We start from the raw sequence: 115,343 nt of genomic DNA on the forward strand, positions 1-115,343 counted from the left end.
AAAAGCAGGCCCCCGACGAAGCCGGCATCATCCGCCTGCAGGCGATGAAAACCGGTGCGCTGATCCGCTTCGCCTGTGAAGCCGGCGCCGTCATCTCGGCAAGCCCGCCGGAAGATCGCCGCCGCCTGCGCGCCTTCGGCGAAAAGATCGGTCTTGCCTTCCAGCTTGCAGACGACATTCTCGACCTGACCTCGGACACCGCGACCATGGGCAAGGCAACCGGCAAGGATGCGGCCCGCGGCAAGGGAACACTTGTAGCTCTTCGCGGCATGGAATGGGCCGAAGCCCAGCTCCGTGAGCATGTCCGCGATGCCGAGGCGCTGCTTGCCCCCTACGGCCCTCGCGCCTCGATCCTCACCGCCGCGGCGCATTTCATCGCCGACCGGAAGAGCTGACATCCCCAGGCCCGCCTCCGGCGTTGGGGAGCTTTGACTGTTCCCCGACGCCGATGATCCGATCGTTCAGGCGCCGGCTAAAACAGGCGCCTGAACCGCAGCGGTTCGCCGCCCCAGGATCGCAACGATCATCAGACCGCCGACGACGCTCAGATGCTCGATCGCAAACAGCATCTCGAGAAAGGCGGCTTGGCCGCTCATCGACCAGAAGGCGTGCGCGATCGGGATCGTCAGCACGGTAAAGACGCCGAGAGCGCCCGCCCCGAGCCAGATATGCCGACCGGAGATGACAAGGGCGGAGCCGGCTAGCTGCACGAATATGACGGCAATCGCAGTCGGCGCAGCAGGCGCAAGGCCGTAGTGCTCCATCTCTGCGATCGCGGTCGGGAAGTCGAAGAGCTTCGCAAGCCCGCTCGACCAGAAGACCAGCGTCAGCAGAATGCGGGCAAAGATCCGAAAGCTGCTCGATGCCAGCAGGCGATCGACATGATGCATTCTCATTGTTGATTCCTCGATAGTCGAAAGGATTGGGATCGGCGTCGCAGCGCTTGCTCCCCGGGGCCGCGGGCTCACGCCTGCGGCGGCGGCGGAATGTCGATGCCGAAACGGGCGGCCGTCGCGACGATCTTCTGAACGTCGGGCGCGCTCATCGGCGGAAAGGCTGTCGTGCCGGGTGCGACCGGCTCGCCGATCGCCATGAAGAACTCCTCATGCAGATCGCCGGGGAAATTGATCAAAAGCAGCCTCGAGGGCGTCTCGGCAATATTCCGGAAGGAATGCAGCGTGCCCGGAGAGACGTGGACGAAATCGCCGGGGCCGCAATGCTTGGTCTCGTCGCCGACGACGATCTCGTAACGGCCTTCGAGGATGAGAAAGGCTTCCTGATCCGTCTGCGTGTGCGGCGGCGGGCCGGCGTTCGGAGCCGTATAGGCTTCGATGACGGTGAAGCTGCCTTTGGTATCCGCGTAGCGGGCACGAAAGGTGAGGATATTGCCAAGAAAATGGACGGTCATCGGCGCAGCGGCGTCGGACCGGCCGGAAAGGGGAGCGGAATTCATCGACTTGTGCCTTGATTTGATTGTGATACACTAAACTCTTAATGAGACATAAATCTCATAACGAGGCATGAATGGACAGTCAAGAAAAAAGATTCGAGAGGGTCAATCAAAAGCGTCGCACGCGTGTCGAGTTGCTGCGTGCCGCGCGCGAGATCATAGAGAAAGGCGGCCACCCCTCGGTCGCCGAAGTGGCCGATCTCGCTGGCATTTCGCGCGCGACGGCCTACCGATATTTCTCGACGCCGGATGAAATCATCCGCGAGGCGGTCCTCGATGGCGTTGCGGATGTGATCAAGATCCCGCCAGCGCGGAACGACATGGGCGATGCGGAGGTCGGCCATCGGCTCGACGACCTGGTTTCGCAGATCTTCAAGATGGTCATCGACAATGAGGGCGTCTTTCGCGCGCTTCTCGGCAGCTCGGCTGTCGGCCAGGCGCAGGTCCGCCGCGGTGGCCGCCGCATCGCGTGGCTGAAAGAGGCGATGTCACCGCTGCAGGCAACCATGCCGCCGAAGAATTTTCAGCGCCTCGTCCACGCACTGTCGCTGGCGGTTGGCATAGAGGCACTGCTGGTGATGCGTGACATCTGCGAGCTGGAGCCCAAGGAAGCGGAGAAGGTTCTGCGCTGGACCGCAAAGACCTTGCTTGCCGGCGCCATGGCCGAAAGCTGAGGAAATCGGTGGGCTGCTCAGGCCGCCAGCATGTCCTTGAGAGCGGAAATCAGGCGCGCACTCCTCGTCCGCGCCGATGCTGATGCGCAGGAAATCCGAAATACGTGGCTTGGCGAAATGCCGGACGAGAATGTTCCGCTCCCGCAAGCCGGCTTGAAGCGCTACACCCGATTGTCTCTCGTGCCTGGCAAAAACGAAATTGGCCTGGGACGGCAGGACCTAGAAGTTCAGCGTTTCGAGTTCGGAGACGAGGCTTTCCCGGCTGGCGATGATTTTCCTCCGGCATGTCTGGAACCACGCCTCATCCTTGATCGCCGCCGTCGCGGCGAGCTGCGCCAGACGATCGAGCGGATAGGAATTGAAACTGTCCTTGACCCGCTCCAGCGCCTCGATCAGCGGCCGCTGTCCCGGCGCGAAGTCGATGCGCAGACCTGCAAGCGAACGGGATTTCGACAGGGTCTGAATGACAAGCAGATTGGGATGCGTGGATATCAGCGGGATGGCGCTTTCACCGCCGAAATCGATATAGGCCTCGTCCATGACGACGACTGCATCCGGATGGGCGGCAAGAAGTGCCTCGATGCCGGCAAACGGCAGGCCGATGCCGGTCGGCGCATTCGGATTGGGGATGATGATTGCGCCGCATGGCCTGTCGTAATCCGCCAGCCGGACCTCGAACCTGTCGTCGACCGGCACCTCGATCGCCCCGACACAGTATAGCAGGCGCTGACGATTGGCGACCAGTACTGGCTCATCCGAACCTATGGGCGCTCATTCCGCCGCCGTCCGCTGGCCGAACCGTTTCTCGATATAGTCGACAACCAGCGCCTCGAAGTCGGCGGCGATATTGGGACCGCGCAGCGTCAGCGCCTTCCGCCCGTCGATGAAGACCGGGGCCGCCGGCGTCTCGCCGGTGCCGGGAAGCGAAATGCCGATATCAGCATGTTTGCTTTCGCCCGGCCCGTTGACGATGCAGCCCATGACGGCGACGTTCAGCGCCTCGACGCCAGGATATTTTTCGCGCCAGACCGGCATGTTCTTGCGGATGTCGTTCTGGATGTTCTGGGCAAGCTCCTGGAACACGGTCGACGTCGTGCGTCCGCACCCCGGACAGGCCGCAACGACGGGTATGAACTGGCGGAAGCCCATGACCTGCAGGATTTCCTGCGCCACCTGGACTTCGCGCGTGCGGTCGCCGTTCGGCTCGGGCGTCAACGATACGCGAATCGTATCGCCGATGCCCTGCTGCAGCACGAAGCCCATCGCCGCCGACGAGGCGACGATGCCCTTGGTGCCCATGCCGGCTTCGGTCAGGCCGAGATGCAGCGCATGATTGGAGCGTTCGGCGAGCATGGAATTGACGGCGATCAGGTCCTGCACCTGGCTGACCTTGGCCGACAGGATGATGCGGTTGCGCGGCAGGCCGATTTCTTCGGCAAGGGCTGCAGAAAGCAGCGCCGACTGCACGATCGCCTCGCGCGTCACCTGCCGGGCCGAAAGCGGCGATCCGGCTTCGGCATTCTGGTCCATCAGCGCGGTCAGCAGATCCTGGTCGAGCGAACCCCAATTCACGCCGATGCGCACCGGCTTGTCATAGCGGATCGCCATCTCGATGATCTCGGCGAACTGCTTGTCCTTCTTGTCCTTGAAGCCGACATTGCCGGGGTTGATGCGGTATTTCGCCAGCGCCGCGGCACAATCAGGATGATCGGCGAGCAGCTTGTGGCCGATATAATGGAAGTCGCCGATCAAGGGCACGTCCATGCCGAGGCGCAGCAGCCGCTCGCGGATCTTCGGCACGGCGGCCGCACTCTCGTCGCGGTCGACGGTGATACGCACCAATTCCGAGCCTGCGCGGAACAGAGCGGCGACCTGCGCGACGGTCGAATCGATATCGGCCGTATCGGTATTCGTCATGGATTGCACGACGACCGGCGCCCCGCCGCCAACGATGACACCGCCGACATCGACGGCAACGGAAGCGCGGCGCGGTTTCGGATCAAAATCGGCGGCTGAAGACATGAAGAGTTCTTGCACCCCTATAAACAGTGCTTTTCAGGTGGATCAAGGCCGGCTGCTTGTCAACCGCCCCTGATATCACTTTTGTTGGGAGGCGGCTCAGTGACCGCCTCCGGAGGTCCCATCGGCATAGTGGGCCAGCTTGGAGAGCAGGAGAACGACGAGCAGCAGCACCGGCAGCGCCATGAAAACGACGGCAAAGCCTATATGCTCGGCGACGAAGCCGATCAACGATGGCGCAACCAGCATGCCGGAATAACCCATGGTCGTGACCACCGAGATGGCGATGCCGGGCTTGAGACCGGGTATGTTGCCCGCCGCCGAGAAGGCGATCGGCACCATGTTGGAAATGCCGATACCGCAAAAAGCAAAGCCCAGGATGGCAAGCTCGGCATTGGGCGCCAGGCCTGCAAGCAGCATGCCGACAATGGCAAACAGCGTGCAGATGCGCAGCGTCTTGACGCCGCCCAGACGGTCGCGCACCAGGTCGCCGGCAAAGCGCATGATTGCCATGGTCGCCGAAAAGGCTGCGAAACCAAGGCCGGAAAGTGCCACGGATGCATCCATTTCCTGCCGAAGATAAAGCGCGCCCCAGTCCAGAACCGCACCTTCCGGCACCATGCTGAACAGCGCCATCAATCCGAGCAGCCACGGCAGCGGCACCATCGGCAACTTCGTCTTTTCCTTCTTGGTGTCGGGATGCGGCGGATCCGCAAGGACCATCGGCCAGGCGACGGCAACGAAGATTGCCGCCAGCAACGTCGCCAGTTGCGCATGGCCGAGAATGCCGAGCTTGGAGATCACGATGCCGCCGAGACCGGAACCGATCAGTCCGCCAAGGCTCCAGAAAGCGTGGCAGGACGACATGATGGCGCGGCGCATGGATTTCTCGACCGACACCGCATTGGCATTCATCGCCACGTCCATTGCGCCGATGAAGCCGCCGAACAGGAAGAGCGAGATTGCCCCGGTGAGCACATTTGGCGCGAGCGTCAATGCCAGAAGCAACGGCAACACGCAAAGGGCCAGTACCTGGACGACGACACGCGAGCCGTGTTTGGCGATCTGCGCACCGGCGAGCGGCATCATGACCAGCGAGCCGACGCCGAAGACGAGGATCATCAGCCCAAGCTCGAACTTGGTCAGCGCCAGACGCTCGGCAAAATCGGGGATCTTCGGCGCCCAGCAGCCGACGACAAAACCGTTCATGAGAAAGAGCAGAGAAACCGCCGCCCTGCTTCTGGTAACGAAGCCGCTCCGGGCTCCCGGCTTACTCACATGAGTATCCATTTTCCGATCTTTCCTCATTGCCGGGCTTGCTCGCGCCCGGTTTCCCTAAACTCTGTGATGGGGCCTCAGTTCGTTTTCTCGGCGAGAACAGTCCTGCATCCGCGCTCGCGGTAACGGGCGAGAATGGTCGGATCGGCATCGTGCTCAACGACCAGGCATTCGCAATGCGCAACTGGCAGGATGCTATGAGGGGCAGCAGTGCCGAATTTCTCCGAGGTTGCAGCCACCAACACCCTCTTGCTCCTGGACGTCGCAAACCGCTTGAACTCCGCATCCTCGAAGCCGAACACCGTGATGCCGGCCTCGAGATCGACGCCGCAGGCGCCGAGAATGCAGAGATCTGGCGAAATCTGCTCCATATCCCGCAACGCCTTGGCGCCTAGCGCACCGCCCGTCTGTCGGTCCACCATTCCGCCGATCAGGATGACGTTGACGACCGGCTTGTCGATCAGCGCTGCGGCAATCGCCGGCGCATTCGTCGCAGCCGTCAGTGCAAGTTCGGCCGGCAATGCGTTGGCAATCGCCAGATTGGTGCTGCCAGCGTCGAAGAACACGGTCGAGCCGGCGGCAATCTGCTTTGCCGCAGCGCGCGCCAGCGCTTGTTTCCGGTCTGCGGCAAAGCCGATACGCTGCGTCAGGCTTCCATGCGCCGGCGAGACCGGCAATGCACCGCCATAGACCCGCTCGCAGAGCCCTGCCGCTGCCATCTCGCGTAGGTCCCGACGCACCGTATCCTCGGAGACCCCAAATTCGAGCGCAAGCTCCGTCGCCAGTACGCGGCCATTCAGCCGCAGCCTCTCGGAAATCACGCCTTGGCGCTCTCGCAACAGAAAATCCTGCATGTTCCTACCGAGTTCGTAGCTTACAAATTAAAAACGTGCATAAACGCTTATGATCATGCAGGCAATATGCACGGTTACACGTTTTCTGACGTTTGGAAATAAAGCTCCACTACCGGAAGGAATAAGGCCTATTGACCGGTCCGAGAGGCGGGAATATCGATTGGTCATTCCCGATTCCCGCCGGCATATCCGCCACCTGGTGCGTTCCCCCGTGAAAAACTCCGTCAGCCTGGGCATCCTGCTCACGACCGTCGCCTATATGGCGTTCACCTTCCATGACGCGATCATCAAGATCCTGGCTTCCAGCATTCCCGTCTGGCAGATCCTGTTTTTCCGCAGTCTCACCATCCTCGTCGGTTGTCTTGCCTATGGCCGCGGCAAGCTCGTCCATCAGACGATGACATCGCCGATCATCAAGCCGATGATCGCCCGCAGTATCCTTCTGCTCTGCGCCTGGCTTTCCTATTATTCCGCCGCAAGCCGCCTGCAGCTTGCCGAAGTGACCACGCTTTATTACGCCGCCCCTGTCGTCGGCACCTTACTTGCTTGGCTCATCCTGAAGGAGAAGGTCACGCCGACACGTTGGCTGGCCGTCGGCGTCGGTTTCGTCGGCGTCCTTATCGCCTGCAATCCGATCGGCCTCACCATCTCCTGGCCGGTCTATCTGGCGCTGCAGGCGGCCGTGCTCTGGGCCTCTGCCATGGTGCTGCTGCGCAAGACCTCGCTGCACGAGAAGACCATTATCCAGCTCACCGTTTCCAACGTCTTTTTTCTTGCCATGACCGGCATTGCCGTGATCTGGACATGGCAGACCCCCGATATGACGCAGCTCGCGCTCCTCATTGCCACCGGCGTCGTTGCCGGCTGCGCGCAGTTCGCCCTTTTCGAAGGCATGCGTCAGGCGCCCGTCTCCGTGCTTGCGCCATTCGAATATACATCTCTCGTCTGGGCCTTCCTGTTGGGTTATCTGATCTGGGCCGACATCCCCACGCCCAATGTGGTTGTCGGCGCAGCGATGATCCTCGGCGCCGGATTGATCATCATCGTCAGCGAAAAACTGCGCCGCCGCATCACCGCCTGATGCCTGTTTCTGCAGGATTCTCGGTTCGAGCGGCCGTTTGAGAAAAATATTTGCAGTTGCTGCTTTTATTCGCAGTTTTCTACGCTTCCGGCGCCATGATTTTCTGCCAACTATCCCCATCCGAAACACCTCCCAAGGATGGATGAAACAATGAACTGGTTGAAAACCGCCGCTGCCGCCGCCCTCATTCAGGCTGCAGTCCTCCTGCCTGCCCATGCCGGTGAAAACCTCGCCGCCATCAAATCGGCCGGCGTCTTCAAGATCGGTACCGAAGGCACCTATGCGCCCTTCACCTATCATGACGAAAGCGGCAAGCTCGTCGGCTTCGACGTCGAGATCGGCGAAGCGATCGCCGCCAAGCTCGGCGTCAAAGCCGAGTTCGTCGAAGGCAAGTGGGACGGCCTGATCGCCGGCCTCGACGCCAAGCGCTACGACACCGTCATCAACCAGGTCGGCATCACCGAAACCCGCAAGCAGAAGTATGATTTCTCCGAGCCCTATATCGCCTCCAAGGCGGTGCTGATCGCCCGCGACGGCGACGACAGCATCAAATCCTTCGCCGATCTGAAGGGCAAGAAAGCCGCCCAGTCGCTGACCAGCAACTTCGGCAAGCTCGCAACCGAAGCCGGCGCCGAGCTCGTCGGCACCGACGGTTTCGATCAATCGATCCAGCTCGTATTGACCAAGCGCGCCGACGCCACGATCAACGACAGTCTCTCCTTCCTCGATTTCAAGAAGCACAAGCCGGACGCGCCTGTGAAGATCGTCGCCGAGCAGGAAAATGCCGATTACTCCGGCGTCATCATCCGCAAGAACGAGCCGGAGCTTCTCGCCGAAATCAACAAGGCGCTTGCCGACATCAAGGCCGACGGCACTTATAAGAAGATCGCCGACAAGTATTTCGGCCAGGACGTTTCCAAGTAATTTGAACTGAAGAAAAGTCCCCTCCCCAACCCCTCCCCACAAGGGGGAGGGGCTTAGCCGGCGGACCGCCTCATCTCCAAATAATCGTTTCGGCCTGCCGCTCGGTCGCTATTTCTTGCGAGGCGACACCTAGATAAGTCCCTCCCCCTTGTGGGGAGGGGTTGGGGAGGGGTATTTCGAGTATCACGACCCAACCGACGAGAGAGAACTCCCTTGGCGCACTGGCTCCAACTGATGGCGGAATCACTGCCCTCGCTCCTGTGGGCGGGGCTGATCTTCACCATTCCGCTGACCCTGTTATCCTTCGTCTTCGGCCTGGCCCTCGGGCTCGCCACCGCAATCGCCCGGCTCTTCGGGCCGATGCCGCTTTCGGCCATCGCGCGCTTCTATGTCTGGGTCATCCGCGGCACGCCGCTGCTCGTGCAGCTCTTCGTCATCTTCTATGGCCTGCCGAGCCTCGGCATCCTGCTCGATGCCTTTCCAGCCGCCCTCATCGGCTTCACGCTGAATATCGGCGCCTATAGCTCCGAGATCATCCGCGCGGTCATTTCCTCAGTACCGAAGGGCCAGTGGGAAGCCGCCTATTCGATCGGCATGAGCTGGCGCCAGGCGATGAGCCGCACCATCCTGCCGCAGGCAGCCCGCGTCGCCGTGCCGCCTTTGTCGAACACCTTCATCTCGCTGGTCAAAGACACCTCGCTTGCCGCCGCCATCACCGTGCCCGAGCTCTTCCAGGCGGCGCAGCGCATCGTCGCCACCACCTATGAGCCGTTGATCCTCTATATTGAGGCGGCGCTGATCTATCTCGTCCTGAGCTCCGTCCTCTCGCAGTTGCAGGTGCGGCTGGAACGCCGCTTCGCGCGTTATGGCGGCATGCTGGAGGCAAATGCATGATCGAGCTTTCCAACATTGAAAAACGCTTCGGCGACGCCGTCATCCTCAAGGATATCAGCATCCGTATTCCTGAAGGCAGCGTCACCGCGCTGGTCGGGCCTTCGGGCGGCGGCAAGAGCACGCTGTTGCGCTGCATCAACCTGCTCGAAATTCCGACCGCCGGTTCCATCCGCCTCGGAGAGGAAAGGCTGGCCTTCGCACCGGGCAAGCGAACGAGCTGGCCGGCGATCCAGAAGATCCGCCGCCAGACCGGCATGGTCTTCCAGAATTTCCAGCTCTTCCCGCATCAGACCGCGATCGAGAATGTCATGGAAGGCCTGGTGACGGTATTGAGATGGCCGAGGGAAAAGGCCCGCGAGCGTGCGATGGAATTGCTGACCAAGGTCGGCATGACCCATAAGGCCGATGCCTGGCCTTCGACACTGTCGGGCGGCCAGCAGCAGCGCGTCGCGATCGCCCGCGCACTGGCGCCGTCGCCGCGCGTGCTTCTCTGTGACGAGCCGACATCCGCCCTCGATCCCGAGCTTTCGGCCGAAGTGGTCGATGTGCTGGGCCAACTTGCCAGCGAAGGCACGACGATGGTGATGGCGACCCACGATCTCCGACTCGCCTCTAAGATCGCCAATGACGTGGTTTTCCTGGAAGCCGGGAGCGTCGTCGAAACGGGCAGCGCCAGAGCGATCTTCAGTGCGCCGGAGCGCGAACGCACCAAACGTTTCATTTCGACGATCAACGCCGCCCATACTTACGATATCTGAGCTAGAGCATGATGCCGAAAAGTGTGAGCGGTTTTCGGACGACATCATGCTCTATTTCTTTGATTTAGATCCGGATTCAGATTTTAGGCCAACCTGGCCTAAAATCATCCGGATCTAATGCCGGGATGCGAACATCCCGGCATTGCTGGAACTCCAATCAGGAGGCCGTGACGACCGAGCGCGCCGCCTTCAGCGCATTGCCCCACCAGGTGAGCTGGTCGAGCTGGTTCTTCGCCGCTTCGTTGAGATGCGCGTAGTCGCTGAGGCTCTTGCCTTCCTTGAGGACGCCGAGATATTCGCCGAGCGCGATATGCACGCCCGTTTTCACCGACGCCGCACCCATTTCCACGAAGATCAGGCGAAGATGCTCGACCGCACGTGCGCCGCCGACGCCGCCGTAACCGACGAAACCGACCGGTTTGTGGATGAACTCGCCGAGGTCGATGGCGTTCTTCAGAACCGCCGTCGGAGCGTGATTGTACTCGGCAGCGGTGAAAATGAAGCCGTCGAATTCACGCAGCTTCTTTTTCCAGCGCTCTGCCGTTTCGCTTTCAGCGGTCGTCGCACGCTGCTCACCGAAAAAATGCATGGGGTAGTCGAGCAGGTCGAGAACCTCGACCTCGATGTCCTGGCGCTCGGCGGCGATAGCGGCAATCCACTTGGCCGGATGCTCGGCAAAACGGCCGATACGCGTGCTGCCGACGATGACGGCAATCTTCAATTTGCTCATGGAGATGATGTCCTGATGGGTCTTGGGGGCAGGTGGTAAGAGTGCAAGTCTATGAGAAAGCCTCCGCGCCGGGCAAGGCGCGAAGGCTGCGGACATTCGAAAAATCAGCTTTTTGACAGGCCGATCGTACACAATCGAGTGAATGGAGCCGGCTCGCAAAGTCGGCTGATGGGCGTCTTTGCGAGGATGGCAGCCATTCAACCTGCGTAAACGACGAGCAGGTCCTTGGCGTCGATCTGGTCGCCGGCCCGCACCAGCACCTCGGAAATGGTGCCGTCCTTTTCCGCATGCAGCGCCGTTTCCATCTTCATCGCCTCGATCGAGACGAGCACGTCGCCGGCATTGACGGCCTGGCCGGGTGAGACGAAGACACGACTGATGACACCCGGCATCGGCGCGCCGACATGAACGGCATTGCCCGGCTCGGCCTTGCGGCGGACGGCCGCACCCGTCGCCCCATGCGCCCGGTCCGGCACCTTGATACGGCGCGGCTGGCCGTTGAGCTCGAAGAAGATGGTCACCATGCCCTGGCTGTCGGTGGCGCTCATCGCCTGATTGACGATGACGAGCGTTTTGCCGCGCTCGATATCGGCAAACAGTTCCTCGCCGTCCTTGAGACCGTAGAAATAGGCGGGTGTCGGCAGCACCGAGACTGGGCCGTAGGTATCGGAGGCGAGCGCGAAGTCGGTGAAGACCTTCGGATACATCAGGTAGGAAGCGAATTCGAAGTCGCTGATCTCGCGCTCCAGCTTCGTCTCGATGACTTTACGCTCCGCATCGAGATCGGCCTCCTTGAGCAGCGAACCGGGACGCACGGTATAGGGCTTGTCGCCCTTCAGCGCCTTCTTCTGCAGCGCCTCGGGCCATCCTGAAGGCGGCTGACCGAGATCGCCCTTCAGCATCGAGACCACCGATTCCGGGAAGGAGACTTCCTTCTCGGGGCTGACGACGTCTGCAACCGTCAGGTCCTGGGACACCATCATCAGCGCCATGTCGCCGACGACCTTGGAAGACGGCGTCACCTTGACGATATCGCCGAACATCTGGTTGGCGTCGGCATAGGCCTGCGCCACCTGATGCCAGCGGGTTTCGAGGCCGAGCGAGCGGGCCTGTTCCTTGAGGTTGGTGAACTGGCCACCCGGCATTTCGTGCAGATAGACTTCGGATGCTGGTCCCTTCAGATCGCTTTCGAAGGCGGCGTATTGGTTACGCGCCGCTTCCCAATAGAAGGAGATACGGCGGATCCATTCCGGATCGAGGCCCGGATCACGCTCCGTACCGCGCAACGCCTCGACGATCGAACCGAGACAGGGCTGCGAGGTATTGCCGGAAAGCGCATCCATGGCTGCATCGACGGCATCGACGCCGGCATCGACAGCGGCAAGAACGGTTGCGGCTGCAATACCCGATGTATCATGCGTGTGGAAATGGATCGGCAGGCTGGTCGCCTCGCGCAGTGCCTTGAACAGAACCTTCGCAGCCGCAGGCTTGAGGAGACCTGCCATATCCTTGAGCGCAATGATATGTGCGCCCGCCTTCTCGAGCTCGACCGCAAGATCGGTATAGTATTTCAGATCGTATTTCGGACGGGCCGAGTTCAGGATATCGCCGGTATAGCAGATCGCCGCCTCGCAGAGCTTGTTCTCCTCGGCAATGGCATCCATCGAGACGCGCATGTTCTCGACCCAATTCAGACAATCGAACACGCGGAAGAGATCGATACCGCCCCTGGCCGCCTGGCGGACGAAATATTTGACGACATTGTCGGGATAATTGGTGTAGCCGACGCCGTTGGCGCCGCGCAACAGCATCTGCAGCAGAAGGTTCGGCGCGCCCTCGCGGATCAGCGCCAGGCGCTCCCACGGGTCCTCGGTCAGAAAGCGCATCGAGACGTCGAAGGTCGCTCCGCCCCAGCATTCGAGCGACAAAAGCCCTGGCAGCGCATGTGCATAGGTGCCGGCGATGCGGGCGATGTCATAGGTGCGCATGCGGGTGGCGAGCAGCGACTGGTGGCCGTCGCGCATCGTCGTGTCGGTCAAAAGCACGCGCTTCTCGTTGCGCATCCATTCGCCGAATTTCTTCGGGCCGAGCGTGTCGAGGAGCTGCTTCGTGCCATCCTTGACCGTATTGCCGTTGGCGTAGGGAACCACCGGCTCGGCAGCATTTTCCAACGGCTTCGGCCTGTCCTTGGCCTCGGGATGGCCATTGACGGTGACGTCGGCGAGATAGGTCAGGAGCTTCGTGGCGCGATCCTGGCGCTTCACCTGCTGGAAGAGCTCCGGCGTCGTGTCGATGAAGCGTGTCGTGTAGCTGTTATCCCGGAATTTCGGATGGCCGATGATCGCTTCGAGGAAGGTCAGGTTGGTGGCCACGCCGCGAATACGGAATTCGCGCAACGCACGATCCATGCGGGCGATCGCTTCGGACGGATTGGGCGCCCATGCCGTGACCTTGACGAGAAGGGGATCATAAAAACGGGTGATGATGGCGCCCGAATAGGAGGTGCCGCCATCGAGGCGGATGCCGAAACCGGATGCTGAGCGATAGGCGGTGATGCGGCCGTAATCCGGAATGAAATTATGCTCCGGATCCTCCGTCGTGATGCGGCACTGCAGCGCATGGCCGTTGAGGCGGATATCCTCCTGGCGCGGCACGCCGGATTCCGCCGTGCCGATCGCAAAGCCGTCGAGGATGTGGATCTGCGCCTTGACGATGTCGATGCCGGTGACGACTTCGGTCACGGTATGCTCGACCTGGATGCGCGGATTAACTTCGATGAAATAGAATTTCCCGGTATCGGCATCCATCAGATACTCGACGGTACCGGCGCCGATATAATTGGTCGCGGCGGCGATCTTCAACGAATAGGCGGCGAGTTCCTGGCGCTGCGCCTCCGAGAGATAGGGTGCCGGCGCGCGCTCGACGACTTTCTGGTTGCGGCGCTGGATCGAGCAGTCACGCTCGAAGAGATGCACGACATTGCCGTGCGTATCGCCGAGAACCTGGCTTTCGACATGGCGGGCGCGCTCGACGAGCTTTTCCAGATAGACCTCGTCCTTGCCGAAGGCGGCCATCGCCTCGCGTTTGGCTTCCGTGACCTCGCGGGCAAGATCCTTTGGATCGCGGATCGCGCGCATGCCGCGCCCGCCGCCACCCCAGGAAGCCTTCAGCATGACGGGGTAGCCGATTTCTTCCGCCATCTTCGCCACTTCGGCCATGTCCTCCGGCAGGGGCCCGGTGGCCGGGACTACAGGGACGCCGACCGAAATCGCCAGGTTGCGCGCCGCGACCTTGTTGCCGAGCTGGCGCATCGTATCGGCCTTCGGGCCAATGAAGATGATGCCGGCCTTGTTGCAGGCATCGACAAATTCGGGGCTTTCCGACAGCAGGCCGTAGCCGGGATGGATGGCATCGGCGCCGGAGAGTTTCGCGACGCGGATCACCTCCTCGATCGACAGATAACTCTCGATCGGACCCATGTCCTTGGAAAGATGCGGGCCGCGACCGACCTGGTAGCTCTCGTCCGCCTTGAACCGGTGCAGCGCCAGCTTGTCCTCTTCCGCCCAGATCGCCACGGTTTTTATTCCAAGCTCGTTGGCCGCGCGGAACACGCGAATGGCAATTTCGGAGCGATTGGCAACGAGAATCTTGGAAATGGGCAAAACGGTCTCCTCAGACGTTCAGGCGCGGGCAATGCTGCACCCGCGAAGAAAATTCTTAACTTCTTGTTACAGAAAGTTCAATTTCTCTTGCGACTGCGAAATGCAATTTCTCGCCATGCTGAGCAACTCCAGGAAAAGTGCGAAGCGGTTTTCCGTCTGGAGTTGCGTAAAAATAAAAATCAGAGCAATTCCGCTTCGATGAGAAGCGGAATTGCTCTAACTTATCAGGCCGTGGCGGAAGGCAAGCGCCACCGCCTGCTGCCTGTTTTTCGCCTTCAGTTTATCCTGCAGACCGTTCATATACCAATCGACCGTGTGGTTTGAGATCTTCAGCATCTTGCTGATCTCCATCGAAGTCATGCCTTCGGCGAGATAATGCAGGATTTCCATCTCGCGCCGCGTCAGCGGCGTGTCGGCCGGCAAACGGTTTCCAGCGCCGGCGCCTCGCCTTTCAGATCGAGCAACCGCCAGAAGGCCTTGCGCGCCACCGCCTCCAACAATGCGATCTCCACCGGCGACAACTCGATCGGCTTGCCGGCGAGACTGAGGCTGGCGAGAGTACCGTTGCGTCCGTGGATCGGAAAGATGTAGCCGTCCTCCAGTCCGTGGCCGAAGGCATCGACCATCATCTGCTCCATGCGGCGCTGATGCGCATCCTTGTGGAAGGCCGCCATCGCCTCCCGCCAGCGGAAAGGCCGCTGCGCGTGGCCGAGATAGCGCACCATCGGATCGATCAGAGCATATTTTTTCGCGGCATATATCCGCGGCCAATGCTCCGGCCAGCGGCCGGCCAGCGCCGCAGCCCAGGACTCTGGATTCTGCTGCACCGGGTTCTGCGGCAAATGACGCAGCAGGCCGTAATATTCGAAACCGCAACCGTGGAGGATCTGCTCCAGCTCGGTGACGACAGCTTCAGGATTTGAGCATTCTTCCAGAATTACAAGCAATTGAATTAACGAATTAATATTCACAAAAATGCCCCTTGCCCGGACCTGTTGCCCGCATGAGGCCGTCGGCGGCTGGTCAAACTGGTCGCGAAACGGTCTTCTTTAATAAATGCAGTCTGTAATTTAATGCTGTGCTAAACATTTAATAAAATGCAAGCGCAAATTGTTGCGAGATATGGCCAGGCGGCAATTTCGGCGTCATGGCCACTCGTCGCTCCTGCGATAATACGATCGCGGCAATCATCACATCGATCGAACCCTGACTACTCCGTTAATCGCCCGTTCAGGTAGGCTTTTGTAGCATCGCATCATCCCGTTTTCGCAGATGCACAAGAGGTTCGACGTGACGCTATTCAAGGTCTATGCAAGAGCTCTGCGCTATCTTGGCGCCTACAAGCTGCGCGTATCCCTGGTCGTTGTCGCAAACATTGTTCTTGCGACGATCACCATCGCGGAGCCGATCCTGTTCGGTCGCATTATCGATGCGATTTCGGGCAAGGGTGAGGTCAAGCCCATCCTCTTCATGTGGGCGACTTTCGCCGTCTTCAACACCATTGCCTTCGTCCTGGTGGCCCGCGAGGCCGACAGACTGGCCCATGGCCGGCGAGCGACGCTGTTGACGGAAGCCTTCGGCCGCATCATTTCCATGCCGCTCGGCTGGCACCATCAGCGCGGCACCTCCAACGCGCTGCATACATTGCTGCGCGCCTGCGAGACGCTGTTCGGCCTCTGGCTGGAATTCATGCGCAACCATCTGTCGACGGTCATCGCGCTTGCCCTTCTGATACCGACCGCAATGTCGATGGACCTGCGCCTTTCCGCCGTACTCATGGTGCTCGCCATCGCCTACTGGCTGATCGGCCGCGTCGTCATGAGCCGCACCAAGGACGGCCAGGCTTCGGTCGAGAACCATTATCACACCGTCTTCTCGCATGTCAGCGACTCGATCAGCAACGTTTCTGTCCTGCACAGCTACAACCGCATCGAGGCCGAAACCAGGGCGCTGAAATCCTTCGCCGACCGTCTGCTCGAAGCGCAGTATCCGGTGCTCGACTGGTGGGCGATCGCCAGCGCACTGAACCGCATGGCGTCGACCATCGCGATGATGGTGGTCCTGATCATCGGCACCATGCTCGTCCAGGCCGGCCAGCTGCGCGTCGGCGACGTCATCGCCTTTATCGGCTTCGCCAACCTGTTGATCGGCCGCCTCGACCTGATGCGCCAGTTCGCTACGCAGATTTTCGAGGCCCGTTCCAAGCTCGAGGAATTCTATGCGCTGGAAGACTCGGTGCGTGAACGTGAAGAGCCGGCCGGCAACGGCGAAATCAAGGACGTCAGGGGTGCGATCGAATTCCGCGACGTCTCCTTCGGCTTCGGCAACAGCTCGCAGGGCCTGCATAACGTCTCCTTCTCGGTGAAGGCAGGCCAGACGGTCGCGATCGTCGGCCCGACCGGCGCCGGCAAGACGACGCTCGTCAACCTGCTGCAGCGTGTCTATGATGCCCAGGGCGGCAAGATCCTCGTCGACGGCACCGATATCACCAAGGTGACCCGTAAGTCGCTGCGTCGCCACATCGCCACCGTCTTCCAGGATGCGGGCCTGCTGAACCGTTCGATCAGCGACAATATCCGCCTTGGTCGCGAAGGCGCCAGCGAAGAGGAAATGCGCCGTGCGGCCGAAGCCGCCGCCGCCGCCGACTTCATCGAGACCCGTGAGGAGCGCTACGATACGCATGTCGGTGAACGCGGCAACAAGCTCTCCGGCGGCGAGCGCCAGCGTATCGCGATTGCTCGCGCCATTCTGAAGGACGCGCCAATCCTGGTGCTCGACGAGGCGACCTCGGCGCTCGACGTCGAAACCGAAGCCCGCGTCAAGGCCGCAATCGACAACCTGCGCCAGAACCGCACCACCTTCATCATCGCCCACCGCCTGTCGACGGTCCGCGAAGCCGATATGGTGCTCTTCCTGGATGACGGCCGTGTCGTCGAACAGGGCAGCTTCGACGAACTCAGCCACAGCAACGGCCGCTTCGCCGCCCTGCTGCGCGCCAGCGGCATCCTGACGGACGAAGAAGTCCGCAAGGCCCATGCCACCGAAGCCGCCTGATCGGTTCGGGTTTCAAGATAAAGGCCGGAAGGGTAGCTCCTTCCGGCCTTTTTGTTTGCTCTGAGACCTGGCAGGCTTTCCTGGTCAGATTGAAGCATTCTGTTGGCCCAAAGGAGTTCAATGATCGAGCGGCCGACGCCCGTCGTCGCCGACGGCGGCAAAGGTCCAGAGATCCTGCGGCCGGCGGGCGATCTTGCGAGCCCCCAGGCCGGATGCTCGTCCCGGATATCAAGCAACCGCATGTTCGAGATCGGCTCCCGTGCGCCATGGGCTGGCATGCGGCCGGCGGGAGCAGTCCTCCACCGGCTCGCCCGCCCGCAAGCGCCGCAGCCAGACGTAGCCGGTCTGTCGGCTGATGCAGTGGCGCTGGCAAAGCTCAGATACGTTCTCCCCCTCAAGCTCTGCCAGCCGGCAGAATTCCAAATATTCGTCCGCAATCGACCTCGGCCGCTAGAGCCTTTCCTGGTCAGATTGAAGCATTCTGTTGGCTCAAACGGAGTCGGATGCTCGACCGGCCGGCGCGCATCGTAGCCTGGCTCTACGGCCAAGCCGGCCGGTTGAGGCAAACTGCAAGACCTAGAATCGCCGGAGGTACCCCATTGCTTCGTATGGCGAAGCAGTGCGGCCGGTGGGCGAGCATCTTTCCACCAGGGCAGAGGCGATCGGCTCGGGCGGAATGCTTCAATCTGACGAGGCTCGAAACCATGCCGACCTCCCGAGAAATCATCACGGAAGTGTCAGGCATGTCTCCGAACATCTGTCAGTATTGCATCAAGGCCGTGGGGGAGATGCCCGGCATGGCCGAGGGGTATCCGACGCCGCAACGTCTCCGCGGGACTTGGACGATTGATCCCCTCGCCGATCTTTCCTAGAGCCTTTCCGGGTTGGATTGAAGCATTCTGCCGGAGCAGGTTTTCGTCAGGGCAAAGGCGATTGGCGATGGGCATACCCCTTGGTACGTCCGAGCCGATCGCCTCTGATCCTGACGGAAAGATGCCCGGCCCTTCGGGTTGGCTCAAACGGAGTCGGAATGCTTCAATCTAACCCGGAAAGGCTCTAACCTCCGCCAGTCGAAGAGCAACGGGGAGCGAAGCCATGAAGGTCCTGCGCATCGTCGCCAATATTCAGGCACCGGATATCACTCTGGCCCGGCGCTTCCATCAGGATATCCTCGGTCTCGACGTCATCATGGATCACGACGTTCGGCACCCCGCGCTCGATGAACGTTCAGCTCAGCATCGCCAGCGAAGGCGGTTCCGGAACGGAGGTGCCCGCCCTCTCGATCGAGGTCGACGACCTCGATGCTGCTTTCGCGGCAATGTCGGCCTCAGGCTTCCCGATCGAGTACGGCCCGGCCGACGAGCCTTGGGGCGTCAGGCGCTTCTATGTGCGCGATCCCTTCGGCAAGCTGGTGAATATCCTCCTTCATGTCGGGCAAATCCGAGCTCTATTTCCGATCGTTCTGGCGATAGACATTTGCCGTTCTGCCAATGCGGACAGGAACAGGGATGGTGGCGGTATCGGCGACAAGTTTCCCCTTGAGCCTGCCCTGCTGGCGCTTGCGTTCGAGATAATAGGCATAGGCGAATTGTGTCGCGACCCCAGCGATCACGAAGAGCGGACCGATCAGTTGGTCCTTGTTGGTGATGTAGAGCACCACCTGACCGATCATGGCGAGGATCGTGCCGGCGACGAAGATGTTCAGCGAGTGGCGGCCGAGGATCGTCAGCGGATGGTCCGCAGGACGGCGCAGGATACGCGACAGTGCCGGGATGCTGATAACGAGATAGGTCAGCGCCAGCACATGCAGCAGCCGCGGCAGCGACAGGAAGGTCTTGTCGAAACCGGTGATGACAGGCGGCAGGCCAAGTGCTGCCAGCGAGTTGCCGAAAATCCAGAGATGGCCGGTCACCCAGATGAAGGACAGCATGACGTAACCGGCAGCAACCGTCAGCAGCAGCGGATGCTGCGGGATCGTGCCGCCGCGCTTGATATGCAGCATCGAGACGATGCCGATCGTAAACAGGAACTGCCAGGAGAGCGGATTGAGGAACCAATAGCCCTCGATCAGCATGTTGTGCGGCGCCACTTCGTAGATGCCCGCAAGCAGCCAGACCGTGCCCGAGACACCGAGCGCCAGCCAAGGGCTTCGCGCATTCAAGAGCAGGATGACCGGCACCATCAGCATCAGCGCCCCGTACATCGGCAGGATATTGTTGTAGCCGATCTGGTGGCCGAGCAGCAGCAGCGCTGGAATGCCTTCCTTCAGGTTCATCAAAACCGCCAGGATATTGATCTCGACCAGCAACCCCGGCCTATGAAACAGCCACGCACCGCAGAGAAAGAGCGCCAGCGTCATGAAGGTGGTGATCATATGGGCGAGATAGAGCGTGAAGGCGCGCTTTGCCGACTTGATCGCCACCGTGAGCCGGTTGCCCGGCTGGAAGCGGCCCCCATAGGCAAGGCCGACGGCAATGCCGGAGATCAGCACGAAGGCCTCGGCGGCATCGGAGAAACCGAAATTCTTCGTCGTCACATATTCGAAAATCTGTCCGGGAACATGATTGATGAAGATCATGATCAGGGCCACGCCACGCAAGACGTCGAGCCTCGTGTCACGCACTGACGCAGCTGCGGATAGGGAACTGCGCCCCGTGACGATGGCTTGGGTCGGCGTGCTTGCCATTGGTCTCTCCTTATTATCCGATTTGCAAACGCGACGACGGCCAAAAGGGTTCCCTTTTGGCCGTCGCGAATCGCCGTCTTTTTCAGCGTGGAGAACGCTGTTATCCGAGCGGATATCCCTCTTCGGGATCGGTGACTTCGCAGCCGTTGATTGACAGAGTGTAGCCGCTGCCATTGGACGCTTTTGAGACCGAAATGCGGTATTTGCCGCCGCCTTGCTCCACCTCTGCCGCAAAACCGTCCCATTCCGAAGGGAGCGACGGGCGCACGTAAATCCGGCCGTCCTTCAGCCGGATACCGAGGATGCCCTCGACGGCGGCGCGATAGAGCCAGCCGGCTGACCCGGTATACCAAGTCCAGCCGCCGCGCGACGTACAAGGCTCGTTTCCGTAGACGTCGGCCGCCACGACATAGGGTTCGACGCGGTATTGCTCCGCTGAAGCCTTGTCGAGCGCATGGGTGATCGGGTTGAGGATCTGGAAGCAGCGGAAGGCATCGTCGCCCCGCTTCAGCTCCGCCAGCGCCATCACGACCCAGGTCGCGGCATGGGTATATTGCCCGCCGTTTTCGCGCACGCCCGGCGGATAGGCCTTGATATAGCCGGGATCCCTGGCGGAATTGACGAAAGGCGGCGTGAACAGCCGGATGATGCGGGCATCCTCGTCGACCAGCTGATCGAGCACCGCATCCATCGCCGTGACCGCGCGGGCCGGATCGCCCTCGCCCGACAGCACGCTCCAGGACTGCGCGATCGAATCGATCCGGCATTCGAGGCTTTCCCTGGAGCCGAGCAGCGCACCGTCGTCGAACGTGCCGCGGCGATAGTAGCCGCCATCCCAGGCCGCAGTTTCCAGCGCCTTCTTCAGCTCGGTGAGATGCGCCGACCAGCGCTCTGCACGGGCCGTGTCGCCGCGCTCTTCGGCATAGGGAATGAAGGAGCGCAATGCCCCCGCCAGGAACCAGCCGAGCCAGACGCTGGTGCCGCGCCCGCCGACGCCGACGCGGTTCATGCCGTCGTTCCAGTCGCCGCCAAGGAACAGCGGCAGGCCGTTGGCCCCCTTGCGAGCGATGGCGAGATCGAGCGCCAGCGCCGCGTGTTCGTAGACGCTCGCCTTGTTCTCGGAGATCTCCGGCTTGTAGAACGAGTCGTGCTGGCCTTCGAGCAGTGCCGGCCCTTCCAGGAAGGCGATCTCCTCGTCGAGCACGTTTTTGTCGCCGGTGACGCTGCAATAGTGGTGGATCGCGTAAGCGAGCCAGACGACGTCGTCGGAGATCAGCGTACGCACGCCCGCACCCGTTCCCGGCAGCCACCAATGCTGTACATCGCCTTCGCGGAATTGCCGCGACGCGGCATTCAGGATCTGGCGGCGGGCAAGCGAGGGCTCGTGCAGCACGAAGGCCAGCGTGTCCTGCAGCTGGTCGCGGAAGCCGAAGGCGCCGCTTGCCTGGTAGAAGGCGGTGCGGGCCATGATGCGGCAGCCGAGGCTCTGATAGGGCAGCCAGGTGTTGACGAGATTGTTCATCCCGCGATCTGGCGTCGATATCTGCAGCCTGCCGGTGAAATCCCGCCAGAAGGCGCGGTTTGCCTCGACGGTCTCGTCGAACGAAGCCTTGCGGATGTCGGCGATGACAGTGCGCGCTTCTTCTTCCGTCGGCGTATCGCCGAGGAAGAATGTGAAGTCGCGCTCTTCGCCGGCGCCGAGCTCGATGTCGATTGCAAGCGCCGCGGCCGGATCGCCATCGAGTTCCGTCGCGCCGGAAAGAGCGGCGGCGGAGGTGACGGCCTGCGGTGCCTGGATCGTCCCCGCCTTACCGATGAATTCGCGCCGGCTTGCCGAGAAACTCGAAAGTGTCTCGCTCGCAGCGAAGAATGCAGTGCGGTTCGAAAAATCGATGCTGTAGGGATTGGTGGCAAACAGCGCCCCCGTCTCCTCATCATGGCTCGACAGGATGAAAGGCACCGTGCGTCCCGGATTGCTGCCGAGAATCCATTCGACATAACCGTAGAGACGCAGCTTGCGGCCAGTCGAACCGGTGTTGCGCAGGCGCAGGCGTTGCAGTTTCACCGGCTTTTCGCGGTCGATCGTCTGCGTCAGCTCAAGCGCGATATCGTGCTGAACGCTGGAGAAGACGGAATAACCGAGCCCGTGGCGGGCTTCGAAACGGATGTCCGGCCGGCGGGAAAGTGTTGCGAACGGCGTCATGACGGCACCGCTGTCCAGATCGGTGAGATAGAATGCCTCGCCCGAACGGTTGACCACCGCATCGTTCGACCAGGAGGTCAGCTGATAGTCGCGCGAATTGACGCTCCAGGTGAAACCCGAGCCCTCGGCCGAAACGTGGAATCCGAAGCTGTCGTTGGAAATGACATTGATCCAGGGCTGCGGCGTCGCATGACCTCCAGGCAGCCGAACGACATATTCGCGTCCGTCGCGGGCAAAGCCGCCGATGCCGTTCCAGAAGTCGAGATCGCCTTCCTCCTCGATGATGACGGCGGGCACGACAGGTGGCGGCACCGGCGCAACACGCTTGACGGGGGCCTTGTTGCGCTCGACCCGTTCCATCTCCTGCAGTTCCTCCTTGGAGGGTGCAAACAGCGCGACGGCGCGGTTGATCTGGTCGACCACCTTGCCGTTCTTGGTGTGTAGCGTGACGCGGGAAGCCGCGATCAGCGCATGATAAGTTGCTTCTTCCATCAGGTCCTTGCGAACCGCAAAGATATGCTGGCGCAACCCGTCGGCCTGGCCCATGCGGCGCACGTTTTCGCACATGGCGTCGAGCGCATGCTGCATGTCCTGCGCATAGGACGAAGCGCGTTCGTTCATGATGACGAGATCGGCGGTGACGCCGCGCGAGCGCAGATATTCCTGCGCCAGCAGCGCCTCGCGGGCGATGTCGAGGTCCATGTCATCGTTGATGCGCAGCGTGAAGATCGGGAAGTCGCCAGAGATCGCCAGCGGCCAGAGCGCCGATTGCGACTGCAGGCCGGCCTCGACGGTCGCCTCGTCCTTGCGCAGTTGCATGTCGGGATAGACGAGGTAGCGTCCGAGATGCTGGAAGGCGGCCGCCTGCTGGGAGGTGACGCCGACATGGCGCATCTGCACCTGCGTGCGTGTCCAGGCCTGGACGAGCTCGTGGGTGAAGGCATCGGGATGACGGTAGCGATTGACCGCCTTGTCGACTTCCTCGCGGCTTGGCGCCGCAATCGTCCAGAAGATCACGCTGACTTTCTTGCCGGCCGGTACGCGGACGGTGCGACGCAGCGACATGACGGCATCGAGCATGAAGCCATCGCTGCCGGAAAGCGTGGCACCCGGATCGAAGGCCGCCGCATCGGCAAGGCTGCGGCCACGGCCGATGAACTTGCGCCGGTCGGTCTCGAATTCGGTATGGCGGGTGTCGCCGGCATTGTCGACGATCAGATGTGCGATGCTGATATTCGGCTCGTTCGGGTCGCGCTTGTTGCGTTCGGCGCGGATGACGTCGCCGCGCTTGCCGATCTCTGTCTTGACGAACATGCGGGCGAATGCCGGATGCGCATTGTCGGTATCGTCGGAGGTGATCACCGGTTCGAGATAGGAGGTGACCTCGATGAAACGGTCTTCCGTGCCCATGTTGAGCAGCGTGACGCGACGGGCCTCGGCATCATGCTCGGTGGCGACGATGCATTCCACCTCGCTTGTGAGGTCGCCGACCATCTTGGTGAACTGCGCCTTCTCGTCGGCGAATTCGACCTTGATCTTTTCGCCTTCGACGCCCTTCGGCTCTGATGTCGCCGACCACCATTCGTTGGTGGCGGTATCGCGCAGGAAGATGAAGCTGCCCCAGCGGTCTTCAGTCGGATCAGGCTTCCAGCGGGAAACGGAAAGATTGTTCCAGCGGGAATAACCGGCGCCCGTCGCCGTCAGCATCACCGAATAATGACCGTTCGACAGGAAGACGAGTTCGCGGTCACGGGAAGCCGGATCGCTGATCTTCCTGAGCTCGGGCCGCAGGAGATCGTCCTGGATGCTGGCCGGTGTGTCGGATTCATGCTTGCCGCTCATGACAGGAATGTCGCGAGGCGCTTTTTCCTGCAGCAGCAACTCCGCCGCCTCGATGACGGGATCGGCGTGGAAGAGCTCGCGCAGATGACCATTGAAGGCGACGTTGGCGACCGCCGCGATCGACATGCCGTGATGGTGGGCATAATAGTTGTAGACCACCGCGCATTTCTTGCCTTCCGGCACGCGCGTCGGCGTGAAGTCGACGGCGTCGTGGAAGCCGAACTTGCCGAGTGCGCCGAGCTTGCGCAGCTTTTGCAGGTTTTCCAGCGCGGCCGGCGGATCGTACTGGCTGGCAAGCAGCGAGGCATAGGGCGCGATGACGGCATTGTGGCCGAGGCCGCGCTTCAGACCGAGCGTGGGCACGCCGAAATTCGTGTACTGATAATTGAGGTTATGGTCGCGGGCATTGAAGGCCGCTTCCGAAATGCCCCACGGAATACCGAGTTTGCGGGCGTAATTCATCTGCTCGACGACGACCAGATTGTTGGTCTGGTTGAGAATACCCCCGCCGCGCTCCTGCATGACGAGCGGCGGCATCAGATATTCGAACATCGAACCGGACCAGGAAACCAGCGCACCGCGCGACCCCACAGGCACGACCTGGCGGCCGAGGCGATACCAGTGTTCCGTCGGCAGGTCGCCCTTGGCGATGCCGAAGAGGCTGGTCAGGCGGCATTCCGATGCGAGAAGGTCATAACAGGCCTGGTCGAGTTCACCGCTTTCGACGCGATAGCCGATCGACAGCAGACGACGCTCCGGCCGGAACAGGAAGCCGAAATCCATCGAGAAGGCGAGATCGCGCGCCTTGTCGCGCAGCGCCACCAGGCGCGGCCGCAGCGCATCGACTTTGGAAAGGTCGAAGGTGCTGTCGGAAATATGCGCCTCGCAGACCTTCACCAGGGATGCCGCCCATTGGGTGACCTCTTCGCTCTGCTTCGACTTGACCTCATGGTCGAGATTGGCGGCGAGCTTCTCGATGTCGCGCGCGAGAACCGCAAGGTTGATGATGCGGATCGAGGCGAATTCGTGCTCGCGTTTGACGGCGGCAAGCGCGTTCTGGAAGCCGACGATGCGCTCCTCCAGGCGCCGACGCAGCGGGCGCACGGTCTTGCGGTCATCGGGCAGGTCCGCCAGCACTTCTCGGAGAATGCCGGCCGTGTCGCCGACGCCGTCGAGATTGCCCTGCATATGGGCGGACGGCGCCTCGGCCCAGTTGCGGCAGGCCGACGAAATGGCGATCAGATGGCCGGCGAGATTGCCGCTGTCGACGGCCGAGACGTAACGGGGGCCCAGCGTCTGCAGCGTATCGGTGTGATACCAGTTGAACAGATGGCCGCGGAATTTCTCCATTCTGTCGATCGTCGCGATCGTCTGCTCCAGCCGTTCGAGCGTCTTCTCGAAGGAGAACCAGCCAAAATGCCGGCCGGAAACGACGGAAAGCAGATAGACGCCGATATTGGTCGGCGAGGTGCGCGCCGCGACAATCACATGCGGCGTTTCCTGGATATTGTCCGGCGGCAGATAGTTCTGCTCGGCCGTCGTGAAGGTCTCGAAATAACGCCAGGTGCGCCGGGCGATCTTGCGCAGTTCGCTCGACACGGAATCGGCGACCTCGAGCCGGTCCTCGGTCTCCGCCGACTGGCTGACATACCAGGCGACAACCGGCGACAGGATCCACAGCAGCGCGAAGGGAATGCCGACAAGGAAGGCGTTGTCGCCGGGAAGAGCTGCGAAACCGAGCGCCAGCAGCGCCAACGCCGGTGCATGCCACATCGCCTTGTAATAGGAGATCAACGTGCCCTGGCCGCCGGCCTGAACGCTGGCAGCGGTCCGCCACTGCAGCATCAGCTTGCGGCTGACGAACAGGCGATAGAGCGAACGGCCGATCGCATCCGCCATCATGCAAGCCGAATCGGCGATGAAGACGATGCGCAGCGCAACCTGGGCGTTGGCGGCCGTGATATCGGACCAGACCGTATAGAGATGGGCGCGGGCGATGATATCGCTGGTGCGCGGGATGATGCCGTTGATGAGCGACAGCGTCGGCGCGACGAAGAGGCAGAAGATCAGCAGAATCTGCCAGATCAGCGCGCCGAGCGGACCCATGAAATACCAGCCGAGCACGGAGGCGAAGAACCAGGCGATCGGCGTCAGCGAGCGGCGCAGATTGTCGAACATCTTCCAACGGCCGAGTGCCGTGACGCCGTATTTCGGATTGAACATGTAGGGGAGAAGCTGCCAGTCGCCGCGCGCCCAGCGATGCTGGCGCGAAGTTTCCACCTCGTAGCGGATCGGGAAATCCTCCACCAGTTCGAGATCGGTGACGAGCGCGCAACGCGCCATCGAGCCTTCGAGAAGATCGTGGCTGAGCACGGAGTTCTCGTCGATCCGGCCCTTCAACGACGCTTCGAAGGCATCGACATGGTAAAGGCCCTTGCCGGTGAAGGTGCCTTCGCCGGCGAGATCCTGATAGACGTCGGAAACGGTGAAGACGTAAGGATCGAGGCCACGGTTGATAGAAAAGACGCGCTGGAAGACCGACGCGTCCTTGCCCGTCGTCAGCGACGGGGTGACCCGCGGCTGCAAGACGCCATAGCCGCTTTCGACGCGGCCGGTTTTCGGATTGATGACCGGGCGGTTGATCGGATGATAGAGCTTGCCGACGAGCTTGGTGACAGCATCGCGCATCAGGCGCGTATCGGCATCGAGCGTCATGACATATTGCACATTGGCCGGCACGGTATTGGCGCCCGGCAGGTAGGTCGTGTCGCGGTCGCCGCGCAGAAGCATGTTCAGCTCGTGCAGCTTGCCGCGCTTGCGCTCCCAGCCCATCCAGACGCCTTCCGCGGGATTGTAGAGGCGGCGGCGATGCAACAGATAGAAACGCGTCTTGCCGTCATAGGCATAGCGGGCGGAGAGATTGGCGATCTCGCGCCTGGCATAATCGAGAACCTCGAGATCGGCAGGCGTTTCCTCGACCTCGCTGTCCGGCCAGTCGCTGAGCATCGCGAAATAGATCTCGCCGCGCGGATTGGCGAGATAGTGAACCTCGAGATTGCGCACGTGATCGTCGACGCTGTCACGGTTCGAGATCAGGCAGGGCACGACGAGCAGCGTGCGCGCATCTTCCGGAATGCCTTCCTTGAACTCGTAGCCGACGAGGCGCGCCGGCGTCACGAAGAAGGATAGCAAGGTGTTGAAGAGACCTGTCGCCCCCTCCGACGCCGGCACCGAGAACATGATCAGCAGCAGGGCGATTTCAAACGCACCCATGCCGGCATTCGCCATGAACTTGCCGACGATCGCCATGGCGATGATGGTCAGCAGCATGACGGGCACGGCAATCGCCAGCCAGTTGAACCGGCGCACGGCGCGCACAAAATGCTGGATGACCGTCGGGCGATAGTTCGCCCGTGCTTCGAGCTTCGGCCGCTGCGCGCCGGACAGGAAGCCGCCGACATTCGGTTCGTGCGGCTGCGGCTCGTCGGAGGCCTTGGCGGCGTCAGTCATGTCCAGCGCCAGCTGGGCGATTTCCATTTCCGTCAGCGGCGAGCGCTTGGCCAGCTTCTCGATCTGTTTGCGATATTTGTTGCGCGAGCCGGAATCGAGGATGCCGTAATCCGAATGCTCCCAGAGCAGCTTGTCGACATGGCTGACCTGCTCGACCCAGACCGACCATTCGGCATCATCGATCTCGCGAAGGCTGCGGATGATGTTGCCCATCGTCACGTTGCCGGAAGAGAGTCGGCTGTGTTCGGCTGTCGTCGTCTCTTCGGTGTTGCGGCCGAGCTCTTCCAGCCGCGCGTCGAGCCAGGTGATCGCCAGGCTCGACGTCTGCGAGCCGTCGCGCAGGCGATAGAGGAACTGCGTCGAGAAGGTATTGTCCTCGGCAAGCGATTCCAGCGTCTTCAGATAGGCGGTCGCCCCGGCTGGATCCGTTAGGCGCACCAATTCATCGGCCGCCTCGTTGGCGCGGCGACGCAGGCGGCGGCTTGCTTCGACACGGCTCGAAATGCGGCGAAGGTTTTCGACGAGCACATAGCGCACGAGGGAGGGCAACGCCCAGAGTTCGCCGATCCTGAGCGTCTCGCTGGCCTGGAAGCCATCGACCAGCGCCGTCAGGCTTTCCTGCGAGATCGTGCTGTGGGTATGAGCGACATAGAGCCAGGCAAGCACGAGGGTGCGCGGCACCTCGACGCCGCCGACGACCATGGTCGGCAATTCGCGATAGAAGCGGCGAGGGAAGTCGCGCCGCACCTCCTGGATCGCCTCTTCGACGATATAATGATTGTCCAGCAGCCATTCTGCCGCCGGCGTGATCGTCTCGCCGGCTTCGACGTCAGTCGCCGTGGTCCGGTAGACACGCAGAATTTCCTTCTCGTTTTCCTTATGGCGGGCGAAGAAATCGAAGGGAGCGAAAGCCGGCAGCTTGTCGACGCCGTTGCGGGCGACCGCATCGCCCATCGCCTTGATGTCCTCGATGGAAAGATAGGTCGAGCGGATCGAATCGTTATGATCGATCTGCTTCGTCTCGGGTTCGCGCGAAAGGCTCGGAGAAAGATTGGAAATAGACATGGGTTCGGTTCTGGATCCAAACGAAGTTATGGCTGTTTTGCTCAGCCTTTTGCACTGCTTATCATGACTGCTACATGAACGGAGCCCTATTCTTCAAAGATCGATGAAGTGGGGGTGAACGACACTTGGCAAGCGATGCAGACGGGCTAAGCCCTGGTTCAGGACGCGGCCCGACAGGATCGAGACCATCGATACCTCTCCGCGAAAGCCATGTCGAAAATTTGGACACTATCGGGATAATTCAAGTCAAGAGGCGTTCACCGCTTGCCCGGCGAGCTTGTCTGGGCGGTGGGAATGACGAAAATGCCGGCCCCTGGTCCCGGCGATCAACGGCTTCGATTTCAGAAAAAGAAAAGAAGACGATCGCCAGATCCTACGCCTGACAGCGATTTGGGCGAGCTTGCACCCCGCGCTTGAGCAAGTTCGCCGTGGCGCGCTTTGGATGGCGTGAAAAGAATAGAAGAATGATGATGAGTGGGAAAGCCGAGACAAATTAATGTTCGGAATTCAATAAGGGCGGAAACCGCCGCAGCGCCGGCACCTGCCGACGCTTAATCATCCACCGGATTACCCGACGACGCCGCAAACCATGGCCACGACGAACAGGAACGCCGCGGTGAAGATCGCTCCATGAAGCACCGTCTGAAGCCTGTGGCGCGTGGTGAGCGGCTTCTTGGTCGGTACGGAACCATACTGGTTCACGTGAGCATGCGAAATACCCAGATCTGCCATATGTCGCCTCCGTTGTTCTCGTGCGGCCGGTTGTGCGGCTCGCGCTTATATTCTTATTTTCTCTATCAAGTAGGTAGAGATAAAATTCCGTCTAGAGCGAACGGAAGAGAAAATTCAACCAGCCCTTTTAGCAGAGCGTGCGCCATGCCCAGATCAACGAGCGCTCGACGGCACTCTCCTTCTCAGGCGGGTTGGAGGAAGCCTCGATCAGCCGGCGGTCCTTTTCCGCGGGAAGGGATACCGAAATCTGTTCCCGGCGATCGGTTTTCACCGGAGGATCGAGGTAGCCCATGGTCATCCCACCGAGAAAGAACATGCTTCAACCTCCATCGATCACGAAAGCTAACAAACGTTAACGGGATCATGACAGAAGCAAGGCAGCTGTCAATAGTCTAGTTGAATGGTCGTCTTTTAGGAAAACATTATCCTTAACAGCGCCGCCGATCTTTTCTTTTCAAAGGTTTGAAAAGATTGGCCTTCAGGCTTTGACGAAACCCTTGCTCGCGATCATCAAATTTCTCGTATAATCCTCGTGAACCGCACCCGCCGCCAGTTCCTGCGAGCTCAACCGCTCGACGACGGCGCCGTTGCGCATCACGGCGAGCCGCTCACACATATGGGTGACGACACCGAGATCATGGCTCACCATCACGAAGGTGAGCTTGCGGTCGCGTCGGATCTGCTCCAGCAGGTTCAGCACCTCGGCCTGCACCGAGGCGTCGAGCGCCGATGTCGGCTCGTCGAGCAGCAGGATTGACGGTTCCACGATCAGCGCCCGGGCGATCGCCACACGCTGGCGCTGGCCGCCGGAGAGCTGGTGCGGGTAGCGGAAACGGAAACCATTGCCGAGGCCGACCTCGTCGAGCGCCCGGGCGATGCGCTTCTCGCTGTCGGCGATGCCGTGGATTGCAAGCGGTTCGAGCAGAAGCCGGTCGATGGTCTGGCGCGGATGCAGCGAACCATAAGGATCCTGGAAGACCATTTGCACGCGCCGGTAGAAGACTTTGCTGCGCTTCGAACCTTTCAACACTTCGTCGTCGATGTGGATCGCGCCGCCGCTGATCGGCGCAAGCCCGGCAACGGCCCGCAGCAAGGTCGATTTTCCCGAGCCGGACTCACCGACGAGGCCAAAGGATTCGCCGCGTTCGACGGCGATGCTGACATCCTTCAGCGCATGAAAATGGTCGTAGACGACGCTGAGATTGTCGACTTGAAGAGCTGCGCTCATGCCGCCCACTCCGGCTTGCGGTCGAGCACCGGCAGCGGATGGCGGTTTGCACCGATCTCGGGCATGCAATTCAGCAGTCCTTGCGTATAGGGATGCTGCGCATGTTTGAGATCGGCCGCCGCCAGTTCCTCGACGATCTTTCCGGCATACATGACGATGACGCGGTCGCAGAAGGAAGAGACCAGCCTCAGATCGTGGGAGACGAAGATCAGCCCCATGCCACGCTCGGACACCAGCTTGTCCATGATCCTCAGCACGTCGAGCTGCACCGTCACGTCGAGCGCCGAGGTCGGCTCGTCGGCAATCAGCAGTTCCGGTCCGGCAATGAGCATCATGGCGATCATCGCCCGCTGCCCCATGCCGCCCGAAACCTCGTGCGGATGCAGGTCGAAGACACGTTTCGGGTCGCGGATCTGCACCGCTTCCAGCATGGCGAGCGCGCGCTCGCGCGCCTCCGCCTTGCCGACCTTCTCATGTGTGCGCAGCGTCTCGCAGATCTGCCGTCCGATCGACATGACGGGATCGAGCGAATATTTCGGATCCTGCAGGATCATGGCGATGCGCTTGCCCCGCAGCCTGCGCCTTTCGCCGGCAGACGCATTGATCAGATCGATGCCGTTGAAATTAAGCCTGTCGGCCGTGACGATGCCGTGTTTCGGCGTCAGGCCCATGATCGCCCGTCCGGTCTGCGACTTGCCGGAACCGGATTCGCCGACGATGCCGAGCCTTTCCTTGCCGAGCGTGAAGGAGACGCCGCGCACGGCCTCGATCACGCCTGTGCGCGTGGGGTAGCTGACCTTGAGCTTGTCCACCGTCAGAAGTGTCGTCATTGGCCGCTCTCCTTGGGATCGAGCGCGTCGCGCAGGCCGTCGCCGAGGAGATTGAAGCCGAGGCTGACGATGAGGATGGCGATTCCGGGCATCGCCGCGACCCACCATTGATCGAGGATGAAGCGCCGGCCCGAGGCGATCATCGCACCCCATTCCGGCAGCGGCGGCTGCGCCCCGAGGCCGAGGAAACCCAGACCGGCCGCCGTCAGGATGATGCCCGCCATGTCGAGCGTCACGCGCACGATCAGCGAGGAAATGCAGAGCGGCATGACATGGCGCACGACAATGCGAAGCGGCGAGGCGCCCATCAGCTTCACCGCCGAAATATAGTCGGAACGCCGGACCGCCAGTGTCTCGGCACGGGCGATGCGCGCATAGGGAGGCCAGGAGGTGATCGCAATCGCGATGATCGCGTTCTGGATGCCGGGACCGAGAGCGGCGACGAAGGCGAGCGCCAGCACCAGCTTCGGAAAGGCAAGGAAGATATCGGTGATGCGCATCAGCGTCGCATCCACCCAGCCTCCGGCATAACCGGAGACGGTGCCGACGATCAACCCGATCGGCGCCGAGATGATGGCGACGAGCGCGACGACAAGGAGCGTCAATCGCGATCCGTAGATCAGCCGGGAATAAATATCACGGCCCTGGTCATCCGAACCGAGCCAGAATTCCCCCGTGCCGGGCGGCAGCAGGCGGGCGTTGCGCAGATCGCCGACAACGGGATTATGCGTGGCGATCACATCGGCAAAGGCGGCGATGAAAAGCAGCGCCACGATGATCAGCAGGCCGACGACGGCGAGCCTGTTTGCCGTGAACTGCCGCCAGGTGACATAGGTGCGGCCGAGGCGGGCCTGCATGCGCGATTGCGGCCGGTCGGAGAGCAGCCATTCGCGGCGGCTCATCGCAGGAGATGGGCTGGCATTGGCCGTCATCGGTTTCGCGTCCTCGGGTCGAGCGTCCGGTAGAGAAGATCGGACAGAAGATTGATACCGATGAAGACCGTACCGATGACGATCGTGCCGCCGAGCACGGCGTTCATGTCGGCGTTCTGCAGCGAATTGGTGATGTACAGCCCGATGCCTGGCCAGGAAAAGACGGTCTCGGTCAGCACCGATCCCTCGAGCAGGCCGGCATAGGAAAGCGCAATGACGGTAACGAGCGGCACGGCGGCATTGCGCAGCGCATGGCCCCAGATCACCCGCGTTTCCGAAAGCCCCTTGGCACGTACGGCGACGATATATTCCTGGGAAAGCTCGTTCAGCATGAAGCTGCGCGTCATCCGGCTGATATAGGCAAGCGAGAAGTAGCCGAGCAGGGATGCGGGCAGGATGATGTGGCGGAACACATCGTAGAACACATCCCATTGCCCCTGCCAGGCACTGTCCAGCAGGTAGAAGCCGGTGATCGGCGTGAACGTGTATTCGAAGACGATGTCGATGCGGCCGGGAAAGGCCACCCAGCGCAGTTGCGCATAGAAGATCACAAGCGAGATCAGCGCCAGCCAGAAGATCGGCACCGAATAACCGATCAAGCCAATGACCCGCACCACCTGGTCGACGATGCTGCCGCGGCGCACCGCGGCGAGAACCCCGAGCGGCACGCCGACGAAAGCGCCGATCAGCGTTCCGAGCGTCGCGAGCTCCACTGTCGCCGGAAATGCACGGCGAATATCGACCATTACCGGATTCGTCGTCAGGACCGAATTGCCGAAATCGCCGGACAGGATGCCTTTGATATAGATGAAGAACTGCTGGTAGAGCGGCAGGTTGAAGCCCATCTCCTGGCGCACGCGCTCGACGACATGGTTGGGCGCGCGATCGCCAAGGATGGCGAGCACGGGATCGATCGGCACGACGCGGCCGATGAAGAAGGTGACGGCCAGCAGGCCGAGATAGGTGGTGACGGCGGCAAACAAAAACCGCCCTAACGCCTTTGCAAAGGCGCCGGCACGGCCCTTTCGGGGCCGCGCCTCCTGCGTTGTTTCGACGGTGCTCAAGTCACTCAATCCTGCCGGATTATTCCTTGGCGATCGGACCGACGAAATTGGTGTCGAAGCTCGGACCCAGTTTGAAGTCCTTCAGGCTCTTGCGGTAGCCGGCCACTTCGATCTGCTGGAAGATGAAGACGAAGGGGCTGTTTGCCAGGTACTTCTTCTGGATATCCTGGTACATGGCGGCGCGCTTGGCGCCGTCGCGTTCCAGAAGTGCGGCCTTCGCTTGCTTGTCGAGTTCCGGCGCTTCCCAGGTGTTGCGCCATGCGAGCGTCTTCACCGTGCCGGCATCAGAATTGTCGGGGTTGCCGGTGAATGTGTCGGCATTGGAATTCGGGTCGAAATAATCAGAACCCCAGTTGCCGATATACATATCGTGGGTGCGGGCACGATATTTGGTCAGCGTCTGCTTGCCGTCGCCGGGGATGATTTCCATCTTGACGCCGGCCTGTGCCAGCGTCTGCTGCATGGATTCGGCAATGCCGGTCACCGGCTGCGTGTTGCGCACGTCCATGGTGATCGAGAAACCATCAGGTACGCCGGCCTTGGCGAGCAGTTCCTTGGCCTTGGCGACATCGAGCTTGTAGGGATTCTCGTCGAGCTCACCGAGCTGTCCCTTCGGCAGGAAAGTCTGGTGGATTTCGCCGATCCCTTTGATCAATGTCGCACCGATCGCGTCGTAGTCGACCAGATACTTAAAAGCTTCCTGGACTTCCGGCTTCTTCAGGTTCTCGTTCTTGTTGTTCAGGCTGACATAATAGATCGTGCTTTTCGGCGCACTCGTCGTGGCCAGATCGGCATTCTTCGCAACGGCGTCGAGGTCGCCCGGCTCGAGATTGCGGGCGATATCGATGTCGCCAGCTTCGAGTGCCAGCCGCTGCGCCGAACTTTCCTTCATGTAGCGGTAGATGACGCGGTTGAGCTTTGGCTTGTCGCCGTAATAATTGTCATTGCGCTCCAGCACGACGACTTCGTTGGCGCGCCATTCGCGCATCTTATAGGCGCCGGAACCGGCATAGCCGGTCTTCAACCACTCATTGCCGAAATCATTGTCGTATTTGTGCTCGGCATCCGGCGTCACCGCCTTCGTATGCTCCAGCACCAGCTTCTTGTCGACGACGGACGCGACGGTTGCCGTCAGGCAGTTGAGCACGAAGCTCGGCGCATAGGCCTTGTCGACCGTGAAGACGAAAGTGCCGGCATCGGCAGCCTTGGCTTTTTCCGTGACATTGTCGCCGGTCAGGCCGAACTGGGTGAGGATGAAGGCCGGGCTCTTGTCGAGCTTGACGGCGCGTTCGAACGACCAGGCGACATCTTCGGCGGTGACCGGGTTGCCGGAGGCGAATTTCAGGCCTGACTTCAGCTTGAACGTATAGGTGAGGCCATCATCGGAAACGCTCCAGCTCTCGGCCAGATCGCCCTTCACCTTCGACGTATCATCCATGTCGAGACGAACAAGCAGGCTGTAGCTGTTGGTGGTGATTTCAGCCGTCGAAAGCTCGAAAGCCTCGCCCGGATCCATCGTGATGATATCGTCGATGGCGAATCCTTCGACCAGCGTATCCTTCGGCGTCTCGGCGAAGGCGGCGGGTGCCGCCATCATCAGGAGCGAAAGCGCGGCTCCGGCGGAAAGCATGCGAAAATTGCGGCTGAGTTTGGTCATCATCATGGTCTGTTCCCCTGTTTTTTGATTGGATTAGGAAAGGCTTAGGCGCGGTCCTCCCGCCAAGCTTGGGCCAGAATGCGAAGCCAGTTTTCACGGGCAAGTTTTGCGAGGTCGGCATCAGCATAGCCAACCTCCTTGAGAGCGGCAATCAGCTTCTGATTGCCAGCCGCATCACCGATTTCCTCTGGAATGGTGGCCCCGTCGAAATCCGATCCGAGCGCCACGCAATCGATGCCGATGCGGTTCACGAGATAGTCGATATGGCGGATCATGTCGGCAAGCGGCGTATCGCTGTCCGAGCGGCCGTCGGCCCGCAGCATGGCGGTGGCATAATTGATGCCGACGAGCCCGCGGCTTTCGCGGATCGCATCGAGCTGCCTGTCCGTCAGGTTGCGCGCGACCGGCGTCAGGGCGTGGGCATTGGAATGAGTGGCGACCAACGGCTGATCCGTCGTCTTCGCCACGTCCCAGAAACCCTTCTCGGTTATATGAGCAAGGTCGATCAGGACGCCGAGGCGATTGCATTCCCTGACAAGCGCGAAGCCGGCATCGGTCAGGCCGGGCGCCGTGTCCGGCGACATTGGGAAGGCGAAGGGCACGCCGTGACCGAAGACATTGTGCCGGCTCCAGACCGGCCCGAGCGACCGCAGCCCCGCCGCGTAGAACACCTCGAGCGCCGAGAGATCGGCGCCGATCGCCTCGCAACCTTCCATATGCAAGACGGCGGCAAAAATGTTATCCGCCATGGCGCCGCGGATATCTTTCACCGTCCGGCAGAGCCGCCAGGCGCCAGCCTGGTCGAGCCGCAGCGCGATCGCCGCCATTTCATTGGCGATGGCAAGGGAAGGCAGCGGATCAAGAGGTGCCGCCATCGGCGTGATATAGCGACCGTTAGCATCCGGATCGGCAAAGACGAGATCGCCCGAGGGAATGTAGATGGCGCAGAGACCGCCCGAAAGACCGCCCTCTCTGGCGCGACGCGCATCGATATGGCCGACCGTCGTGCCGTCTGCGAATTCCGCGATCGGGTCGCTGCCGTCTTTTGAATGTGTCCAGAGTCGAAGGAGAACGTCGTTGTGACCGTCAAATACGAATTGCATCTGTCTTCCTGCGCTGCCCGAGCGGGCGAATGAAGCGGCAGAATAGAAAAGCTGACGGAATTCGCCACCTCTTTTTTTAAAAATCCGTCATCGACGCTGGAACAGGATGATTTTCGGCCAGTTCGGCTTAAAATCTGAATGCTCTTCTAAGTTAAATAGTTAGAGCGTGATGTCGTCCGAAAACCCCTCACACCCCTCGGCATCATGCTCTCAAAACGGAACGGGGGCCGAGGCCCCCGCAAAACTATCGGATCACGCTGCCGGAAATTAGTGCTTGCGCCGTTTCTTCTGTCTGTAGACGTCGATGACAACAGCCGCGACGATGATGAGGCCCTTGACGATCTCCTGGTAGTAGGCGTCGATCCTGAGGAAGGTGAAGCCGGAGGTCATAACGCCGAGAATGATGGTGCCGATGACTGTGCCGGTAATGCGCCCGACACCGCCGGTGAGCGAAGTGCCGCCGATGACGGTCGCGGCGATCGCGTCAAGTTCATATCCGACACCCATGCTGGCCTGCGCGGTTTCAGCACGTGCCGCCGTGACGATACCGGCAAGGCCGGCAAGCAATCCCGCAATCACATAGACCTTGACGAGATGCGCCTCGATGTTGATGCCGGAAACACGCGCGGCCTGTGGATTCGCGCCGATGGCATAGGTGAACTTGCCGTAGCGGGTGTAGCGCAGCGCGATATGAAAGATCAGTGCAACGACCAGGAAGACGACAACCGGCCAGGCTTTCGTTCCGATGAAATGAAACTGCTCGGTGATCCCGGAAACCGGCTGTCCCTTCGTATACCACTTCGCCACGCCTCTGGCCGAAACGAACATGCCAAGCGTGGCAATGAACGGAGGGATCTTCGTGTAGGCGATGAGCGCGCCGTTCGCGAGGCCGGCCGCCGCCCCGATCAGCAGACCGACGACGATGGGCACGAAAGCCGGCAGGTCGGTCAGCGAGGGAAAGACGGCCCGTCCCCAGGTCGAGGACTGGGCAAAGCTCGTTGCGATCATCGCCGTCATGCCAACGACCGAACCTGACGAAAGGTCGATGCCGCCGGTGATGATGACCTGCGTGACGCCGACGGCGATGATGCCGATGACGGAGACCTGCAGGATCATGATCGTCAGACGCTGCGAATTCATCAGGAAGCTTTGGCCGATGAACATCCAGCCGAGCACTTCGTAGATGAGTGCGATGCCGACGAGCACGAGGAAAATGCTGAGTTCCGTCGGTATGCGCCGCCGCCTTTGCCGGGTTGCGAGCGGAGCCGCGCTCTCTGCTGCCTTGGTAGTCATGTCAAACCTCCCTTGGACGATCGCCGTCGACGCATCACTGCGCAGCCAGCTCCATCACCTTTATCTGCGTTGCTTCGTCGCGATTGAGGAAACCGGTCACGCGTCCCTCGTGCATGACCATGATGCGGTCGCTCATGCCGAGAACCTCGGGCATCTCGGACGAGATCATCACCACCGCCACGCCGTTTCGCGCCATCTCCACGACCAACCGGTGGATTTCCGCCTTGGCGCCGACATCGATGCCGCGCGTCGGCTCGTCAAGGATGAGGATGCGCGGATTGGTGAGCAGCCAGCGGCCGATCAGCACCTTCTGTTGATTGCCGCCCGAAAGATTTTCCACCCGCTCGTAAAGATTGGGCGTTTTCACGCGCAGCTTTTTTGCCATGTCTTCGCAGGTTGCCTCGACTGCGCCCTGCTGCACGAAGCCGCCCTTGACGTATCTGTCCTGCAGAACGGCGATCTGCATGTTCTCGAGAATATCGAGGATCAACAGGCAGCCGGTATCTTTCCGGTCTTCGGTCAGGAACGCCATGCGATTGCGGATGGCCTCGGTCGGCGAAGAAATGGTCACCGGCTTGCCGTAGAGCTCGATCGAGCCGGAACTTGCCGGCGTCACGCCAAACAGCGTTTCGGCGACGTTCGACCGGCCGGAGCCGACCAGGCCGGCCACGCCGAGGATTTCGCCGGCCCTGACCTCGAAGGAGACGTTCTTGAAAACGCCGTTGAGACACAGATCCTTGACGGAGAGCATGACCTCGCCGATCGGCACCTCTTCCTTGGGAAACATCTGGGTGATCTCGCGCCCGACCATCATCCGGATGATGTCGTCGCGGGTGACGTCGGTCGAGGCATGCGTGCCGATATATCGGCCGTCACGGAAGACGGAGAACTCATCGGCGATCTCGAAGAGCTCGTTCATCTTGTGGGTGATGTAGACGATGCCGATGCCCTGGGCCTTGAGGTCGCGGATGATACGGAAAAGATGCTCGACCTCGCGCTCCGTCAGCGCCGAAGTCGGTTCGTCCATGATCAACACGTCGGAATTATAGGAAACCGCCTTGGCGATCTCGACCATCTGCCGGTTGGCGACCGACAGGAACCGGACCTCGATATCAGGATCAATTGCGATATTGAGCCGGGTAAACAACTCCTCGGTCATGCGGTGCATCACGCCGTGATCGATGAAGCCGAGGCGGTTCTTCGGTTCGCGGCGAATCCAGATATTTTCGGCAACCGTCATGAACGGCATCAGGTTCAGTTCCTGATGGATCATGGCAATGCCGTTCTCCAGCGCGTCGAGCGGAGATTTCAGCTGGATTTCGATCCCCTTCAGGCGAATATCGCCCTTGTCGGGCGTGTAGATGCCGGCGAGGATCTTCATCAACGTCGATTTGCCGGCGCCGTTTTCGCCCATCAGCGCATGCACGGAGGCGCGCTTCAGTCGGAACTGCACGTCGTCGAGTGCGACGACACCGGGAAATTCCTTGCGGACACCCTCGGCGCTCAAGAGATATTCCGCATTCGGAACTGCGCCGCTCGCGCGCACTGCGGCCATGGTTGTCGGGCTGACGGCCATATCATCTCCTCCGGATACGGGTAGGCGAAAAGGATGCGGGCAAAGCCCGCATCCTGCTTGGCCTTCGCCTCAGTTCTTGGTGACGAAGTCCTTGACGTTGGCAGGCGTCACGAGCTGGAAGGGAATGTAGACCTTCTTGTCGATCTTTTCGCCCTTGGCGAGCTTGAGCGCTGCATCGAGCGAGCCCTTGCCCTGGCCGGCGGCATCCTGGAACACCGTGACGTCGAGATCACCCGCCTGCATGGCGGCAAGCGCGTCCTGCGTGGCGTCGACGCCGCCGACGACGACCTTGGTCATATCCTTGCCGGCTGCCTTCAGCGCCTGGATGGCGCCGATCGCCATTTCGTCGTTGTTGGAAATCACGGCGTCGAATTCGATGCCGCTGGAGAGCCAGTTGGTCATCAAGTCGGCGCCCTGGGTGCGGTCCCAGTTCGCCGTCTGCTCTTCGACGATCTCCAGACCCTTGCATTCATCCGTCTTGATGACGTCGTGGACGTCCTGGGTCCGCATGCGCGCAGCCTGGTTGGAGAGCTCGCCCATGATCACGACGGCCTTGCCCTTGCCGCCGAGAATGCGGCAGATTTCCTTGGTTTCCAGCGTGCCGGATTCCTGCTCGTTGGAAGCGACGAAGGCCTGCTTGTCCGGCAGCGTGTCGACGTTGACCGGCTGACGGTTGACGTAAACCAGCGGAATGCCGGCATCGGCCGCGAGCTTCGACATTGCCGTGGTCGCATNGCCCCAGGCATTTGCTCTGAAGCCGCAATTCCCCGCGCCACCTCTCCCGCGGCGCTCCACAAAAACGGAACAAACAAACCGTCAAATCCGCTCTGCGGAATATTCATTCCATTTTCTGGGAGCGGCGTCAAGTATCTTTAGCGGCGTCAAGATATGGATGAGAGCGCAATGCCATGCGGGCTTCAGGACCGAGGCCCGCATTGCCGGTGTTGTGAAAGACGAAACGAGCATCCATCTATGCAGGGTCGAAGACAGGCTCACGGCCGCAGACGCCTTCGACCTCTCGCCGCGACCCAATCATTTGAAGATTTTGGAGACAGGACAGATGTCCATTTCGATGTATCGCCTCACCGTTCCGATGTTCCAGCGCGGTCTCGCCAGCCTGAAAACCTACCTCGACAAGGCCGAAGCCTATGCGAAGGAAAAGAATATTGATCCCGTCATATTGGTCACCGCTCGCCTTGCGCCCGACATGCTGCCGCTCTCCGGCCAGTATCAGCGCGCCAGCGACACCGCCAAATTTGCGCTCGCCCGCCTGACGGCGACCGACGCCCCGAAGTTCGAGGATAACGAAACGACGTTCGACGACCTGCGTGAGCGCCTGGCAAAGACCGAAGCCTATCTCGCCGGCTTCTCGGCGGAAGCACTGGAAGGCACCCAAACCCGCCAGATCACCCTGCCGGGAAAGAGTGGTATCGTGCTGCCGGGTGACGAATACATCGCCACCTTCGCCCTGCCGAACTTCTACTTCCACGTCGCGACGGCCCACGCCATCCTGCGTAGCCAGGGTGCTCCGATCGGCAAGCGCGATTATCTCGGCTGAACCCTAGTTCGGCTCGGCTAGACTAACATCAGGGCCGGTGGGTCACCGGCCCTCTTTCCGTCAGTTCGGTATAAGCGAGCGTCTGATCGAGATGCCGTGCTCGGAGCGACAGCAGCTTCTCGGCATAGTCGAGCCTTATCGCCGCATAGGCCGGATCCGCCGCGACATTGTCGAGCTCCATCGGATCATCGGCAAGATTGAAGAGGAGCGGCGGCAATGCGGTAAAATGCACATATTTGAACCGCGCGTCGCGGATCACCGCGAGATTGCATTCATTGGACCGCAGCCGGAAATGCCGCTCGGCCTCGCCATGCGCAATGTCGCGGAAATCGAACTCCCAGAATGCCGCGTCCCGCCAGCCCTGTCCGCTCCCACCCTTGACAAACGGCATGAGCGACCGGCCGTCGAGCCCGTTCTTCGCGTCGACGCCGAGCCTTTGGCAAAGTGTCGGAAAAATATCGACAGCGCTGGTGAATTTGTCGACGACCCCACCCGCAGCACTGCTTGCGGGATCGCGAATGACAAGCGGAATATGGTAGCTGCCGTCGAAGTAACCGCCCTTGCCGAGCGTCCAGTGATCGCCCGCCATCTCGGCGTGGTCGGAGGTGAAGACAACAAGCGTATCGTCCCAGGCATCCGCATCCTTGAGGGCCTGCCAGATACGGCCGAGCTGCGCATCGACCTCTGATATCATGCCGTAATAGATCGCCCGGATCGCAGCGAAATCCTCGCCGTTCCAGTCGCTAAGCGGCCCCGTTGCACCGTGAATGAAGCTGCCCTTGTCGGAGCGTGGCATGGCATAGGCGAGGTAGGGATGACTGTCCTGTTCGGCTTCGCAGTTTGCCGCGCGCGCAAAAACCGGCCCGTCCCCCGGCTTGAACATTCGGTTGAACGGCTCCGGCACGGAGAACGGCGGATGCGGACGCAAGAAGGAGACATGCGCAAACCACGGCCTGTCCTGTTCGCCCACCCAGCGAATGAACTCGCCGGCCAGGAAAGCCGTCTGGGTCTCGTCGCGCGAATAGGCCGGCGCTGCATTTGAAATTTCTCCCGCTCCCGCACCGACGGGAATGTGAATATCGCGGCTGACGGCATCGGCATGGCCGCGGGACCGTAGCCAGGAGAGCCATTGTCTTTCGTGCTCGGGCAGAAGCTGGCGGGCCGTAAAACCCGGCAGCACGCCTTCGTAGGTCGTCAGATGCGGATCGCCGGCATCCATCCCGCGCGGATCGGGCGCCGTATCCGTGTAACCGAACAGCGCCGGGTCATATCCCGCCCGCCGGGCCGCCAGCGCCAGATTGTCAAAGCGGGCATCGAGCGGCGAACCGTTACGGCAGACGCGGTGGTTCATTTGATAGAGGCCGCTATAGAGCGTGGCCCGCGCCGGCGAGCAGGGTGCCGCGCCGGCATAGTGCCGCCGGAAGAGCGTGCCTTCCCGCGCCAGCGCATCGACACCAGGCGTCTTTGCACAGGCGTGACCGACGGCTGACAGGCAATCGCCGCGCCACTGATCCGCCGTGATCAGCAGGACGTTCGGCCGGCGCGCCTTCTCAATGCTGGTTGGATTTTGCATGCCAATCCCAGGCGGAGCGGATGATCTCAGACAGATCATACTGCGGCACCCAGCCGAGCACGTCGCGCGCCTTGTCGTTATTGGCCACCAGCGTGTGCGAATCGCCTTCGCGCCGGCCGATATATTCGACCGGGAAAGGCCGGTTCGACACTTCTTCGATCGCGCCGAGCAATTCCTTCACCGTCGTGCCGGTGCCGGTGCCGAGGTTGAGCGCAACGGAATCGCCGCCCTTCAGCAGATATTCGACGGCGCGCACATGCGCATCGGCGAGATCCAGCACATGGATATAGTCGCGCACACAGGTGCCGTCGCGTGTCTCGTAATCGCTGCCGAACACCTTGAAGCCTTGGCGGCGGCCGAGTGCCGCGTCGATCGCCAGGGGTATCGCATGCGTTTCCGGCTGGTGCCATTCGCCGATCCGGCCCTCAAAATCGGCGCCGGCCGCATTGAAATAGCGCAGCACCACCGAGCGCAGGCTCCTGTACTGGTCGTAATCGGCAAGCGCCTGTTCGACGATATATTTCGTTCGCCCGTAGGGATTGATCGGCACCTGCCGATGGGTCTCGTCGAGCGGCACGCTCTGCGGCAGGCCGTAAGTGGCGCAGGTCGAGGAGAAGACGAAGGCGTTGATGCCGGCCGCTTGTGCCGCCGAAAGCAGCGTCAACGTGCCGATCACATTGTTCTCGTAGAAGGAAACCGGATCCTTGACCGATTCGCCGACTTCGATCAGCGCGGCGAAATGCAGGATCGCCGCCGGCTTGTGCTTGGCCAACACCTCATCCAGCCGGGCGCGATCGCGAATATCGCCCTCTTCGGCCGGCCCCCATCTGACGAACTCACGATGACCGTTCGAAAAATTGTCGAAGACGACAGGCCTATAGCCCTTGTTCGCCAGGTCGAGGCACGTATGCGAGCCGATATAGCCGGCGCCGCCGACGACAAGAACCGTTTCACCTGCCATACACCACCCTATTGTTCACGAGAGATGGGAGAAGCCTAAACGAGATACACGTCAATAAAAAGAAGGAACTGCGATCGGCGCAAACGGACAATACGTCAAATGCCGAAGCCGCCCGTCAGGGCGATTGGTGCCGGACCCGCAATATTCATGAATTATTCGCGTGATTTGCATAACCGCGCGATCTAAGGGGCTTCTACCACCATGTGATGATCAACGGTCTGCAGCCATCAGGCAGGGAGAGCGCGAATGAGGAAGGCATTGGTCGTTTGGGGCGGCTGGCAAGGTCATGAGCCGGAGCAATGCGCTCATATCGTCGCCGACCTTCTGCGCGAGGACGATTTTGCGGTCGAGGTAACCGGCGATCTCGGCATTTTCGGATCTCCGACGCTGGCGAAGGCCGATCTGCTGGTGCCCATCATTACCGGCGAAACGCTCGAAAAGCCTCATGCTAGCGCCTTCGTCGAAGCGGTGCGCGGCGGGCTCGGGCTTGCCGGCCATCACGGCGCACTCGCCACATCCTTCAAGGAGAGCGCGCCTTTCCGTTATGTCTCCGGCGTCACCTGGGTCGCCCATCCCGGCAATATCATCGACTTCCGCGTCGCCGTCACCCGCCAGGACGATCCCGTCATGGAGGGCATTCCCGACTTCGACTATCGTTCGGAGCAATATTATCTCCACTATGATCCCACAGTCGAAATCCTTGCGACCACCACCTTCACCGGCGCCTACGATCCGGCAGCCCGCAATGTCGTGATGCCCGTCGCCTTCAAGCGCCATTTCGGTGCCGGCCGCATCTTCTATTCCGCCCTCGGCCATGTCGCAGCCGAATTCGACCATCCCTATATGCCCCTCATCCTGCGGCGTGGCCTGAGCTGGGCCGCCCGCCAGTAGCGTCAGGGCGAGCCGCACGCCGGCGAATGCCGACCGGCGGCGACAGCCGGACGACGTCGGCCGCTAAAGAATAAGCATTTCAAGCTGGAGGGCCGCCGCGGCTGATCGGCCGGCACGGGCGACTGCTTGCCGATCACCCGCCCGCGCCATAATTTGCCCGAATGCAGGATCGCTTCTCTTTCTTCCCCGCAACCACCGACCGCCTGGCCGATATCGAAGCGGTCTTCGACGATTGCGCCGACGGCCGGAATTGTCGCTGCGCCTACTGGTATCGTCCGAATGCCGACTACAAGGCAGGATGGGGCGAGGGAAATCGCAACTGGTTCCGAAGCCTCGTCGCCGAACGGCGCCCGCCCGGTATTCTCGGTTATCACGAGAATGAACCGGCCGGATGGTGCGGTGTCACGCCACGCGCCGTATTCGATCGGCTGCGCCGCTCAAAACCCTTTGCGCCGGTGGATGACAAGCCGGTCTGGTCGATCAATTGCTTCATCGTCCGCAAGCCGTTCCGGCGGCAGGGTCTGTCGCGATTGTTATTGAAACACGCCGTCGAATTCGCAAGCGCGAACGGCGCCGAATGTCTCGAAGCCTACCCTGTCGATCAGGCACCCCGTGCTTCGAACGGAGCCGAGCTCTATCCGGGAACGCTGTCGATGTTTCTGGATGCCGGTTTCGTCGAGGTGGCAAGACGCCTGCCGGCAAGGCCGATCGTCCGCCTGGAATGCCGCTGAATATTTCGGCAACCCAGGGATTGAAAAATACGGCCTAGCGAACCGCCTTGATCTGCCGGTCGTTCTCAACGGCGGGCGCCGCCTCGTCATAGATCCGCATCAGCCGCCCGGCTGCCTTCAGCTTCTCGATGAGATCGTTTCCATCAGGCGAGGCCTTCGTCAGCTCCAGCTGCTCGAACTCCCTCAGCGCCTGCGCCCAATGGCTTTCCCCACGCCCATCCGGCCTGCCTTCCGATTCCCATAGTGAATAAGCGCGCTGGCTGACCCAGGCGTCTTTATTATGACTCATAATCAACCCCAGCGAGAAATTTGGAAGCAATATTCGACAGGCAACAAGGTGCCAAAACCGGCTTTAGGAGTCGTTACGAGGCAGCGTTAGTTTTTAGCTAATAGCGAGGCACAGAGGATTATCCCTGTGCACATTCCCGGACCTTGGCCTCGTACCGCCTGCAGGGTAGGGTCATCGCAGAAACGATAGCGATGACCGATGGCAGCCAAGACAACACTCAATGCGAAGAATCTTGAATCCCTTGGTGCGCAGCGCCTTGCCGAGTTGCTGGTCGAGATCAGCATGGGCAGTGCTGCCCACAAGCGACGGCTTCGAATGGAGCTTGCCGGCAATCACGGCAGCGCCGAGGTCGCGCGTGAGGTACGAAAACGGCTTGCCAGCATCGCCCGGGCTCGAACCCTCATCAACTGGCGCAAAGTGAAAGCACTGAAGAGCGACCTGGAAACGCAGCGCAAGACAATCACAGAGACGGTTGCCGCCGATGATCCCCAGGAGGCTTTCGAACTGATATGGCAGTTCCTCGCCCTGGCGAATTCGATCTTTGAGAGATCCAACGAGAGCAGCGGTTCTGTCATCCAAAGTTTTCATCGGGCTTGCGAGGATGCTGCCGCAATCGCCGCGTCCGCCAGGATCGACGCCAATGTCCTGGCCGAGAAGGTGTTCAAAGCCGTGCAAGACGATGGTTACGGCCAGTACGACAACCTGATTGCGGCGATGGCGCCAGCTCTCGGCAAAGATGGTCTCGATTGCCTGAAAACCCTCTTCATCCAATGGTCCAAGGAGCCGAAAGACAAGCCGGCGGAGGACAAGCGCGAGATCATCGGCTGGGGCAGCGCAGGCCCCCTTTACGAAGATGAGATCGACGGCACTCAGCGAGATCTGACGGTGCGCATAGCCTTGCAGGAAATTGCCGACGCCCAGGGGGATGTTGATGCCTACATTGGCCAACACCCCGAGGACGCGCGCAAGGCGCCGATGATAGCTGCCGACATCGCCAATCGTCTGGTCTCGGCCGGGCGGGCGAAGGAAGCGCTTGAGACGTTGGATGAGGCCGACAGGAGAGGCTGGGCCGACATGCCATTCGAATGGCAGCGCGCGCGCGCCGAGACGCTCGAGGCCCTGGGGCGTGCAGAGGAGGCGCAGACCTATAGATGGACATGTTTCGAGCAGTCACTGCATGGCGAGCACCTCAAGGCTTTCCTCAGGCGGCTGCCCGATTTCGACGATATCGAGGCCGAGGAGAAGGCATTTGTCCATGTTCGGGCTTTTCCTGACGTCCACCAGGCACTTGCGTTTTTTCTCAACTGGCCGGCGCCTGCCGAGGCGGCAAAACTTGTAGCGAGCAGGAAGGCGGAACTGGATGGCAATCTCTATGAGCTGATGACGCTGGCGGCCGAAGCTCTGGCGGAGAAACATCCGCTGGCGGCCACCATTGTCTTGCGCTCCATGATCGATTTCGCGCTCGATAGCGGCCGGTCCGGCCGCTATAAGCATGCGGCGAGGCATCTGGCGGACTGTGGATCCTTTGCGCCTCATATCGATGACTTCGGCAACACCAGGTCCCATGACCTCTATGTCGCGGAACTCAAACGTCGGCACGGCAAGAAGCATGGCTTCTGGAGCCTGGTGACCTAAGTTGCTCCGGATACCTTACCCTCAGAGAGGAATTCCATGACGACCGCTTCCTGGCATGCAGATCCGCTGACTTGGGGCACTGGACCCCGCATCTTCGAAGCCTTTCTGGAGCCGACTTGCCCCTACTCGGTCAGAGCGTTCAACAAGCTCGAAGAACTGCTGAGCCAGGCCGGCGAGGACAAGATCACCGTGAAGATCCGCTTGCAGTCGCAACCTTGGCATATGTATTCGGGCGTCCTCGTCCGCTGCATCATCGCGGCCTCGACGCTGGAAGGCGGCAAGGAGACTGCAAAGAAGGTGATGGCCGCCGTTGCGGCTCACCGGGAGGAGTTCGAATTCGAGCGCCATGCCGGCGGCCCGAATATGGATGTGACGCCGAACCAGATCATCGAGCGCCTGGAACGCTACAGCGGCGTCAAGCTGAAAGAAGTCTTCGCAATCCCGGATCTCGACCGGGAGATCAAATGGCATTGTAAATATGCCAGGCAGAACGGCATCCATGTCTCGCCGACTTTCATGATCGACGGGCTGGTGCAGGCAGATATGAGCAGCGGTGATGAGGTTGGCGCCTGGGTGAAGAAGGTGCTGGGTAACTGACGAGATCCCGCACCAAGAGCCACCCAGGTATATTTGTCTCCTGCCTGTTTCGCTCAATGGATATCGGGCAGAATCAGCGCAAGCAATGCGCGATGTTTTGATTCGGGAACGGCTCTGGTGCGGCCGTGGAATGCATGCGATTCTGACCGCCGGTCACGGCAATCTCCCGGTAATCTCAAACGTTAATAATCCCGGGAAATTTATGGCGGAGAGGGTGGGATTTGAACCCACGATACCCTTGCAGGTATGCCGCATTTCGAGTGCGGTGCATTCGACCACTCTGCCACCTCTCCGCGGTCTGGTCGGCGCTTGTTCGGCGCGGGCGTTCTCATAACGGGCAAATGACAGGCTGGCAAGCCGAAAAGTCGAACCATTCCATCCTTTTGCCTTGACAGCTTTTTGTCACTCGCGTATCTCGGCTGCGCAATAGGTTTGGAGAAATCCGTGCCTAGCTCGTCCTGCGCTTGCGTAGGGCGCTTCACCGGCAGGAAGAGTTCGAGGATTAGACCTCTGAAATCCCTGCTTAACTTCGACTGATAAAAAGACGGCCACCTTGCTCAATCGGCGAGGAGAGCTGGAACGAACATGAAAGGATAAAAAATGTTCGCAGTCATCAAGACCGGCGGTAAACAGTACCGTGTGGCAGCCAACGACGTGCTGACCATCGAAAAGCTGGAAGCCACCGCTGGCGATTCCATTGAATTCACCGAAGTGCTCGTGATTGGCGAAGGCGCCGACGCTGCGATCGGTGCGCCCTTCGTAACCGGCGCCTCTGTCAAGGCAGAAGTCGTCGAACAGAACCGCGGCAAGAAGGTCATCGCCTTCAAGAAGCGCCGCCGTCAGAATTCGAAGCGTTCGCGCGGCCATCGTCAGCATCACACGGTCGTCCGTATCACGGACATCGTGGCTGCCAAGTAAGATCAACGGGACAAGGTTTAAAGGAGAACTCCAATGGCACACAAAAAAGCTGGCGGTTCCTCGCGCAACGGTCGCGATTCCGAATCCAAGCGCCTTGGCGTGAAGAAGTTCGGCGGCGAAGCCGTCATCGCAGGCAACATCCTCGTGCGTCAGCGCGGGACGCAGTGGCATCCGGGTTCCAACGTCGGCCTCGGCAAGGATCACACGATTTTTGCGCTTACCGCCGGCAATGTGAACTACCGAACGAAGGCCAACGGTCGCGTCTACGTGTCTGTCATGCCGAAAGCGGAAGCAGCGGAATAAGCCGGTAGCGCTCAAAAACAGCCGGCGTCTCATCGACCCGGCTGGCCGTATCAGGTTCAGTCTAGAAAACAGGGGAGATGGGGCGCCATCTCCCCTTTTTCTTTACCCCTCAAGGAGGACTGAACCATGCAAGGCGAATTGTTAAGGGCAGACCAATCACGGTCGCCCCGGGAAGACCAGCGGTCTTCCGAAGAACGGCTGAGGCCGGAACGGTTAAGGAGCGATTGCCCTGTCTTGTTATCGGAAAGGCTCGTCATGCGCGCGCCCCACGAAGAAGACATCGACGCCCTTGCCCATCTCGCCAACAACGCCAAAGTCGCCACCATGGTATCGCGTATGCCGCACCCTTATACCGCCGATGATGCTGCTGACTTCGTGCGTCGCACGAAAAATGGCGATATTGGCAAGTGCGTCTATGCGATCACCAAGGCCGAAAACGGCGCCTTTATCGGCTGCTGCGGCGTCGAGCCGCATGCGGACGGCAGAACCGTCGAGATCGGTTACTGGCTGGGCGAGCCCTATTGGAACAAGGGTTATACGACCGAGGCCTGCCATGCCCTGGTCGATATGGTGTTCAGGACCCGCCAGGACGTCGATCAAATCGACGCCCGTTGCCGGGTAATGAACGTCGCCTCGCGCCGCGTCATCCAGAAGTGCGGCTTCCAGTTCCAGGGATCGGGGCTCGCCGCCTCGCTGGCGCTCGGCAGCAACGTGCCGGTCGAATGGTACAGGCTCGACCGCAAGACCTGGATGTCCCTCCGAAGCTGGGGGAACATCGCATGAGCACGACTGCGCTGCAAAGGCCAGAGGTCAAGCCGATGATGCCCGGCCCCGCGCCTGTTATCTCGACCGCCCGGCTGACGCTCCGCCCCCACAGGCTGAGCGATGCGCCTGCGATCGCGGAATCGCTCTCCGATTTCGCGGTCACGCGCATGCTGTCCCGCGTACCCGCGCCGTTCGACCGGCAGGATGCGCTGGACTGGCTGATCCCGGTCACCTCGGGCACCCTGCCCGACTGGCCGCTGGCGATCACCGATAAGGACGATGTCCACATCGGCAACGTCTCGATCGAGCTGCGCCACGGCCGCTGGCACCTCGGCTACTGGCTGAACCGCTATTACTGGCGGCGCGGCTATATGAGCGAGGCGGTGGCGGCGATCATCGAGCGCTTCTCGCGCCGCATGCCGGAGACGCCGATCCATTCCGGCGTCTTCGCCGACAACCCCGCTTCACTGCGACTGCAGGAGAAGCTCGGTTTCCACATGACGGGTTGCGGCGAAATCTATTGTTTCTCTCGCAACACGATGGTGTCGCACATCGAAACCGTGCTGCAGCCGGGCATGCTGCAACCGCGAAAGGTTGCCTGATCAAAATCGAGACGTCGCCGCACCGGCGGCGTCTCAATCAACGATTTCGACCCATAGGGGGAAGTGATCGGAGCCCTCGGATTGCGTATCGATCCGGGCGGATTTCAATCGGCTCTGCAAGCCACAACTGACGAAACAATAATCGAGATGCATGCGTTTGCCGTGATCTTCGGGATCCATCCAGCTGTAGCTCCCCGGGCGATAGGCCTCGAGCGCCGCAAAGGCGTCCATCGGCGTGCCGATCCTGGCGACACGTCCATAATATCCGCCGCCAGCACCGGCAAGCGCGCAATATTCCGGCGATTCCGGCTCCATGTTGAAATCACCCATGATAATATAATCCTCCGGCAGCGGCGGCTCCGGCAGGTCGAATTCACCACCCCCCGTCAGCGACCCACCCTCCTGGACGAAGGCATTGATATGCGCGTTCAAGAATTGCAGTTGGCGGATGCGCTCGTCGGCGGAGACATGGTCGAGATGCACGGAGTAGACGCGGATCGCCCCGCCGGGTGCTGCGATTACCGCCTCGGTTGCGCCGCGCTGCGGGTTGATCTTGCCGATCGTGCGGCTGCGCGGCAGAAGCAGCGTCCGGGTCGAGACAACAGGCCAGCGCGACAGCACCATGTTGCCGAACTGAAAACGGGTGCCCGGCACCGGCTGGAGCCCGCCTTCATCAGCTTCGACATGCATGTCGCAGGCCGGTCCATACACCCAGAAATAGTCGGGAAAGAAGGCTGCAACATCGGCCACCATGTCGGCAAAACCGTTGCGGGAGAAACCGCGGGTCACCTCCTGCAGCGCGATGACATCGGCTCCCTCGAGGCTCCGGGCAATCCGCGCCAGATCGTATCTGCCGTCGAGACCGAAGCCGTACTGTATGTTATAGCTCGCAAAATTCACGATAATCTTTGACCTCCGTCGGAACCGCCTATATCGAATGGGCCAAGCCGGGCCGTCCAACTGCCACTGAATATTGGAAGTAAAATGAAATTTCTCGACGAAGCAAAGGTCTATATCAAGTCCGGGGACGGCGGCGGCGGCAGCGTTTCCTTCCGACGCGAGAAATTCATTGAGTTCGGCGGCCCGGATGGCGGTGACGGCGGGCGCGGCGGCGACGTCTGGGTCGAGGCCGTCAACGGCCTGAACACGCTGATCGATTTCCGCTATCAGCAGCATTTCAAGGCGACGATCGGCACCCATGGCATGGGCAGAAACCGCACCGGCGCCAATGGCAGCGACGTGACGCTCAAGGTTCCGGTCGGCACCCAGATCTTCGAGGAAGATCAGGAAACGCTGATCTGCGACCTGACTGTCGAAGGCCAGCGTTACTGTCTCGCCCATGGCGGCAATGGCGGCTTCGGCAACGCCCATTTCAAGACTTCGGTCAATCAGGCGCCGGATTGGGCCAATCCCGGTCTGCCCGGCGAGGAAAAGACCATCTGGCTGCGCCTGAAGCTGATTGCCGATGCCGGCCTCGTCGGCCTGCCCAATGCCGGCAAGTCGACCTTCCTGGCTGCCGTCACCCGCGCCCGGCCAAAGATCGCCAACTATCCCTTCACCACGCTGCATCCCAATCTCGGCGTCGCCACTATCGACGAGCGCGAATTCATCCTTGCCGACATTCCGGGCCTGATCGAAGGCGCCCATGAAGGGGTCGGCATCGGCGACCGTTTCCTCGGCCATGTCGAGCGCACCCGCGTGCTGCTCCACCTCATCTCGGCCCAGGAGGAAAAGGTCGGCAAGGCATATAAGACGGTCAAGCACGAGCTCGAAGCCTACGGAAACGAGCTGACCGACAAGGCTGAGATCGTGGCGCTGTCGCAGATCGACGTGCTCGACGATGCCGAACTGAAGAAGAAGACCAGGGAATTGGCCAAGGCCTGCGGCAAGACGCCGTTCCAGATTTCGGCCGTCACCGGCAAGGGCATGACCGAGGTGCTGCGCGCACTCCGCGATATCATCGTCGAAGCCAATACCGAGGAGAAGCCGGCCAAGGTGCCGAAGCTGCGCCATCGCGACATGGTCGTCACCGATGAGGGCGAGGACGATGACCAGCCGTAAGCCGCTTGGCCGCTACCGCCGCATCGTCATCAAGATCGGATCCGCGCTTCTGGTCGACCGCAAGGCCGGGTTGAAGAAGGCCTGGCTTGACGCCATGTGCGCCGATATCTCCGACCTGAAAGCCAAGGGCATCGACGTGCTCGTCGTCTCCTCGGGCGCGATCGCGCTCGGCCGCTCGGTGCTCGACCTGCCCTCGGGTGCGCTGAAGCTGGAGGAAAGCCAGGCGGCGGCGGCCGTCGGCCAGATCGCGCTGGCGCGCGCCTGGTCGGAAAGCCTGTCGCGCGACGAGATCGTCGCCGGCCAGATCCTGCTGACGCTCGGCGATACCGAGGAGCGCCGCCGCTATCTCAATGCGCGCGCCACCATCAATCAGCTCCTGAAAATCGGCGCCGTGCCGATCATCAACGAAAACGACACCGTCGCCACCAGCGAGATCCGCTATGGCGACAACGACCGGCTGGCCGCCCGCGTCGCGACGATGACCGGCGCCGATCTGCTCATCCTTCTCTCCGATATCGACGGCCTCTACACCGCACCACCGCATCTCGATCCGAACGCGACGTTCCTCGAGACGATTGCCGAAATCACCCCCGAGATCGAGGCGATGGCCGGCGGTGCCGCCTCCGAGCTTTCGCGCGGCGGCATGCGCACCAAGATCGATGCCGGCAAGATTGCCACGGCATCAGGCTGCGCGATGATCATCGCCTCCGGCAAGACCGACAATCCGCTGTCGGCGATCGAAAACGGCGCGCGTTCCTCCTGGTTCGCGCCATCGGGCACACCGGTTACCGCCCGCAAGACCTGGATTGCCGGGCAGCTGCAGCCGGCCGGCGAACTGCATGTCGATGACGGCGCCGTCGTTGCCCTCGGGGCCGGCAAGAGCCTGCTTCCAGCCGGCGTGCGCAGCGTTTCCGGCCTCTTCAGCCGCGGCGATACGGTGGCGATCATCGGCCCGGCCGGCCGCGAGATCGCCCGCGGCCTGGTAAGCTACGATGCCGACGACGCCCGTCGGATTGCCGGCCGCAAGTCGGCGGAGATCGCGGCCATTCTCGGTTATGCCGGGCGCGCCGCCATGGTCCATCGCGACGACATGGTAATGACCGCGCAGGTCGGTTCGAAATCGGAAAGGCAGAAGAAGGACGCGAGCTATGCTTGATACCGTTGCGCCAAGCCCTGACATTGACGCGCTGATGAACGACATCGGCCGCAAGGCAAGGGCTGCAGCACGACCACTGAGCTTTGCGTCCACCGAGGCCAAGAACAGCGCGTTGAATGCCATGGCCGATGCGATCCTGGCGAACAAGGCGCATATTCTTGCCGAGAACGCCAAGGACCTGAAGGACATCGAAGGCACCGAGATGCTCGCTTCCTTCGTCGACCGGCTGACGCTGAACGACAAGCGCGTTGCCGAAATGGCCGAGGGAACCCGCGCCATCGCCGCCCTTGCCGATCCGGTCGGCGAAGTCATCGCTGCCTGGGACCGGCCGAACGGGCTGAAGATCGAACGGGTCCGCACCCCGCTCGGCGTCATCGGCGTGATCTTCGAAAGCCGGCCGAACGTCACGGCGGATGCCGGCGCCCTCTGCCTCAAGGCGGGTAATGCCGTCATTCTGCGTTGCGGCTCGGATTCGCGCCGTTCATCGCAGGCTATCCATGCCTGCCTGGTCGAGGGCCTGAAGGCGACGCGACTTCCAGAGCATGCTATCCAGCTCGTGCCGGTCACCGACCGCGCTGCCGTCGGCGCCATGCTGCGCGGCCTCGACGGCGCGATCGACGTCATCGTGCCGCGCGGCGGCAAGAGCCTGGTCGCCCGCGTGCAGAGCGAGGCCCGCGTGCCGGTTTTTGCCCATCTCGAAGGCCTTTGCCACATCTATGTCGATGCCTCGGCCGATATCGAAATGGCGAAGAAGATCGTCGTCAACGCCAAGATGCGCCGCACCGGCATCTGCGGCGCGGCCGAAACCCTGCTCGTCGATGGCGCCGCGATCGGCACGCATCTGACGCCGCTGCTCGAGGTTCTGACCGAGGCCGGCTGCGAAATCCGCGCTTCGCCGACGGTGCTGAAGGTCGCGCCCGGCATGAAGCCCGCGACCGAGGAGGACTGGTCGACGGAATATCTCGACGCGATCATTTCGGTTGCCGTCGTCGACGGCATATCGGGCGCCATCGCCCATATCCAGACATATTCCTCCAACCACACCGAGGCGGTCATCGCCGAGGACCCTGAGGTGGTCGCGCGTTTCTTCACCGAGGTCGATTCGGCGATCCTGCTGCACAACGCCTCGACGCAATTTGCCGATGGCGGCGAGTTTGGCATGGGTGCGGAAATCGGCATCGCCACCGGCAAGATGCATGCCCGTGGCCCCGTCGGTGTCGAACAGCTCACCTCTTTCAAATATCGGGTGCATGGTGCCGGACAGACGCGGCCCTGACGTGACGACCGAGAATGTGGACCGGCACTATCTCCGCATGCCGCACAGCGAGCGCGGCATGGTCGTCGGTCTGTTCGGTGGTTCGTTCAATCCGCCGCATCAGGGCCACGCGCTCGTCGCCGAAATCGCCATCAAGCGGCTTGGCCTCGACCAGCTCTGGTGGATGGTCACCCCCGGCAATCCGCTGAAGAGCCGCAACCAGCTCGCCCCGCTTGCCGAGCGCATTGCCGAAAGCGAGCGTGTTGCCGCCGATCCCCGCGTCAAGGTCACCGCCTTCGAACAGCCGTTCGGCGTCAGCTACACCGCCAACACGCTTGCCCGCGTCAAGGCGCGCAATCCGCATGTGCATTTCATCTGGATCATGGGCGCAGACAGCCTGCAGACCTTTCACAAGTGGCAGAAATGGCAGGAGATTGCCCGCACTTTCCCGATCGCGGTGATCGATCGGCCGGGCGCGACGCTCTCCTTCCTCTCCTCGAAAATGGCCAGGACCTTCGATTTCGCCCGTGTCGATGAGGATGACGCGCGTGTTCTCTGGAAGAAGCGTGCGCCGGCCTGGACCTTCATCCACGGGCCGCGCTCCGGCCTGAGTTCGACGGCAATCCGCAACGGCTCGTCGCACGCCGACGCAGAATAGAGCGCCGCGCGCCCAGCAAGACGCATGTGCCGGCCTGATTTCAGAAGATCCTGGAAACGAGAAAGCCCGACGGGGGAGGAGATCCGTCGGGCTTATAAACTCGATCGACAACTGGGAGGAGGAGTGTTGTCGACCCTATCGAACGGCTATGGGAGGAGGAGAAGCCGTGTCGATGAGTATGTTTTATCATATTCGACAAAAAGGTGAATATCGATTGGTGCATTGCAGCAATGCATAGGATGCAAGTCTCGAGGTGAATTTGGCTTCCCCATTGCCGTTTTTATTAGCAGAAATTAAGAAACTGGTCCGGCCGCCGGGAGTCCTTGCGGTTTGCAAACTGACTCTCCGGTATTTTCACCCTGCTGATCTCACTTTCGGCGGAAGCCATGCACCTCACGAATGCGTGAACATTGCGCCGCTGCGAACGCGAGCGCCCAATACGGTTATATTTTCTTGGATATATCCCTAGCCAAGACGTGCGGCCCGTTATATTCGTCGCAATATTTCGAACCCCGGGGAATAATCATGCAAAACCGTCGCCAATGGATGAAGCTGGCAACCGCCGCGATCTCGGCCCTCTGGCTTGGCGCGACAGCGCTTCCGACGCCTGCCGCCGCAGCCGAAAAGCTCACTATCTTTGCGGCGGCGAGCCTCAAGAATGCGCTCGACGCCGCCAATGCCGCCTGGACAAAGGAAAGCGGCAAGGACGCCGTCGCTTCCTATGCGGCGAGCGGGGCGCTGGCCAAGCAGATCGAAAACGCGGCTCCTGCCGATGTCTTCATCTCGGCCGATCTCGACTGGATGGATTATGTCGCCAAGAAGAGCCTGATCAAGGCCGACACCCGCTCCAACCTGCTCGGCAACAAGATTGTGCTCGTGGCGGAAAAGGACAAGGCAAAACCGGTCGAGATCAAGCAGGGCTTCGATCTCGCAGGACTCCTCGGTGGCGGCAAGCTTGCCATGGGTGAGCCGAAATCGGTTCCGGCCGGTAAATACGGCATGGCCGCGCTCCAAAAGCTTGGCGTCTGGAAATCGGTCGAAAGCAAGGTCGCCGGCGCCGAAAGCGTGCGCGCCGCCCTTGCCCTCGTCGCGCGCGGCGAAGCGCCTTATGGCATCGTCTATCAGACGGATGCCGCAGCCGATAAAGGTGTCGCCGTCGTCGGCACTTTCCCCGCCGATTCCCACCCGCCGATCATCTATCCGATCGCAATCCTCGCCGAGAGCAAGAACCCGGATGCATCCGCCTATCTCGACTTCCTGAAATCCGACAAGGCGGCCGCCTTCTTCACTGCGCAGGGTTTCACCATCCTGAAATGATCTGGGCTTCCAAGTGATTGAGGGCTGAAATGATTGCGGAATCGTCGGCCGCAGCTTAGCGTGAGGGCTCGCCTCGGCGAGCCTTCGATTTTCCGGGGAGACCGTAGCATTTGGACATGTTGGGCTTGAGCGATGAGGAATGGACGGCGATCCTGCTCAGCCTGCGCGTCTCGATTGTCGCCATGCTGGCGAGCCTGCCCTTCGGCATCCTCGTCGCCCTGCTGCTTGCACGCGGCCGCTTCTGGGGTAAATCGGTGCTGAACGGCGTCGTTCACTTGCCGCTGATCCTGCCCCCGGTCGTCACCGGTTTTCTTCTCCTCATCCTGTTTGGCCGCCGCGGTCCGATCGGCAGCCTGCTCGACCAGTATTTCGGCATCGTCTTGTCTTTCCGCTGGACGGGTGCTGCACTGGCCTGCGCCATCATGGCCTTTCCGCTGATGGTGCGCAGCATCCGCCTGTCGATCGAGGCGGTCGACCGCAAGCTGGAAGAGGCGGCTGGAACGCTCGGCGCCGGCCCTCTCTGGGTCTTCCTGACGATCACTTTGCCGCTGACCCTGCCCGGCATCATCGCCGGCATGATCCTTTCCTTCGCCAAGGCGATGGGCGAATTCGGCGCGACGATCACCTTCGTCTCCAACATTCCAGGCGAAACCCAGACGCTGTCGTCGGCGATCTATACCTTCACCCAGGTGCCTGGCGGCGATGCCGGCGCGCTCCGCCTGACGCTCGTCGCCATCGTCATTTCCATGGCTGCCCTGCTCGCCTCCGAATTCCTTGCCCGTCTCGCCGGCCGGAGGATCGATCCGGAATGACGCTGATCGTCGAGGCAAAACAGAGGCTCGGCGCCTTTTCGCTCGATGCCGCCTTCACCTCCGAGCGCGGCGTCACCGCGCTGTTCGGCCGCTCCGGCTCCGGCAAGACCTCGATGATCCGCATCATCGCCGGCCTCGCCCGCCCGGACGAAGGCCGCGTCGTCCTGGACGGCGAACCCCTGACCGAAACCGCAACCGGTATCTTCGTCCCGAAACATCGCCGCCGCTTCGGTTATGTCTTCCAGGAGGCCCGGCTTTTCCCGCATCTCAGCATTCGCGCCAATCTCTCCTATGGCCGCTGGTTCGCGGCGAGACCGGCACACGGCGAGAGTTTCGACCACATCGTCGACCTGCTCGGCATCGAGACGCTGCTGGAGCGCAGCCCCGCGAAACTCTCAGGCGGCGAGAAGCAGCGCGTCGCCATCGGCCGCGCGCTTCTCTCCTCGCCCCGCCTGCTGTTGATGGACGAGCCGCTCGCCGCCCTCGATGATGCGCGCAAGGCCGAGATCCTGCCTTATCTCCAGCGATTGCGCGACGAAACCGACATCCCGATCGTCTATGTCAGCCATTCGATCGCCGAGGTGGCGCGGCTGGCAAACCAGGTCGTCGTCATGCGCGACGGCAAGGTGGAAGCGACAGGCCCCGCGATCGACATATTGAGCCGCCCCTCCGCCGCCTCCGAGCGGCGCGAGGCGGGCGCGCTGCTGGAAGGCACGGTGGAAAGCTTCGATGCGCTTCACCGCCTGTCGACTATCGCTCTGAAATCCTGCCAGCTCCATATTCCCGGTGCCGCCCTTGCGCCCGGCAAATCGGTCCGCATCCGCATTCCCTCCCGAGATGTCATGCTGGCGACCGCAAGGCCCGAGGGGCTCAGCGCGCTGAATATCCTGGAAGCAAGGATAGAAGCAATGTCGTCGACCGAGGACGGAACGGTGGAAATCCGGCTCGATTGCGGCGGCGATATCATTCTTTCCCGGATCACCACACTGTCCTGCGAGCGTCTGGATCTTCGACCGGGAAGGGCGGTCTTCGCCGTCATCAAGACAGTTGCCCTGGAGGCCTGATCAGCCGCGCTCGCCCTGCTGCAGGTTACGCTTGCCCTCGAGCCAGGCGAGATCTTCGGCAAGGCTGGTGCGCATCGTCCTTTCCATCCGGCGGAAACGCGCCAGCAATTCCTCGCCGAACGGCGTCAGCGCCGCGCCGCCGCCCTTCTGCCCGCCGCGCTGCGATTCCACCACCTGTTCAGAGAACATCCGGTTCATCTCGCTGACCAGCAGCCATGCCCGGCGATAAGACATGTCCATCGCCCGCCCCGCCGCCGAGATCGATCCGGTCTGGCGGATATGCTCCAGCAGTTCCATCTTGCCATGGCCGAGGCGATCCTCATCCGGGAAGCTGATTCGCAGGACGGGCACGAGTGTTTTTGCGGCTGAGTCGGTCATTGAATCTGGAGATCGTGGAATTTGCCACACTTTACGCTGCGGCATGGAAACTGTACACCGCCCGCACGAGGCCGCCCCGAGCAGCCAAATACTTCAATTCGAACGGCAGATCGGTTTTTCGGCCGTTCCGTACCTTAGCATGTCTTGAAACATTAATGGTTTGATGCCTATCTTAACCATGATCCGGTCTCGATCGGATCTGTGTTGTGCCTAGTTTGTCATTCCAGGAAAGGGAAAGCACTGACAACAGTACACGCCAAGGGAAAAACGTTCGCCGTTATCCCGAAGAGTGCGGAACGTGGCGCCGATGCCGCCGCCCGTGCCCTAGAAACCGTCCTCGCCAGCCTCGAGGACTCCAAAGCTGAAGATATCGTCACCATCGACATTGCCGGAAAATCGGCGCTGGGAGACTACATGATCGTCGTCTCCGGCCGCTCGAACAGGCATGTCATGGCGATCTCGGATCACCTGCTCACCGACCTTAAGGACGACGGCCTCGGTACGGCCCGCGTCGAAGGTCAGGAAGGCGGCGATTGGGTCCTGATCGACACTGGTGATATTATCGTGCACGTGTTTCGTCCCGAAATCCGCGAGTTCTACAACATCGAAAAGATGTGGGCGGCTCCGGATATGGATGAAGAAACACGGCACTGACAGGCGTGCCGGCATCTTGTCCGGCGCCTGAGACGTGGCATTGGCTGGCCGGAAAACATCACAAACCGGCCGGTGGCGTAGTGTGCGCCCGAAGTGCCGCATGAGCGGGAGCGGATGAATGCGAATAGGTCTTTTTGCGGTGGGACGGCTGAAGTCCGGCCCCGAAAAGGATCTTGTGGCCCGCTACCTGGACCGTTTTGCCAAGGCCGGCCCTGCCGTCGGCCTCGAATTCACCCGTGTTGCCGAAGTTGGCGAAAGCCGTGCCTCCAATGCGGAGACCCGCAAGCGCGAAGAGGCAGCGATGCTTTTGAAATCGCTTGCCGATGGCAGCATCCTCATTCTTCTCGATGAACGCGGCAAGGCGCTTGATAGCGAAGCCTTCGCAAACCTGCTCGGCTCCTATCGCGACCAGGGCAAACGAGAGCTCACCATCGCGATCGGCGGTGCCGACGGCCTCGATCCTTCGCTTTACGACCGTGCCGACGCCACGCTGTGCCTGGGCAAGATGACCTGGCCGCACCAGCTCGTGCGCACGCTGATCGCCGAGCAGCTCTATCGTGCCGTCACCATCCTGTCTGGTCACCCCTATCACCGTGTCTGATGCCGCATCGGCCCGATGTGTCGGCAAAGCGTCGGCCAATGCGTCGCAATGTCACGCAGCCGTGTTTGCTTGGCCACCCGTTCTCCTGCAAACGTTATGGCAAAGCGCATCAAATCAGCTTAGTCTCCGCGCGATTTGAGAAAGTGCCCCAACACGCATGACGAGAGCATCCACCAGGCGATACCGCATGATCCTCCCGGCTATCGCGGCCGGCGTCGGTGTGGCGGTGATTGTCGTGTCGGCAAATCCGTTCGTCGTCCGGGCGCAGGAGGCCGCGCCCGAGGCGGCACAATCTGCCCTGCAGCCGGCAGCCGAGCCGGCGCCACCCGATCCGGCCGCCGAACTTGCCGCCAAGCGTGATCAGACCCGTGCCGAACTCGAAACCCTGTCGAAAACGATCAGCCTCTCCACCGACAAGGTGAGCGCGCTTCAGCAGAGCATCGCCGATCTCGAAAAGAGCACCGAAAGCATCCGCCAGGCGCTGATTGATTCCGCCGCCCGCCGCAAGGCGCTCGAAAAGCAGATCCTCGAAAGCGAGAAGAAGCTTGCCGATCTCGGCGTCAAGGAGGATGGCATCCGCCGTTCCCTACACGAGCGCCGCGGCCTGCTGGCCGAGGTGCTGGCAGCGCTCCAGCGCATGGGCCGCAACCCGCCGCCCGCTTTGCTCGTCACCCCCGATGACGCGCTCGCCTCCGTGCGCAGCGCCATTCTGCTCGGCGCCGTTGTGCCTGGCATCCGCAAGGAGACCGACAAGCTTGCCGCAGACCTCGCAAGCCTCGCCGCATTGCAGACTGCAAGCGCCGCCGAGAAGGCCTCCCTGACCGGGACGATGACTGATGGCATCGAGGAAGAGCGGCGCATGGACCTGCTGCTTGCCGAAAACGACAAGCTCAGCCGCAACAATGCCGCCGAACTCGCGGCCGAAAGGAAACGTTCCGAGGAGCTGGCAGGCAAGGCGACCAGCCTTGAAGGCCTCGTCGCCTCGATGGAATCCGAGATCGCTTCGGTGCGGGATGCTGCCGCTGCCGCCCGCCAGGCGGAGGAGAACCGCAAGCTTATGACGGACGAGCAACGCGCTCAGGCCAAGGCTCTCGCCGACAGCGGTGTGCCCGATAAAAACCGCATTGCGCCCGCATATCCCTTCGGAGAATTGAAGGCGAAATTGGAGGTGCCCGTTACGGGCGATATCCTGCGCCAGTTCGGCGATGCCGACGGCACCGGACACGAGGCCATGGGAATGACGGTCGCCACCAATCCGGAGACGGTGGTGACGGCGCCTGCGGATGGCCTGGTGGTTTTCGCCGGCGCATTTCGCAGTTACGGCCAGATGATCATCCTCGACGCGGGCGATGGGTACCACCTGGTTCTCTCGGGAATGGATACGATCAATACCCGTCAGGGAAAATTCGTTTTCTCCGGCGAGCCACTTGCCGTGATGGGCGCGAAAAGAGTGGCAAGCGCAACTGCATTGGCGCTGGAAACGAACCGGCCAACGCTTTACATTGAATTTCGAAAGGACGGTAAACCGGTCGATTCCCGGCCGTGGTGGACCGCCAAAGACACTGGAAAGGCACGCAATGATTCGTAGGGCTTCTCTTGTTCTGGTCGGCGCATTGATGGGTGCGACCGCAATGAGCGTCATTTACTCGGCGGGTGTGCCGGCAGAAGCGGCCGGATCCTCGACCTACAAGGAACTGTCTGTTTTCGGAGATGTCTTCGAGCGTGTGCGTGCGCAATATGTGACGCCGCCTGCGGAAGACAAGCTGATCGAGAACGCCATCAACGGCATGCTTTCCTCGCTCGATCCGCATTCGAGCTACATGAATGCGAAGGACGCCGAGGACATGCGCACCCAGACCAAGGGTGAGTTCGGCGGCCTCGGCATCGAAGTCACGATGGAAGATGAACTCGTCAAGGTCATCACCCCGATCGACGATACGCCCGCCGCCAAAGCCGGCGTTCTCGCCGGCGACTATATCTCCGAGATCGACGGCCAGTCCGTGCGTGGCCTGAAGCTGGAAGACGCCGTCGAGAAGATGCGCGGCGCCGTCAACACGCCGATCAAGCTGACGCTGATCCGCAAGGGTGCCGACAAGCCGATCGAGCTGACGATCGTCCGCGACGTCGTCGCCGTCCAGGCAGTCAAGTCGCGTGTCGAGGACGATGTCGGTTATCTCCGCATCATCTCCTTCACCGAGAAGACCTATCCTGACATGGAAAAGGCGATCAAGAAGATCAAGGACACCGTTCCGGCCGACAAGCTGAAGGGTTATGTTCTCGACCTACGCCTCAATCCGGGTGGTCTGCTCGACCAGGCGATCAACGTCTCCGATGCCCTGCTGCAGCGCGGCGAAGTCGTTTCGACTCGCGGCCGCAATCCGGATGAAACCCGCCGCTTCAATGCCGGCCCGGGCGACCTGACGGATGGCAAGCCGGTGATCGTGCTGATCAACGGCGGCTCGGCTTCCGCATCGGAAATCGTCGCCGGCGCGCTTCAGGATCTGCGCCGTGCCACCGTTCTCGGCACGCGCTCCTTCGGCAAGGGTTCCGTCCAGACGATCATCCCGCTCGGCGAAAACGGCGCGCTGCGCCTGACCACGGCGCTCTATTACACGCCGTCGGGCCGCTCGATCCAGGGTACCGGCATCACCCCCGACATCAAGGTCGAGGAGCCGCTGCCGCAGGAACTGCAGGGCAAGATGGTGACCGAAGGCGAATCCAGCCTGCGTGGCCACATCAAGGGTCAGAGCGAGACCGACGAAGGTTCGGGCTCCGTCGCCTATGTCCCGCCGGACCCGAAGGACGACGTTCAGCTGAACTACGCGCTCGACCTTCTGCGCGGCAAGAAGACCGATCCGGCCTTCCCGCCGAACCCAGACAAGGCCGTCGTCGCCAAGTAGTCGATCACATCAAGGCCGGGCACCTCGCCCGGCCTTGACCCTTTCTGCTGTTTCCCGGTTTTGGAGCGGGCGAAAAATTGGGAACGGACCTGCATACGCCCCTGGGCCGCAACCGCAAAGCCGGCCGCAAGCGTCCGGGTTTTCTGCGCCTGGGCCGCATCGCCGCCAGTCTTTGCCTTTTCGCCATAGGCGGCTTTTCCCTCTATACGGCATTTCGCGGCGATGGGCTCGAACGCACCAAACCGCCGGCCGCCGAACAAGCCGCAACGCCCCCTGCCAATACGCCTCAGCCGCCGACGGCCACCACGGGCCAAGCGGCCGACGGCATGCCACGCGCCGACCCGCGCTCGGGCGCCAATGTCGAGCAGATGGTCACCGGCGACGGCTCGGTTGTCACCAAATACAGCCCCCGCCCACGCGACGGCGGCGGGCCGGTACTGGTCGACGCCATGCAGATCGGCCAGGATCCGCGCATGGCAGCCCAGCCCAATGATGCGCTGCTCGAAGAAACGCCTTTTGGCAGGCTGCCGATCGTCGGCCCCGATGGCCGGCGGCCGATGGATCAATATGCGCGTCCCTCGTCCGGCGCGCGCGGCGTCCGCATCGCCATCGTCGTCAGCGGCCTCGGGCTAAGCCAGACCGGAACGCAGCGCGCCATCGCCGAACTGCCGGAAGAGATCACCTTCGCTTTCGCCGCAAGCGGCAACAGCCTGCAGCGCTGGATGCAGGAGGCCCGCCGCGGCGGTCACGAGATCCTTCTGCAAGTACCGCTCGAACCTTTTGATTATCCGGCGAACGATCCAGGCCCCGAAACGCTGCTGACCACGAAGTCGGCCGCCCGCAACATCGAGAACCTGCACAAGGCGATGGGCGAGATCACCAACTATACCGGCGTCATGAATTATCTCGGCGGCCGTTTCCTGTCTGATCCCGCCGCCATGGAGCCTGTCATGCGCGACATCGGCAAGCGCGGGTTGCTGTTTCTCGACGATGGCACATCAGCGCAGTCGAAGACGGCGGCGATCGCCAAGGGAACCGAACTGCCCTATGCCTTCGCCGACCTGCAGCTCGACGGCCAGCTTGATATCAATGCCGTCCTGAAGAAGCTCGACGAACTCGAGCGCATCGCCCGCAAGAACGGACAGGCGATCGGCGTCGCCTCGGCTTTCGATGAGAGCGTTGACGCCATCGCCAAATGGAGCGAGGAGGCTGCGATGCGCGGCATCGAGATTGTCGGCGTTGCCGCCCTTTCCAACGACCCCAGGAATCCTTGAGAGAATCCCTGAGAAGAATCCTGAACGGAGAAGAAGATGAGTCAGGCGACCGTGAAAGCCGAGGATCTGCCCTACCGCCCCTGCGTCGGCGTGATGATCCTGAACCGCGATGGCCTCGTCTGGGCCGGGCGGCGCATCTCCGACGGCAATTCCGAATATGACGGCTCGCCGCAGCTCTGGCAGATGCCGCAGGGGGGCATCGACAAGGGCGAGGATCCATTGGACGCCGCCTACCGCGAGCTTTACGAGGAGACCGGCATCAAGACGGTGACCCTGCTTGCCGAAGCGAGAGACTGGATCAACTATGATCTGCCGCCGGCCCTGATCGGCATAGGGCTGAGAGGAAAATTCCGCGGCCAGACTCAGCGCTGGTTCGCTTTCCGCTTCGATGGCGACGACAGCGAAATCGCCATCAACCCGCCGCCTGGCGGCCATGAACCGGAATTCGATGCCTGGGAATGGAAGCCGATGCAGCAACTGCCGGAGCTGATCGTGCCCTTCAAGCGCGCCGTCTATGACCAGGTGGTGGCCGAGTTCCAGCACTTGGAAACACTTCAATCGGAAGACTGATTGCCGCTGGATGATTGCTACCGTTTGTGCTCGGCAGCAGGAATAGGGTCACCGGCCGCCATCGGCGGCCGGCATCTCGTTCGAATCTTATTCGGCTTCGTTGGCGGAATCGGCGTTGAGCTGGCCGTATTTGCTCTCGCCGATTTTCTCGAGCAGGTCGATCTGTGTTTCGAGGAAGTCGATATGACCTTCCTCGTCCGCCAGCAGCTCCTCGAAAAGTTTCATGGAAACGTAGTCGCCGGCGTCATGACAGATATCGCGCGACTTCTTGTAGGCCGTGCGGGCGTCGTACTCGCCGGCAAGATCGGCTTCTAGAACTTCCTTGACGTTCTGGCCGATGCGCAGAGGTGCGAGGGTCTGCAGATTGGGATGGCCTTCGAGGAAGATGATGCGTGCAACTAGCCGGTCGGCATGGTGCATCTCTTCGATGGATTCGGCGCGCTCCTTCTTGGCGAGCTTAGTGTAGCCCCAGTCCTCAAGAAGACGATAGTGAACCCAATATTGGTTGACCGCACCGAGTTCGAGGAACAACGCCTCGTTAAGCCGCTCGATGACCTTTTTGTCGCCTTTCAATGTCCGCTCTCCTGTTTTCCTCATGGAATTGTTTCAAGCGGGACATGAAATCAAATATTTCGGTCTCCGTCGAGTGGCGACGGGCGTGATATTCCTCGGTCGTCTGGATAATGATGTCGACGACATTGGGGAAGCAACCGCAGCAGCGGCCGCGTTTTTCCATGGCGTGATAGACCTTCGCAGGCACGATAAGCTGCCAACAATCTTCATCGAGAAGATTGGTGATAACCTCCCGGATTTCCTTATCGGTTATATAATTGCAGCTGCAGACAAGCACGTCTTCATTCCAAACATGACACTGACTATCGTGTTTTCTGCTAAAGAAGATGGTGGCTGTCAAGAAAAAATTCGAGTCCCGCAGCATTGAACAACGGTGTGCGAATGAGGCCTCATGCATATCGTCCGGGATTATGCAGCGGTTTCAGGATGATGACGCCATAAGGCAAATGAAGACAACCTGCATGGTCCTGATCGCTGCGACGTACTTCAATGGAAGTTGCGTCCGCGCGGCATCACCTCAGCGGTTTCCCCCGCGCCGGCATGGCGGCCTGTGGCAACCATCCGTTTTTCCAGCTCCGCCCGCTCCTGCGCATTCGCAGCCTTTTTCTGCCGCTGATCGACACCCGGCCTCAGCACCTCGTCTGCCCGCTCGCAGACGCCGAAACGCCGGGCCTCACGTTGCAGGATACCGAGCGCCGGCGTCATATCCTCGATATGCTCGACGACGGTATGGATCACTCCGCTCTGGCTTTGCAGCCTGCCGCGGATTTTCACCAGCCGGGCGCCCATCACAACTGAGCGGTATTTGTCGAATATCTTGTTCCAGACGATCGCATTGGCCACCCCGGTCTCGTCCTCCAGCGTCATGAAGATCACACCTTTTGCCGAACCAGGTCGCTGGCGCACCAGCACGAGGCCCGCAATCGTCACCCTCTGCCCGTTCGCGACCTTCAACAGATCGACATTGCGCGTCACACCCGCCTTGCGCAATTCCTCACGCAGGAAGGAGACGGGATGCGCCTTCAGCGACAGTGAGAGATAACGGTAGTCCTCGATGACCTGCTCTCCCGGCAGCATTTCCGGCAGCTTCGCTACAGGCTCGATCTGGAGGTCGACATGACGGACCTGCTCGAAGAGCGGCAGCTCCTCGGCCGCGCTCTTCACATCCAGTGCCCGCACCGCCCAGAGTGCGTCGCGTCGTGACAGTTTGAGGGACTGGAACGCATCGGCATCCGCCAGTCGCTCGATGACGGATTTCTGCAGACCGGACCGCAGCCAGAGATCGCGCACCGAACTGTAGCCTTCGCCTCGATTGCTGATGAGCCGTTCCATATCGCCTGTCGAAAGGCCCTTGATCTGCCGGAAGCCGAGCCGCACCGCATGCCGGGTCTTGATGATCTCGCGCATCTTGTCATGCCGGAAATCGATGGCATTCCGATCGAAGGCAGCCTCTTCCAGACCGCAATCCCAGTTTGATTCATTGATGTCGACCGGCAGGATCTTTACCCCGTGCTCGCGTGCGTCCCGCACCAGCTGCGCCGGCGCATAAAATCCCATCGGCTGGGAATTCAGCAGCGCCGTGCAGAAGATGTCGGGATAATAGGCCTTGAGCCATGAGGAAGCATAAACGAGCAGCGCGAAGGAGGCGGCATGGCTTTCCGGGAAACCGTATTCCCCGAAACCTTTGATTTGGTTGAAGCATTGCTTCGCGAACTCCGGATCATAGTCTTTTGAGACCATTCCTTCGATGAACCGCTTTTCGAAGTTACCGATCGTACCCGTTCTCTTGAATGTCGCCATCGCTCTGCGAAGCTTGTCGGCTTCCGCCGGTTTGAAGCCGGCGGCGGTAATGGCGATCTGCATGGCCTGTTCCTGGAACAAGGGCACGCCGAGGGTTCTTTCCAGAACCGTTTCCAGCTCCTTGCTCGGATATTTGATCGGAATGTTTTTGGCCCGCTGCTCTCGGCGCTTCAGATAGGGATGCACCATGTCGCCCTGGATCGGTCCTGGCCGCACGATCGCCACCTCGATGACGAGATCGTAGAACACCTTCGGCTTAAGACGCGGCAGCATGCTCATCTGCGCCCGGCTTTCGATCTGGAAGACGCCGAGCGTATCGGCCCGGCCCATCATCTCGTAAACCGGCTCGCCTTCGTTCCCATGCTCCTTGTTGCCGAGGTCTGCGAGCGTCTTCTTCACGTCGTAATGCAATTCGAGCAGCGAAAAGGCCTTCCGCAGACAGGTCAGCATGCCGAGCGCCAGCACATCCACCTTGAGGATCTTGACGTTATCGAGATCGTCCTTGTCCCACTCGATCATGTAGCGATCCGGCATCGCCGTCTTCATGATCGGCACCACCTCGTCGAGCCTATCGCGCGTGATGACGAAGCCACCGACATGCTGGGTGAGGTGGCGCGGGAAGCCGAGAAGTTCGGACGCATACTGAAGAACGTTTCGGGTCACCGGATCCTTGACGTCGAGACCCGCCGCCTTCGCGTCCCGCTCCGAGAGATTATCCTCCGACCAGCCCCAGACGAGGCTGCTGATCGCCGACTGGACATCCTCCGAAAGCCCAAAGGCCTTGGAGACCTCACGGCCAGCCGAGCGCGTACGGTAGGTGGTCACCCCCGCCGTCAGCCCAGCATGTTCTATGCCGTATCTTTTATAGATGAACTGGATGACCTCTTCGCGCCGGTCATGCTCGAAATCGACATCGATATCCGGCGGTTCGTCGCGATCCATCGAAATGAAGCGGTCGAAGAGCAGTGTGCTTTTTTGAGGATCGACTTCCGTTATTTCAAGGCAATAACAGATGACCGAATTTGCCGCCGATCCGCGCCCCTGGCACAAGACCTTAAGTTCATAGCGGGCGTGCTGGATGATCCCGTGAACCGTCAGGAAATAAGAGGCATATTTCTTTTTTTTAATGAGATCGAGTTCATACTCGATCTGTGGCGCCACCTTGGGCGGGATACCCTTGGGATAGCGTCTTGCCGCTCCCGCTCTCGTCAGCCTTTCGAGAGTCTCCTGCGGCGTTTCACCAGGATCGTTTTCCAGCGGATAATTGTGCTCCAGTTCCTTCAGCGAAAAGGTCAATTTGCCGAAAAGGGCCTGCGTATTGTCGATCGCACCAGGATAGTCCCGGAATATCCGGGCCATTTCACGTGAATCCTTGAGGTAACGCTCGGCATTCGGCGCCAGAAGGAATCCGGCTTGGGATATCTGCACATGCTCCCGGATCGCGATCACGATATCCGAAAGCGGCCGGCGTTCAGGATGATGGTAAAGCGGCTGGTTGGTTGCAACCAGCGGCACACGGTTTCGAGCGGCAAGCATGGCAAGCACCGCAAAGACCTGCCTGTCGCGGCCATCATAGGCTGGCGACAGCGCCATGAAAAATGCCTTGCGGAACCGTCTGCGGAACCGTTCCAGATAATCTTCCAGCGTCGACTGACCCGCCTGACGGTCGACAAGGGTGCGATCGGGAACGAGAGCAAGCATCATCTCATCCCCCCATTCCATGAGTTCCGCTTCCGTCAGAATGCAGCTTCCCTTGACCGCTTCTTCTTTCAGGTTGCCAGCGCTCAGAAGACGGCAAAGGTTCGCCCAGCCCCGCCGGTTCCGGGGATAGGCGAGGATATCAGGCGTTCCATCGGAAAAGACGAGACGCGCGCCCGGCTGAATCCGGATAGGATCGAGGATCTCCTCCTCTTTTCCTTCCTTCTTCGCTTGGGCTATAATTTCATCCCTGTTCTTATATCTCTCCTCAAGCTGCTCCGCCTGCGCATGCGCCCGCACGACGCCGGCAACCGAATTCCGGTCCGCAATGCCGAGACCGCCGAGCCGTAGACGAGCAGCCTGCACGACCATCTCCTCCGGGCCAGAGGCGCCTTCAAGAAACGAGAAGTTCGTCCTTGTGCCAGTCTCGAAGAATGCGCGCGCGATTGTCATGCGAACACGCCATGCATGAACCAGCGAGGATCAAGCGCCTGACCATAAAAGCCCCGCCGATAGATCCAGAAGCGATGTCCGGTCTCATCCTCGATGCGAAAATAGTCACGCGCCTCGGCGTCATTCCCATCGATCCACCATTCCATCGCAATCCGTTCCGGCCCTTCGCTTCTTGCCACCTGATGCTGCATGCGCCGCCAGCGAAAGATCTGCGGCGGACCATCTGGCACTTCGGCAAGTATGGTCTCGACGGGCTCCGGCGTTGCAAAGAGCCGCAGCGGACGCTCTTCGCGGAAAGGAAGCTGGATGTCCTGCGCTGCCTTCCGCTTGGGAAGGCTCTCCATCACAGGAACCGTGATGACGGCGCGTTCCGGAATATGGCTCTCGCGGAGCTGGAAGCTTTGCAGGCAATCCGCGCCAAGTCGGGCCGAGACCCGGTCGACGAAGGCCGAAAGCGAGATCTCTCCCTGCCGGTCGCCCTCGAAATCACCCTGCGCTTCGTTGAAGGGATCGTGCCGCAACACATTCAACCGCACGATCTCGAAACCATAGCCGGCATCGAGATCGTCATAGACCGCCTGCAATCGCTCGGAAAAAAGCCCGGCAATGAACTTTGGTTCGCGAAGCGGCTGCGAAGCACCGACGGAGGTGCGAAAGACCCTGCCGTCGACGCGGAACAGGACCAGTTCGAACACCCGTCCGCCAGCCCCCCGCGCCTCCAGCGACGGCTGCAGCGATAAGGCGACCTGCCTGGTGACGGTAAGGATCTGCTCTTCGGTCCCGATGGGCTCGATCAGACGGCTTTCGGCCGAAAGGCTGGCAACAGGACGCCGGGGCGAGACCGGCTCCTCTTCACGTCCCAGCGCCTGGTCGAGACGCAGAAGCAGCTCCGGGCCGAACCGGCGGGTCAGCGGCGCCCGCGGTGCATCGATGACGTCGCCGATAAATTTCAGACCGAGCTTGTTCAGGGCATCGACGGTTTGTCCCTCCAGCCGCAGGGCTGCGACCGGCAAGGACATCAGCACATGTTCCGTCTCTTCGTCCTCGATCACGCCGCCTTGCCCGAAGCGGGACGCGGCCCAGGAAAGGCCGGGCGACGATGAGACTGCGCCCCGCGCATCGAACCCCATATGGAAAAGCCGCGACAGCACATCCCGAAGAAGCGCCTTTTCACCGCCGAAGAGATGGGCGCAGCCGCTAATGTCGAGAAACAGACCGTCCTTGCCGTCGAACGCCACCAGCGGCGTATAACGGTCGCACCAGTCGGCAATTGCCTCCAGCAACCGGCGGTCGGCCGCCGGATCTTCTTCCGCGACTTCGAGCATGGGGTACATGGCGCGCGCTTCGGCAACGCCCAGCTCCTTCCTCAACCCCAGCCTCTCGGCCAACTCGTCCAGTGCCGTCAGCCGCATGGCATTGTTGAGCTTGCCGGAACAGACGATAGGCGGCGTCTCAGGACGCCCTTTCGAACGCCAGGAGAGCCCCCATTGCTTGCGGGCGATGCGGTCCGTTGGCAGATGCGGGAAGCTGAGCGCCAGAATGCGCTGACTGTTCGCCTGGAGGACGAACGAGGTTTGGTTCGGCGATAGGGAGAAATTCGCGTTCATGGGGGTTCCACTCCAGAAGAATGGAGAGCGGGGCCGGATTGCGGCTCTTCTCCAGCGTGAGACGGAAAATGGGATTGCCGATGCTGCCGGAAAGTTTCGATCCATCCGGCAACGGCCGCAGACCGGACGGGGCTGGTTCGACATGCAGACGGAAGGCCGCACTGCTTGCCTCCTCCGCCCCGGCCTGGCGGACAAGAAAGAGCGGACGGCGGGCAGCATGCGCCCTGAGACTGAGCCTGCGGCTTTCGGTCAGGCCGAAATGGGCGGGATTGCCTCGCACTTCAAAGATGACGGCCGAGAAGGCAGCGCTTTCCACTGCCACCTCCGCCAGCCAGAGCGCCTCGTCCAGCTTGCGCGGCGCCGCATGGAGAAACCGCTCCGGGCTCAGCCCGAAATCCCGAAGCCCGGGGGCATAGGGACGACCGGCCTCCAGCGTGCCGACGGCATCGCCGATCCAGAGCAACGGCAGAAGGCGGCCGGCATCCGCTTCCTGTTTTTGCAGTCGCGCGGCAACAGCCATCGCCAGCCCGCTTGCAGCACCTGCATCACGAGACAGAGCCGAGCGGAATTCGGTGATCGCATCGAGCGGCAGGCCGCCTTCCAGCGCCCCGTCGAGAAACTCCACCCCAAACGGCAGGGGCGGCAGAATGCGCTCCTGGCGGGTCTTGCGTCCTTCCGCCAGGGCTTCCTGCTCCGCTGCGGCAAGCGCCGGCGCGGGCCTTCCCTCCAGTCGGGCAATGGTTTCGCGGAGCGCAAAAAGCCGCTCGCGCGCCAGGGCGTGCTGCGCCATGGCGTTCTCCGATCCGTCTTGTTCCTGTTATGTTCTTATAGATTCCAGAGAGCTAATGAAGAGTCAACGGCCATTTTCTATGAATTTATTCCTGCCTTTGATTCCGCACTCGAAAATCGGCGATAAAGGTTCTATATGGGCCCGCAAAGGAAGGAATATTCATGGCCCGCATAGACCAGAGCGATGATTGGCGGGACCGCCATGCGCCGACGATCAGCACCTTCGAGTCGCTGGCCATGGAGGCCTATAGCCATCTGCCGGATGAATTCCGCCAGCTGACGACCAACCTCACGATCGAGATCGAAGATTTCCCCGATGACGACGTTTTCGAGGACATGGCGCTGGAAACCCCTTTCGATCTGCTCGGCCTTTTCGAGGGCAGGGGCATTTCCGAACGTTTCACGCTGGAAACCGGCGAGATGCCGAACCGCATCCGCCTCTACCGCCGCCCCATTCTCGATTACTGGGCTGAGAACGACGAGACGCTCGGCGATATCATCACCCACGTCCTGATCCACGAGATCGGCCACCATTTCGGGCTGAGCGACGATGACATGGAGCGGATCGAGGCAAGCGCCGAGGAAGCCGCCGAGCGCTAGAGCGCCGCGCGTCCAAAGGACGCGCTAAGGACGCTCCATCACTTTCAATCACGCATAATCCTCCGAAAATCGATTACGATTTTCGGGGTTATGCGCTGAGCCTCACTGCTCGGAGAGCTTCATCTCAGGATGGTAATCCTTGCCTTCGACATGCTTGACGACGGCCTGACCGCACTGCATCGCGCCGGTTGCGGCATTGAAGGCATAGGTCGGCGAGCCCTCCAGCGACCAGCCCTTGTTGAGGGCGGCAGTGACCTTGTGGCAGAAGGAAGCATCGTCGGGACCGGTCAGGAAGCGGTAGAGTTTCATCACATCGTCTTTCGTGCTGCAGCCTGGCGGGCTGCGATCAGGCGGGCTTTATGGACCAGACTTTCCGCCTGGACAAGATGCAACCGCTCGACCATCCGCCCGCCTGCGTTGATGACGTTCAGCCCGTCGGAGGCGGGATCGGCAAAGGCCGCGATGATCGCCTCCGCTTCTGCAATCGCTGCCGGATCCGGGCCGAAATGATGGTTGGCGGGCTCGATCTGCGCCGGATGGATCAGCATCTTGCCGGCAAAGCCCATCGCCCGGCCCTGCAGACATTCGGCATCAAAACCCTGTTCGTCCCTGAAATCGTTGAAGACGCTGTCGATCGCATCGAGCCCGTAGGCGCTGACCGCAAGGACGACCTGCATCAGCCACGGCACGAGATAGTTCCGCCCCGGCTGTGGCAGCACGCCGGTTTCCTTGCGCAGGTCGTTGAGCCCGACGACGAGGCAATCGAGCCGCGAGCCCGGCGTGCGCCCGGCTTCGGCGATAACAGCCGCATTCAGGATGCCGCGCGGCGTCTCGATCATCGCCCAGATACGCAGATCTTCCGGTGCATCCGCCTCGGAGAGAAGGTCGCCGACCGCCATGACATCCTGCGGTTCGTCGACCTTCGGCAGCAGCACGGCGTCGGGATTGAGCGCGATTACCAGTTCCATGTCCGCCAGGCCGAAATTGGTCGACAGGTCATTGATGCGGATAATCCGTTCCTTGCCTTCGAGCGGCCGAGCCAAAAAGAAATTCCTCAGATTTTCCCGCGCTTCCGCCTTCCTTTCCGGCGCCACGGAATCCTCGAGATCGAAGATCACCGCATCGCAATCGACCGCATGGGTTTTTTCGAGGGCGCGGGGATTGATGGCAGGCACGCTCAGCACCGAACGGCGCAGGCGGGCGGAGCGGGTCGCGGGGTTTCGGCTCATGGCGAATTAGTGCCAAGCTTTGAAAGCCGAAGCAAGCAGCCCACCCCAGAACATCGAGCAGAACAACAAAAAGCCATGCTTGCCTTGCAGAGAGGAAAGAGAAGGACCACATTCCTTTCCGAAGAAAGGTCTCTAACCATGCAGAACATTCGTTCCATCTTCCTCATGCTTGCCGGCGCCACCGTTTTCGTGGCCATGCTGCTTCTCACCTTTTCGGTGACGCTGGCCGTCGGCGGTATCCTGACCGTGCTCATGGTCGGACGCGCGCTTTCGATGAAGATGAAGCCCGCTCCGGTCCGCGCCAAGGCGAACAACGGTAAGCCGGAGATGCGCGTGTGGAACGACGGCCGCGGTACGATCATCGATCTCTGATCACCGAATTTTCCAAAAATTTTGACCGACACTGTCGGCGTGAGATTCCATCATGCGTCCTTGAAACAGCCAGGCATTCTGCCGGCTCGTGAAAAACGTATGGAGGACGAGCATGGATACGACGACAGAGAGCAACCCGACGAAGATGCCACCGGTCAAGAATGGCTTGCTGCCCTATCTGACGGTCGACGGCGCGGTGAAAGCTGCGGAATTCTACAAGAAGGCTTTCGGCGCCGAAGAGGCATATCTCGTGCCGGTCGACGAGAGCGGCCGAACGATGCATGTGCATCTTTACATCAACGGCAGCTCCCTCATGCTGTCGGATGCCTATCCCGAATACGGTCATCCCTTCAAAGGCCATGAAGGCTTCGCCATTCAGCTGGTTATCGACGATATCGATTTCTGGTGGGATCGCGCGGTTGCTGCCGGCGCCGAAGTCGTCATGCCGGTCGAACTGATGTTCTGGGGCGACCGCTACGGCCAGCTTCGCGATCCGTTCGGCGTCCTCTGGGGCCTGAACGCACCGTCCAAATAAGGGGACAGGCGCAATCGGCGGATCGCGCGAAACGTCGCGTGGCCGCCGTCTGTGAAAGATTCTCCTTCATTTCGGCGAAAAACTGGACTAGATGCAAATTCAGAAAGTAGATTTGCTGAAATGGAGCATGGATCATGGATAAATTCGTGAAGCTCACGGGCGTTGCAGCACCGCTGCCGGTCGTCAACGTCGACACCGACATGATCATTCCGAAGGATTATCTGAAGACGATCAAGCGCACCGGCCTCGGCACCGGCCTCTTCGCGGAAGCCCGCTACAATGAGGACGGCTCAGAAAACCCGGATTTCGTGCTGAACAAGCCGGCCTATCGCGATGCCAAGATCCTCGTTGCCGGCGACAATTTCGGCTGCGGCTCCTCGCGCGAGCACGCCCCCTGGGCGCTTCTGGATTTCGGCATCCGCTGCGTCATCTCGACCAGCTTCGCCGATATTTTCTACAACAACTGCTTCAAGAACGGCATCCTGCCGATCAAGGTCAGCCAGGAAGATCTCGACAAGCTGATGGACGACGCCTCGCGCGGCTCCAACGCCATCCTGACCGTCGATCTTGAGAATCTCGAGATCACCGGCCCCGATGGTGGCTTGATCAAGTTCGATCTCGACGAATTCAAGCGCCACTGCCTGCTGAACGGTCTCGACGATATCGGCCTGACCCTGGAAAAGGGCAAGGCGATCGACAGCTTCGAAAAGAAGAACGCCGCTTCGCACCCCTGGGCAGCCTGAGCCTCTCCAATCGGTTACCGATCAAGCCGGGTTTTTGCCCGGCTTTTTCTTTTGCGGCACATCAGAGAAATTTCTCTTTCCAGGCCTCAAGCTTTTCGAGCGACACGCCGATGCCGCCGCAGACTTCGATAAGCGGATTGTCGAAGCGCTGAAGCAGCCCGGCATGCACATCGGCAACGGCAAGGGCCGCACCGCAAGCCGGCTCGACCAGAATGCGCTGCGCATCGGCAAATTTCAGGCAGGCGGCAACGGCATCGGCGTCGCTGACGACAACACTTTCGATCGGATGCTGCTTCGGCAGGTCGAAGACATGCTGCGCCACCTGCCGCGCCCCGAGCGAATTGGCAATCGAGGTAATGGCGGGAAGGGTGATACGCTCACTCGCCTTGAGGCTGGCATTCAGCGAGGCCGCCCCTTCAGTTTCGACGGCGATAACAGGCACATCGGAAAGCCCGTTTCGCTTCAATCCCTCGACAATGCCGGCAAGCAGCCCGCCGCCGCCGACGCTGGTGACGACGCAATCGAATTTTGCACCTTTCGCCACCACCTCGTCGATCAGCGTGGCATGGCCATCCCACAGAAGCGGATGGTCGAAGGGGTGAACATAAGTCGCCTTTCGGCTCCGGGCGAGGTCGACTGCATGGGCATTGGCCTCATCGAAAACCGAACCGTGAACGAGGACATTCGCGCCCGTCGCGGCAATCGTCTGCCGCACATCGGCCGCCGTCGTCTCCGGCACGACGATCGTGACCGGCACACCAAGCGCCCGGCCGGCATAAGCCGCGGCAATGCCGGCATTGCCGCCGGAAGCACAGAAGATCTCGCGCGCCCCATTTTCCACCTCGTGCTGGCAAAGCCGTCCGACGCCGCGCAGCTTGAAGCTGCCGGAAGGCTGCAGCGCATCGAGCTTCAGCCAGAGCGGTTTGCCGCTGACGCTGTAGCCAGGTGCCGTCTGGACCAAGGGCGTGTCGAGATGGAGAGGCGCGAAAGGTATGGGAACCATCCAGGGAAATAAAGGTCGGGGCTGCCGTTCTAATCTGTTTGCGGGCGCAGGAGCAACCATCGCTGCTCAGAGCGAAGCGTACCGATTCACCGCTTCCGTCGCTTGAAATGCCCATTTCCGGGGTCTAAGAAGCCGCAACTAGTTTTTCCCAGGAGGGTTTCATGACAGCGCGCAATCTTTTCCTGTTGCCGGGTGACGGCATCGGTCCCGAGGCCATGGGCGAGGTCCGCAAGATCATCGCCTATATGAACGAGGCGATGAATGCCGGTTTCGTCACCGACGAAGGCCTTGTCGGCGGTTGCGCCTATGATGCACATGGCGCTGCGATCTCGGAAGCCGACATGCAGAAGGCACTTGCCGCCGATGCCGTTCTCTTTGGCGCCGTCGGCGGCCCGAAATGGGATAGCGTGCCTTACGAAGTGCGCCCGGAAGCCGGTCTGCTGCGCCTGCGCAAGGATCTGCAGCTCTTTGCGAACCTGCGTCCTGCCATCTGCTACCCGGCCCTTTCTGCGGCCTCGTCGCTGAAGCCGGAGCTGGTCGAAGGCCTCGACATCCTCATCATCCGCGAGCTGACGGGCGGCGTCTATTTCGGCGAACCGAAGGAGATCATCGACCTCGGCAATGGCCAGAAACGCGGCATCGACACGCAGGTCTACGATACCTACGAGATCGAGCGCATCGCCGGTGTCGCCTTCGAAATGGCCCGCACGCGGCAGAATCGCGTCTGCTCCATGGAAAAGCGCAACGTCATGAAGTCGGGCGTGCTTTGGAACCAGGTGGTGACCGAGACGCACAAGGCGAAATATTCCGACGTCCAGCTCGAACACATGCTGGCCGATGCCGGCGGCATGCAGCTGGTGCGCCAGCCCAAGCAGTTCGACGTGATTGTCACCGACAACCTCTTCGGCGACATGCTCTCCGACGTCGCCGCTATGCTGACCGGCTCGCTCGGCATGCTGCCGTCGGCCTCGCTCGGCGCGCCTGACGGCAAGACCGGCAAGCGCAAGGCGCTCTACGAACCGGTACACGGCTCGGCCCCCGATATCGCCGGCAAGGGCATCGCCAATCCGATCGCCATGATCGCCTCCTTTGCCATGTGCCTGCGTTACTCCTTCAATCTGGTGAAGGAAGCCGACGATCTGGAAAAGGCGATCGCCAACGTGCTCGACAAGGGCATCCGCACCGGTGATATCATGGCCGATGGCGCAAGGCAGGTCGGCACCGTCGAGATGGGCGATGCGATCCTCGCCGAGTTCAAGACGCTTTCCGCCTGATATTTCACGTGAAACAGTTCTGGCCCTTCGCAGGATTCTTGCGGAGGGCTTTTTTCTCAAGGCCGCGAGCCGCATCGGCTTGGTCGAATTATCCCAAACCGACTATCCTCGGCCACAATCTCGTGTATTTTTGCGCCGGATTTTAACGAGCGCATAACTTCGACATTGGAAACGATCTTCCAATGGATTATGCGCCAATTCAAAATAATAGAGCGTCCTTAGCGCGTCGTGGCACTTTAGGGCAAATTCGAACGGACGACGGAATGCGGGCATTTTGGGCTTCCCTGAACAGGCGCTGGCGCCGGAGTAGCGCCGGCATGCCGCCTTTGCGTTGGCAGGCCTGCCTCTTCATCACGCTCAATGCGGTGATCCTCTCCATGCTGCTCTTCGACGCGCCGATCGGCGCCAGCGAAGCTCCTGCGCCGGTGAAGCACCTCGGCGAGATGCTGACCGGTTTCGGCGATTCCGCTTGGCTGATCTACACCAGCATCTTGCTGTTCTTTCAGGGCCGGGCAGGCTACAAGCTTGTGAAGACGGCGCGATCCAAGGCGCAAGCGCTTTATGTCAGCTGGATCGGCGCTTATCTCTTCATCACGGTTGTCTTCTCTGGGCTTCTCGCCAATCTGCTGAAGCGGGCAATCGGCAGAGCGCGTCCCGATCATTTCCATGACTACGGCATGTTTTCCTTCACGCCCTTTTCGGGCCATTCCGCTTTCGAAAGTTTCCCGTCCGGCCATTCCACCACGGTCGGCGCCTTCTTCGCTGCCTTCGCCCTGCTGTTTCCGCGCTATCGCGTTGCCTTCATCGCCTGCGCCATCTGGCTCGGCATGACGCGTGTCATGGTCGGCGCCCATTATCCGAGCGACGTCATCGCCGGCCTTGCCTTCGGCGGCTGGTTCTCGCTGCTGACGGCGATCGTCTTTGCCCGCTGCGGCTTGCTCTTCAAACTGGCGCCGGATGGCTGGCCACTCTCGAAGCGCCTGTTTCGCACTGCATAATTCCTTAAATCGGAATCGATTTAAGGATAAAATTATGCAGTAATTCAAAATGTTACAGCGTCCTTTGCGCGTCCGAAAAGGCGCGCGGCGCTGTAATATGGAAAAGCCCGGCGCCTTGTGAGCGCCGGGCCTTTTTCTCAAGCGCGGATTGTCCTCAATCCGCCGCTCAATCCATGGCGTGGATATCCCTGTTCTTCGTTTCCGGCAGGAAGATCAGGCCGATCACCAGCGTGATCGACGCAAAGACGATCGGGTACCAGAGACCGTAATAGATATCACCCGCGGCAGCGCTCATCGCGAAGGCTGTCGCCGGCAGCAGGCCGCCGAACCAGCCGTTGCCGATGTGATAGGGCAGCGACATGCCGGTATAGCGGATGCGGGTCGGGAAAAGCTCGACCAGCAGAGCGGCGATCGGGCCGTAGACCATCGTCACATAGAGGACGAGGACGAACAGCACGGCGATCGTGCCGATCCAGTTGACCCGGGCGGGATCGGCAACCATGGCGAAAGTGCCGCCATTGGCGATGTTATAAACCGCCATGTCGGTGACTCCATTGGCCTCATCCGCCGTCAGCAGCTTGGTCTCGACCAGCTTGGCCGCTGGTACGGTTTCCTTCTCGCCGGCGCGCACGGCATCGGCATTGAGCGACAGTTCCGGATTGGCTGCGATGAAAGCATCGAGCTTGGCATCCGGCACCTTGACAGCACCGCGGTTCAGCGGGTAGCCGGCATCATGGAGCGCAATGTTGACGCCCTTTTCGAAGGCGGCGGTCATGCCCTTGGCCTTGTCGCCGGCAGCGACGACATCGAAGCTTGGGATCGTTGCGTTGCCGACCTTCACCGTTGCCGGCTGTCCGGCGGTACCGGGCACGACGTCGTAAGGCACCGAATTCCTGGTCAGGAACGCCGTTGCCACGTCGCAGGAGCTGGTAAACTTCGCGGTACCGGTCGGGTTGAACTGGAACCTGCAATCGGCCGGATCAGCCGTCACCGTTGCCCGGATCGAAGCCTGCGCTTCGGCCAGTGCCGGGTTCGCTGTCCAGGTCATCGCCTTGAACAGCGGATTATACGTCACCGCCGCAATGAGAAGGCCTGCCATGATGATCGGCTTGCGGCCGATCTTGTCGGAGAGACCGCCGAAGATGACGAAGAACGGCGTGCCGAGGAGAAGTGCGATGGCGACCATGACATTGGCCGAGAACAAGTCCACCTTCAGCACGTTCTGCAGGAAGAACAGCGCATAGAACTGGCCGCCGTACCAGACGACCGCCTGGCCCATGGTGGCGCCGAGAAGCGCGATGATCGCGATCTTGGCATTTTTCCATGTCCCAAAGGCCTCGGTCAGTGGCGCCTTGGAGCCTTTGCCTTCCGCCTTCATACGCTGGAACGCCGGCGATTCGTTCATCTTCAGGCGGATCCAGACGGAAATGCCGAGCAGGACGACCGAGACCAGGAACGGAATGCGCCAGCCCCAGGCGGCGAACTGGACCGCACCCATCAGATATTGAACCAGGACGATGACGATCAGCGACAGGAACAGGCCGAGTGTCGCTGTCGTCTGGATCCATGAGGTGAAGTAGCCGCGGCGCCCGTTCGGCGCATGTTCGGCGACATAGGTTGCCGCACCGCCATATTCACCGCCCAGCGCCAGACCCTGGAGCAGGCGCAGCCCGATCAGGATGATCGGGGCTGCGATGCCGATCGTGGCGGCACCCGGCAGGACGCCGACGAGAAAGGTCGACAGACCCATGATCATGATCGTCATCAGGAAGGTGTATTTACGGCCGACGAGATCGCCGAGACGGCCGAACACCAGCGCGCCGAAGGGGCGCACCAGAAAGCCGGCGGCAAAGGCGAGCAGCGTGAAGATGTTGCGCGTTGCCTCGGGATATTGGGTGAAATAGGTCGCGCCGATATAGGTGGCGAGCGAGCCATAGAGATAGAAATCGTACCATTCGAAAACGGTGCCGAGCGAAGAGGCGAAGATGACCTTCTTCTCCTCGCCGGTCATCGGACCGGCCTTCGCGCCGTCGATGCTTGCGACATTTGCCATTGTCTGTCCTCCACAGAGTGATGATCACGCGCGCGACCTACTCTCCTCAAAGCATACCCCTGGCCGCGACACGCCTGACGAGAGTGTGCCAGAAACGACAGATCAAAAAGAGAGATGCTTTGGGATTATGACTTTAGTCTAAGAGTGGCGCGGTTTCTCGCGCACATCAGGCCGTCCGTGACGATTGAGCTGCCGGAGGTTTGAAAGCAGGTTTCACTGCGGTTTGCGACGTGGATCCGTTATGCTCTCAGCGCCTGTGCCGGCGATTGCCGATAGGCGAGCACTGCCGGCAGTGCAGCGAGAATTGCGGCAAAGGCAAGCAGCACTGTTGCAAGCCCGGCGTCTTCACGCGTGAAGACGACCGGCATGGCGACCCCGCTCGTTTGCGAGAACATGCCAGACAAGATGAGGGCCGCGGTATAACCGAGCGCGAATCCGAGTGCGATGCCAACCGCCACCAGGAAGAAGAATTCCAGCCAGACGATGCCGAAAATCGCGCCACGTGGGGCGCCGAAGGCTCTCAGTGCGCCGATCTGGCGGCGGCGCTGGCCGATATGGATAACCGTGACCAGCACCAGCGAGGCTGCGACGAGAACTTGCGCGCCGGAGGCGACCGCGACGAGGATCTGCTTGGCATCGCCGAGCGTGGCGTAGAGATTGGTCAGCACCTCGCCGGGAAAGACGGCGACGGTATTGCCGCTGCGATATTCCTGCCGCAGCTTGTAGGCATCGGCGATCGTCTTCGGCTTGACGAGAATGGCGGGAAGGCCGGGAGCGCCCGCAGTCCAGGTCTCATCAAGCGCGGCATCCGGATCGGCTCTCCCGTGATGCTCATGCCGATCGTGATCAGCGCCGGCCTTCTCATGTTCATGGCCATGTTCAGCGCTATCCGTTCCGGACGCCGCTTCATGTTCGTGCCCACTGTCCTCCTCATGTTCCTCCGCCTCCATGCCATGAATGTGCCAGACCGCTTGGATGGGAACGAGAATGGCTCGGTCCCAGGCGGTGCCGGTCGGCCGCAAGCGGCCGGCGATGTGATAGACGAGCTCGGTATGAGTCTCGCCGCCCTCTTCCAGCGACCCATGCATCGGCTTGATCTCGCCGCCGAGCGACAGCTTGACGGCAGCGCCGATCACCGCCTCGCCCTCGCGCGCGAAAATCTTGCCTTCGGCTAAGCCGCCGGACAGGTTCTGCGGCAGCGTGGTCGTTGTGCCGATGATCGGATAGCCGGAGAAGGAATCGCCGAAGCCGATCGGGGCTGCCCAATCGACCCGCGGATCTGCGGCAAGCTTGCCGAGCACCTCGCCCGGCATCAGCGGCAGCGGCGAAGGCTGCAGGAAGACGGAGGACAGCACGAGCTGCGTCTCGCTGCCGCCGGCGCCGATGACAAGATCGAACTTGTCAGCGGCGCGCGCGCTGCCGAGACGAAGCGCCCGCTCCTGTAGGACGACGCAAACGCCGAGCGCGGTCGCAAGCGCCACCAGCAGCACGACCACCAGCGATCCCGCCCAGAGACGACGAAGATCGGAAAGGATGAAGCGGATCATGCAGCCTCTCCCGCCGCTGCTGCGGAATCTTCGCTGATCCGGCCGGAGCCGAAGGTGATGCGCCGGTCGAGGCGGCCCGCCAAGCGCTGGTCGTGTGAAACGACAATCAGCGTGCTGCCTTCGGCAATGGCAAGATCGAGGAGGAGATCGCCGACCGCCTCGCCGCTTTCGGCATCGAGGCTTGCGGTCGGCTCGTCGGCGATGATGACGCCGGGCTTGCGCAGCAGCGCCCGGCCGATCGCCACGCGCTGCATCTCGCCGCGCGACATGGTTTCGATTTTCTGGCCGGGTCGGGAAAGACCGACCGTGCCCAAAAGCGCATGCCCCCGCTCGATGACATCGACTGTGGCAGCGCCGGCAAGCCGCGCCGGCAGGAGTACGTTCTCCAGCGCCGACAGGCCGTGGAAGAGATGGAACTCCTGCATGACCAGGCCGATATTGGCGGCACGGAACCGGTCACGCCGGCTTTCTGAAAAACTCGCTATATCCTCGCCGTTCCAGCGGATACGGCCTTGCCGTGTGCGCTCCAGTCCGGCAACGATATTGACGAAGGTGCTCTTGCCGGAGCCGGACGCCCCGGTGATGGCGACCCTGCTGCCTGCATCGATCGACAGGCGGCCGATCGCCAGTGCCGGCGAGGACAGGCCCGGGAAGGCAACGGTCAGGTTTTCGATATCGAGAGAGAGCATATCGGTTTAGACGGCGGAATATTCGCCCTGGCGGATCCGCAGCAGGCTGACGAAGCCAGTGTCCGGATCCGTCCACGAACCGTATTCCAGCGTGCCGCGCACTTCGATCGTCTGGCGCGGCTGCACGAAGGTCTGTTTCTCCAAGAGATAGACGACGACGATATTGTCCGGCCAGTCCGCATCCGAGGAGCAGAAGGGGCAGAGGGACATCGGCACCTCGGTGAGCACGAAGAACCGGGCCTGAGCCTTCAATGGCGGCGCCATGAAACCTTTCATGCTGACGTCTTTGCCGGCAAGGCGCTTCACCTTGTCTGAAAATTCGAGGCCGAGCACGCCGAACTTGCCGTAAAGCTCATCAAAGCTGATCAAGGAATCCGCAGCAAAACCCGGGCGAGCAATAGCGGCGAAGGCCAGCGTACCGATGGCGCCGATCAGGCCGCGGCGGCTGAGATGCAGCGAAGGGAGCTTTTCCATGGCGATCTCCAAGAATGAAATCCCGGCCGCTAACGGCCGGGACCATGATCGGTGAAAGAGGCAGGGCCGGCAAGCGGCCTAGCCGGATGGGCCAGAGCATGATGTCGAAAAGTGTGCGCGGTTTTCGGACGACATCATGCGCTATTTCTTTGATTTAGATGCGAATTCAGATTTTAGGCCGAGCTGGCCTAAAATCATCCGCATCTAGAGATCAGTTCGTCTGCTTGGCGCCGAGAGCGAAGGTGTCGGCGAGCACACGATAGACGTCGCTCTGTTCCATGTAACCGTGGAAACCTTCAGCGCCCGGACCAGCCGATTGCAGGACGACGTCGTCGACGGCGTGGACGCCACTATCGCCGCTCTTCGGGATATTGCCCTGAACGAAGACCGCGCCGGGAACATCCTTATACTGCTCGTTGGCGACATATTCCTTCTTTTCGTTCTGGACAGCCGGAACGAACGGACCATCGAGCTTCGGACGGAAGGTCTCGTAGTGATCGGGGCCGTTATTGGCGCTCAGGAACAGCCGGCGGCTGACGTCGACCTTATCGGGATAGCCGTCGCCGTTTTCGTCCTTGTAGTTCGGGAAGCCGGCCTCGGCATAGGTCCCGACCTTTTCGCGCATTTCCGTGCCGGGCTTTTCATCATCGACAGTGCCGATGATGGATACGCCATGCGTGTGGTCGCCGGTGACGACGATCAGCGTGTCCGGATGGGCCTTCTGGAATTCGCGGGCAACGCCGATGGCCTGGTCGAATTCGATGGTTTCGATAACGGCACGATCCCAATCGAGCGGATGGGACATCTTGTCGATCGAGGAGCCTTCGACCATCAGGAAGAAGCCATCAGGATTCTTGGAAAGGCGGTCGAGCGCAACTTTGGTCATGGCGACGAGACCCGGCTGGTTCGGGAACTTGTCGACGGTGCCTTTCTTCAGGAACTCGCGATCAAGCGTGACGTCCATATTGCCGGTGTGGAAGAGACCGAGGAGATTGCCTTCAACCGATGCATTGGCTGCGAGCTCGTTCTTGTCGGTCGCAAGCTTGTAGCCGGCATCCTGGAACTGCTTGATGTAGTCCTGGTTGTCCTTACGCTTGGAGCCGGCGACTTCCTTGCCAAGGAAATAGGCCGAGCCGCCGCCAAGGAGGACTTCCGGCTTGACGTCGAGCAGCATGCCGACGACGTCGGCCTTGTCGTTGCGGTTGCGGGTGTGGGAAACAACCGCCGCCGGCGTGGCGTCCTCAACCTCGGCCGTTGCAACGATGCCGATCGACTTCTTGGTCAGGCGGCGAACGGCTTCTGCGAAGGTTTCAACACGCGGGTCATCAAGCGAGGCCGGCGTACGGTCCGCGTAAACGCCGATCGCATTGACGGCCGTCTTGTGACCCGTCATGTAGGCCGACATGGTGTTGGCCGAATCCGTATCGACGGCATTCGTCGCCGACGTGCCGATAAAAGCCATACGCTCGAGATCGTCCATATTCAGGCGGCCATTCGCCTTCCCTTCAATCATGCCCTTGGACATGATGCGGGCAGCGGTGCGATGCGCAACGGAAAGCCCGTCACCCAGCAGGAAAATGATGTTCTTGGCCTTCGGCTGGGCTGCTGTTTCGTAAACGTTCCAAGTGACGGACTTCGTTTCGTCTCCGGCCGCGACTTCGATCTTGTAGTCGCCCGGAGCGGAAATCTTCAGGCCGCGCAACAGGATAGCGGAGCCGAGGGCCTTGTCATCCTTGCCTTTTTCCAGTTCGACGAACTGCGCCTCGCCCCCAAGCACGGTCTTGTAGTCCTGGCCATTGACCGTGATCTTTACGTCTTCAGGCTTGACCTGCTTGTTGAGCTCGACCTTGAAATCAAACGGTGAACCGGCAAGAATCGTGGCGCGATCAAGCGGATAGACCGTCGTCGCCTGAGCGGCGCCCGCAAGGATGGTGGTGGCCGCAAAGGCGGCAAGAAGCGTACGCATGGAAAACCCCCGTTTTCGTTGCAGACATTAACAACCGGGCCGGGATACCTCCCGAGGATGACAGCGGCATGACAAAACGTCGCAGCATTGCGGCGGCAGCTTTCGCCTGCGGGCTCTAAGCGCAAAAACCTTGACTCCTGTGGAAAACCTTCTAAGAGCAACATCGGAAAAGGAATCTCCATGGTTCGCGACGAACACGCCATTGCCGAATGCAATGACCGGGCACGGGTTGCCGGGGTGGACATTGCCGTTCCGGTTTCTGCCAAAACCAAGGCCAAAACGACGACGAAAACCGTCTGACGTCTCTGGCCTGCCGCTCTCTCCCCGGCTCGGCTGGGGACAGGAAGACGCGATTAATCGCGCCTTTCCCCTCACCGGACAAGAGGAGAGAAGAGAAAGAGAGCTTGAGAAATGGGTTTCAAAGTAGCAGTTGCGGGAGCGACCGGAAATGTCGGCCGGGAGATGCTCAACATCCTCTCCGAGCGAGGCTTCCCCGCCGATGAGGTCGTGGCACTCGCCTCCTCGCGTTCGCAGGGCACCGAGGTTTCCTACGGTGACCGGACGCTGAAGGTCTCCAATCTGGAGAATTACGATTTCTCCGATACCGACATCTGCCTGATGTCGGCCGGCGGCGAGGTCTCCAAGAAGTTCTCGCCGAAGATCGGCCAGCAGGGCTGCATCGTCATCGACAATTCCTCGGCTTGGCGCTACGACGCCGACGTGCCGCTGATCGTGCCGGAAGTGAACCCGGATGCCATCAGCCAGTTCACCAAGCGCAACATCATCGCCAATCCGAATTGCTCGACCGCCCAGCTGGTGGTGGCGCTGAAGCCTTTGCACGACTTCGCCAAGATCAAGCGTGTCGTCATCTCGACCTACCAGTCGGTCTCCGGCGCCGGCAAGGACGGCATGGACGAGCTATTCAACCAGACGCGCGCCGTCTTCGTCGCCGATCCGATCGAGAACAAGAAGTTCACCAAGCGTATCGCCTTTAACGTCATCCCGCACATCGACGTCTTCATGGAGGACGGCTACACCAAGGAAGAATGGAAGGTGCTGGCCGAGACGAAGAAGATGCTCGACCCGAAGATCAAGGTCACCTGCACGGCGGTGCGTGTGCCGGTTTTCATCGGTCATTCGGAATCGGTCAACATCGAATTCGAAAACGAGATCACTGCCGACCAGGCCCGCGACATCCTGCGCGATGCACCAGGCTGCCTCGTCATCGACAAGCGCGAGGACGGCGGCTACATCACGCCATATGAATCGGCGGGCGAGGATGCGACTTACATATCGCGCATCCGCGAGGATGCAACGGTCGAAAACGGCCTCAATATCTGGGTAGTCTCCGACAACCTGCGCAAGGGTGCTGCGTTGAACGCCATTCAGATCGCCGAGCTGCTCGTCAATCGCGGCCTTGTCAAGCCGCGCAAGCAGGCCGCCTGATACCATTTGTAAACCATAATATGCTAAAGCCCTGCTGATGAAGGCAGGGCTTTTTGCCGAGCCGTAGGCGCCCTCTATCCATAAGCGCTTACTAAAAGGTGATCGTGACAAAATCGCCTTCGGCTGGCATTCTGCCCGGCGTCAAGCCAAGCTATGCCGCCCGAGACCGTGTAGCGGTTTTGGGGCAACGACATGAACAGAACGAAGATTTAAAGCGCGTCGCATGGTCCCGATCGGCCGCGGCGCGCTTCAGCAGACCGGAGCGGGGTTCCTCATGCGCATGACAACATTCCTTCTGGCGGCGTTTACGGCAGCCGGCGTTCTCCACGCGCTGCCGGCAGCGGCCCAGAGCGCCCAATGCGGCAATAATAGCAGCGGTTTCACTGCCTGGGTCGCCGATTTCAAGCAGGAAGCGGCGGCAAACGGCGTCAGCCGCTCGGTCCTCGACCGCGCCTTCGCCAACGTCAATTACAACAAGCCGACGATCGCCGCCGACCGCGGCCAGAAGAGCTTCAAGCTCTCCTTCGACGCTTTCATGCAGAAACGCGGCGGCGCCACGGTCATCTCCCGCGGCCGCAGCATGAAGGCCGCCAACCAGGCGCTTTTTGCCTCGATAGAGCGTCGTTTCGGCGTTCCGGCCGGCCCTCTGATTGCGATCTGGGGCATGGAGACCGGTTTTGGCAGCTATATGGGCAACCAGCATACGCTGTCGGCTGTTTCGACCCTGGCCTATGACTGCCGCCGTTCGGAATATTTCACCGACCAGCTCTATGCCGCGCTCCAACTCGTCTCCGAGGGGTATCTGAGCCCTCAGGCCAAGGGTGCCGCCCATGGTGAAATCGGCCAGACGCAGTTTCTGCCGCGCAATGTCGTGCGCTTCGGCGCCGACGGCGACGGCGACGGCCGCGTCGACATGGTCGGTTCCCGCGCCGACGCGCTGGCCTCGACAGCGAATTTCCTCAAGGGCCATGGCTGGCGCGCCGGCGCCGGCTATCAGCCTGGAGAGCCCAATTTCGTCGCCATCCAGGGCTGGAACGCCGCCAGCGTCTACCAGCAGGCGATCGCCTATATCGGCCAGGAGATCGACGGCAGGTAGGCCTTCTCGGTAGATAAGCCTTCATCGACACCCATACCCGAAAACGCCGCTGCGACATGCGGCGTTTTTCATTTGCGGAAATCAAAGCCGCCGCCCGACGCCGCCTTGCGTCGCTCCTCCTGGGCCGGGGCCGGCAGGGTCGGTCCCGAGACGATGCAGTTGCGGCCGGAGGCCTTGGCGGCATAAAGCGCCAGATCGGCACGTTTGACCAGATCCTCGAAGTTCCGGTTGGAGGCTTCATTTGGCCGTCCGGCGCACCCGAAACTCGCCGTCACCTTGAGAACATCGCCGCTCGGCAACGGGATTTCCGCCGCCTCGATTGCCAGCCGCACGCGCTCGGCAACGATTGCGGCATCGTCAGGCGTCGAATCCGGCAGAAGCGCCAGGAACTCCTCGCCGCCATGGCGCACCAGCAGATCGAAGGAACGAAAATTCTCACGTGCAACGCCCGCGACCTGCCGGAGCACCGCATCGCCGGCGTCATGCCCGTTGATATCGTTGATCTTTTTGAAATGATCGAGGTCGAAGAGCACAACGGAAATCCAGCGTGATCCATGCTCGGCCTGTGTGAGAAGCGCAGATGCAGCGACCTCGAAGCCGCGCCTGTTGTAAAGACCGGTCAGAAGATCGGTCTGGGCGGCGCTACGCAACTCGCCCACCAGCGCCTCCCTATCCTGCGTCAGCCGGTCGATCAGCCGCAGCCCCTTTGCCGCCAGCACCATCACCAATGTGGCGAGAATCAGCAGGCCGGCACACAGCGCCAGGATCCGCGTCAGGTGAATGTGCGAGCGCATGGAAAGATTTTCGCCGGTCTCGTGAATATCTTTTGCGGCCTCGATCATCTTCTGCTGCAGGAAGGTCATGCGTTCGCTCTGCGCAGCGGCCCAGACGTCATGCACGGCGCCTGTCGGCCGCGATCCGGCGAGAATGGCATCGGTGATCGCATTCGCCTTCACCTGGTTGCTGCGGCCGAGATAGGCAACGATGTCGCGCACGATCGGCGCGGAGGAATGGAAGACCATATGATCCATGCCCTCGCCGAGCATGACCTTGCCCTGCACGAAGAGCTCTACCGGCAATCTGGCGGAAACACCGTGATCGAGGTAGCGGGTGCCAACGCCGGTAATTAGCCTTTCGCCGTAATAGGTCAGCAGGATGCCCATCAGCTGGTTGGATTTCTCAAGCAGCACCGGATCGCTGATCAGCGGTGAGAGCGCATCGACGACAGCAAGCTGCTTGAGAGCCGCATACCAGTAGATGGAACCGGGATCGCTGCCGGTATAACGCCCCTGGTCGACGGCGCTGCGCGCAGCGATGATGCGGCTGTAGGCAAGGCTGAGAATCGATAATTCGCCGACGAGCCCCTCGTCGAGCGCATCGCGGGAGGGCAGGCTGGCATAAAAGGCGCGGCGTTCCCGATCGAGCGTCACCCGGCTTTGCAACATGTCGGCGGCAGTCCGGCTGTTGGGACGTGCGAGGTAGCGGCGGGTGGCGCCGATTTCACTCAGGATCTCGGTGGCGGCGATGGACCCGCCACGGGCAAGCACATCGGCGAACTGCCGGTCCTTTTCGAGGTTCCTGTATTGTGTGACCGAAGAACGTATGACGACGACGCCTTCGATGAGCATGAAGACGAAGGGCAGCATGATAGCGGCCAGGATAACCCTTTTGATGGTTTCGAACTTCATCGCCAATCGCCACGGTGATCAAAACCTCGGTCGTACCCGACCAATTGACGGCGAGCTTAACAACAATCCTTAAAAAAGTGATAAACCGGCATGTCCCTAGATTTCGGGACGAATGAAGTCGCGTGTCTCGGCGTCCATGACCCACAGTTCGCCGGTCGAAATGTCGAACCAGGCGCCGTGGAGATGAAGGTTTCCCGCTTCCTCGAGAGCCTTGATATCGGGGAAGCTTCTGAGATTGTTGATTGAATTGCGGATGGAGACACGCTCCAGCGCCGTCTGCCGCTCGGCGGCCGTCATCACGTCGTTGCTCTGGATCTGCTCGGCGGCAGGTTTGACCAGCGACATCCAGCGGCCGATGAAGTCGCCAGGCGACAATGGCTCGGCATTCGGATCGAGCGCAGCGCGGATGCCGCCGCAGCGGCCGTGACCCATCACGACGATATCCGAGACCTTCAGAACCTGCACGGCAAATTCGAGTGCGGCCGACGTCGAATGAAAATGGCCATCCGGCTCGTAGGGCGGCACCATGTTGGCGACGTTGCGAATGACGAAGAGCTCGCCCGGGCCGGCATCGAAGATCAGCTCCGGTGCCGCGCGAGAATCCGAACAGGCAATGACAAGCGTATGAGGACTTTGACCGTTTTCGGCAAGCTGCCGATACCTGTCGCGGGCGTCGGAATAGCGCCCGTTCATGAAGTTGCGATAGCCGTCCAGAAGAGGGTTTGGAAAACGCTGCATGCTTCTGGATTAGCGCGCGCGGACGACAAGATCAACTGCTGCACCGCAAAATGAACATATTGGCAGATGCGTCACTTTTTCCGCCGCTGCGCCGGGTGCACAAGCCGGCGCATCTGCACCATGGCCATCGGCGTCGAAAGGCTGGAAGCATCGCTTGCCAGCATCAACTCGTTGCTGCCGCGCTTGACGGCCCGCGCAAGCACCTCGAAGACGCTGGCGGTGGCAAGCTGCAGCGCCTTTTCGTCCTCGAGCCCGGAAAGCAGGCGCGACAGGAAGACGGCGGCGAGCAGGTCGCCGAGACCATTCGGCGGATTTTCGACGACACGGTGCTCGGCAAGAAGCGCGTGGCGACCGGAAAGATAAAGATTGCCGGTACCGCCCGCCATCATCGGCACGGCTGAAGTGACGAGCATGCGCGATGGTCCGAGCGCGAGCGCCGCCTCCATGATCGTACTGTTGTCTTCGAGGGCCGCCCCCGAAAGCCATGCAAGCTCGTACCGGTTCGGCGTCGCGAGCGAGGCAAGCGGAATGAGATGATCGCGAATAGCCTCTGCAGTTGCTTCCGGCACGTAAAGGCCGCCGAGATCGCCCATGACGGGATCGCAGACATAGAGCAGCTCGGGATTGTTTTGCCGGAGCGCACCGATCAGCCGAGCGACGGAGCGCGCCTGGGCGGCATTGCCGAAATAGCCCGAAAGCACCGCCTTGACTTCGCCGATCCAGGGCGCGCGGATCAGATCGTCGATCGCCGCGTCGAAATCCGTTTCCGCAAAAGTCAGCCGCGTCGAGCGGCCGTGGCCGGGATGCCAGGGCAGCACGATGGTCGGCATGGCCCAGACCGGATGACCGAGCGTCTCCAATGCAAAGACGGCTGCCCGGTTTCCGACCGAGCCACGCACCACATGGCTGGAAATGACGATGACTGCGCCCGCTGCATTTTCCGACATGATACCCAAGATCCGAATGATGACCGCGTTTGATGATCTTTTTGACGCCACGCTGTCAACCATTCTTCATGCGAGCGTGGAAATGTTCGCCGGGACGAAAAACCGGGAGACGGGACTTTCCCTTTCGTTTGGCGACGAAAGCGGAAAATCTCTTACAATTTCTCATTTCCAGCGCCAAAAAAGCATCAAAACAATCCTTCGGACCGCTCTTTTAGAGATTTTTTCGAAGAATCTTCTGCTAGCTTGCGAAAAATCAGACATTGAGGGAGGCGATCCATGGCTGCCAGAAACAATCCGAAACGGGAAAAGCAGATCGAAAGCGCGCGCAAGATCGCCAAGGCGACGGGTGAAGCGCATCTCGATCCGGAAATTCTCTTCGGCCGGGCAAGCAATGACGATCTCGAACTCTACACGCCTGAGATGCTGGCACTCTCCGCCGTGCATTCGGCAAAGGAGCTCGCCGCCTGGAACGGTAAGGTGCCTCGTGTCGGCATCGACACCATTGCCGATGTGACGCCGGATGGCATCGCGGTCTCGGTGCTTTCAGTCACCGACCAGAACATGCCTTTTCTTTTTGAATCGGTCATGGGCGAAGTGACAAGCACCTATCGCGACCTGTTCATGGCCGTGCATCCCATCCTGATCATGGAGAAGGGCAAGGCGCCGGCGCTTTATTCCGCCGATCACCCAAGCGATCCGGCCAACCGCGTCAGCCATATCCAGCTTCATATTGCGCCGCTCAATTCCGCCCAGGCCGCCGATCTCGTCAAACGCATCGAAAAAGTGCTCGAACAGGTCCGCCTGTCGGTTTCCGACTGGAAGCCGATGCTTTCCAAGATCGACGGAGTGATCGCAGAGCTTGCGGCCAATGGCGCCAGCCGGAAGAAGGCCGATCGCGACGAAGCCGTCGCTTTCCTGACCTGGCTGCGCGATGAGAATTTCACGTTCCTCGGCATGCGGGAATATGTCTATTCCGGCAAGGGGAGCGATGCCAAGGTCGAGCGGGACAAGGGTGCTGGCCTCGGCATTCTCTCCAATCCCGATGTTCTGGTGCTGCGCACCGGCAAGGACGCCGTAACGACAACGCCTGAGATCCTTGCCTTCCTCGACGGCCCCGACTTCCTGATCGTCACCAAGGCGAATGTGAAATCGATTGTCCATCGCCGGGCCTATATGGATTATGTCGGCGTCAAGCGCTTCGACACTGAGGGCAACGTCACCGGCGAACTGCGCATCGTCGGCCTCTTCACCTCGACGGCCTATACGTCGCTCGCCTCCGAAATCCCGCTGCTGCGTTCCAAGATCGAGAAAGTGAAGGAACATTTCGGCTTCGACCCGATGAGCCATTCCGGCCGCATGCTCGACAACACGCTGGAATCCTATCCGCGCGACGACCTTTTCCAGATCGACACGACGCTGCTTGCAAGTTTTGCCGAACAGATCAACGACTTGGCCGATCGGCCACGCGTGCGCGTCCTGCCACGAATCGATCATTTCGACCGCTTCGTCTCGGTGATCATCTACGTGCCGCGCGAGGAATATGACTCGATCGTACGCGAACGGATCGGTACCTATCTGAAGACTGTCTATGACGGCCGTGTCTCTGCCTATTACCCGGCTTTCCCGGAAGGGGGCGTGGCGCGCGTGCATTTCATCATCGGCCGCTCGGGCGGCAAGACGCCGCGCATCCCGCAGGCAAAGCTCGAGCAGGCGATCCGCGAGATCACGGCCCGCTGGGACGACCGTTTCGAGGCGCTGGCCGGGGCCAAAGCGCCGAAGATATCCGTCGACCAAGCCTTCCAGGATTCCTTCACCCCGGAGGAAACCGTGGCCGACCTCGCCGATATCGGCGCCTGCGCCGCCGGCGAGCCGCTTCGCATTCAGTTCTACCATCGCCAGGAGGCACAGGGCCGCACCCTTTCCTTGAAGATCTTTCACGCCGGCGGCCAGCTAGCGCTGTCGCGCCGAGTGCCGCTCCTCGAGAATCTCGGCTTCAATGTCGTCAGCGAACGCACCTTCGACATCGGGGTGCCTGCCGCTGATGGAGAAACCAAACTCGTCGTGCTGCACGACATGGAGCTCGAGGCCCGCAACGGCGGCGAAATCGACCTGCAGCGTTACGGCGCCGCCCTCGAGGAAGCCTTCGTCGCCGCCTTCGCCGGCACGATCGACAATGACAGCTTCAACCGGCTGATCCTTTCGGCCGGGCTCTCGGCGCGCGAGACGAACGTTCTGCGCGCCTATGCGCGTTATCTCCGGCAGGCCGGCATCGCCTATTCGCAGGATTATATCGCAACGACTCTCGACAAATATCCCGGTGTCGCCGCTGCTATCTTCCGTCTCTTCCATGACACCCTCGACACCAGGCTTTCGGAGAAGGCTCGCGTGAAGAAGCTTGCCGAATTGCATCAGGCGATCGAGACCGAGCTTGCAAACGTGCCAAGCCTTGACGACGACCGTATCCTGCGCCGCTACGTCAATATCGTCGATGCGACGCTGCGCACCAATTATTTCCAGAAGAACCCGGACGGCTCGCCGAAGCCGATGCTGGCCTTCAAGCTCGATCCGCATCTGGTGGACGGATTGCCGCAGCCAAAACCCTTCCGCGAGATGTTCGTCTATGGCGTCGAAGTCGAAGGCGTTCACCTGCGTTTCGGCAAGGTGGCGCGCGGCGGCCTTCGCTGGTCGGATCGCGCCGAGGATTACCGCACCGAAGTGCTCGGCCTCGTCAAGGCCCAGCAGGTCAAGAACGCGGTGATCGTGCCGGTGGGCGCCAAGGGTGGTTTCTATCCGAAGAAGCTTCCTGTCGGCGGCAGCCGCGACGAGATCTTCAATGCCGGCCGTGAAGCTTACAAGACCTACATCCGCACGCTGCTTTCAATCACCGATAATATATCGGGCGCCGATATCGTGCCGCCGAAGGATACGGTCAGGCTCGACGGTGATGACCCCTATTTCGTCGTCGCCGCCGACAAGGGCACTGCGACCTTCTCCGACACCGCCAATGCACTGGCACAGGAAGCCGGCTTCTGGCTGGACGACGCCTTTGCCTCCGGCGGCTCGGCCGGTTACGACCATAAAAAGATGGGCATCACTGCCCGCGGCGCCTGGGAAACCGTGAAACGCCATTTCCGAGAAATGGACATCGATATCCAGACGACGCCCTTTACCGTCGCGGGCGTCGGCGACATGTCGGGCGACGTCTTCGGCAACGGTATGCTGCTCTCTCCCAAAATCCGGCTCATATCAGCCTTCGATCACCGCGACATCATCATCGACCCCGACCCCGATATGGAAAAGACGCTGGCCGAACGCCAGCGGCTCTTCGACCTGCCGCGTTCAAGCTGGCAGGATTTCGACAAGAGCGCGCTGTCGAAGGGTGCGATGATCATTTCCCGCGCCGCGAAATCGGTCACGCTGACGCCGGAAGCGGTTGCCGCGATCGGCATCGACAAGGCCGTAGCCACCCCCTTCGAGATCATGATGGCGATCCTGAAGAGCCCGGTCGACCTGCTCTGGTTCGGCGGCATCGGCACCTATGTGAAAGCGCCGTCCGAAACCGACACCGAAGTCGGCGACCGCGCCAACGACCCGATCCGCATCACCGCGGTGGAAGTGCGCGCCAAGGTGATCGGCGAAGGCGCAAACCTCGGCGTTACCCAGAAGGGCCGCATCGCCTACGGTCTGAAGGGCGGGCGCTGCAACTCCGACGCCATCGACAACTCGGCCGGCGTCAACACCTCGGACGTCGAGGTCAACATCAAGATCGCGTTGGCAGCCGCCATGCATGACGGGCGCCTGACGCGCGCAAAACGCGACCAGCTTCTTTCTTCGATGACCGGCGAAGTGGCAACCCTGGTGCTGCGCAACAACTACCTGCAGTCCCTGGCGATCTCACTGACGGAACGCAAGGGCACGGCAAACGGTCTGCAGCTTGGGCGCTTCATGACTGTGCTCGAGGGCGCCGGCCAGCTGAACCGCAAGGTCGAGACGCTGCCGGACGACCAGACCCTTGCCGAACGCTATACGGCCGGCAAGCCGCTGACGCGGCCGGAAATCGGCGTGCTGGTATCTTATGCCAAGATCGTGCTCTTCGACGCGCTGGCCGCAAGCGATCTGCCGGACGATCCCTATTTCATCGCGACGCTTTTGAATTATTTCCCTGTGAAGATGCAGAAGTCGAATGCCGGCGATATCACCAGTCACCGCCTGAAGCGCGAAATCGTCGCGACCGTGCTTGCCAACGAAGCGATCAACCGTGGCGGACCAAGCTTCACCGTCGCCATGATGGACGCGACGGCAGCTTCGGCACCGGAAGTGGTGCGCGCCGCAATCGTTGCCCGCGACGGTTTCGACCTGACCCGGCTCTGGGCCGAAACCGACGCTCTCGACGGCAAGGTTTCCGGCGATATGCAGAACCGGATCTACGAGGAGATCAGCCATAGCTTTACCGTTCTGACGCGGCTGCTCTTGAAGACCGGCATGACCAAGGCGGATATGGCAGAAGTGATTAGCCGGCTGCAGGCCGCTCTGAAGAAACTGAAGCCTGCCTTCGCCGAACAGTCGGCTGGCGATGCCGCCCCGCGCCAAGCGGAATATAGCCAGGCGGGCGTGCCCGAGAAACTCGCGGCCGAGATCGCCAACCTGCAGAGCTTCGCGCTGGTGCCTGAGATCATGCAGATTGCCGAACGCACCGGCGAGCCCCTGGTGCGCGCCGCCGAAAACTATTTCGCGGTGTCGCAGACCTTCCGTATCGGCAGACTGCTGGCGGCCGGCGGGCGGATCCTCACCTCAGACCATTACGAGAATTTGGCGCTTGCCCGCAGCATCGACCAGATCGCCAGCGCAAGGCGCGACATCGTCATCTCGGCCCTTTCCGATCACGGCAAGGAAAAGCTTCCCGTTCAAGCCTGGCACGCGCAGGATCGCATCCGCATTAACCGCATCCTCGAGGAGCTTTCAAGCCTCAGCGACGGCGGCGATCCCAATCTCGCGCGTATTACCGTTGCTGCAGGTATCCTGACCGATCTTGCGCGCGACCGGGCGAGGTGAGACAGTCCGCGTCAAAAGAAGGAGCGGATGTTGAATCGCATTGACTGGACAGGAACGCAACCGCCGAAGGCCACGGAGAAGGGCATCTGGGGGTGGATGTTCTTCGATTGGGCAGCACAACCCTTCTTCACCGTGGTCACAACCTTTATCTTCGGACCCTATTTCGTTTCCCGCCTGACCGATGACCCGGTTTCCGCGCAGACGACGTGGAGCAATATGGCGACGATCTCCTCGGTGATCATCGCCCTGCTCTCACCCGTCCTCGGCTCGATCGCCGACCAGTCCGGCGCACGCAAACCCTGGATCGGCTTCTTCGCGATCATCAAGATCGCCAGTCTCTTCTGCCTGTGGTTCGCAGCCCCCGGTTCGCCTGTTGTCTATCCCGTCATTTTCATGATCCTCGCCTCGATCTCGGCTGAGTTCTCGATCGTCTTCAATGATTCGATGATGCCGCGTCTGGTCGGAAAGCACGAGGTCGGCAAGCTCTCCAACACCGCCTGGGGGCTCGGTTACCTCGGCGGCATAATCGTGCTCATCGCCGTCGTGACGCTTTTGGCGGCGAGCCCCGAGACCGGCAAGACCATCCTCGGTCTCGATCCGCTATTCGGTCTTGATCCTGAGACCGGCCAGGATGCACGTATCACCGGGCCGATCTCAGCCGTCTGGTATCTGATCTTCATCCTGCCGATGTTCTTCTTCACGCCGGACGTCGGCAGGGGTCTTCCCTTCGGCACCGCCGTCCGCTCCGGCTTGCGGGAACTCAGAAACACGCTTGGCGAACTCAGAGAACGCCGCGGCATCCTGACATTCCTCATTGCCCGCATGATCTATCAAGACGGCGTCAACGGCCTGCTGATCCTTGGTGGTATCTTCGCGGCCGGCATGTTCGGCTGGGCGACGATCGAGATCGGTATCTACGGCATCATCCTGAATGTTGTCGCGATCTTCGGCTGCCTGATCGCCGGCCGCGTCGATAGGAGCGTCGGTTCGAAGGTGACTGTCGTCATCAGCCTCAGCATGCTGCTTCTCGCCACGATCGGCATCATCTCGACAGGACCGGGTTACACCCTGTTCGGACTGATGCCGCTGCCGACGGCCGATTCCGGCGGCCTTTTCGGTACTGCGGCGGAAAAGGCCTATATCCTCTACGGTCTGCTGATCGGGCTCGCCTTCGGGCCGGTGCAAGCCTCGTCGCGCTCCTATCTCGCCCGCAGCGTCAGTCCGGAGGAAGCCGGCCGCTACTTCGGCATCTATGCACTTTCGGGCCGCGCCACGAGTTTCATGGCGACGCTGCTCTTCTCGCTGATGACCTATATGAGCGGATCACCGCGGCTCGGGATGGCAACGCTGATCCTGTTTCTTGCCGGCGGACTGGTGCTCTTGTTCCGCACACCCTATCCGGCCGATCGGGCATAGCAATCAGCTCTGCCCTGGCCGGCGGCTACAGCGCCGGGCGTCTTTTAAGACGCGCAAAGGACGCTGTAGCACTTTGAGTTGCTGCATAATTTCATCCTCAAATCGATTTCGATTTAAAGGAATTATGCAGTCACAATCACTCAGTGCCGGAAATGGCGCATGCCGGTAAAGACCATTGCGACGCCGTGTTCGTTGGCGGCATCGATGACTTCCTGGTCGCGCATCGAGCCGCCCGGCTGGATAACCGCTGTCGCCCCTGCGGCGATCATCGACAGAAGACCGTCGGCAAAAGGCAGGAAGGCCTCGGAGGCGACCGCCGAGCCGTGTGTCATCGGCACTGCAAGGCCAAGCGCCTTGGCTGCCTCTTCGGCCTTCAGCGCGGCGATGCGGGCGGAATCGACGCGGCTCATCTGGCCGGCGCCGATACCGGCGGTCTGGCCGTCCTTGGCATAGACCACGGCATTCGATTTTACATGTTTGCCGACCTTGAAGGCAAACTTCATGTCATCAAGTTCCCGTGCCGTCGGCGCGCGTTTGGTGGCGACCTTGAGTTCCAGATCCTCGACCATGCCGTTGTCGCGGCTCTGGACGAGCAGGCCGCCGGAAACGGTCTTCGCCGTCAGGCCCGCCGCACGCGGATCGGGCAGGCCACCAGCGGACAATAGCCGCAGGTTCGGCTTACGGGCGACGATCGCCTTTGCCTCCTCCGTGACATCGGGCGCGATGATCACTTCGGTGAAGAGCTTGACGATCTCCTCGGCCGTTTCGGCATCCAGCGTCCGGTTGAGCGCGATAATGCCGCCGAAGGCGGAAACGGAATCGCAGGCGAGCGCCCGCTGATAGGCCTCGACCAGGCTGGATCCGGTGGCGACGCCGCAGGGATTGGCGTGCTTGATGATCGCGCAGGCCGGCGCCTTCTCAGGCAGGAACTCGGCGACGAGTTCGTAGGCGGCATCCGTATCGTTGATGTTGTTGTAGGAGAGCTGCTTGCCCTGGAGAAGAGCGGCCGTCGAAACACCCGGACGCTTCTCGCCGGTCACATAGAAGGCAGCCTTCTGATGCGGGTTTTCGCCGTAGCGCATCTCTTCCTTCAGCGCGCCGCCGATCACCCGGTGACGCGGCGTGTCGATCGACAGCGCCTCAGCGAACCAGTTGGAGATCATTGCATCATAGGCGGCGGTGCGGGCATAGGCCTTGGCGGCCATACGCTGACGGAAGGCATAGGCGGTCTTGCCGTCATCTGCGGAAAGCTGCTCCAGCAGCTCGGCATAATCGGCCGGATCGGTCAAGGTAGTCACATAGGCATGGTTCTTGGCCGATGCGCGGATCATCGCCGGACCGCCGATGTCGATATTCTCGACGGTCGTCGGATAGTCGCCGCCGGCCGCGCGCACCTCCTCGAAGGGATAGAGGTTGATGACGGCGAGGTCGATGCCCTCGATGCCGTGTGTTTTCATCGCATCCTGGTGTTCGCCGTCGTCACGGATCGCCAGCAGGCCGCCATGCACCATTGGGTGCAACGTCTTGACGCGTCCGTCCATGATCTCGGGAAAACCGGTGATTTCGGAGACATCGGTGACGGCAAGTCCGGCCGCAGCGATCGCTTTATAGGTGCCGCCGGTCGAAAGCAGGCGCACACCTCTGGCAGACAAGGCGTGGGCGAGTTCGACGATCCCGGTCTTGTCGAAGACGGAGATGAGCGCGGTCTTGATTTCGACCTTGTCGGGGGCGGGGATCTTCTTGGAAATGACGGCCATGAAACCTTCTCCGTTCGGGCTTCGGGAGGACATCCGCAAGGGATGTTCGCATGCTGGCGCCGCGTTAGCACAGGTTTGCCGCCGCGCAAACAGGCGTCAGAGCAGATGACGAAAAGCACGAGCCATTTTTGGATGGCATCATACCTTGCTTCCTTGCTGTGATCCCAATCTTTGGCCACTCGGCCTAAAATCCTCCGCCTCTAGCTTTTACGAGATAGGAACCAGCGGATTTCCGTCTTTTCGGCAAGATCGAAGTCGATTTCGATCTGGTCCGAACCGCAGATGCCGGAGCTGTCGGCAAAGAAGATGTCCTCAGCGATCAGCACCTCATTGCCGGGCGCCGAAAACAGCCAGCTTTCGCCGTCCGGCGCCGTCAGCAGCACGGACTCCCCGTCACTCTGATGCAGGACGATCGAGGGATGGATATGAAAACGGGCGACAGCCTTCAGAGGTTCGTCATGCTCATATCCTTCGCGGACAACGAGCCGGTCGCGGCCTGTCACGATCGAGCCTGCGGCATTGAGTGTCAGCTCACGCTCGTGCAGCACCCCGAACACCCTGAGATAGCCGTCATGGGTGAGCTTGATGCCGTCGCGTCCGTCCTCGGTTTCGGCGCGCTCGACAGTGATGGTTCTCACCGGTTCGGTGATCGCGTGACTAAGGAAGGGTGAGGGCGAAAAACGGCTGGACGACGTGTCGTTGAGGATGACGGTGGAATGCGCCGCCGTCGTGCGCGCCATCTGGACATAACGATGCCCGGCAAATTTCGGCGAACCGGAATTGACGATGAACCGATGACGGCCGGACGACATCTCGAAGGAGAGGCTGCCGGCATGCACGGTCCGAAGTGCGCCTCCCGAAGGCGGCGTGCCGGTATCGGCAATAATCACCGTCTTTCCCCCGGAAAGCCGCTGATAGCGCGACTGCGGCAAAGCCTTGAACGGCTGACCGGCGGTCTCGTCATATCGCAGCACCGACATCAGCTCGTTTGCGAGCGTCGAGGTCGCCCCGTTGAACAGCGCCAGGTCCCCGTCCTGATGGCGAAAGAACCGCAATGCCGGATACATCCGGTCTATGCCGGAGATCAGCTTCTGCGGCAGGTCATGGCCGAGATTGACATAGGTCTGCCTGAGCGGCAGCAGATCGAGCAGCAATTCCAGCCCGACGCGCGGATTGCGCGAGACATGGCCGCCATCTGATAGAATCTGGCTATCGAATTCGCGGTCGAGTGCCTGCGCCGCCCTTCTCAGCGTGGAGGCGCGCGCCGGCATGGCGACGGAGGCCATGGCGAGCGCGATACGCAGCCGAAACAGCTCCAAGCCGCCGAGGGTGAACGGCGCCATGCGGTGCAGGAACCTCACCTGGAACGCCAGCGACTTCATGAAGCGGCGATAGAAGCCGCGGTCGGCGTTCTGCAGCACCACCGGCGAATGCGACAGCCAGGCGATAACGCGTTGGGCGGTGACGTCGATCTCCCAGGCAATCCCCTCCATGCGACCGGCATGGATAGAAAGCCAGCTGTCGACGATCGCGCGGGCCGCAGCCGAACTACGCTCCGTCTTGTTCGCCCGCATATGCCGCAGCCAGCCGAAGCTGTGAAGACGCGTCGCGAAGGGGCGCGAGGGCAGGGTGAAGGTGAAGGGCGACTTTCCGTTCGTTTCCAGCATGCGCCCGGCCAGGAGAAACCGTCCGTTGAGGATTTCGTCGGCCACATGTGGATCGATGCTGCGGAGATCGGTCGGCGCGACGATCAGACGCTCGGGCACCTTGATCGAATGACGAAAGAGCTTCAGGCGCAGCAACGCGACGCGGCGCAAGGCGCGCCGCCAAGCCTCCCGAACATACATGCTCGCAAAACGCCGACCGGACTGCATATTCTATTGTCTATTGACCCTCGTGGTTAAGAATAGGTGAAAAGCGGCCGATTTCATCGTCCACAATGAATTAATTCGTGACAAGGTTCGAATATACGCAAATTAACGCGTTTCGCCTGAAATCGTGGGGACGGTTTTGCAAAAGGGCATGCGTGACCCGAGGCTATGAAGCACCTCGTATAATGCAGGCTCGCCGCGCGCGCTCAAGCCTTGCAATCAGGCCACGCGCCGCAGCACAGCCGCATAGAAGCCGTCGAGGCCGGAGCCGATGCCATCAGGCATTTTCAGCATGGTGGGAAGCGTACGGAATTCGCCGAGCGGCGTAATCGCCGCCTCAAGGCCGGGCCAGTCGCCGGCGCCGATCGGAACGCGCTCGACCGCATCCGTATCGGAAAGAACACGGGCGACGACTTCCTCACCCTCGACAGGATCGAGCGAACAATTCGAAAAAACCAGTGTGCCGCCCGGCTGCAGCAATGTCAGCGCATGACGCAGCAACCGCTCCTGCAGCGCCGCCAGCCGGGCGATATCCTCAGGCCCCTTGGTCCACAACACGTCAGGGTGCCGGCGTGTCGTGCCGGTGGAAGAGCAGGGAGCGTCGAGCAGGATCGCATCGAAGCGTTCCGCCGGCTCGAATGTCGTCAGGTCTGCCGCAATCGTCTCCGCCTTGAGGCCGAGCCGGTCGAGATTCGAGCGCAGCCGTCTCAGCCGGCTTTCCGACTGGTCGAGTGCGGTGACTGCGCCGCCGGCCAGGATGAGCTGCGCCGTCTTGCCGCCGGGCGCAGCACAGAGATCGGCGGTGCGTTTGCCGGAGAGATCGCCGAACAGCTTGGCCGGGATGCTTGCTGCCGCATCCTGCACCCACCACGCGCCCTCATCGAAGCCTTCGAGCGAAGGAATGCCGCCGTCGAAGGCGGCGAGCCGCACGCCGCCCGTGGGCAGGACGACGCCGGTAAGCCGCTTCGCCCAGCCTTCCGGGTCGGACTTGACGGTCAGATCGATTGCGGCCGGTTCGAGCTGGGATTCCGAAATCGCCAGCGCCGCGTCCCGGCCATAGGCCTTTTCCAACCTGGCGATGAACCAGGCCGGCATCGGCGCGACCTTGCCGATCGCATCAAGCACCTGCTCCTTCTCGCGGCCGAGCCGGCGGAGGATGGCATTGACGAGCTTGGCGAAACGGCGATTGCGTGGATCCAGATTGGCCTGCTCGACGGCAAGATCGACAGCCGAATGATCCGGCACATCGAGATAGAGGATCTGCGCCGCCCCGATGGCGAGCACGTGATGCAGCGCCCTTGCCCCCTCCGGCAGCGGCGAATCCAGCAACGCGGCAATCGCGGCATCGATGCGCGGCAGATGGCGCAGCGTCGTGTTCAGGATGGCGCGGACGAGCGCCCGGTCGCTTTCGCCGAGCGCCCTATAGGCCGGATTGCCGTGTTCATGATCGAGAGCGCCGTCGAGCGGCAGCTTGCGGTCGACGACGGCTGCAAGAATTTTTGCCGCCGCTGCCCGGGCCTGCAGGCCTGGCTTATCAGGCGCAGATCGCTCGGTGGCGGGCTTATGCTTGCGGAATGGCTTCTTCGTGCCGTCTGAATTCAAGACCACGGACCTTTTGGCGGTTGCGAACCACCGCGACCAAGACCCGTATCCGGAACAGAGCGCGATTTGCGCGACGGATTAGCAGTACGAGCCTGCGACGTCGAGACATTCATGCCGCCTTGCGCCATGTCGTGCAGCGCAGCGATGCGGTTTTCCGTATTCGGATGGGTGGAAAACAGATTGTCCATGCGCTCGCCGGAGAGTGGATTGATGATGAACATATGCGCCGTCGCCGGGTTGCGCTCGGCATCTTCGTTCGGCACGTGAGCAGCGCCGCGCGCGATCTTGCCGAGCGCCGAAGCGAGCCAGAGCGGATTGCCGCAGATCTCGGCGCCGCGGCGGTCTGCCGAATATTCGCGCGTGCGGCTGATCGCCATCTGCACCAGCATGGCAGCGAGCGGCGCCACGATCATCGCGACGATGACGCCGACGAAGCCGAGGGGATTGTTGTTGTTCTCACGGTTGCCGCCGAAGAAGAAGGCGAAGTTGCCGAGCATAGAGATCGCGCCGGCAAGCGTTGCCGTGATCGTCATCGTCAGCGTATCGCGGTTCTGAATGTGCGCCAGTTCATGCGCCATCACGCCTGCGACTTCCTCAGGAGACAAGGCGCTGAGCAGGCCGGTCGAGGCGGCGACGGCTGAGTTATCGGGATTGCGGCCGGTGGCGAAGGCATTCGGCTGCGGGCTGTCGTAGAGATAGACCTTCGGCATCGGCAGGCCGGCATTGCGGGCGAGATCGCGCACGATCCGGAAGAATTCCGGCGCATTGCGCTCGTCGACCTCTTGCGCGCGATAGGCCGAAAGCACCATCCGGTCGGAATTCCAGTAGGAGAAGAAATTCATGCCGGCGGCAATGACGAATGCGATCATCATGCCGGCCCGACCGCCGATCAGGAAGCCGACAAACATGAAAAGCGCCGTCATGAAGGCAAGCAACATGGCAGTGCGAACGAGGTTCATTGCGGATCTCCATCTCCGATTTCGGCGTCACAAGCTTTTAATCCCGGCACCGGCACATTATGATTTGGTTATTCACCAGCCATTTTCAATATTTCCGGCAGGAGACGGCCATGCAGGACGCCGATAACGACAATAGCGAAACGCCGATGGCCGAGGGAACGGAGCCGCCGCGTAGGATGCTGTCCCCGGCTGCCAGACGCGCCCTTGCCGAAGCCGAGGAGCGGCGAAAGAGCCAGAAGCCGCTGGAGCTGCCGGCGGAGATCGGCGGCCGCGGCGGAGCCGAGCCGGCGCGCTTCGGCGATTACGAAATCAATGGCCGAGCGATTGATTTCTAAGTCAATATTCCAATTGGCGTCTTACGATCGGAATAGCCGAGAATCCGGCTAACTAACGAGCGAGCCGCTCCGGACGGGCCGGAGCGGCTCGATATGTCAGGCGGTGGCCTTGTTTTGCCGGTTGGCGATCAGATCGTCGACGACGGCCGGATCGGCAAGCGTCGAGGTGTCGCCGAGAGCACCGAAATCGTCTTCGGCGATCTTGCGCAGGATGCGGCGCATGATCTTGCCGGAGCGGGTCTTCGGCAGGCCGGGCGCAAACTGGATCTTGTCAGGCGCAGCGATCGGGCCGATTTCAGCACGAACATGTTTCACCAGTTCCTGGCGAAGCGTATCCGATCCCTCGTGACCGGACATCAGCGTCACGTAGCAATAAATGCCCTGGCCCTTGATCGGATGCGGATAACCGACGACTGCGGCTTCCGAAACCAGGTTGTGAGAGACAAGCGCGGATTCCACCTCTGCCGTACCGAGCCGGTGGCCAGAGACGTTCAGCACGTCGTCGACGCGGCCGGTGATCCAATAATACCCGTCCGCATCGCGCCGGCAGCCGTCACCGGTGAAATACTTGCCCTTGTAGGTGGAGAAATAGGTCTGAATGAAGCGCTCGTGATCGCCATAGACCGTGCGCATCTGACCTGGCCAGCTGTCGGTGATGCAGAGATTGCCGTCGGCCGGGCCTTCCAGCACCTTGCCCTCATTGTCAACAAGCTGCGGCTTGATGCCGAAGAACGGGGTTGTCGCCGAACCGGGTTTCAGATCGGTGGCGCCAGGCAGCGGCGTGATCATATGGCCGCCGGTTTCCGTCTGCCACCACGTATCGATGACAGGGCAGCGCTTGTCGCCGACGACATTGTAATACCACTCCCAGGCCTCGGGATTGATCGGTTCGCCGACCGTGCCGAGCAGGCGCAGCGAAGAACGCGAGGAGCGCGTGACAAATTCGTCACCGGCACCCATCAGCGAGCGGATTGCCGTCGGCGCAGTGTAGAAGATGTTGACCTTATGCTTGTCGATGACTTCCCAGAAACGGCCCTGATCCGGGAAATTCGGCACGCCCTCGAACATCAGCGTCGTCGCGCAGTTCGCGAGCGGCCCGTAAACGATATAGGAGTGACCGGTGACCCAGCCGACATCTGCCGTACACCAGTAGACGTCACCGTCGTGATAGTCGAAGACATATTCATGCGTCATCGCCGCATAGACGAGGTAACCGCCCGTCGTGTGCAGCACGCCCTTCGGCTTGCCGGTCGAGCCTGACGTATAAAGAATGAAGAGCGGATCTTCCGCCTTCATCTTCACCGGCGGGCATTCCGCCTTCACCGTGGCGATCTCCTGATGATGCCAGAGATCGCGGCCCGGCGCCCAGCCGGTCTTGCCGCCGGTGCGGCGAACGACCAGCACCTTGCTGACCCTGACATGCTGTCGAGCGGCGATATCGATCGCCGTATCGGTATTGTCCTTCAGCGGCACCGGCTTGCCGCCGCGCACGCCTTCGTCGCAGGTGATGACGAAGGTGGATTCGCAGTCGACGATGCGCCCCGCCAGCGCCTCCGGCGAGAAGCCGCCGAAGACGACCGAATGCACCGCCCCGATGCGGGCGCAGGCAAGCATCGCATAGGCCGCTTCCGGGATCATCGGCATGTAGATGGTAACGCGATCACCCTTCTTGACCCCGTGCTTCTTCAACACGTTCGCCATCCGGCAGACATGCTCGTAGAGCTCGTTATAGGTGACCTTCTTGTCGATATAGGGGTTGTCGCCTTCCCAGATGATCGCCACCTGGTCGCCATTCGTTTTCAGATGGCGGTCAATGCAGTTGTAGGAGACGTTTGTCTGACCGTCCTCGAACCACTTGATCGAAACCTTGCCGGTAAAGGAAGTGTTCTTGACCTTGGTATAGGGCTTGAACCAGTCGATCCGCTTGCCGTGCTTGCCCCAGAACTTGTCCGGGTTCTCGACGCTTTCCTCGTACCATTTCAGGTACTTTTCCTTATCGATCAGGGCGCGCGCCTTCACCGGCTTCGTGACCGGATAGATCTTCTCGGACATGCAACTCCTCCTCATGGGACATGCGACGGGCCGCGTGAGCTAGGAAGGGCCCGGACTTGAAATCACGGCAATTCATAGCAGTTCGCATCGCCACGGCAATTAGACAAAGGTCATTTCATTTCGGAAGAATTGCAATTATGCGACAGTGCGGTTATATAGCGGCATATTTCCCGGACATTGTGGTGACAATCCACGGACCGCGACCGGCGCGGACGATAGAAGGACTATATCCATGGCTCAAACACTGCTCATGCCGAAGGCGACCGCCATCTGGCTCGTCGACAATACGGCACTGTCTTTCGATCAGATCGCGCAGTTCTGCAAACTGCATCCGCTCGAAGTCAAGGCGATCGCCGACGGCGAAGCGGCGCAGGGCATCAAGGGCCTCGACCCGATCTCGACAGGACAGCTTTCCCGCGACGAGATTGCCCGCGCCGAGGCCAATCCGAACCACAAGCTTAAGCTTTCCGAACCGAAGGTGCGCGTGCCGGAATCCAAGCGCCGCGGTCCGCGTTATACGCCGGTTTCCAAGCGGCAGGACCGCCCGAACGCCATTCTCTGGCTCGTTCGCAACCATCCGGAGCTGAAGGACGCGCAGATTTCCCGCCTGGTCGGCACGACCAAGTCGACCATCGAGCAAATCCGCGAGCGCACCCACTGGAACTCCGCCAACCTGGCGCCGATGGATCCAGTAACGCTCGGCCTCTGCAGCCAGATCGATCTCGACATGGAAGTGGAAAAGGCCTCCAAGGGCCGTCCGCTGCCGACCGCCGCCGAGCTTGGCGCGACGCTGCAATCGGCACAGGAGACCGAGCGCCTGACCCCGAGCTACGAGCGCGAGGAGGAAAAGGAAAAGGAAATCGACGCCGATGCCGTCTTCCGCAAGCTGAGCTCACTGCGCTCGGCCCCGAAGGACGAGGACGACGATCAGTACTGAGATATCAGCGATTTCATGAAAAACCCCGCCGGTATGAGCTGACCGGCGGGGTTTTTTGTTGCAAATTGCCTGTTTCGAATTAGCTGCGGAACAGGGTGAGAATGTTCTGCGCCGAGCTGTTGGCGATCGAGAGCGACTGGACGGCGAGCTGCTGCTGCGTTTGCAACGCCGAGAGCTTGCTTGATTCCTCTTCCATATCGGCATCGACCAGGCGGCCGACGCCGGAGTCGATCGAATCGTGAAGGCCGCTGACGAAAGTTTCCTGCAGCTGAATACGGGTCGAGATCGAGCCCAATGCCGAGCCCGCGGCGGTCATAGCGCCGAGAACCAGTTCGACACCGGTCAGGGCTGCGTCAAGCTGACCCTGGGTGAAACCGGTGATGTCGAGATCATATATTGACGCCATGACGATGACGGTGCCGCCATAGGTTCCGTTGAAGGCCGTGCCGATGATGCCGCTTGATGTCTCGATTGCACCGGTGCTCGTCATGCCGAAAAGCACGTTTCCAAGCGAGCCTGAATCGAGCACATAGTCCGTCATCTTGACGGAGACGGCATTGCTGCCGTCGCGAACGAAGGACGAAACGACGCTCTTCGTGCCGGAGGCGCCGGCAACCCAGTTTTCGCCGGAGAAGGACGCCGATTGTGCGATGCTGAGCAGCTGCTCCTGCAGCTGGTCGAGTTCTTGCTGGATCTTCGTCTTGTCGACGCCCTTTTCCGTGGCGGCGACGATCTTGGCCTTGATGTCGCTGACAACATCGAGCGCGCTGTCCATAGCCGAATAGGCCGTGTCGACCTTGGCTGCGCCGAGACCGAGCGCGTCGGAGACGGCCGAAAGCGCCTTGTTGTCAGAACGCATGGTCGTAGCAATCGACCAGTAAGCGGCATTGTCAGCCGCCTTTTCGACACGATAACCCGATGAAACGCGACCCTGGGTGTCCTTGAGGCTATCGTTTACGCCGCGCAAAGTCTGCAGCGCTGCCATGGCAGCGTTGTTGGTAAGGATGCTTGTCATGATCCGTTCCACAATCGTTGAGAAAGGGGCAATCCGGACTAGGCCGGTAACGGCGACCGCGTCATGCAAAGCCTGCTATGCAAGCCATTGCCGTTAACAAATGCTTGCATCAACATGGTTAACAATTCCTCAATTAGGCTTAGCGAAAGTTTAATTCACATCGGCAGGGAGCCGAAACCACGCCCACGCAGCGCCTCGGCAATTTCCTCTAAAATCGTTGGATCATCAATGGTTGCAGGCATTTTCCAGGGTATGCCGTCGGCGATCTTCTGCATCGTGCCGCGCAGGATTTTGCCGGAGCGTGTCTTCGGCAACCGGTTAACGATGATAGCCGTCTTGAAGGCAGCAACAGGCCCGATCGAATCACGAATCATCGCCACCACCTCTGATTCGATCGCCGTTGCGTCACGGGAAACATGTCGTTTCAGCACCAGGAAACCACAGGGCGCCTGACCCTTCAGCACATCGATCACGCCGATGACAGCGCATTCGGCGACATCGGGATGGCGCGCACAGACCTCCTCCATCGCCCCGGTCGAGAGCCGATGACCGGCGCAATTGATGATGTCGTCGGTGCGCGACATGATGAAGAGATAGCCGTCCTCATCGACGTAGCCAGCATCGGCCGTCTTATAGTAACCGGGAAACTCATCGAGATAGGCCGATCGGAAACGTTCGTCGGCGTTCCAGAGGGTCGGCAGGCAGCCGGGCGGCAAGGGCAGCTTGACGACGATATTGCCGAGCGTTCCCGCCTCGATCGGATGACCGGCATCATCGAGCACCGCCATATCATAGCCGGGCATCGGCAGTGCCGGCGAACCGTGCTTGATGGGAAGGGCGCCGAGACCAAGCGGATTTGCGGCGATCGGCCAGCCGGTCTCCGTCTGCCACCAATGATCGATGACGGGTATGCCAAGCATACGCTCCGCCCATTTCAGCGTCTCCGGATCCGCTCTCTCGCCGGCCAGAAACAGCGCGCGTAGATCCGGCATGGGATACTTGTGCATCAACTCGCCGTCACCATCCTCCCGCCGGATGGCGCGAAATGCCGTCGGCGCCGTGAACAGCACCCGCACCTTATACTCCGAAACGATGCGCCAGAATGTGCCGGCATCCGGAGTGCCGACCGGTTTTCCCTCGAAGATCAGAGTGGTTACGCCGGCGAGCAGCGGGGCATAGACGATATAGGAATGTCCGACGACCCAGCCGATATCCGAAGCCGTCCAGAAGACCTCTCCCGGCTTCAAGCCGTAGATATTCCGCATCGACCAGTTGAGCGCGACCATATGGCCGCCATTGTCGCGCACGACGCCCTTCGGCTGGCCCGTCGTGCCCGATGTATAGAGGATGTAGAGCGGATCGGTCGCCTTGACGGAGACGCAGGCGATCTCGGCGCCACGATGCTGCGCCACCGCCGCCTCGAAATCCTGATCCCGGCCGCTGACGAGATCTGCCCGAAGCTCCGGTCGCTGCAACACCAGACAGCGCCCCGGTTTCGAACGCGCGATCTCGATCGCCTGATCGACCAGGGGCTTGTAGGCGACGATGCGACCAGGCTCGAGCCCGCAGCTCGCGGTGATTACCAGCTTCGCACCGCAATCATCGATGCGCGCCGCAAGTTCGCTGGCGGCAAACCCGCCGAAAACGACGGAGTGAACCGCACCGATGCGGGCGCATGCGAGCATGGAAAAGACCGCCTGCGGCACCATCGGCATATAAAGGATGACACGATCACCTTTGCCGATGCCGCGCTCGACCAACGCTGCTGCGATGGCCATCACTTCCCGAAGCACCTCATCATAGGTAAAATGGCGTTTCTCGCCGTTCATCGCGCTGTCGAAGATGACCGCTGTCTCGCCGCCGCGGCCGGCAGCCACATGCCGGTCCAGGCAATTGTGGCAGGTATTGGTTTCCGCGCCGGAGAACCAGCGGCCATAGACGCCCTCATTGGGCGACAAAATCCGCTCCGGCGGCTTGAACCAGTCGATGTCATTGGCCGCTTCGCGCCAGAAGGCTTCGGGATCACCTTTCCAGGCCGCATAGGTCTGATGATAGCCGTTCTGCATCTGCTCCTCCCCAGGACATGCAAACCTCGATATCAATCTAGGCGGCATTAAGGGGAACAGGAAGCCCGACCAAAGCAGCGTTTCAGCGCGTGCCGAAAATTGCGGATCCCACACGCACGCTGGTGGCGCCGAAGGCGATTGCCGTCCCGTAGTCACCCGACATGCCCATGGAAAGTTTTCCGACGCCGCATTTGAGCGCGAGCTTTGCCAGCAGGGCGAAATGCGGTCCGGGATTTTCCTCGGCCGGCGGAATGCACATCAAACCTTCGATGGAAAGGCCGAGCTCGTCGCGGCAAAGGGCGACGAAGGCCGGCGTGTCGTCAGGAGCGATACCCGCTTTCTGCGGTTCGAGCCCGGTATTGACCTGGACATAGAGCCGCGGCGTCTTGCCCTGCCGCTTCATCTCATCGGCAAGCGCGCGGGCGATCTTTTCCCGGTCCACCGTCTCGATGACGTCGAAAAGCGCTACCGCATCCGCCGCTTTGTTCGATTGCAGCGGCCCGATCAGATGCAATTCGATGTCCGGACGCTCGGCTTTCAGCGCCGGCCACTTGCCCTGGCTTTCCTGCACCCGGTTCTCGCCGAAGACGCGCTGTCCGGCTTCGATGGCCGGACCGATCGCGTCCGCCTCGAAAGTCTTCGACACCGCTACCAGCTGAACGGAACCCGCCGGACGACCTGCCGCGCGTTCCCCGGCCGCAATCCGTGATCGCACGTCGTTCAACCGCTCTTGAAGTTCCATTGTTCTGCCTCGACATACCAGCATGAAAGGATTGGCAATGAACTAACCAGCCAACCTGTGCTTGCCAAGACCCGCCTTCGCGAAATCGCTTGTGCGTGATCAAGATCAGACGCTTGCAGCGCCTGCAAAACTTGACGCTACGGTGGTTTCATGGTGAAGGTCTCGACCAACTCCCCTGATTTTCCGGAAATACGAATACTATGGCCACCGAACGTTATAATCCGCGCGATGCCGAGCCCCGCTGGCAGCAGAAATGGAATGAAGACAAGGTCTTCGAGACCGACAATGCCGATCCGCGCGAAAAATATTACGTCCTCGAAATGTTCCCCTATCCGTCGGGGCGCATCCATATGGGCCATGTCCGCAATTACGCCATGGGCGATGTCGTCGCCCGCTACAAGCGCGCCCGCGGCTACAACGTGCTGCATCCGATGGGCTGGGACGCCTTCGGCATGCCGGCGGAGAATGCCGCCATGGAGCGTGGTGTTCACCCCGCCTCCTGGACCTACCAGAATATCGGCTCAATGAAGGCGCAGCTGAAGGCCATGGGGCTTTCACTGGACTGGAGCCGCGAATTCGCCACCTGCGACGTCGAATATTACCAGCAGCAGCAGCATCTCTTCCTGGATTTCCTGGAGAAGGGGCTGGTCTATCGCAAACAGTCGAAGGTCAACTGGGATCCTGTCGATAACACCGTGCTGGCCAACGAACAGGTGATCGATGGCCGCGGCTGGCGTTCCGGTGCGCTCGTCGAGCAGCGCGAACTGACGCAATGGTTCTTCAAGATCACCGACTTCAGCCAGGATCTGCTGGACGCGCTGGATACGCTCGATCAGTGGCCGGAAAAAGTGCGCCTGATGCAGAAGAACTGGATCGGCCGTTCGGAAGGCCTGACGATCCGCTGGGAGATCGTGCCGGAAACGGCACCGGCCGGCGAGAGCGAAGTCACGGTCTATACCACCCGACCGGACACGCTCTTCGGCGCCTCCTTCCTGGCGATCGCCGCCGATCATCCGCTGGCAAAGGATGCCGCCGCGAAGAACCCGGCTATCGAAGCTTTCTGCGAGGAGTGCCGCCGCGCCGGCACGTCGCTCGCAGCACTCGAGACCGCCGAAAAGAAGGGCATGGATACCGGTATCCGCGTCAGGCACCCGCTCGATCCCTCCTGGGAGCTGCCGGTCTATATCGCCAATTTCGTCCTGATGGATTATGGCACGGGCGCGATCTTCGGCTGCCCCTCGGGCGACCAACGCGACCTTGATTTTGCTCGGAAATATGGCTTGCCGGTGGTGCCCGTCGTCATGCCGAGGGATGGCGATGCCGCAAACTTTTCCGTCGTCGACACCGCCTATGACGGTGATGGCGTGATGATCAACTCCCGCTTCCTCGACGGCAAGACGACCGAGGAAGCCTTCAATATCGTCGCCGACCGGCTGTCGGCCGCTTCGCTCGGCAATGCGCCGCAGGGCGAGCGCAAGGTCAATTTCCGTCTGCGCGACTGGGGCATTTCCCGCCAGCGTTATTGGGGCTGCCCGATCCCGGTCATTCATTGCGATGATTGCGGTGTCGTGCCGGTGCCGAAGGAGGATCTGCCGGTCAAGCTGCCCGATGATGTCACCTTCGACCAGCCGGGCAATCCGCTTGACCGTCATCCGACCTGGCGCCATGTCTCCTGCCCGAACTGTGGCAAGGATGCACGCCGCGAGACGGATACGATGGACACCTTCGTCGATTCGAGTTGGTATTTCACCCGCTTCACCGCGCCCTGGGAAGAAAAGCCGACCGATCCGCAGGCGGCAAACCGCTGGCTGCCGGTCGACCAGTATATTGGCGGCATCGAGCACGCGATCCTGCACCTGCTCTACTCCCGCTTCTTCACCCGCGCCATGCGCGAGACCGGTCACGTGGCCGCTACCGAACCTTTCAAGGGTCTCTTCACCCAGGGCATGGTGGTCCACGAAACCTATAGCCGCGGCGCAGGCGCCAGCCGCGAATGGGTGGCACCCGCCGATATCCGCATCGACGAACTCGACGGCAAACGCCGGGCTTTCTTGCTGACGAACAACGAGGAAGTCGCGATCGGCTCGATCGAGAAAATGTCGAAATCGAAAAAGAACGTCGTCGATCCCGACGATATCATCGCCTCCTACGGCGCCGATACCGCTCGTTTCTTCGTTCTGTCCGACTCCCCGCCGGAGCGTGATGTCATCTGGTCCGAGGCAGGCGTCGAGGGCGCTCATCGCTTTACCCAGCGTCTGTGGCGCCTGATTTCCGAAGCCGCGGACGCGCTCTCCGCCGTCGCACCGGCGCCGGCAATCGATGGGGACGCGTTGTCAATCTCCCAGGCTGCCCACAAGACGCTGAAGGCGGTCCAGAACGACTATGACAAGCTCTGGTTCAACAAAGCCGTTGCCCGAATTTATGAACTCGTCAACGCGCTGGCCGCACCGATGACGAGGGTTGCAGCAGGCGAGGGTGATGCCACCTATCGCGCGGCCGTACGCGATGCCGCCGAGATCCTGATTCAGCTCGTCTCTCCGATGACGCCGCATCTGGCTGAGGAATGCTGGGCCGCGCTCGGCAATGCAGGACTGCTTGCCCGGGCAAGCTGGCCGCAATACGACGAAACACTCGTCATCGAAAACGATGTCGTCCTGCCGGTACAGATCAACGGCAAGAAGCGCGCTGAATTGACAATTTCTCGCGATGCAGATCAGAATGCCGTCACCGACGCCGTGCTGGATCTGGATGCGGTGAAGAACGCGTTGAACGGACAGCCACCGAAGAAGATCATCGTGGTTCCCCAAAGGATTGTAAACATTGTCGTCTGATATCGCTTGCAAGCTGGCTCGCAATGCCGGCATCGCCATGATCCTTGCCTCCGCGGCTTTTCTCTCCGCCTGCCAGGTTCGCCCGCTCTACTCCGAGAATTCCGGTGTCACTGAAAAGCTTTCCTCGGTCGGCTTTTCCCCGGCAGGCAGCCGCATCGAGCAGCAGGTTCGTAACCACTTGATCTTCCTTGCGTCGCGTGGGGCCGGCGAGCCTGAAAAACCGGAATATCAGGTCGAAATGCACGCCTCATCCACCGTTGCCGATACGCTGCTTACGGAATCCGCCGATACTTCGCGAGCCGGTCGTGTGACCGTCAGCGTCACCTACACGCTGCGCGCGGCGACCGACAATCACGTCATCAAGGCCGGCAGCCGGGCGACCACGGCGCTGGTTGATTTCCCTGACCAGGAATTTGCCAAGCAGCGGGCAATCCGCGATGCCGAAAACCGAGCGGCGGATCAGGTGGCGGAATTCGTAGGAGCCGATATCGCCGCTGCTCTCAGCCGCTGAGGGCGGAGATGTGGCAGAGATAAAATCCCACGAATTCGAGACTTTCCTGCAGAAATCGGTGCGGAACTATCGGATTTTCGTCATCTACGGGCCGGATCGCGGCCTCGTTTCCGAACGAGCAGGCTTGCTCGCCGGTAAGACTGGTGTCGCGCTCAATGATCCTTTCTCGCTGACGAAACTCGATATCGGCGACCTGCAGAAGGATCCCGGGCGGTTGGTCGACGAGGTCCAGTCGATCGGGCTGTTCGGCGGTGAGAAATTGATCTGGATCCGCGGCGCCGCCAACGAGAAATACCTCGTCGATTCCCTGGCGCTGCTGGCCGAAAAACCACTCGAAGCCGCCTATCTGATCATCGAGGCCGGCGACCTGAAGAAGGGCTCGTTGCTCCGCAAGACCGCCGAAGCCGCACGATCTGTCATGACGATCCCGTCCTACGCCGATGACAGCCGCGCTCTCAATGCCTTGATCGATACTGAGCTCGGGGCAGAGAAGCTCGGCATTACGCCGGCCGCGCGCCAGGCGCTCATAGCCTTGATCGGCGGTGACAGGATCGCTTCCCGAAACGAGGTTCGCAAGCTTGCTCTATACTGCCGCGGCTTCGATACAGTCGAAGAACATCACGTTACCGAAATAATCGGCGACGCCAGCGCCATCTCGGTTGACGACGCCGTCGATGCCATTCTCGGCGGCGATCTCAACGCCTTTTTGCACGCCATGCAAAAAATCAGCAGCTCGAAAACCGCGATCTTTCTCGTTCTGCAGGCATGCCTGAAGCAATTCCAGCTTCTGGATTCGATGCGCGCCGAGATGGATGAAAAACGGCTGCAGCCGCCCCAGATCATGCAGACGATGGGGCGGCATCTGCATTTTCGCCGCAGACCGATCATCGAACAGGCATTACGCCAATGGACCGCGGAAAGCATCGCGCGGGAATCCAATCGGCTGCAGGCCGCTATTCTGCAAAGCCGACGGAGACAGGTGCTAGAGGACAGCGTCGCAATGCAAACGCTTCTGTCCACCACCCTTCAATCCGGCCGGAAATCCGCCTGAGTAGCATCAGGCCGAGAGTCGGAACCGATTTTCGGCCTGCACGATGCGAGGATTGAAAGAGTGGTGAGTGCGTCCTTTGCGCGTCCAAAAGGACGCACAGCGTTTTAGCGCCTCTCGAGCAAACGGCAGATTTCCTCCAGCTGCTCCAGTGACTTATAGGAAATTTTGATCTGGCCACCGCCCGCCTTGTGATTGATCGCAACCTC

General features: G+C 61.0%; 95 protein-coding genes, 1 tRNA gene and 4 pseudogenes (2 of these 100 running past the window's edge). 46 read left to right on the forward strand and 54 right to left on the reverse strand.

Annotation, left to right across the window (positions count from 1 at the left end):
* Positions 1 to 395: the end of a polyprenyl synthetase family protein gene (locus tag BS629_RS07760; protein ID WP_018244064.1), read on the forward strand. 520 nt of this gene lie to the left of the window's left edge; the window shows 395 of its 915 coding nt (coding positions 521-915); its start codon lies off the left edge, out of view; it ends in the stop codon at positions 393 to 395.
* Between the two features lie 66 nt (positions 396 to 461).
* Here the strand turns inward: BS629_RS07760 and BS629_RS07765 are convergent, their stop codons facing one another.
* Together BS629_RS07765 and BS629_RS07770 are read right to left on the reverse strand one after the other, a co-directional pair.
* Positions 462 to 896 carry a DoxX family protein gene (locus tag BS629_RS07765; protein WP_018244065.1) on the reverse strand — a complete coding sequence of 145 codons (435 nt, stop codon included), beginning with the start codon at positions 894 to 896 and terminating at the stop codon, positions 462 to 464.
* Between the two features lie 68 nt (positions 897 to 964).
* Positions 965 to 1,453 carry a cupin domain-containing protein gene (locus BS629_RS07770; RefSeq protein WP_018244066.1) on the reverse strand — a complete coding sequence of 163 codons (489 nt, stop codon included), beginning with the start codon at positions 1,451 to 1,453 and terminating at the stop codon, positions 965 to 967.
* A gap of 71 nt (positions 1,454 to 1,524) precedes the next feature.
* On the opposite strand from BS629_RS07770, the gene BS629_RS07775 reads away from it, so the two are divergent.
* A complete protein-coding gene (locus tag BS629_RS07775; RefSeq protein WP_018244067.1) occupies positions 1,525 to 2,124 on the forward strand; it encodes a TetR/AcrR family transcriptional regulator in 600 nt (199 codons plus the stop codon).
* Positions 2,125 to 2,141: 17 nt separating this feature from the next.
* Here the strand turns inward: BS629_RS07775 and BS629_RS07780 are convergent.
* The 4 genes and pseudogenes from BS629_RS07780 to BS629_RS07795 all read right to left on the reverse strand — a co-directional run.
* Positions 2,142 to 2,847, reverse strand: a pseudogene (locus tag BS629_RS07780) (pyridoxal phosphate-dependent aminotransferase); the annotation flags it as partial.
* A gap of 48 nt (positions 2,848 to 2,895) precedes the next feature.
* Positions 2,896 to 4,146, reverse strand: a complete 1,251-nt coding sequence (ispG, locus tag BS629_RS07785; protein ID WP_018244068.1) for a flavodoxin-dependent (E)-4-hydroxy-3-methylbut-2-enyl-diphosphate synthase — start codon at positions 4,144 to 4,146, stop codon at positions 2,896 to 2,898.
* Positions 4,147 to 4,242: 96 nt separating this feature from the next.
* Positions 4,243 to 5,433, reverse strand: coding sequence for an MFS transporter (locus BS629_RS07790; RefSeq protein ID WP_018244069.1), 1,191 nt, complete (start codon positions 5,431 to 5,433; stop codon positions 4,243 to 4,245).
* Positions 5,434 to 5,498: 65 nt separating this feature from the next.
* Complete coding sequence (locus tag BS629_RS07795) at positions 5,499 to 6,275, reverse strand: DeoR/GlpR family DNA-binding transcription regulator (RefSeq protein WP_018244070.1); 777 nt, start codon at positions 6,273 to 6,275, stop codon at positions 5,499 to 5,501.
* 211 nt (positions 6,276 to 6,486) lie between these two features.
* Between BS629_RS07795 and BS629_RS07800 the strand changes: the two genes are divergently transcribed.
* From BS629_RS07800 to BS629_RS07815, 4 genes are all read left to right on the forward strand, one after another.
* Positions 6,487 to 7,356 (forward strand): DMT family transporter, encoded by an 870-nt coding sequence (locus BS629_RS07800; protein WP_026188555.1) that lies wholly within the window; start codon positions 6,487 to 6,489, stop codon positions 7,354 to 7,356.
* A 150-nt stretch (positions 7,357 to 7,506) separates the two neighbouring features.
* Positions 7,507 to 8,280, forward strand: coding sequence for an amino acid ABC transporter substrate-binding protein (locus tag BS629_RS07805; RefSeq protein WP_018244072.1), 774 nt, complete (start codon positions 7,507 to 7,509; stop codon positions 8,278 to 8,280).
* A gap of 213 nt (positions 8,281 to 8,493) precedes the next feature.
* Positions 8,494 to 9,174: an amino acid ABC transporter permease gene (locus BS629_RS07810; protein ID WP_018244073.1), complete on the forward strand. Its 681-nt coding sequence runs from the start codon at positions 8,494 to 8,496 to the stop codon at positions 9,172 to 9,174.
* Positions 9,171 to 9,932: an amino acid ABC transporter ATP-binding protein gene (locus BS629_RS07815; protein WP_018244074.1), complete on the forward strand. Its 762-nt coding sequence runs from the start codon at positions 9,171 to 9,173 to the stop codon at positions 9,930 to 9,932. Before BS629_RS07810 ends, BS629_RS07815 begins: the two co-directional genes overlap by 4 nt.
* 157 nt (positions 9,933 to 10,089) lie before the next feature.
* On the opposite strand, the gene BS629_RS07825 is transcribed toward BS629_RS07815, so the two are convergent.
* The 3 genes and pseudogenes from BS629_RS07825 to BS629_RS07835 form a co-directional block, all read right to left on the reverse strand.
* Positions 10,090 to 10,662 (reverse strand): NADPH-dependent FMN reductase, encoded by a 573-nt coding sequence (locus BS629_RS07825; RefSeq protein ID WP_018448336.1) that lies wholly within the window; start codon positions 10,660 to 10,662, stop codon positions 10,090 to 10,092.
* A 197-nt stretch (positions 10,663 to 10,859) separates the two neighbouring features.
* The gene (pyc, locus tag BS629_RS07830; RefSeq protein WP_018244076.1) at positions 10,860 to 14,324 is read right to left on the reverse strand and encodes a pyruvate carboxylase; all 3,465 of its coding nucleotides are present in this window, start codon (positions 14,322 to 14,324) and stop codon (positions 10,860 to 10,862) included.
* A gap of 216 nt (positions 14,325 to 14,540) precedes the next feature.
* Positions 14,541 to 15,295 (reverse strand): annotated as a pseudogene (locus tag BS629_RS07835) (helix-turn-helix transcriptional regulator).
* Positions 15,296 to 15,614: 319 nt separating this feature from the next.
* Between BS629_RS07835 and BS629_RS07840 the strand changes: the two are divergent.
* The gene (locus BS629_RS07840) at positions 15,615 to 17,378 is read left to right on the forward strand and encodes a glucan ABC transporter ATP-binding protein/ permease (protein WP_026188556.1); all 1,764 of its coding nucleotides are present in this window, start codon (positions 15,615 to 15,617) and stop codon (positions 17,376 to 17,378) included.
* A gap of 228 nt (positions 17,379 to 17,606) precedes the next feature.
* On the opposite strand, the gene BS629_RS40475 is transcribed toward BS629_RS07840, so the two are convergent.
* Positions 17,607 to 17,801, reverse strand: a complete 195-nt coding sequence (locus BS629_RS40475) for a helix-turn-helix domain-containing protein (protein ID WP_157626506.1) — start codon at positions 17,799 to 17,801, stop codon at positions 17,607 to 17,609.
* Between the two features lie 672 nt (positions 17,802 to 18,473).
* Between BS629_RS40475 and BS629_RS07865 the strand changes: the two are divergent.
* Positions 18,474 to 18,807: pseudogene (locus BS629_RS07865) on the forward strand (VOC family protein); the annotation flags it as partial.
* An 18-nt stretch (positions 18,808 to 18,825) separates the two neighbouring features.
* Here the strand turns inward: BS629_RS07865 and BS629_RS07870 are convergent.
* The 13 genes and pseudogenes from BS629_RS07870 to BS629_RS07925 form a co-directional block, all read right to left on the reverse strand.
* Complete coding sequence (locus BS629_RS07870; protein ID WP_018244081.1) at positions 18,826 to 20,064, reverse strand: OpgC family protein; 1,239 nt, start codon at positions 20,062 to 20,064, stop codon at positions 18,826 to 18,828.
* Positions 20,065 to 20,164: 100 nt separating this feature from the next.
* On the reverse strand, positions 20,165 to 28,684 hold the full coding sequence (locus BS629_RS07875; protein ID WP_077988097.1) for a glycoside hydrolase family 94 protein: 8,520 nt from the start codon (positions 28,682 to 28,684) through the stop codon (positions 20,165 to 20,167).
* A 567-nt stretch (positions 28,685 to 29,251) separates the two neighbouring features.
* A complete protein-coding gene (locus BS629_RS39140; protein WP_018244083.1) occupies positions 29,252 to 29,416 on the reverse strand; it encodes a hypothetical protein in 165 nt (54 codons plus the stop codon).
* A 127-nt stretch (positions 29,417 to 29,543) separates the two neighbouring features.
* The gene (locus BS629_RS07880; RefSeq protein ID WP_018244084.1) at positions 29,544 to 29,732 is read right to left on the reverse strand and encodes a hypothetical protein; all 189 of its coding nucleotides are present in this window, start codon (positions 29,730 to 29,732) and stop codon (positions 29,544 to 29,546) included.
* Positions 29,733 to 29,894: 162 nt separating this feature from the next.
* Positions 29,895 to 30,644, reverse strand: coding sequence for an ABC transporter ATP-binding protein (locus BS629_RS07885; RefSeq protein ID WP_018244085.1), 750 nt, complete (start codon positions 30,642 to 30,644; stop codon positions 29,895 to 29,897).
* Positions 30,641 to 31,474, reverse strand: a complete 834-nt coding sequence (locus BS629_RS07890; protein ID WP_018244086.1) for an ABC transporter ATP-binding protein — start codon at positions 31,472 to 31,474, stop codon at positions 30,641 to 30,643. Before BS629_RS07890 ends, BS629_RS07885 begins: the two co-directional genes overlap by 4 nt.
* Positions 31,471 to 32,406, reverse strand: a complete 936-nt coding sequence (locus BS629_RS07895) for an ABC transporter permease (RefSeq protein ID WP_018244087.1) — start codon at positions 32,404 to 32,406, stop codon at positions 31,471 to 31,473. Before BS629_RS07895 ends, BS629_RS07890 begins: the two co-directional genes overlap by 4 nt.
* Entirely contained in the window at positions 32,403 to 33,470 is a 1,068-nt protein-coding gene (locus BS629_RS07900; protein WP_018244088.1) for an ABC transporter permease, read from the reverse strand. Before BS629_RS07900 ends, BS629_RS07895 begins: the two co-directional genes overlap by 4 nt.
* A 19-nt stretch (positions 33,471 to 33,489) precedes the next feature.
* Positions 33,490 to 35,133 carry an ABC transporter substrate-binding protein gene (locus BS629_RS07905; protein ID WP_018244089.1) on the reverse strand — a complete coding sequence of 548 codons (1,644 nt, stop codon included), beginning with the start codon at positions 35,131 to 35,133 and terminating at the stop codon, positions 33,490 to 33,492.
* A 38-nt stretch (positions 35,134 to 35,171) separates the two neighbouring features.
* Positions 35,172 to 36,230 carry a dipeptidase gene (locus BS629_RS07910; protein ID WP_018244090.1) on the reverse strand — a complete coding sequence of 353 codons (1,059 nt, stop codon included), beginning with the start codon at positions 36,228 to 36,230 and terminating at the stop codon, positions 35,172 to 35,174.
* A 267-nt stretch (positions 36,231 to 36,497) separates the two neighbouring features.
* Positions 36,498 to 37,523 carry an ABC transporter permease gene (locus tag BS629_RS07915; protein WP_018244091.1) on the reverse strand — a complete coding sequence of 342 codons (1,026 nt, stop codon included), beginning with the start codon at positions 37,521 to 37,523 and terminating at the stop codon, positions 36,498 to 36,500.
* 34 nt (positions 37,524 to 37,557) lie between these two features.
* Positions 37,558 to 39,099 (reverse strand): sugar ABC transporter ATP-binding protein, encoded by a 1,542-nt coding sequence (locus BS629_RS07920; protein ID WP_018244092.1) that lies wholly within the window; start codon positions 39,097 to 39,099, stop codon positions 37,558 to 37,560.
* A gap of 69 nt (positions 39,100 to 39,168) precedes the next feature.
* Positions 39,169 to 39,831 (reverse strand): annotated as a pseudogene (locus BS629_RS07925) (substrate-binding domain-containing protein); the annotation flags it as partial.
* 328 nt (positions 39,832 to 40,159) lie between these two features.
* Here BS629_RS07925 and BS629_RS07930 point away from each other — a divergent pair.
* Positions 40,160 to 40,657, forward strand: a complete 498-nt coding sequence (locus tag BS629_RS07930; protein ID WP_026188557.1) for a DUF1993 domain-containing protein — start codon at positions 40,160 to 40,162, stop codon at positions 40,655 to 40,657.
* A 28-nt stretch (positions 40,658 to 40,685) separates the two neighbouring features.
* On the opposite strand, the gene BS629_RS07935 is transcribed toward BS629_RS07930, so the two are convergent.
* Positions 40,686 to 42,230, reverse strand: a complete 1,545-nt coding sequence (locus tag BS629_RS07935; RefSeq protein WP_018244095.1) for an alkaline phosphatase family protein — start codon at positions 42,228 to 42,230, stop codon at positions 40,686 to 40,688.
* Entirely contained in the window at positions 42,208 to 43,191 is a 984-nt protein-coding gene (gene galE, locus BS629_RS07940; protein WP_018517028.1) for a UDP-glucose 4-epimerase GalE, read from the reverse strand. The genes BS629_RS07935 and galE overlap by 23 nt, the downstream gene beginning before the upstream one ends.
* Before the next feature lie 246 nt (positions 43,192 to 43,437).
* On the opposite strand from galE, the gene BS629_RS07945 reads away from it, so the two are divergent.
* Both BS629_RS07945 and BS629_RS07950 read left to right on the forward strand, forming a co-directional pair.
* Positions 43,438 to 44,082: a ThuA domain-containing protein gene (locus tag BS629_RS07945; protein ID WP_018244097.1), complete on the forward strand. Its 645-nt coding sequence runs from the start codon at positions 43,438 to 43,440 to the stop codon at positions 44,080 to 44,082.
* A gap of 161 nt (positions 44,083 to 44,243) precedes the next feature.
* The gene (locus BS629_RS07950; RefSeq protein WP_018244098.1) at positions 44,244 to 44,813 is read left to right on the forward strand and encodes a GNAT family N-acetyltransferase; all 570 of its coding nucleotides are present in this window, start codon (positions 44,244 to 44,246) and stop codon (positions 44,811 to 44,813) included.
* A 34-nt stretch (positions 44,814 to 44,847) separates the two neighbouring features.
* On the opposite strand, the gene BS629_RS07955 is transcribed toward BS629_RS07950, so the two are convergent.
* Complete coding sequence (locus BS629_RS07955; protein WP_020493414.1) at positions 44,848 to 45,102, reverse strand: DUF2934 domain-containing protein; 255 nt, start codon at positions 45,100 to 45,102, stop codon at positions 44,848 to 44,850.
* Positions 45,103 to 45,300: 198 nt separating this feature from the next.
* Between BS629_RS07955 and BS629_RS07960 the strand changes: the two genes are divergently transcribed.
* The gene (locus BS629_RS07960; RefSeq protein ID WP_018244100.1) at positions 45,301 to 46,737 is read left to right on the forward strand and encodes a DUF6880 family protein; all 1,437 of its coding nucleotides are present in this window, start codon (positions 45,301 to 45,303) and stop codon (positions 46,735 to 46,737) included.
* Positions 46,738 to 46,773: 36 nt separating this feature from the next.
* Positions 46,774 to 47,334, forward strand: coding sequence for a DsbA family protein (locus BS629_RS07965; RefSeq protein WP_018244101.1), 561 nt, complete (start codon positions 46,774 to 46,776; stop codon positions 47,332 to 47,334).
* A 203-nt stretch (positions 47,335 to 47,537) separates the two neighbouring features.
* On the opposite strand, the gene BS629_RS07970 is transcribed toward BS629_RS07965, so the two are convergent.
* A tRNA-Ser gene (locus tag BS629_RS07970) sits at positions 47,538 to 47,627 on the reverse strand.
* A gap of 307 nt (positions 47,628 to 47,934) precedes the next feature.
* On the opposite strand from BS629_RS07970, the gene rplU reads away from it, so the two are divergent.
* The 4 genes from rplU to BS629_RS07990 all read left to right on the forward strand — a co-directional run bounded on the left by rplU (position 47,935) and on the right by BS629_RS07990 (position 49,922).
* Positions 47,935 to 48,252 (forward strand): 50S ribosomal protein L21, encoded by a 318-nt coding sequence (gene rplU, locus BS629_RS07975; protein ID WP_003543907.1) that lies wholly within the window; start codon positions 47,935 to 47,937, stop codon positions 48,250 to 48,252.
* 33 nt (positions 48,253 to 48,285) lie between these two features.
* Positions 48,286 to 48,555, forward strand: coding sequence for a 50S ribosomal protein L27 (gene rpmA, locus BS629_RS07980; RefSeq protein ID WP_003567620.1), 270 nt, complete (start codon positions 48,286 to 48,288; stop codon positions 48,553 to 48,555).
* Between the two features lie 126 nt (positions 48,556 to 48,681).
* Positions 48,682 to 49,338: a GNAT family N-acetyltransferase gene (locus BS629_RS07985; RefSeq protein WP_018244102.1), complete on the forward strand. Its 657-nt coding sequence runs from the start codon at positions 48,682 to 48,684 to the stop codon at positions 49,336 to 49,338.
* A complete protein-coding gene (locus BS629_RS07990; RefSeq protein ID WP_018244103.1) occupies positions 49,335 to 49,922 on the forward strand; it encodes a GNAT family N-acetyltransferase in 588 nt (195 codons plus the stop codon). Before BS629_RS07985 ends, BS629_RS07990 begins: the two co-directional genes overlap by 4 nt.
* 33 nt (positions 49,923 to 49,955) lie before the next feature.
* Here the strand turns inward: BS629_RS07990 and BS629_RS07995 are convergent, their stop codons facing one another.
* The gene (locus BS629_RS07995; protein WP_018244104.1) at positions 49,956 to 50,822 is read right to left on the reverse strand and encodes an endonuclease/exonuclease/phosphatase family protein; all 867 of its coding nucleotides are present in this window, start codon (positions 50,820 to 50,822) and stop codon (positions 49,956 to 49,958) included.
* An 84-nt stretch (positions 50,823 to 50,906) separates the two neighbouring features.
* Here BS629_RS07995 and obgE point away from each other — a divergent pair, with 84 nt between their 5' ends.
* The 7 genes from obgE (at position 50,907) to modC (ending at position 58,245) form a co-directional block, all read left to right on the forward strand.
* On the forward strand, positions 50,907 to 51,983 hold the full coding sequence (gene obgE / locus BS629_RS08000; RefSeq protein WP_018244105.1) for a GTPase ObgE: 1,077 nt from the start codon (positions 50,907 to 50,909) through the stop codon (positions 51,981 to 51,983).
* Positions 51,970 to 53,139, forward strand: a complete 1,170-nt coding sequence (gene proB, locus BS629_RS08005; RefSeq protein ID WP_026188558.1) for a glutamate 5-kinase — start codon at positions 51,970 to 51,972, stop codon at positions 53,137 to 53,139. Before obgE ends, proB begins: the two co-directional genes overlap by 14 nt.
* Positions 53,132 to 54,415 (forward strand): glutamate-5-semialdehyde dehydrogenase, encoded by a 1,284-nt coding sequence (locus tag BS629_RS08010; RefSeq protein WP_018244107.1) that lies wholly within the window; start codon positions 53,132 to 53,134, stop codon positions 54,413 to 54,415. The genes proB and BS629_RS08010 overlap by 8 nt, the downstream gene beginning before the upstream one ends.
* Entirely contained in the window at positions 54,390 to 55,052 is a 663-nt protein-coding gene (locus tag BS629_RS08015) for a nicotinate-nucleotide adenylyltransferase (RefSeq protein ID WP_018244108.1), read from the forward strand. The genes BS629_RS08010 and BS629_RS08015 overlap by 26 nt, the downstream gene beginning before the upstream one ends.
* Before the next feature lie 525 nt (positions 55,053 to 55,577).
* Complete coding sequence (gene modA, locus BS629_RS08020; protein WP_018244109.1) at positions 55,578 to 56,369, forward strand: molybdate ABC transporter substrate-binding protein; 792 nt, start codon at positions 55,578 to 55,580, stop codon at positions 56,367 to 56,369.
* A 110-nt stretch (positions 56,370 to 56,479) separates the two neighbouring features.
* Entirely contained in the window at positions 56,480 to 57,181 is a 702-nt protein-coding gene (gene modB / locus BS629_RS08025; RefSeq protein ID WP_018244110.1) for a molybdate ABC transporter permease subunit, read from the forward strand.
* A complete protein-coding gene (gene modC, locus BS629_RS08030; protein WP_018244111.1) occupies positions 57,178 to 58,245 on the forward strand; it encodes a molybdenum ABC transporter ATP-binding protein in 1,068 nt (355 codons plus the stop codon). The genes modB and modC overlap by 4 nt, the downstream gene beginning before the upstream one ends.
* Here the strand turns inward: modC and BS629_RS08035 are convergent, their stop codons facing one another.
* Positions 58,246 to 58,623 (reverse strand): winged helix-turn-helix domain-containing protein, encoded by a 378-nt coding sequence (locus BS629_RS08035; RefSeq protein WP_018244112.1) that lies wholly within the window; start codon positions 58,621 to 58,623, stop codon positions 58,246 to 58,248. It abuts the gene before it with no gap.
* 204 nt (positions 58,624 to 58,827) lie between these two features.
* Between BS629_RS08035 and rsfS the strand changes: the two genes are divergently transcribed.
* The 6 genes from rsfS (at position 58,828) to BS629_RS08065 (ending at position 64,622) form a co-directional block, all read left to right on the forward strand.
* The gene (gene rsfS, locus BS629_RS08040) at positions 58,828 to 59,277 is read left to right on the forward strand and encodes a ribosome silencing factor (protein ID WP_018244113.1); all 450 of its coding nucleotides are present in this window, start codon (positions 58,828 to 58,830) and stop codon (positions 59,275 to 59,277) included.
* A gap of 118 nt (positions 59,278 to 59,395) precedes the next feature.
* The gene (gene rlmH / locus BS629_RS08045) at positions 59,396 to 59,878 is read left to right on the forward strand and encodes a 23S rRNA (pseudouridine(1915)-N(3))-methyltransferase RlmH (RefSeq protein ID WP_018244114.1); all 483 of its coding nucleotides are present in this window, start codon (positions 59,396 to 59,398) and stop codon (positions 59,876 to 59,878) included.
* Positions 59,879 to 60,065: 187 nt separating this feature from the next.
* On the forward strand, positions 60,066 to 61,466 hold the full coding sequence (locus tag BS629_RS08050; protein ID WP_018244115.1) for a murein hydrolase activator EnvC family protein: 1,401 nt from the start codon (positions 60,066 to 60,068) through the stop codon (positions 61,464 to 61,466).
* Complete coding sequence (locus BS629_RS08055) at positions 61,456 to 62,778, forward strand: S41 family peptidase (protein WP_017995549.1); 1,323 nt, start codon at positions 61,456 to 61,458, stop codon at positions 62,776 to 62,778. Before BS629_RS08050 ends, BS629_RS08055 begins: the two co-directional genes overlap by 11 nt.
* A 77-nt stretch (positions 62,779 to 62,855) precedes the next feature.
* A complete protein-coding gene (locus tag BS629_RS08060; protein WP_018244116.1) occupies positions 62,856 to 64,052 on the forward strand; it encodes a divergent polysaccharide deacetylase family protein in 1,197 nt (398 codons plus the stop codon).
* 36 nt (positions 64,053 to 64,088) lie between these two features.
* On the forward strand, positions 64,089 to 64,622 hold the full coding sequence (locus BS629_RS08065) for an RNA pyrophosphohydrolase (RefSeq protein WP_018244117.1): 534 nt from the start codon (positions 64,089 to 64,091) through the stop codon (positions 64,620 to 64,622).
* Between the two features lie 87 nt (positions 64,623 to 64,709).
* Here BS629_RS08065 and bfr read toward each other — a convergent pair whose 3' ends face one another.
* From bfr to BS629_RS39660, 5 genes are all read right to left on the reverse strand, one after another.
* Positions 64,710 to 65,195, reverse strand: a complete 486-nt coding sequence (bfr, locus tag BS629_RS08070; RefSeq protein WP_017966050.1) for a bacterioferritin — start codon at positions 65,193 to 65,195, stop codon at positions 64,710 to 64,712.
* On the reverse strand, positions 65,161 to 65,559 hold the full coding sequence (locus BS629_RS39655; protein WP_018244118.1) for a (2Fe-2S)-binding protein: 399 nt from the start codon (positions 65,557 to 65,559) through the stop codon (positions 65,161 to 65,163). Before BS629_RS39655 ends, bfr begins: the two co-directional genes overlap by 35 nt.
* A gap of 122 nt (positions 65,560 to 65,681) precedes the next feature.
* Complete coding sequence (locus BS629_RS08080) at positions 65,682 to 69,146, reverse strand: error-prone DNA polymerase (protein WP_018244119.1); 3,465 nt, start codon at positions 69,144 to 69,146, stop codon at positions 65,682 to 65,684.
* On the reverse strand, positions 69,143 to 70,687 hold the full coding sequence (locus BS629_RS08085; protein WP_280817631.1) for a Y-family DNA polymerase: 1,545 nt from the start codon (positions 70,685 to 70,687) through the stop codon (positions 69,143 to 69,145). The genes BS629_RS08080 and BS629_RS08085 overlap by 4 nt, the downstream gene beginning before the upstream one ends.
* Positions 70,599 to 71,543, reverse strand: coding sequence for an ImuA family protein (locus tag BS629_RS39660; protein WP_018244121.1), 945 nt, complete (start codon positions 71,541 to 71,543; stop codon positions 70,599 to 70,601). Before BS629_RS39660 ends, BS629_RS08085 begins: the two co-directional genes overlap by 89 nt.
* A gap of 161 nt (positions 71,544 to 71,704) precedes the next feature.
* On the opposite strand from BS629_RS39660, the gene BS629_RS08090 reads away from it, so the two are divergent.
* On the forward strand, positions 71,705 to 72,142 hold the full coding sequence (locus BS629_RS08090) for a metallopeptidase family protein (protein ID WP_003589582.1): 438 nt from the start codon (positions 71,705 to 71,707) through the stop codon (positions 72,140 to 72,142).
* 102 nt (positions 72,143 to 72,244) lie between these two features.
* Here the strand turns inward: BS629_RS08090 and BS629_RS08095 are convergent, their stop codons facing one another.
* Both BS629_RS08095 and BS629_RS08100 read right to left on the reverse strand, forming a co-directional pair.
* Entirely contained in the window at positions 72,245 to 72,451 is a 207-nt protein-coding gene (locus tag BS629_RS08095) for a DUF1737 domain-containing protein (RefSeq protein ID WP_018244122.1), read from the reverse strand.
* Entirely contained in the window at positions 72,451 to 73,371 is a 921-nt protein-coding gene (locus tag BS629_RS08100) for an HpcH/HpaI aldolase/citrate lyase family protein (RefSeq protein WP_018244123.1), read from the reverse strand. Before BS629_RS08100 ends, BS629_RS08095 begins: the two co-directional genes overlap by 1 nt.
* Before the next feature lie 138 nt (positions 73,372 to 73,509).
* On the opposite strand from BS629_RS08100, the gene BS629_RS08105 reads away from it, so the two are divergent.
* The 3 genes from BS629_RS08105 (at position 73,510) to leuD (ending at position 75,021) form a co-directional block, all read left to right on the forward strand.
* Positions 73,510 to 73,743, forward strand: coding sequence for a hypothetical protein (locus BS629_RS08105; RefSeq protein ID WP_018244124.1), 234 nt, complete (start codon positions 73,510 to 73,512; stop codon positions 73,741 to 73,743).
* Positions 73,744 to 73,855: 112 nt separating this feature from the next.
* Positions 73,856 to 74,278 (forward strand): VOC family protein, encoded by a 423-nt coding sequence (locus BS629_RS08110; RefSeq protein WP_018244125.1) that lies wholly within the window; start codon positions 73,856 to 73,858, stop codon positions 74,276 to 74,278.
* 134 nt (positions 74,279 to 74,412) lie between these two features.
* Positions 74,413 to 75,021 (forward strand): 3-isopropylmalate dehydratase small subunit, encoded by a 609-nt coding sequence (gene leuD, locus BS629_RS08115; protein ID WP_003543984.1) that lies wholly within the window; start codon positions 74,413 to 74,415, stop codon positions 75,019 to 75,021.
* Between the two features lie 61 nt (positions 75,022 to 75,082).
* On the opposite strand, the gene BS629_RS08120 is transcribed toward leuD, so the two are convergent.
* On the reverse strand, positions 75,083 to 76,015 hold the full coding sequence (locus BS629_RS08120) for a pyridoxal-phosphate dependent enzyme (RefSeq protein WP_026188559.1): 933 nt from the start codon (positions 76,013 to 76,015) through the stop codon (positions 75,083 to 75,085).
* A 170-nt stretch (positions 76,016 to 76,185) separates the two neighbouring features.
* Here BS629_RS08120 and leuB point away from each other — a divergent pair, with 170 nt between their 5' ends.
* Together leuB and lpxE are read left to right on the forward strand one after the other, a co-directional pair.
* Positions 76,186 to 77,298, forward strand: coding sequence for a 3-isopropylmalate dehydrogenase (gene leuB, locus BS629_RS08125; protein ID WP_018244127.1), 1,113 nt, complete (start codon positions 76,186 to 76,188; stop codon positions 77,296 to 77,298).
* A gap of 263 nt (positions 77,299 to 77,561) precedes the next feature.
* Positions 77,562 to 78,296 (forward strand): lipid A 1-phosphatase LpxE, encoded by a 735-nt coding sequence (gene lpxE, locus BS629_RS08130; protein WP_018244128.1) that lies wholly within the window; start codon positions 77,562 to 77,564, stop codon positions 78,294 to 78,296.
* 166 nt (positions 78,297 to 78,462) lie between these two features.
* Here the strand turns inward: lpxE and BS629_RS08135 are convergent, their stop codons facing one another.
* The 5 genes from BS629_RS08135 to BS629_RS08155 all read right to left on the reverse strand — a co-directional run bounded on the left by BS629_RS08135 (position 78,463) and on the right by BS629_RS08155 (position 85,025).
* On the reverse strand, positions 78,463 to 80,349 hold the full coding sequence (locus tag BS629_RS08135; protein ID WP_018244129.1) for an MFS transporter: 1,887 nt from the start codon (positions 80,347 to 80,349) through the stop codon (positions 78,463 to 78,465).
* 239 nt (positions 80,350 to 80,588) lie between these two features.
* A complete protein-coding gene (locus tag BS629_RS08140) occupies positions 80,589 to 81,896 on the reverse strand; it encodes an ABC transporter permease (protein WP_018244130.1) in 1,308 nt (435 codons plus the stop codon).
* Complete coding sequence (locus BS629_RS08145) at positions 81,893 to 82,585, reverse strand: ABC transporter ATP-binding protein (RefSeq protein WP_018244131.1); 693 nt, start codon at positions 82,583 to 82,585, stop codon at positions 81,893 to 81,895. The genes BS629_RS08140 and BS629_RS08145 overlap by 4 nt, the downstream gene beginning before the upstream one ends.
* A 6-nt stretch (positions 82,586 to 82,591) precedes the next feature.
* On the reverse strand, positions 82,592 to 83,059 hold the full coding sequence (locus BS629_RS08150) for a hypothetical protein (RefSeq protein ID WP_026188560.1): 468 nt from the start codon (positions 83,057 to 83,059) through the stop codon (positions 82,592 to 82,594).
* A 211-nt stretch (positions 83,060 to 83,270) separates the two neighbouring features.
* On the reverse strand, positions 83,271 to 85,025 hold the full coding sequence (locus tag BS629_RS08155; protein ID WP_018244133.1) for an alkaline phosphatase: 1,755 nt from the start codon (positions 85,023 to 85,025) through the stop codon (positions 83,271 to 83,273).
* 87 nt (positions 85,026 to 85,112) lie between these two features.
* On the opposite strand from BS629_RS08155, the gene BS629_RS40315 reads away from it, so the two are divergent.
* The 3 genes from BS629_RS40315 to BS629_RS08170 all read left to right on the forward strand — a co-directional run bounded on the left by BS629_RS40315 (position 85,113) and on the right by BS629_RS08170 (position 87,567).
* Positions 85,113 to 85,325 carry a hypothetical protein gene (locus BS629_RS40315; RefSeq protein WP_018244134.1) on the forward strand — a complete coding sequence of 71 codons (213 nt, stop codon included), beginning with the start codon at positions 85,113 to 85,115 and terminating at the stop codon, positions 85,323 to 85,325.
* Between the two features lie 111 nt (positions 85,326 to 85,436).
* Positions 85,437 to 86,471, forward strand: coding sequence for an aspartate-semialdehyde dehydrogenase (locus tag BS629_RS08165; protein WP_012759513.1), 1,035 nt, complete (start codon positions 85,437 to 85,439; stop codon positions 86,469 to 86,471).
* A gap of 274 nt (positions 86,472 to 86,745) precedes the next feature.
* On the forward strand, positions 86,746 to 87,567 hold the full coding sequence (locus BS629_RS08170; protein WP_026188561.1) for a lytic murein transglycosylase: 822 nt from the start codon (positions 86,746 to 86,748) through the stop codon (positions 87,565 to 87,567).
* 68 nt (positions 87,568 to 87,635) lie between these two features.
* Here BS629_RS08170 and BS629_RS08175 read toward each other — a convergent pair whose 3' ends face one another.
* From BS629_RS08175 to pdxY, 3 genes are all read right to left on the reverse strand, one after another.
* Positions 87,636 to 89,255, reverse strand: coding sequence for a GGDEF domain-containing protein (locus BS629_RS08175; protein WP_018244136.1), 1,620 nt, complete (start codon positions 89,253 to 89,255; stop codon positions 87,636 to 87,638).
* A gap of 96 nt (positions 89,256 to 89,351) precedes the next feature.
* On the reverse strand, positions 89,352 to 89,993 hold the full coding sequence (locus BS629_RS08180) for a carbonic anhydrase (protein WP_018244137.1): 642 nt from the start codon (positions 89,991 to 89,993) through the stop codon (positions 89,352 to 89,354).
* 71 nt (positions 89,994 to 90,064) lie between these two features.
* Positions 90,065 to 90,940 (reverse strand): pyridoxal kinase PdxY, encoded by an 876-nt coding sequence (gene pdxY, locus BS629_RS08185; protein ID WP_026188562.1) that lies wholly within the window; start codon positions 90,938 to 90,940, stop codon positions 90,065 to 90,067.
* Between the two features lie 276 nt (positions 90,941 to 91,216).
* On the opposite strand from pdxY, the gene BS629_RS08195 reads away from it, so the two are divergent.
* Positions 91,217 to 95,992 (forward strand): NAD-glutamate dehydrogenase, encoded by a 4,776-nt coding sequence (locus BS629_RS08195; protein WP_018244139.1) that lies wholly within the window; start codon positions 91,217 to 91,219, stop codon positions 95,990 to 95,992.
* Positions 95,993 to 96,019: 27 nt separating this feature from the next.
* A complete protein-coding gene (locus BS629_RS08200) occupies positions 96,020 to 97,408 on the forward strand; it encodes an MFS transporter (protein ID WP_018244140.1) in 1,389 nt (462 codons plus the stop codon).
* A gap of 140 nt (positions 97,409 to 97,548) precedes the next feature.
* On the opposite strand, the gene purH is transcribed toward BS629_RS08200, so the two are convergent.
* The 4 genes from purH to htpX all read right to left on the reverse strand — a co-directional run bounded on the left by purH (position 97,549) and on the right by htpX (position 103,597).
* Complete coding sequence (gene purH / locus BS629_RS08210; RefSeq protein ID WP_077988100.1) at positions 97,549 to 99,165, reverse strand: bifunctional phosphoribosylaminoimidazolecarboxamide formyltransferase/IMP cyclohydrolase; 1,617 nt, start codon at positions 99,163 to 99,165, stop codon at positions 97,549 to 97,551.
* A gap of 200 nt (positions 99,166 to 99,365) precedes the next feature.
* On the reverse strand, positions 99,366 to 101,039 hold the full coding sequence (locus BS629_RS08215) for a heparinase II/III family protein (protein ID WP_077988101.1): 1,674 nt from the start codon (positions 101,037 to 101,039) through the stop codon (positions 99,366 to 99,368).
* Positions 101,040 to 101,255: 216 nt separating this feature from the next.
* Positions 101,256 to 102,644: an RsmB/NOP family class I SAM-dependent RNA methyltransferase gene (locus BS629_RS08220; protein ID WP_018244143.1), complete on the reverse strand. Its 1,389-nt coding sequence runs from the start codon at positions 102,642 to 102,644 to the stop codon at positions 101,256 to 101,258.
* Positions 102,635 to 103,597 carry a zinc metalloprotease HtpX gene (gene htpX, locus BS629_RS08225; protein ID WP_018244144.1) on the reverse strand — a complete coding sequence of 321 codons (963 nt, stop codon included), beginning with the start codon at positions 103,595 to 103,597 and terminating at the stop codon, positions 102,635 to 102,637. The genes BS629_RS08220 and htpX overlap by 10 nt, the downstream gene beginning before the upstream one ends.
* 110 nt (positions 103,598 to 103,707) lie before the next feature.
* Between htpX and BS629_RS08230 the strand changes: the two genes are divergently transcribed.
* The gene (locus BS629_RS08230) at positions 103,708 to 103,932 is read left to right on the forward strand and encodes a DUF1674 domain-containing protein (RefSeq protein ID WP_018244145.1); all 225 of its coding nucleotides are present in this window, start codon (positions 103,708 to 103,710) and stop codon (positions 103,930 to 103,932) included.
* A 96-nt stretch (positions 103,933 to 104,028) separates the two neighbouring features.
* Here the strand turns inward: BS629_RS08230 and acs are convergent, their stop codons facing one another.
* The gene (acs, locus tag BS629_RS08235; RefSeq protein WP_018244146.1) at positions 104,029 to 105,984 is read right to left on the reverse strand and encodes an acetate--CoA ligase; all 1,956 of its coding nucleotides are present in this window, start codon (positions 105,982 to 105,984) and stop codon (positions 104,029 to 104,031) included.
* Between the two features lie 232 nt (positions 105,985 to 106,216).
* Between acs and BS629_RS08240 the strand changes: the two genes are divergently transcribed.
* Complete coding sequence (locus BS629_RS08240; RefSeq protein ID WP_007632151.1) at positions 106,217 to 106,921, forward strand: DUF1013 domain-containing protein; 705 nt, start codon at positions 106,217 to 106,219, stop codon at positions 106,919 to 106,921.
* A gap of 79 nt (positions 106,922 to 107,000) precedes the next feature.
* On the opposite strand, the gene BS629_RS08245 is transcribed toward BS629_RS08240, so the two are convergent.
* From BS629_RS08245 to BS629_RS08255, 3 genes are all read right to left on the reverse strand, one after another.
* Positions 107,001 to 107,936 carry a flagellin N-terminal helical domain-containing protein gene (locus BS629_RS08245; protein WP_018244147.1) on the reverse strand — a complete coding sequence of 312 codons (936 nt, stop codon included), beginning with the start codon at positions 107,934 to 107,936 and terminating at the stop codon, positions 107,001 to 107,003.
* 155 nt (positions 107,937 to 108,091) lie between these two features.
* Positions 108,092 to 110,002 (reverse strand): propionyl-CoA synthetase, encoded by a 1,911-nt coding sequence (locus BS629_RS08250; protein ID WP_026188563.1) that lies wholly within the window; start codon positions 110,000 to 110,002, stop codon positions 108,092 to 108,094.
* 82 nt (positions 110,003 to 110,084) lie between these two features.
* Complete coding sequence (locus BS629_RS08255; RefSeq protein WP_018244149.1) at positions 110,085 to 110,744, reverse strand: YggS family pyridoxal phosphate-dependent enzyme; 660 nt, start codon at positions 110,742 to 110,744, stop codon at positions 110,085 to 110,087.
* 200 nt (positions 110,745 to 110,944) lie between these two features.
* Between BS629_RS08255 and leuS the strand changes: the two genes are divergently transcribed.
* The 3 genes from leuS to holA are packed head-to-tail and all read left to right on the forward strand — an operon-like array spanning position 110,945 to position 115,137.
* Positions 110,945 to 113,575 (forward strand): leucine--tRNA ligase, encoded by a 2,631-nt coding sequence (leuS, locus tag BS629_RS08260; protein ID WP_018244150.1) that lies wholly within the window; start codon positions 110,945 to 110,947, stop codon positions 113,573 to 113,575.
* Positions 113,565 to 114,086, forward strand: a complete 522-nt coding sequence (lptE, locus tag BS629_RS08265; protein ID WP_018244151.1) for an LPS assembly lipoprotein LptE — start codon at positions 113,565 to 113,567, stop codon at positions 114,084 to 114,086. Before leuS ends, lptE begins: the two co-directional genes overlap by 11 nt.
* A gap of 10 nt (positions 114,087 to 114,096) precedes the next feature.
* Positions 114,097 to 115,137 (forward strand): DNA polymerase III subunit delta, encoded by a 1,041-nt coding sequence (gene holA / locus BS629_RS08270; RefSeq protein ID WP_018244152.1) that lies wholly within the window; start codon positions 114,097 to 114,099, stop codon positions 115,135 to 115,137.
* 104 nt (positions 115,138 to 115,241) lie between these two features.
* Here holA and BS629_RS08275 read toward each other — a convergent pair whose 3' ends face one another.
* Positions 115,242 to 115,343 carry the 3' end of a ParB/RepB/Spo0J family partition protein gene (locus tag BS629_RS08275; RefSeq protein ID WP_018244153.1) on the reverse strand. 780 nt of this gene lie beyond the right edge of the window, so 102 of the gene's 882 nt are visible here — the last part of the coding sequence; its start codon lies off the right edge, out of view; its stop codon occupies positions 115,242 to 115,244.

This window comes from Rhizobium leguminosarum bv. viciae USDA 2370, assembly GCF_002008365.1.
GTDB lineage: Bacteria > Pseudomonadota > Alphaproteobacteria > Rhizobiales > Rhizobiaceae > Rhizobium > Rhizobium leguminosarum.

Bases quoted from the DNA above. Each gene is read 5' to 3' on its own strand.
- BS629_RS07765 (WP_018244065.1), bottom strand. From the start codon at position 896: ATGAGAATGCATCATGTCGATCGCCTGCTGGCATCGAGCAGCTTTCGG.
- BS629_RS07770 (WP_018244066.1), bottom strand. From the start codon at position 1,453: ATGAATTCCGCTCCCCTTTCCGGCCGGTCCGACGCCGCTGCGCCGATG.
- BS629_RS07775 (WP_018244067.1), top strand. From the start codon at position 1,525: ATGGACAGTCAAGAAAAAAGATTCGAGAGGGTCAATCAAAAGCGTCGC.
- ispG (WP_018244068.1), bottom strand. From the start codon at position 4,146: ATGTCTTCAGCCGCCGATTTTGATCCGAAACCGCGCCGCGCTTCCGTT.
- BS629_RS07790 (WP_018244069.1), bottom strand. From the start codon at position 5,433: ATGGATACTCATGTGAGTAAGCCGGGAGCCCGGAGCGGCTTCGTTACC.
- BS629_RS07795 (WP_018244070.1), bottom strand. From the start codon at position 6,275: ATGCAGGATTTTCTGTTGCGAGAGCGCCAAGGCGTGATTTCCGAGAGG.
- BS629_RS07805 (WP_018244072.1), top strand. From the start codon at position 7,507: ATGAACTGGTTGAAAACCGCCGCTGCCGCCGCCCTCATTCAGGCTGCA.
- BS629_RS07815 (WP_018244074.1), top strand. From the start codon at position 9,171: ATGATCGAGCTTTCCAACATTGAAAAACGCTTCGGCGACGCCGTCATC.
- BS629_RS07825 (WP_018448336.1), bottom strand. From the start codon at position 10,662: ATGAGCAAATTGAAGATTGCCGTCATCGTCGGCAGCACGCGTATCGGC.
- BS629_RS07870 (WP_018244081.1), bottom strand. From the start codon at position 20,064: ATGGCAAGCACGCCGACCCAAGCCATCGTCACGGGGCGCAGTTCCCTA.
- BS629_RS07875 (WP_077988097.1), bottom strand. From the start codon at position 28,684: ATGTCTATTTCCAATCTTTCTCCGAGCCTTTCGCGCGAACCCGAGACG.
- BS629_RS39140 (WP_018244083.1), bottom strand. From the start codon at position 29,416: ATGGCAGATCTGGGTATTTCGCATGCTCACGTGAACCAGTATGGTTCC.
- BS629_RS07880 (WP_018244084.1), bottom strand. From the start codon at position 29,732: ATGTTCTTTCTCGGTGGGATGACCATGGGCTACCTCGATCCTCCGGTG.
- BS629_RS07885 (WP_018244085.1), bottom strand. From the start codon at position 30,644: ATGAGCGCAGCTCTTCAAGTCGACAATCTCAGCGTCGTCTACGACCAT.
- BS629_RS07890 (WP_018244086.1), bottom strand. From the start codon at position 31,474: ATGACGACACTTCTGACGGTGGACAAGCTCAAGGTCAGCTACCCCACG.
- BS629_RS07895 (WP_018244087.1), bottom strand. From the start codon at position 32,406: ATGACGGCCAATGCCAGCCCATCTCCTGCGATGAGCCGCCGCGAATGG.
- BS629_RS07905 (WP_018244089.1), bottom strand. From the start codon at position 35,133: ATGATGATGACCAAACTCAGCCGCAATTTTCGCATGCTTTCCGCCGGA.
- BS629_RS07910 (WP_018244090.1), bottom strand. From the start codon at position 36,230: ATGCAATTCGTATTTGACGGTCACAACGACGTTCTCCTTCGACTCTGG.
- BS629_RS07915 (WP_018244091.1), bottom strand. From the start codon at position 37,523: ATGACTACCAAGGCAGCAGAGAGCGCGGCTCCGCTCGCAACCCGGCAA.
- BS629_RS07920 (WP_018244092.1), bottom strand. From the start codon at position 39,099: ATGGCCGTCAGCCCGACAACCATGGCCGCAGTGCGCGCGAGCGGCGCA.
- BS629_RS07930 (WP_026188557.1), top strand. From the start codon at position 40,160: ATGTCCATTTCGATGTATCGCCTCACCGTTCCGATGTTCCAGCGCGGT.
- BS629_RS07935 (WP_018244095.1), bottom strand. From the start codon at position 42,230: ATGCAAAATCCAACCAGCATTGAGAAGGCGCGCCGGCCGAACGTCCTG.
- galE (WP_018517028.1), bottom strand. From the start codon at position 43,191: ATGGCAGGTGAAACGGTTCTTGTCGTCGGCGGCGCCGGCTATATCGGC.
- BS629_RS07945 (WP_018244097.1), top strand. From the start codon at position 43,438: ATGAGGAAGGCATTGGTCGTTTGGGGCGGCTGGCAAGGTCATGAGCCG.
- BS629_RS07950 (WP_018244098.1), top strand. From the start codon at position 44,244: ATGCAGGATCGCTTCTCTTTCTTCCCCGCAACCACCGACCGCCTGGCC.
- BS629_RS07955 (WP_020493414.1), bottom strand. From the start codon at position 45,102: ATGAGTCATAATAAAGACGCCTGGGTCAGCCAGCGCGCTTATTCACTA.
- BS629_RS07960 (WP_018244100.1), top strand. From the start codon at position 45,301: ATGGCAGCCAAGACAACACTCAATGCGAAGAATCTTGAATCCCTTGGT.
- BS629_RS07965 (WP_018244101.1), top strand. From the start codon at position 46,774: ATGACGACCGCTTCCTGGCATGCAGATCCGCTGACTTGGGGCACTGGA.
- rplU (WP_003543907.1), top strand. From the start codon at position 47,935: ATGTTCGCAGTCATCAAGACCGGCGGTAAACAGTACCGTGTGGCAGCC.
- rpmA (WP_003567620.1), top strand. From the start codon at position 48,286: ATGGCACACAAAAAAGCTGGCGGTTCCTCGCGCAACGGTCGCGATTCC.
- BS629_RS07985 (WP_018244102.1), top strand. From the start codon at position 48,682: ATGCAAGGCGAATTGTTAAGGGCAGACCAATCACGGTCGCCCCGGGAA.
- BS629_RS07990 (WP_018244103.1), top strand. From the start codon at position 49,335: ATGAGCACGACTGCGCTGCAAAGGCCAGAGGTCAAGCCGATGATGCCC.
- obgE (WP_018244105.1), top strand. From the start codon at position 50,907: ATGAAATTTCTCGACGAAGCAAAGGTCTATATCAAGTCCGGGGACGGC.
- proB (WP_026188558.1), top strand. From the start codon at position 51,970: ATGACCAGCCGTAAGCCGCTTGGCCGCTACCGCCGCATCGTCATCAAG.
- BS629_RS08010 (WP_018244107.1), top strand. From the start codon at position 53,132: ATGCTTGATACCGTTGCGCCAAGCCCTGACATTGACGCGCTGATGAAC.
- BS629_RS08015 (WP_018244108.1), top strand. From the start codon at position 54,390: ATGGTGCCGGACAGACGCGGCCCTGACGTGACGACCGAGAATGTGGAC.
- modA (WP_018244109.1), top strand. From the start codon at position 55,578: ATGCAAAACCGTCGCCAATGGATGAAGCTGGCAACCGCCGCGATCTCG.
- modC (WP_018244111.1), top strand. From the start codon at position 57,178: ATGACGCTGATCGTCGAGGCAAAACAGAGGCTCGGCGCCTTTTCGCTC.
- BS629_RS08035 (WP_018244112.1), bottom strand. From the start codon at position 58,623: ATGACCGACTCAGCCGCAAAAACACTCGTGCCCGTCCTGCGAATCAGC.
- rlmH (WP_018244114.1), top strand. From the start codon at position 59,396: ATGCGAATAGGTCTTTTTGCGGTGGGACGGCTGAAGTCCGGCCCCGAA.
- BS629_RS08050 (WP_018244115.1), top strand. From the start codon at position 60,066: ATGATCCTCCCGGCTATCGCGGCCGGCGTCGGTGTGGCGGTGATTGTC.
- BS629_RS08055 (WP_017995549.1), top strand. From the start codon at position 61,456: ATGATTCGTAGGGCTTCTCTTGTTCTGGTCGGCGCATTGATGGGTGCG.
- BS629_RS08065 (WP_018244117.1), top strand. From the start codon at position 64,089: ATGAGTCAGGCGACCGTGAAAGCCGAGGATCTGCCCTACCGCCCCTGC.
- BS629_RS39655 (WP_018244118.1), bottom strand. From the start codon at position 65,559: ATGCTGCGGGACTCGAATTTTTTCTTGACAGCCACCATCTTCTTTAGC.
- BS629_RS08080 (WP_018244119.1), bottom strand. From the start codon at position 69,146: ATGACAATCGCGCGCGCATTCTTCGAGACTGGCACAAGGACGAACTTC.
- BS629_RS39660 (WP_018244121.1), bottom strand. From the start codon at position 71,543: ATGGCGCAGCACGCCCTGGCGCGCGAGCGGCTTTTTGCGCTCCGCGAA.
- BS629_RS08090 (WP_003589582.1), top strand. From the start codon at position 71,705: ATGGCCCGCATAGACCAGAGCGATGATTGGCGGGACCGCCATGCGCCG.
- BS629_RS08095 (WP_018244122.1), bottom strand. From the start codon at position 72,451: ATGAAACTCTACCGCTTCCTGACCGGTCCCGACGATGCTTCCTTCTGC.
- BS629_RS08100 (WP_018244123.1), bottom strand. From the start codon at position 73,371: ATGAGCCGAAACCCCGCGACCCGCTCCGCCCGCCTGCGCCGTTCGGTG.
- BS629_RS08105 (WP_018244124.1), top strand. From the start codon at position 73,510: ATGCAGAACATTCGTTCCATCTTCCTCATGCTTGCCGGCGCCACCGTT.
- BS629_RS08110 (WP_018244125.1), top strand. From the start codon at position 73,856: ATGGATACGACGACAGAGAGCAACCCGACGAAGATGCCACCGGTCAAG.
- leuD (WP_003543984.1), top strand. From the start codon at position 74,413: ATGGATAAATTCGTGAAGCTCACGGGCGTTGCAGCACCGCTGCCGGTC.
- leuB (WP_018244127.1), top strand. From the start codon at position 76,186: ATGACAGCGCGCAATCTTTTCCTGTTGCCGGGTGACGGCATCGGTCCC.
- lpxE (WP_018244128.1), top strand. From the start codon at position 77,562: ATGCGGGCATTTTGGGCTTCCCTGAACAGGCGCTGGCGCCGGAGTAGC.
- BS629_RS08135 (WP_018244129.1), bottom strand. From the start codon at position 80,349: ATGGCAAATGTCGCAAGCATCGACGGCGCGAAGGCCGGTCCGATGACC.
- BS629_RS08140 (WP_018244130.1), bottom strand. From the start codon at position 81,896: ATGATCCGCTTCATCCTTTCCGATCTTCGTCGTCTCTGGGCGGGATCG.
- BS629_RS08145 (WP_018244131.1), bottom strand. From the start codon at position 82,585: ATGCTCTCTCTCGATATCGAAAACCTGACCGTTGCCTTCCCGGGCCTG.
- BS629_RS08150 (WP_026188560.1), bottom strand. From the start codon at position 83,059: ATGGAAAAGCTCCCTTCGCTGCATCTCAGCCGCCGCGGCCTGATCGGC.
- BS629_RS08155 (WP_018244133.1), bottom strand. From the start codon at position 85,025: ATGCGTACGCTTCTTGCCGCCTTTGCGGCCACCACCATCCTTGCGGGC.
- BS629_RS08165 (WP_012759513.1), top strand. From the start codon at position 85,437: ATGGGTTTCAAAGTAGCAGTTGCGGGAGCGACCGGAAATGTCGGCCGG.
- BS629_RS08170 (WP_026188561.1), top strand. From the start codon at position 86,746: ATGCGCATGACAACATTCCTTCTGGCGGCGTTTACGGCAGCCGGCGTT.
- BS629_RS08175 (WP_018244136.1), bottom strand. From the start codon at position 89,255: ATGAAGTTCGAAACCATCAAAAGGGTTATCCTGGCCGCTATCATGCTG.
- BS629_RS08180 (WP_018244137.1), bottom strand. From the start codon at position 89,993: ATGCAGCGTTTTCCAAACCCTCTTCTGGACGGCTATCGCAACTTCATG.
- pdxY (WP_026188562.1), bottom strand. From the start codon at position 90,940: ATGTCGGAAAATGCAGCGGGCGCAGTCATCGTCATTTCCAGCCATGTG.
- BS629_RS08195 (WP_018244139.1), top strand. From the start codon at position 91,217: ATGGCTGCCAGAAACAATCCGAAACGGGAAAAGCAGATCGAAAGCGCG.
- BS629_RS08200 (WP_018244140.1), top strand. From the start codon at position 96,020: ATGTTGAATCGCATTGACTGGACAGGAACGCAACCGCCGAAGGCCACG.
- purH (WP_077988100.1), bottom strand. From the start codon at position 99,165: ATGGCCGTCATTTCCAAGAAGATCCCCGCCCCCGACAAGGTCGAAATC.
- BS629_RS08215 (WP_077988101.1), bottom strand. From the start codon at position 101,039: ATGCAGTCCGGTCGGCGTTTTGCGAGCATGTATGTTCGGGAGGCTTGG.
- htpX (WP_018244144.1), bottom strand. From the start codon at position 103,597: ATGAACCTCGTTCGCACTGCCATGTTGCTTGCCTTCATGACGGCGCTT.
- BS629_RS08230 (WP_018244145.1), top strand. From the start codon at position 103,708: ATGCAGGACGCCGATAACGACAATAGCGAAACGCCGATGGCCGAGGGA.
- acs (WP_018244146.1), bottom strand. From the start codon at position 105,984: ATGTCCGAGAAGATCTATCCGGTCACGAAGCCGGTGAAGGCGCGCGCC.
- BS629_RS08240 (WP_007632151.1), top strand. From the start codon at position 106,217: ATGGCTCAAACACTGCTCATGCCGAAGGCGACCGCCATCTGGCTCGTC.
- BS629_RS08245 (WP_018244147.1), bottom strand. From the start codon at position 107,936: ATGACAAGCATCCTTACCAACAACGCTGCCATGGCAGCGCTGCAGACT.
- BS629_RS08250 (WP_026188563.1), bottom strand. From the start codon at position 110,002: ATGCAGAACGGCTATCATCAGACCTATGCGGCCTGGAAAGGTGATCCC.
- BS629_RS08255 (WP_018244149.1), bottom strand. From the start codon at position 110,744: ATGGAACTTCAAGAGCGGTTGAACGACGTGCGATCACGGATTGCGGCC.
- leuS (WP_018244150.1), top strand. From the start codon at position 110,945: ATGGCCACCGAACGTTATAATCCGCGCGATGCCGAGCCCCGCTGGCAG.